Consider the following 82522-nt stretch of genomic DNA (forward strand, 5'->3'; position numbering starts at 1 on the left):
TTGACATAGATATTAGTGGATATTTGATATTTATTGATATTGGTTAGGTAGAAATAGGGTAGAAATTCAATAGATATAAAGTTGAAATAGGTTGCAGAGATCAAGCTTTAATTCTATCATTCACGCTTGATGAAGGAAAATATATCGCCGAAGGCATATATCCATTTATATCGCGCAGCCTATATCATTTCAATATCGCCGAAGGCATATATCCATTTATATCGCATAGCATATATCTTTCAAATATCGCCGAAGGCTTATATCAATATATATCGCGCAGCCTATATCATTTCAATATCGCCGCAGGCATATATCCATTTCCCCGCAGGCATATATCATTGAAAACATGGACCGTCCTGAGAGTTTAGAAGAATTTTACAAAAGGAAATTCAATTGGCTTCCTGAGAATATCAGGAACGACATCGGGCATTTCAACATGTTCCGGTTGGAACCTTTTTACCAAGGAAAAACCACCTCTATCCCTTACCGGAGACGGGATTTCTATAAGGTCATGTTGGTCAAGGGCAAAAGTGAAGTGTACTATGCGGATCAGGTCATCGAGGTCAAAAAGCAGGCTTTGGCATTTTCCAATCCTTTGATTCCATACAAATGGGAACACCACGAAAACCTAAAAGGCCAATATTGCATCTTCAACCAACATTTCATGCATGACTTTGGCAACATCAGCCAATATGAAATCTTCCAGCCGACCGGTAACCACGTCTTCGAACTTTCCGACCAACAGGTAGAGGAAGTGGAGGGTATTTTTAAGAAAATGGAAGCGGACTTCGGCTCGGAATACAAGTACAAGTACGACAGCATCCGAAGTCTGATTCTTGAACTCATCCATTATGGTCTGAAGCTGCAGCCCAATACCTTGGCCGACAGGCAGCCTTTCAATGCTGCCCAAAGAATTTCAGCTATGTTTTTGGAATTGCTCGAGAGGCAGTTTCCCGTGGAGGATAACCATCCCCAAATCGATCTCAGGTCTGCATCAGAATTTGCCGAGCACCTCAATGTCCACGTCAACCACCTCAACCGCGCCGTCAAGGAAACCACCGGCAAAACCACCTCACAGGTGATTGCTGAAAGGCTGATACAGGAAGCCAAAGTCCTTCTCAAACACAGCAAATGGAATGTTTCTGATATTGCCTACGCCTTGGGATTTACCGAAGTGACCCATTTCAACAACTTTTTCAAAAAACACCTTCAGACCAGCCCATTAAAATTCAGGGCCGGATAGTAATTTATAATGTTTATCAAAATTGGATTTGCAACAAAAAACTGGACAAATTATTAACCCAGCTGATCTAGCAGAATTGCCACCTGCTTTAGCTGGTGGATAAAATAATGAAAAGAGGCATTTGGGCTTTAGCCGAACAGAATGAAGAATATTTGTCGATACAAGAGAAAAAATGAATAGTTCTGAATGAAAAATAAGGAATGAAATTCAGTAGCAGTATATCTTGGATTTATCTCATCTTGGCGACAAATGATCCCAACGGGATCAAATAATATTAACCCCGGGTAAGGAACGCAACCCGGGGATAGGAAGCACAAGATTGTTCCGGTTTTTGGCCGAGGAAATTCCAATAGGGAATCCAGGTTTCCGCCAAAAACAGAGAAGGGAAGAATCCATTATGCCCCTTTGCAAAACCTTCTTTTCCATTGCTGAAAAATGTAATTACAGAATATCGAATGCTTTTGGGCGCACAAACATTGGTGACCGACCACGTAGTGGTCAAATAATATTAACCCCGGGTAAGGAACGCAACCCGGGGATAGGAAGCACAAGATTGTTCCGGTTTTTGGCCGAGGAAATTCCAATAGGGAATCCAGGTTTCCGCCAAAAACAGAGAAGGGAAGAATCCATTATGCCCCTTTGCAAAACCTTCTTTTCCATTGCTGAAAAATGTAATTACAGAATATCGAATGCTTTTGGGCGCACAAACATTGGTGACCGACCACGTAGTGGTCAAATAATATTAACCCCGGGTAAGGAACGCAACCCGGGGATAGGAAGCACAAGATTGTTCCGGTTTTTGGCCGAGGAAATTCCAATAGGGAATTCAAGTTTCCGCCAAAAACAGAGAAGGTCAAAACCTGAAATTAATTCTACTGACTTTCCCAAAATTAATTCAACCCCTGCCTGCGGCAGGCAGGCCTTCAGGGTTGGCCTAAAACTTCATCGCTTTTTTATTCTATAAATATGCCACCCCTTCGGGGTTGATTCCAATAGCTCGGCTCAATCTTAATTAAGGTTTTTCCCCTTGCTATCATCTTTTTTTGGTGGGAATCAATGATCTCTTTAGGTCCTGTCGACACCTCCACCTAATTATTTCATCCATACCCTCAGCAGCCTCCGCAGTAAAAATCTCCAATCTTTTTTTCCCTTCTATTTCGTTTAAATGAATGAGAAATGAATAAGATTATATAGGTATAATTATTAAAATTTTTTATGATTTGATTTCCTATATTTATGTAAGTCAATCAAATCCTATATGGCCTCCTATGAAATAGAGATTATCCTCAACCGTCAGCTTGCCGATTGCCTTTCTATACCGGTATTTATTACAGATACGGCAGGCAACCTGATATTTTACAACGAGCCTGCGGATAAAATCCTCGGGACTTCATTTGAAGATACAGGGGAGATGAAGGTGGAGGAGTGGTCGACTATATTCAAACCTTTGGATGAAGCCGGGGCCCCGTTGCCTCCTGAGGGCTTGCCCTTGGTCAATACTTTAAGCGATCAACTTCCGCATCACAAGGTTTTTTGGATTGAAAGTTTGAAAGGAGCCAATGAGAAGATTTCGGTAACTTCCTATCCCATCATCGGCCGTAACGGCAAATTCTTGGGTGCAGTAGCCATTTTTTGGAATACCCAGGACACATGAAAATAGCTATCAAAGGTGTCCGGGGGTCCATTCCCACGTCAAGTCCCGAAACATCTTTTTTTGGTGGGCATACCTCTTGCGTGACTGTGAAGGAAGGTGATTGGCAACTTATCCTTGATGGAGGTTCGGGGATCCAAAAGGTATCCTCTCCCGAAGGAACTGACAGGGTGGACATTTTATTGACACACCTGCATATGGACCATATTCAGGGATTGGGATTTTTTAATCCGCTTTTTGATCCGTCTAAAGAAGTACATATCTGGGCACCTGCAAGTGCGACCCAGAGTTTGCGGGTAAGGCTCAACAGGTACTTATCACCGCCTTTATTTCCCGTCCATATCCGTGATCTTCCCTGTAAACTGACCCTGCATGACATTTCCAACAGCAGTTTTGAAATCGGGCCGTTTTCCATTGTGTCAAGGTTTGTGATCCATCCGGGACCGACAGTGGGATTTAGGGTCACTTGCGGAGGTGCTGTGATGGCTTATATCCCTGACCACGAACCTGCCTTGGGCCCAAAGGGGTTGCTGAATGAAGCAAAATGGATTTCAGGTTTTGACCTTGCTGAGAATGCCGATCTTCTCCTGCATGATGCGCAGTTTACCCAGGAAGAATATATGGGGAGAATAGGTTGGGGACATTCCTGCATGGAAGACAGTATCCGATTGGCTGAGTTTACAGGTGTCAAGAAGCTTCTAATGACCCATCATGATCCTTTGCACAGCAACAGTAAACTGAAAGAATTCTTGGCTTTGCTGAAGTCCAAGCATACAGGACAACTTGACTTTGACCTTGCAAGGGAAGGGATAGAGATTGAATTGGGGTAGGGGAAATGGGTGAAACTTCCATTTTGGATTTTTAGAAAATTGGAAATCTCTCTCTAATTTTTTTTGCAGATAATAATTCAGAGTTTTTTGATTTTGATAAACAAACCTGAATTCAATCGACAGTTACAAATCAAACTTTGTCTTGGTGTTTTTTCGAAAAGGGTATGGATGAGCTCCCAATACCAACGGATTCTTTTCAACTCAAATTCCTGAATTCCAACGGTGTCTGTCCGGTTTTTTGCTTGAAGAGTTTGTTGAAATATTGGGGATATTCAAAACCCAGATTATAGGCGATTTCATTGACGGTTTTGTCAGAGTTGATCAAAATGTTCTTCGCAGCTTCGATCAAGAAATAATGAATATGCTCTTGTGCATTTTTCCCTGTTTCCTTTTTGAGTAGGTCGCTCAAATAGCTTGCCGATAGATTGACTTTTTCAGCCAGGTATTTGACTGTCGGGAATCCCTTTTCGCTGATCTCGTTGGATGTAAAGTGTTGGTGGAGGATCCCCTCGACTTGGGACACAATGGTTTTGTTGGTGTTACTCCTAGTGATCATTTGTCTGCCATAAAATCTGGAGCAAAAGTTCAACAACAATTCGATCGTAGAGACGATGATGTTTTGGCTATGCACATCTATGTTTTCTTGCAGTTCTGTGCGAATCTGCTGTATGCATTCATACAGGATGTTTTTTTCCTTGTCAGAGAGATGAAGAGATTCGGAGATTTCGTAGGAGAAAAAACTGTAGTCCTTCATTTTCTCATTCAAAGACGTGGCCCGGATCAGATCGGGATGAAAAAACAAGCCCCACCCCATCATATTCTCCGTGGATTCCACTTCGTCGTCCATTTCGATCATTTGGTTGGGAGCAATGCAAATCAGACTTCCATCGTGAAAATCGATGTTTTTCCGGCCATATTTGATCGTGTTTTTGCAGTAATTCTTAAACATGATCGAATAAAAATCAGTGCTGATCCGGGTATGCTTTTCAACCTGCTCACTAACTTTACTAAAATCCAACACAGCCACCAAAGGATGGTGATTTGGTCCCAAACCAAATAATCTGTAGAGGTCTGAGATCGTGGACAGGTGGATGATCGGATTCATATTTTATCAATTAAACTGTTTAAATATTCCAGATAGAATTGACCTCTTCTTTCTGCAAAAAAATCCAATCCCAATACAATACCTGCTTTGATAAAGAAGCCCAAACCAATGCCTTGCCAGAAGGTATCGGTTGGTGTGGAATACATCAATACGATGCCAAATATAATCAATGCTATTTCCACATACCTGTAGATCACAAAATTACGCAGGACCGTTTCCATTCTCGGGATTTCATCTGTTTTGATTTTTTCAGGCTCGTTTTGGACAAACTTTTCCACCCTGATGATGTCATTTTCACTGCGGGTTATTATCGTAAAACCCACAATAACCTCCAGGATCGCCACCAACACAAACGGAATGGCAACCCCTTTCCAAAAGGAGGTTTTTAAACCAAAAACGAAATAAAGAGCCATTGCCAATGCAATGACTCCGACAAGGCTGAAGATATAGCTTTCAGCTTTTTCACCATTGAAATACTTGATAATCGGATTCATAGAGGTGTGATTTTAGAGTCCAAACTGTGCCTTAATTCCCCCGATAAATGTAGCATCATCATATTGTTGGCGGTTGGAAATCAACATTTTGGCGTCTTCGCCCGCTGTATACCGCAATTGATTTTTGCGATCCGTGGCGGCTTCAAAGATCACCTCTGCCACCACACTTGAGGGGGAAGCATTTTGTGCCATTGCCGGCATTACACCCATCAATGCACCCACGATTTTTTGGTATTCTACCATCGAGTCATCATTGCTAAAGTCAAATGACCTGCCCGAAAATTCTGTTGCGATCATCCCCGGTTCTACAATTTTCACCTGTCCGCCAAACTGCTCCACTTCATAGTGCAGCGATTCTGAGATGCCTTCCACGGCAAATTTTGTCCCGTGATACAATGCACCCAAGGGGAAGGTCATTTTGCCACCGATGGATGAAATGTTGATGATCAATCCTTTTTTGTTTTGTCGGAAATGCGGGAGAACTGCTTTGGTTACATCCAAAAGCCCGATCACATTGGTATTGAACTGACGTAAAATTTTGTCTCTTGAAAATGATTCTAAAGGTCCGTAAGCGCCGTAGCCTGCATTGTTGAGTAAGACATCAATTCCCCCAAATTTTTGAATGCCTTCAGATACGGCTTTTGAGATAGAATCCAGATCCAATACATCAAGCTTGGTGACCCATACATTTTCCAATGTGCTTAATTCGCTTTCGCTTTCCGGATTTCGCATGGTGGCGATTACCTTCCAACCTTTGGCCTGAAATAATCTGGCAGTTTCTTTTCCGATTCCGCTGCTTGCCCCTGTTATTAAAATTGTCTTTGTCATGTTGCGTAAAGTTTTAATTACGGGACAAAGTTGCCGCTATATGCCTTCTGACAGGTAATACAAATTCAGGTTGTTAGTATACTTTTTGCGGTAATACTTCCTGTATTGGAGTCAGGTTGGGTGAGGGAGAAATTTACCGGACGATATAGGATCGACTCAAAAAGTGCCACTGCACATCAACTGATAGCCAAGTGCTGATTTTTTTCAGAAAGGATTGGGTGTTTTTTCCGACCTCCGACTTAGAGGATACTGTGGATATACAATTCAATGTCGTTTAGTTAGAGGAGATTTGATAAACTTTTCCAAAGTTCGGAATGGATGTTTTAAGATTTTCATGGTCTGGTCCCAACTTTGGAAAAGGTTTGGATAACGCAACAGCTTATGTAAACGACATTGATATACAATTAAAGAAACCGATTGCCTACAGGGTATTGCCTTAGGGAAAAACTTTTTCCATGTAAATCTTCGAAAAAATCTACTTCAAACCCTCCTGTACATCACATATACCCCCACCAAACCCTTTTCCGGATGGCGGTAGGCTGCGGGGATTTCTCCGATGATATCGAAGTCTAGGGATTGCCAAAGCTTCACGGCAGATTGATTGGTGCTGATGACATAGTTGAACTGCATGGCGAGGTACCCTGATTTTTTGGCTTCATCCAAAGCAAAAAGTCCCATCTGTCTGCCGATGCCTTTGCCGCTTTCCTTTTCATCGACCATAAATCCTGCATTGCAGACATGGTTTCCCAACCCGGGTTGGTTTGGTTTCAGGTAAAAGGTCCCGACGATTTTACCGTCCATTTCTGCCACATAAGTGCTTTTGTCCGGACCCATCCAATACCCCATCATTTCCTGTTCCGAGCTATCTGGAGAAAACACATAAGTGCCTCCTTTGTGTATAATTGGCCGGATAATTTCCCATAGGGCTTTGTGGTCTGTTGGCTTGGCTAACCGGAAATTTAAGGTTTTGATTTTCATTGGTTCTGGATCGACATGAAAAAAATTATCAATTAAGGAGGTAAATTTATGTTCAAGAATAGTCTCGATTTTGGGAATTCAAGAATAACAATTAAAGTTATCTCTTTCTATAAAAAGAATAAAAAGTAAACAGGTTAGACCATTAAATTGAATGGGGATTGATAGTAACAAGACCATCGATATGGTTAAAATCAGAGGTATTTCGGCTGATTAATTTTAAATCATAAACCATTGCAGTGGATGCAATTATGGCATCAGGCAATTTGATTCTGGTTTTCTTCCTTAGTTCAATACATTTTTCAACCACCTTATCCGACAAATCAAAAACCACAGAATCGGCAATAAAATTTGACAAAATATCATATTGTTCTTCTGTGGTATTAAATCCAAGTAGTTCAATTTTTGAAATGACAGATATGTATGGAACAAAGTCCACCACTTCGTTGAGGAATGACATTCCTTTTTCAGGAAGTTTCATACCTAGATAGTCAATTAGTGCATTTGTGTCTATCAAATATTCCTGCTTTCCCATTCTTCACGGCTTTTTGAAACGTACTGCTGCAATTCCTCTGCTACTTTCGGGTTTAGTTTTCCTGCATATTTTTCAGAGAGTTTTTCAGCAGTTTGCTCCTTTTTTTGAAGAACTTTGATGAGGTTGAGGTCTTCCAAATCTTCAAGGAGTTTATATGCCTTATGATTGGTAATCTGAATCAACATGGTTTCCATATGATCTATTTTTGATTTTCTTTATTTCTAAAAATACAAAGAAAAGCCAAGACGCAATTGTCAGTTAAAAAATTTCCTGATTTCTTTTTTGCTTTTCGGATACCAAACCAGATTAATTACTTTTTCATTCCACTTTTTTCATTGCATTTCAATCTCCTTCATCTTACTTTCCACTTTTGAATCTGTTGCATGGAATTAAAACCCACAAACCTCCGAACTGAAATACTAGCTGGAACGAGCACTTTCCTTGCGGCTTTCTACATCATCATCGTCAATCCTGCCATCTTGGCGGAGGCAGGCATGCCTTTTTCGGGAGCATTGACAGCGACGGTTTTGGTGTCTGCTTTCGGCAGTCTGATGATGGGATTGTATGCCCGCAACCCGATCGTTGTCGCACCCGGCATGGGAATCAATGCCTTCTTTACCTACACCGCCGTCAAAGGTTATGGACTGACATATGAAGAAGCTTTGGGTGCAGTATTTTGGTCAGGTGTGATCTTTCTGTTGCTTTCAGTTTTCAAAACCCGGGAGAAAATCATCGCATCCATCCCTGTTGCGCTGAGACATGCGGTATCGGCAGGCATCGGGTTATTTATCTGCTTTATCGGATTTCAAAATGCCCACTTCATCATAGACAATACCTCCACACTCGTAGGAATGGCCGCTTTCAAGGATCCTATCAGCCTGACATTTATGACAGGTTTATTGGTGACAGGCGCCTTGATCAGCCGCAAGGTTTCGGGAGCGATCATTTACGGGATTATCTTTACGACCCTTTTGGCTTGGCCGATCGGCAGGTGGTGGGGAGATGCCTCTGCTGTCAATTTCGGTGTGGCCACCATGGTCAATTATACCGGTTTGTTTGCCTTGCCGGACTTTAGTCTGGTAGGAAAAGCGGATATTTTGGGTTCGCTCCGATACGCCTATGTGCCGGTGATTTTTGTATTTACCTTCACGATTCTGTTTGACGGGATTTCCACTTTTGTGGGTTTGGCGGAAGCTTCGGGACTGAAAGATCCTGATGGCAGTCCAAGAAATATGCGCAAGTCTTTGCTTACCGATTCGATGGCAACGCTTTTTGCTGGTTTGGTGGGAAGCAGTTCGGGAACCGCCTACATCGAATCCGCTGTGGGAATCGAAGAAGGAGGAAGAACAGGGGCCACGGCCGTGACAGCCGGACTGCTGTTTTTGCCTTTTATGTTTTTTTCGCCGCTGTTGTCTATCATTCCCTCCATCGCAAGTTCTATTGCCTTGGTATTGGTGGGTTCCTTCATGGTGATGCCGCTGACCAAAATCAACTGGCGAAAACCTGATGAGGCGATTCCTTCTTTTCTCACCATTACTTTGATTCCGTTTACCTACAGCCTTTCGGTGGGGATCTCTTTTGGCTTTATCAGTTGGACTGTTTTGAAATTATTGACCGGCAAAAAATCCGAAATCAACCCCATTCTTCTCATCACCACCCTTCTTTCTATTTTCTTTCTTTGGCTATGAAAAAGTTTTTACTCGTAATTCTAATAGTTGGTTTCTCTCTTTCTGCTACCGCCCAACGGATAGCATTAATGGGCGCTTTGGATCAGGAGATTGCCATTTTGCTCGATTCCATGCAGGGACAAAAGAAAGTCAGTAGGGGTGGAATTGATTTTTACAAAGGAAAACTGAAAGGCAAGAAGGTTGTCATCCTCAAAGCCGGTGTGGGCAAAGTCAATGCTGCTTACAGCACGGCCGTACTTACCGAGAATTTTAAAATTTCATCCCTGATTTTTACCGGAGTGGCAGGGGGCTTGGATCCTGAAGCATTGCCGGGAGATCTGGTGATCGGGGAAAAGCTGGTGCAATATGACTTCGGGAAAGTAGATTCTTTGGGATTTTCTGTTTCTCCATTCAGGAAATTATCTGGTGGTCAGCATGAAGAATTGTTCATTGATTCCGACAAGGATTTGCTCCGGATAAGCGAAAGTGCAGCGCAAAAGGTGGTTTTTGTTCCGATTGCCAACAGGCAGCCAAAGGTTTTCAGCGGGGTGATTGCGACAGGGGATATTTTTGTCAGTAGCAACGAAAAGGCAAAATGGCTTTATACTGAGTTTGAGGCTTTGGCTACCGAGATGGAAGGGGCGGCAGTGGCGCATATTTGTAGGACATTGGAAATCCCCTTTATCGTCCTCCGAAGTTGCAGCGACAATGCCAACAACCACGCCCGCATGAATTTCAACCAGTTTGTAGGTCCCGCTTCAGAGAATTCAGCAAGGTTGGTTTTGGCTATTTTGGGGGAAATGGAGTAGGGTGTTTTAAGGGTGCCGGTCGTAGAATAATTGTCCACAGACGGCGGCCGACGGTCCGCTTACCGCATTTGGACTTCAATCCTCGTTTTATTTGGCTAATATCAAAAAATCAAAAACCTGGATTTATCAGACTCAAGTTTGAATCCTAAAATGTTGCTTACATCCGTCATCCGTCATCGGTCATCTGTCAATTTTCCACCAATCAAAACCCAAAAAATACATCCCTGAAATTTTTTTAGCAGCAAGGAAAATTTTTTACTAAGTTGTTCAATCTTAAACCCTATTGACCAATAAAAAATCTATTTCCATGAAAAACAGAAGGGAATTTCTCCTCAAATCCGCCCTCGGTGCTTCCGGTTTGGTATTGGCACCAACTTGGCTGCAAGGTGCTCCGGCATTGATCAGGTCATACAACAAACCCGATTCCAAAATCAACGGCGTGCAGATTGGCTGCATCACGTATTCTTTTCGCTCCATGCCTGACCAAAGCCTTGAAGCCAATATCCGCTACATCAAGGAATCGGGTATCAGTGCCGTGGAAATGATGGGAGAGCCTGTGGAATATTTTGCCGGGATGCCACAACCGACATTCAATAGGATGAGGGGTTTTCAGTTGGGCGGCAAACAGAGAAGGGGGGAGGAGTTGACTGAAAGTGAAAAGGCCGAATTGGCTGATATCAGACAGCAATCTGAGGCTTATGCCAAAGTGGCCTCCGATTGGAGAGCAAAAACTGATTTTAAGAAATTTGAGAAGGCAGGGAAATTGTTCAAAGAAGCGGGGATTTCTCTCTATGCCTTCAAACCAAATGCTTTTGGTGTCAATAATTCCGATTTGGAAGTGGCGTATGGCATGAAGGCAGCCAAAATCCTCGGTGCCAATCACGTGACATTGGAGCATCCTTCTGACGACGGGCAGACTTTGAGGTTGGGAAAATTGGGAGATACCAATAAAATGAAAGTGGGTTACCACGGCCATGAGCAACAGACTTTTGGTTTTTGGGATACAGCTTTGTCCCAAAGCAGCAGCAACGGATTGAATTTTGATGCAGGTCACTACATCGCAGCCGGGCACACGGATATGATGGAGCTGATCCAAAAACAGCAGGGAAGAATCTGGAGTATGCATGTGAAGGACCGTCAAACACCTGAAAACGGAAAAGGCAACCTACCTTGGGGTACAGGGAATACACCAATCGCTGACATCCTCCAAATGATTCGGGACAAAAAATACAAATTTCCCGCCACCATAGAGTTGGAATACCAGGTTCCCGAAGGTTCGGATGCCGTCAAGGAAGTGCAGAAATGCCTGGAGTTTTGCAGGAAAGCATTGGCTTAAGGGATAATGCGGTTCTCCGCAATTGTCAGCGCACAACCAATTAAGAAATTTTCCAATTTCAAAAACCCATTAAACCATGATAAAATTCTACAAGATAAATTACCGATTAAACGCGGTTTTTGGTTTGGCCATTTTGCTCAGCCTGATTTCCTGCAAAAAATCTGAAGACGCCTCTATCAAACCCGAGGACAACAGGTTTACAAAAGTCGTCCTGACCGAGGGCATGGACGAGCCGATGGAAATGACTTTCCTTCCCGAAAACAGGATTCTATTGGTCGAGAGAAAGGGCGGTGTCAAGATTTTTGATGAGAAAACCGGGGAGATGAAGCTTATCGCTACCATTCCTGTCAATACCAAATATACCAACAAAGAAGGAAGGGTAAGGGAAGCAGAAGAGGGATTGATGGGTGTGATTGCTCATCCTGATTTTGCCAAAAACTCCTGGATCTACATGTATTACGCGGACCCTGCGGAAGCCAAGCATGTCCTTGCAAGGTGGGAATTGCATGGAGATTCACTGTATGCCGATACCAAAAAAGTAATCTTGGAAGTTCCGACCCAACGGGAGGAATGTTGCCATACCGGAGGAGGGATGGTATTTGACAAGGAAGGAAACCTTTTTCTGACTGTAGGCAATAACACCGTGAATCCGCGGGTAGGATCCTCCAACCTTGACGAGCGTCCCGGAATGGAGAGTTCAGATGACCAACGCGCTCCCGGCAATACCAATGACCTGAGGGGAAAAATCCTTCGGATCCATCCCGAAGATGATGGAACATATACGATTCCGGAGGGAAATTTATTTCCGGTAGGTACAGAAAAAACCAGACCGGAAATTTATACCATGGGCCACAGGAATCCATGGAGACCTACTTTGGACAGTGAGACAGGGTATCTATATTGGGGAGAGGTAGGGCCGGATGCCTCCATCGATTCTATTTGGGGGCCAAAAGGATACGATGAATTCAATCAGGCCAAAGGTCCGGGATTTTTCGGTTGGCCATATTTTATCGGAAACAACCAACCCTACAACAAACATGACCTTGCGACCAACACCTATGGAGCACCATTTGATGTGAATAATCCGGTGAATGAATCCGTAAACAATACCGGTCTCAAGAATTTGCCCACACCTGTAGTGCCTGCGATGATTTGGTATCCTTACGGGGTTTCGGAGGAGTTTCCCATATTGGGAAGTTCGGGTAGAAGCGCCACGGGCGGACCTGTTTTCCGCAAGGCAGATTTCAAAAAAGAAGCACCTTTTGTATTTCCTGCTTATTATGAAGGCAAGTGGCTTATTGTGGATTTTATGCGGGGATGGATCATGGCGGTGACCATGGATGAAAATGGAGACTACAAATCCATGGAGCGATTCCTACCCAAAGAAACTTTCAGCTCGGCGATAGATATGGATTTTGGTCCGGATGGTGCATTGTATGTCTTGGAATACGGTAGCGCCTGGTTTCGTGGCAATGCCAATTCCCGCATTGTCAAAATCGAATACAACGCTGGCAACCGCAAACCAAATGTCAGTGCTTCGGCCGATAAATACTCCGGTGGAGTTCCCCTGACTGCCAAATTCTCCGCTGAGGGTACTTCCGATTACGATGATTATGATCAGGGCAAGCTGAATTTTGAGTGGAATGTGACTTCAGCCAATGGATTCAAGCAGCTTTTGAAAGATCAAAATCCGGAATTTACCTTCACGGAAGCAGGAACATACCAAGTTTCCTTGACCGTCACCGATACAAAGGGAGAGAAAAATTCAGCTTCATTTGAGGTAATCGCAGGCAATGAACCGCCTATAGTTTCGATTGATTTTGGGGGGCTGAACAAAACCTTCTATTTCGGAGAAAAGGAATTTGAATATAATATTCAGGTTGAGGACAAAGAAGATGGAACATCGGCTGATGGAAAGATCAAGGCCGAGGAAGTTGCTGTGACTTTTGATTACGTGCCGGCAGGTTTTGACCCGATAGAGATCGCTTCCAAGCAAAGTGGCGTTGAGAACATGGCGATTTTGAATATCGGCAAAAACCTGATTGAAGCGAGCGACTGCAAATCCTGTCACCAATATGACAAAACTTCCATCGGTCCAAGCTACACCGCGGTGGCGTCTAGGTATCCCAAAACAGAGGAAAACACCAAATTGCTCATCGGGAAGATCATCAATGGAGGCAGTGGCGTATGGGGTGAACATGGGATGAGTGCCCATCCGCAGTTATCTGAGGCAGATGCACGGCGAATGGTGGATTTTATCCTCAGTATGAATGAAACAAAACCGACAGTGGCTTCTTTGCCACTCAGCGGAAAAGTGACACCTGTGGTTCCTGAAGGGGAAAATGGTCAGGGAGGCTATCTCCTGAGGGCATCCTATGCTGATAAAGGTGCAGGAAAAGTGGGTTCTCTCTCGGGGGTGGATTACATCGCTTTGCGAAATCCTTTCCTTGACCCCCAACTTTCGGATATCCGAAAAGGGGTGAATCTGATGACTACACCGAGGGTCAACTTCTTTATGGTGGGTGACCAATCGCACATTGGGTTTAAAGCATTGGATTTGACAGGTGTCAAGCAGATCGACCTGTATGTGGAGGTAAGCCCGCGGGCAGATGCTGTTGGCGGTTCGGTGGAAGTGAGAGTTGGCTCTCCGACCGGAGAACTTCTAGGCCAGAGTGAACAGATGGTTCCAAAGGAAGCTGAATTCCGAAGACCTCCCGAAGGAGTCAATCCTGTAGCGTGGAGAAGGCAAAATGCCACTAAAGCCCAAGTTGTGTTGAATCCCACAGCTGGAAAGCAGGATGTGTATTTCATCTTCAAAAATCCAAAAGCCAAAGGGGAAGAAATCCTGATGAGTATCTCTGAGATTGAGTTTAGGGATAAATAGGATAATCCGAAATAGGGTGAAATAAGGATTTTGGCTTCATATGGTCGGATTATCGTCCACAGGCCACAGTCAACAGACCATAGCTGCAGGAATTGAACTTCAATTCAGCTCCTAAAAAATCCGAAGATTATTTGGAGATACTCAAAAAAAAATCACCCATTCAAAATTTTTAAAACAAAAAAGCAGAGGCCTTTGATGGTCTCTGCTTTTTTTTATACTGGATTTAAAGAATTTGGTTTAAAAACTAGCTAGGCCATAAAAACAAAAGCGGGAAAAGTTCGAAAGAATTTTTCCCGCTTCACAACCTGAAGACCGTAATCTTCAAATCATGTCAAGCTGCAGTTATTGTGACTTTTCCCCCAGTTGCCCGAGTTCATAACCTTAGGTTTTCCGACTCTGATTCCGCCGCCTTTCGGCTTTGGTTCATGATTCCAAGACTTCTGCGGTTGCCCTTCTCAGACTTTTTACGTTGCCGTTTTCAGCCCCTTCATCTTTTCATCTTGAGTTTTTGACCCTAGTCTGAAATTTTACTTTCAGCCTTTTATCTCTCACTTGATAGAATCAAATTTATGTCTTAAATAATTGATTTCCAATAAATTGAGTAATAATTTCTGCACAATTTTTCCACTGGAAATAATGCTTAAATCACAATTTATCCACATCTGCATTTCACTTAACAAGAAACAACCTAAAACCATCTTTATCCGTAAGGATCTTTATGTTCCTAAACCCCTGTTTTTATGAAAAGGTACCTTCTTCTTTTGGTTTTTGTCTTGGTCGCGAATTTCAGTTTTTCCCAAAGTAAAGTTACGCTCAAAGGGTACGTCATCCGGCCGTTTGGGGAATATACCGTCGGAGACACGGTCACCGTCTATGGTACCAGAAAAAACATCAATACCGGTGCGGTTCAATACTATATCAGGTCTTCATTTGGGGAATACCGGTATTTCAATGAAGATAGGATTTCCCTTCTTGGCAATGACCTTGATTTTTGGGAAAATGTGTGGATGGAAAACAGGGCCGAAACCATCAATAAAAAAGGTTGGGAGAGAGGTCTGAGGCAGGAATTGATAGAAGATGCCATGGATTATTATTCTCAAGCCCTTGCCAATAATATGGTTCTGCAGGATGATATGCTCTATGATTATATCTATCAGTTGATCTATTCGATTCATCCGCTCTCCATGCTGAAAGACAGGGCTTCGGATTTCAGCCTGGTCATTTTGAACTCCACGGAGCATATTGCATTTTCATTTGACAACGGCATGATTGTGCTGACCACAGGCCTGATTGCAAGTACCGATTCTGAAAATGAACTCAATCTGATTTTGGCCCAATGCATTGCCCATGCTGTTCTAGAGCATAATCTTGTCAACCTGAACGAAGTTGTCCGGGCGGAGCGCCGGGCAAGGATTTGGGGAACAGTAGCGACCTTGGCTGCAGCTACGGCCATGGCTGTTGATGAGGTCAATAATGGGGTTTTGCATGACTACACCTTGGCGACGGATTTCGGGATGGCTGTGTATTTCCTTTCCTCTCAAGTATTGGATAATCTGGGCGCAGGTTATACTTCCGAACAGCAATTGATGGCCAAAAGGATTGCTTCCCAATTTATGGATGAACATCCGCAGGTTAATTTTTTGGATGACCAACAGTACCTGAACACCATCGCAAGTGCTGTTTCTATTACTGCATGGCAGGAATACCATTTGAAGAATTACTCCTATGCCCAATTGCTTGCCTTGAAGCTTGCTGATGCCAGGATGGCTTCAGATATTGATTACCTGCTCCTGAGTAGGATCCAAAGGAGAAAATCCAATGAATTTGAGTCCAATCAATTGGCAATGGAATATCTTAAGACAGCCAGGAAATTGGCTTTAGACCCCTTGCCTGAATTGGATAAAGAAGAAGGGCTGATATATGCCAGGCTTCAGCAACATGAAAAATCCATTGCAGCTTATCTGAAATACCGTGATAGCCTATTGGAACTTAAGGCAGAGGGAAAAAATGTGGAATCGGAATTGAGGATGATCAACCAATACCTGCAACGGAACTTAGGTCAAAAAGCTTCGGCTATGCTGAAAGAATCCGATGAATTGGATTGATAATTTAAAGTTTACGGAATCCTGATATAATTAAGTGAAAATGGGTAAAAATTCAATTTGCCTTTTTGCGGTTTAATTTCAAGTCCCAAAGGAGTGTTGGCTCTACCACTTCCGACTTCCTGATTTCATTAAAATTATCGTGTGATAGCATAAAAAAATTACTAGGGCCTAAAAGCAAAAGCGGGAAGAAATTCTTTCGAACTTTTCCCGCTTCATCACCTGAAGACCGTAGTCTTCAAATCATGCAAGCTACAGTTATTGTGACTTTTCCCTCAGTTGCCCAAGTTCATAACCTTAGATTTTCAAACTCTGATATCTCAGCCTTTCGGCTTTGATCCATGATTTCAAGACTTCTGTGGTTGCCCTTCTCAGACTTTCTACGTTTCCGTTTTCAGCCCCTTCATCTTTTCATCTCGAGTTTTTGATCTTAGTCTGAAATTTTACTTTCAGCCTTTTATCTCTCACTTGATAGAATCAAATTTATGTCGTAAATAATTGATTTACAATAAATTAATAAATAATTTCTGCACAATTTTTCCACTGGAAAAAAGCTTTAATCACAAAGTTATCCACAATTAGGGATCGGAAATTCCCAGAAAACATTAAAACTCAAAATAGGACTCCTATCCATTTGATCGAAGGCTTCCTTTCTTGGAGACGACATTGATTTTCCTTTTACTTTTTAATATCTTGATCCTCCCAAATGACCCTTCCATGAAAATCACCCACTTCTTCTTCGCATTCCTATTCCTGAATTTTACGACCGAGGCTTTTTCACAGGAAAAACCTTTGAAAATCATCATGATTGGTGCCCATCCGGATGACTGCGATATCAAAGGAGGAGGAACCGCTGCCCTATTTGTTCAGATGGGCCATCAGGTGAAGTTCGTCTCGGTGACCAACGGAGATGCAGGGCACATGAAAGAGGGCGGCGGGATGTTGGCAAAAAGAAGAATGGCCGAAGCAAAAGAGGCAGGCCGGAGGTTGGGAGTGACTTATGATGTGTTGGACCACCACGACGGTGAATTGCTTGCTACTTTACCTATCAGGTTGGAAATCATCCGCCTCATCCGTGATTGGGATGCAGATGTGGTCATTTCCCACCGTTCCAATGATTACCATCCGGACCACCGCTATACTGCCATTTTGGTTCAGGATGCGGCGTACATGGTCGGTGTTCCCAATATTGCCCCTGATACACCGCCTCTGAGAAAAAATCCTGTTTTCCTTTATTTCCAGGACAATTTCCAAAAACCGTATCCATTTAAAGCAGACATAGCTGTCGACATTACGGCTGTTTTGGATAAAAAAATAGATGCGATGGATGCCCATGAATCTCAGTTTTATGAGTGGCTGCCTTGGATCGGGAATTATGCCGCAGAAATACCTACTGACAAAGGTGAAAGAAAAGCATGGTTAAAAAGCAAGCGCACCGCTGCTCCAAATGCGGCTGTCCATCAAGCTTTGAAGACTTGGTACGGAGAGTCCAAGGCCCTGCAAGCCAAGTATGCCGAAGCCTTTGAAATATGCGAATATGGTAGCCAGCCCTCCAAGGAGGAAATTAAAAGGCTTTTTCCCATGATACAATAATTTTCCAATTAACCCATTCCACTTCTATGAAATCAAATGCTAAATCACTTCTCCCCTGTCTTTTGCTAGGATCAATGATCTTTTCGGTATCCTGTAATCCCGGAAATACCGGAAAGGAGGTACTTACTGAAGAGATCGACTTCAGGGTACCCACTTTCAAACTAATAGAAACAGACACTTTCTTCTTCAATAATTTTGTCGACTGCAATATGGCGGAAGTGTGGGTAGGGGACACGCTCAGGATTTTTCCCGGCAAATATGGTGAGGATCCTGTGTGGGGATTTGCAGAAGACCTGAAGTTTGCAAGCGGATCTAATGCCGATGAGGTCTTCAGTACACCTGCATCCGAATACATCGCCCCCAAATTGCCTGTCAATGCACCTGTCGGAGAACCGGGATTGCATGGGGCAGTGTGGTTTGAGACGGTTTATCAGGATGAAAAAGATCCGAGCGGAAGGACATTGTATGCCATCTACCACAATGAAAATTATCCTGAAACCCTCCCTTACAATGAAGCAACCGGAGAAGGATATATCGACAAGGACTGGCCCTTGGGTCTGACTGAAAGAATCACGCCTGCGGCAGTTTGTAGGATTGGGGTCATGAAATCTACTGACGGGGGATGGAGTTGGGAAAACAGAGGGCTTTTTCTCGAAGACAAGCAGCCCCGAATGATTTTGAAGCCGCACAATATTTCCAAGACCTTTGCCGGTGGAGTCGGTGACCCATCTGCTGTGGCGGTTGGGGATTACCTGTACCTTTTTTATGGGGAATATGGATATCCTGGCACATACGATGCTGCTTCCTATGATCCCATCAAAGAATGGAGTGGGCAATGCATCAGTATCGCTAGGATCAAAATCGATGACTTAGATGATCCTCAGGGTAAAGCCAAAAGATGGGATGGAGAAGGTTTCAATGCGGATTGGGACGGAATCGGCAAGCCTGTGGCTTCCCTCCAAATTCCAATGGAAAACGGTGGCGGTCCGGCTTCCTCTCCGACTGGCGGATTTCATTGGGGACCTTCGGTCAGTTGGAATACCTACCTGGAATGTTGGGTGATGATGATGGGAAAAGTGGAAGGCCAATCCTGGGTTGGTGATGAGCTGTATATTTCATTCAATCCCCACAAGGAATTGGGAGAGGGGAATAATTCACAAGCTTGGACGAAACCTCAAAAACTCCTGGATAAACCCGGACATGTGCTTTGGTACCCTTCCCTGCAACCCCTGAATACCCCGGAGGACATTGCCAACAAATACACGAGTCTCCGGCTAGGGAAGCAGGCAAGGTTGTTTTTCAAGTATTCTGATCTCGGGAAATACATGTCTGAATATATTGTGGAGTTTGAAAAATAAGCCAAAATGCCATATACCAAATCGAAGATATCTTTTGTATTAATTTTATTATTAACCACATCATTGGCCGGATATCCTCAATCCAAAAAACCGAATATCCTTTTTCTATTTGCAGATGACCAGCGGGCGGATGCCCTTGGCATCAGTGGCAATTCCTATATCCATACTCCTAACATTGACCAATTGGCAAGGGAAGGAAGTCGATTTACCAACGCCTATGTAATGGGGGGACACCACGGTGCGATCTGCGCCCCAAGCCGGGCGATGCTCTTGAGTGGAAAGAGTCTTTTTCAAGTTTATGACCGGCTCAATGGGGTCAATACCATGCCGATGGATTTTTCAAAAGCAGGCTATACAACATTTGGTACCGGCAAATGGCACAATGAAAAAGAGGCCTTTGAGGCAACTTTTCAGCAAGCCAAAAATGTCTATCTGGGCGGTATGGCAGACCATTATGCCATTGCGCTTAGGGACTTTGATGAAAACGGGAAACTGGGAGATCCTCAAATCAAAGGATTTTCCACGGAGGTTTTTACAGAGGGAGCCATTGAATTCATCCAAAACCATTCAAAAACCGATGCCGGGAAGCCTTTCTTTTGCTATGTAGCCTTCACAGTCCCCCACGATCCCTATTCGCCTGCCCCGAAATTTATCCACTATTATCCTGACGGAAGCCTGCCACTTCCGGGTAATTATATGGGACTTCACCCTTTTCAGTTTGATCAATTGAACGTCCGTGATGAAAACCTGACTGGCTGGCCACGAAAGCCTGAAGTGATTCAGATGATTCTCTCTGACTATTATGGATTGATCACCCACTTGGATCAGCAGATCGGGAAAATTATTTCCGTTTTGAAAGAAAATGGGCAATACGATAACACGATCATCGTCTATGCTGCTGACAATGGTCTGGCAGCCGGAAGCCACGGCCTGCTTGGAAAGCAAAACCTGTACGAGCACAGTACCAAAGTCCCCCTGATCATCAAAGGACCCGGCGTACCCGAAGAAAAGGAATTTGATGCGCTTACGTATCTGTTTGATTTATATCCTACTTTGTCTAACCTTGCAGGATTGCCAAATCCCAAGGGAGTCACAGGCAAAAGTTTGGTTCCGATTCTTCAGGGAAAGGAAACCCAAGTCAGAGGGTCACTTTTTACAGCATACAGAAATACGGTTCGGGCTGTTAGGGAAGGAGAATGGAAGCTGATCCGCTACCCTGAGCGAGATTATACACAGTTATTTAATTTGAAAAGAGATCCTCTGGAGTTAAATAATCTGGCGTATAAGGATGATTATATAGAAAAGAGAGAAGAACTTTTGGAGCTGATGAAACTTTGGCAAAAGGAAACCAATGATACCACTGCATTAACAGCCAAAGTCATCAAGCCTATGGAATACGATCATAAATCAATCTTAAGGCAACCAGACCAATGGCAGCCTGATTATACTTTAAAGCGCTATTTTGAAAAAAATTATTAAAACTAACCGAACAGGACTATTTGTATCCCTTCTATTTGTTGGGATTTGGAGTCAAGTATTCTCTCAAGAAACCATTGTTTTTGAGGGAGGGAAAGAAGGTCACAAAATCTATAGAATCCCCGCTATTATTGACTTACCCAACGGGGATTTTTTGGCTTTTGCCGAAGGCCGGGTCAATGGTTCTGATGATTTTGGTGATGTCAATCTGGTATTGAAAAGGAGTGAAGATGAAGGAAAGACCTGGTCAGCACTCCAAATGCTGGTGGATTATGACAAATTGCAGGCAGGAAATCCCGCGCCTGTGGTGGATTTACATGATCCTGCTTATCCTGATGGAGTGGTTTATCTTTTTTACAACACCGGAAACAACCATGAATATGATATCCGCATGAACAGGGGAGTAAGGGAAGTGTGGATGATGAAATCTTTGGACTTGGGAAGAAGTTGGCAAGAGCCTGTCAATATCACAGGGCAAGTTCACCGACCAAACAATCCTGCATTCAATGCCGCCTATGATTCCAATGAAGATTGGAGGCACTACGCCAATACGCCCGGGCATGCGTTTCAGTTTCAAAAAGGGAAATACAAAGGCAGGATTTACGTCGCCGCCAACCATTCAATAGGACCGCCGCAGGAGGATTTTATGGAATACCGGGCACATGGATTTTTCTCGGATGACCATGGCAAGACATTCCAATTGTCTGAGTCCATAGAAATTCCCGGTTCGAATGAGGCTATTGCCGCGGAACTTTCAGGCGACAGGATGATCATGAGCGTCAGAAATCAACGGGGCGATATCAGAAGCAGAATTTTGGCCTATTCCTCCGATGGCGGCAAAACCTGGGATGAAGCCTATTTCGAAGAAGCGCTTCCCGATCCTGTCTGTCAAGGTTCCATTCTTCCGTTAGGTGAAATAAATGGAAAAACCATTTTGGCCCATTCCAATGCTTCAGATACCAAAAATAGGAATAACCTTACGCTCAAGGTCAGTTTTGACGAAGGGAAAACCTGGGAAAAATCAATAGTAATTGACCGAACCGATGATCCAAATAAGCAAGCTTGGACTGCTTACAGTGATTTGGTCAGGGTGAATGATCAGACTGTAGGAGTACTTTACGAGCAGGATAATTACACAAAAATTATTTTCAAAAAGATTAACTGGAAGGATTGAATTTAAAGTCCTTTCTGGCAAAATTTGGCCTAATTGATAATTGCTATAAATTTTAAAACCCCAAAACATGAATACCCGAATCCAAGAATTGGTAGAAAAGTTACACCTCAAGGCACATCCTGAGGGAGGCTATTATTCCGAAACATACCGATCAGATTTAGAAGCTGCAGGTGTTGAGCGTTCTTTGGCAACCTGTACTTACTTTTTGATGACTTCTGATAATATCTCCAAATTCCACAGCATTGCAGGGGATGAGATTTGGTTTTACCATGAAGGCAGTCCCCTTACGGTGCATATACTTTCTGAAAAGGGTTATGAAAAACTCCTGGTAGGCCCACTTGATAATGAAGGCCACCGTCCTCAGCAATTGGTTCCTCCGGGAGTGATTTTCGGATCGACAGTTGAGCAGCCGGATTCTTATTCCCTTGTTTCCTGTATGGTCGCTCCGGGCTTTGATTTTCGGGATTTTAGGTTGTACAGTGCAGACGAACTCCTAGCCAAATGGCCGGAAGCAAAGGAGATTATTGGAAGGTTGACATGAGATTAAATGAAAAGTCATCCACTCCTTCCACATAATTTCTTGGTATTAAATTGATAATGCTCATTTTTTAAGACAAATTATAATCGCTTTAATTTTGAGCAATAAAAAAAAGCTAGGCTGTATGATCCCGAAAATATCTTACTTCAAATTGAAAACTTTTGGCATTGTTCTCATAGCATTGGTTATCAATAGCGTGTTTGTATTTGACTCATTCTCTCAAACCACACCTTTCCCAAAAATCGGCGCCTGTGCCGGATATAAGGATGGGGAAGTTTTAGCCAAAGCAGGGTTCTCCTTTATCGAAGAAAATGTGCAGTCTTTTCTTGTTCCGACCAAAAGTGAGGAAGAGTTTGACTTGATTTTGCAAGCTTCCAAATCATCTCCTTTACCCATCGAGGCATTTATCATTTTCCTTCTGGGGAGCTTAAAAAGTGTGGGCCCCAATGCCGTTCATGGAGATATTTTGGACTATGCAGAGGTTGTTTTTCGCCGTGCCAATAAAGCAGGAGGTAAGTTGGTGGTCTTTGGAAGCAGCGGTTCAAGGTCTGTTCCTGATGGGTTTTCGAAAGAAGAAGCTACAAAGCAAATGATAGCTTTAGGAAAACTCCTCGGACCCATCGCCGCCAAGTATGATATCACTGTTGTGCTTGAATCACTCAATACCAAAGAATGTAATTTTATCAACAGCCTCAGTGAAGCCGGGGAGATCGTCAAAGCCGTCAACCACCCCAATTACAGGTTGCTAGCGGACATCTACCACATGAAAATGGAGGGCGAAGGACCCGAAAGCATCCTGAATTACGGCCATCTCATCAAGCATGTCCATGTGGCAGAGAAAGAGGGAAGGGCTGTTCCCGGAACACATGGAGAAGATTTAAGTTTGTATTATCAGGCTTTGAAATTGTCGGGTTATGAGGGTTCGGTCTCTTTGGAAAGTCGATGGGAAAACATGGGAAATCAGGCGGCCAAAGCCATTGAAACGATAAAAAAGCAATGGTAATTTTTTTGGTTTTAAGTAAGATTATTTTGCTTGATGGTATTGGTTGATCAAGGCCATGATTTTGTGGAATACTTCGGTGTTTTCATACACTCCTCTGAATTCCCCTGAATGTGCCCCATAGGTAAATATCGGTACCATAATCCCGGTGTGGTCATCGCTGTAAAAAGCCATTTCAACTTCATTTTCAGAAACTTTTCCCTGTGGCAAACTCAATCCGGCAGTTTCGTGGTCCGCGGTGATGATCAAAAGCGTATTTGGGTTTTGGTCGACATATTGGATCATCCAACCCACTGCCTCATCAAAGTCCAATAATTCGGTGACAACAGTATTACCGCTATTAGCATGTCCGCCCGAGTCAATCATCGCCGCTTCCACCATCAGAAAAAACGGTGATTTTTTCGATTCCAAAAAGCTGATAGCGTTTTTACTGCTTTGCAGGAGGTAATCTTCTCTGCCTTTGGCCATGGTAGGCATCCCGCTATTTGAGGCAAAATACCCCACTTTGTCCGCAAGGGAATTCGCGATTTCTCCTATACTCTTCATCATGGAAAAGCCGTTTTCTTCCAATTCCTTCAGCCTGTCAGTCCCAAATTGGGTAAAATCCCTTTTGCCTCCTCCGATAAAAAGCTCGAGTTTGCTGAGAGGCAGGAATCGGGCAATTTCATCTATGTCGTCTCTTTCGGCATGATGGGCATAAAAGGATGCGGGAGTTGCCCCAGTAAGGTTGTCCGTAGTGATGATTCCACTATGGAAACCATAAGAATCGAGGATTTCGGTAATATTTTGAAGTGCCTTTCCATCTGTTCCTTTACCCAAAGCCCGGTTATTGGTTTTTTGTCCGGTGGCATAGGCTGTCGCACCTGCTGCCGAATCGGTGGTAAAATCATCCGCTGCCTGGGTTTTGACCAGCCCAATGTTTTTAAGTTGCGTGAGGTTCAATTGGTTTCCATTGGCAAACATCCCAGCCGAAATCTGCGCCAATCCATTTCCGTCTCCGATCATCAAAATAACCCTGTCAATTTTGTTTTCTTTTCCATCATGGTCGAATTCAGGTTCATAGATCTCGTGGATTTTTGTACCCACAAAGATGTTGTTTTCCAGATTTTTGAGATACTGATTTGCCTCATAAGGTTGGTCGGTGTTGATGTAATCTATCCCAAGGTCTGCAAAAGCTTTCCATGCTGACTTGCTATCGGGAGAGGCCCAAAATCTGACCGGCTTGTCAAAAGCGTGTACTTTGGAAATATAGGATTCCAATGAATCCCTTTCGGATTGGACAATTCGGCCTTTGCCATTCCAGACTGAAAATTGCCTAAAACTCAGACTGACCATGCCGATTTTTTCCCAAGGGAGGTCATGGGTGAGCACTTTGTTTTGGTAGTCAAAAAATACGTAAGACGGAAAGTTTTTGTAATCTTTGGGTTTGGGCCGATTGCCAGAAATAATCAGCTTTAGGCCTGTCGGATTTTGGTCTGAAAAGAGCAACGCTTCAAATTCGGAGGCATCTTTTACGATTTGATCCAAGGTAGTATAAGCCTCAGTTTTGCAATCAATCAACAAATGAAAGTCAAAGGCATCTATCATCCCAAGTGTTTTGGCCTTTTGGATAGGTTGTAGATACAGGGACATCAAAGTACGTTCAGGTCGGATACTTTCTGCTTCGTGTGCAACCATCAAACCTCCATTACTCAATATCACATCCACTTCGATCGATGCACATCCTGCCCCAAAAGCATCCCAAAATGGCACTGTTCTCAGGTAATCATTGTGGGAGTGGAGTTTGTAGGTGGGGAGCTCCTGCCCACCTGCAAGCAAGGTCAAGAAAGTCGAGGAGAGGAGGAGGAAAAGTATTTTTTTCATCTTCAAAAGTAAGCAGGGCAATTGAGCGGATTGTCCTGATGGATCACCTTATTGGGTGATTTAACAAAAACATAAACCAAAGTACCTTTTTAGATAACAATACTAGTGATCAAGTTTCCTTAGCAAAAATGTATTTTCCCAGCCCGTCACTCTGAGTAAAACGAAGAGTCTCTTTTATTTCGAGATCTTTCATCCTCGTACCTCGGATTCAAGATGACGCAAAATTTTTCATCATGCCCCTTTTTGAACATTTCAAAATGTTAAGGACTTGGAATGACTTTTTATTTCATATCAAAACAGCGGATTCAGGCTTGAATTCAGAAATTTATTTGGCCGCATAAGCTATATATCAAAAGGAAAGTTAACAATAAGTTTATGTTCCAAGCCTCGTCAAAATTCTAAAAAGCCCCATCTTGTCTATTCAAAACTTATTGCATTGATGAAAAAGTTAAGATTGATCACGCTTGTTTTATTCTTTTTGGCATTTGTCTTTGTATCCAAAGCACAAAATCTCAGGTTGAATCAAACCCAAGTTATCGGAAGCCACAACTCGTACAAAAGTGCGATGCCTGCCCCGATTTTGGATTATTTACAAAAAATAAATCCTGCTGCTGCGAAAAGTTTGGAATACGAGCACCTGCCACTTTCTGAGCAATTGGATCTGGGACTTCGTAATCTGGAATTGGATGTATTTCATGATCCAATCGGTGGAAAATATGCCAAACCAAAGTCGCTTGCCATGCTTCCGGAAGGAACTGTTTTTGACTCCAAAAAGGAGCTCTTGGAACCTGGGTTGAAGCTTTTTCACATTCAGGATTTGGATGTGCAATCCCATCACCTACTTTTCAAAAATGCACTTTTAGAACTTAAAAACTGGAGCGACCAAAATCCTGATCACCATCCCGTATTTGTGCTGATCAATGCAAAAGACGGACAAGTTCCGATGACGGTCAGCCCGCTTTCATTTACAGGGACAGCTTTGGACAGCATCGATTTGGAAGTAAGGACTTACCTAGGAATGGATTATTTGATCACTCCGGATCAAGTTCGTGGTAATTTCGAGTCGCTGGAAAAGGGAGTTTTGGCAGGAAACTGGCCGGAAATTCATGCTGTAAGAGGCAAGTTCCTTTTTGTGCTGGATGAAAGTGAGCAGAAAATCCGACGTTACCTTACCGAAAAGCCTGAACTCAAAAACGCTGTACTCTTCGTCAATCTGAAAGAAGGAAACCCTGAAGCCGGATTCAGAATCATCAATGATCCTGTTGCCAACGAAACCTACATTCGGGATTTGGTGAGAAAAGGATATATCATCCGAACCCGGGCAGACTCTGATACCAAAGAGGCACGATCAGGAGACTATATCAAATTTGAAAAAGCGAAAGCTTCAGGAGCACAAGTGATTTCTACTGATTACTACCTTCCTTCGACCCTCTTTCCATCTGACTATACAGTGAGTTTTGATGGCAAAATCTTTGAGCGACCTAATCCTATTCTGAATTTAAAGTGAACTACTCCAAACTTATTTCCTTACTTCTGAGTGTGGGAATGATGAATTCTTGGCCTCAGGCGCCTCTTCTGGCCCAATCCGGACTTGAGCCTAAAGTGGCTTTTTTGGCTGATATTCATCTTCACGATGTATATGGAGACTTCGATGCAGCAAGTTTTCAGGGTGTACTCCATCCCGGTACCAGCAAAATGGCAACCCTCAAAACCATGCTCAGTCAAATGAATTCCACGCGACTTTTTAATGAAAATTATTTTGCGTTTTTGGAAGCTTTGGAGGATTTAAGGAAAAGAAATATCAAGTATGTGGTGCTGCCCGGAGACTTTTCAGATGATGGGCAGCCTATGAATGTAAAATTGCTCAAAACCATATTGGATCAGTACGCTGAGGATTTTGGGATGCGGTTTTTTATCACAACCGGAAACCACGATCCTGTGACTCCTTTTGGAGGCGTCGGAAGTAATGTGGACTATATTGGAGCTCAAGGACGTCCTCAAACAATAGCCGGTTTTGATGGCAATAATTATTTGGATAGTATCCCTAGGATAGAACAAATCAACTATTGGGGGTATTATGAGATTTGTAAAGAATTGGGATCATTTGGCTTCTTTCCTGACAAAAAGGATATTTTTTGGTCTCATCCTTTTTTGGAACTCGATTACGAAGGATATGAATTTGAAAAAGCATTGGTGCTTTCGGAAGTTAAAAATAGATTGTATGAAGTAGGCGACTCAGGATATTTTTTGCCGGACGCAAGCTATGTGGTGGAGCCGGTGGAGGGGATTTGGCTTTTGGCTATCGATGGCAATGTGTACGGTCCCCGGTATGGAGAGGACAATGAATTAAGGGATTGGAGCGGCTCCGGTATAGGGTTTAACCTCGCAGCACAGCATAAACAACACCAACTCAAGTGGATTAAAAATGTCACCGCCGAAGCCAAAAAGCGTGGAAAAACACTCCTCTCATTCAGCCATTATCCCTTGGCGGATTTCCATGACGGCACTTCAGAAAAGATGTCTTCAGTTTTTGGCATAAACAAATTCCAGTTGGTGAGGGTACCTACCCATCAAGTTTCTGACCAATACGCGGAAGCAGGAATCAGAGTGCACCTTGCAGGCCACATGCACCTCAATGACACAGGAATCCATTGGACGCAATCAGGGAAATCCCTGATCAACATACAGGTTCCTTCACTTGCGGCATTTCCTCCGGCATATAAAATCGTCTCCCAAAGACCTGACCAAGCATTGGAAATCACTACTGTGCCCTTGTACGAAGTACCTAGGTTTGATGAATTTTTTGACGTTTACAGGATGGAGCATGACCACCTTTCTGGATTGAATACCGGTAAAATCTGGGACAAATCCATACTTTCTTCCAAATCATACCTGGGATATACCTTGGGCCATTTGAAGCAATTGATCCACCTAAGGTTTTTGTCCTCGGATTGGCCAGCGGATTTGGCTTCTTTGTTGGAGGGATTGACGGAAGAAGAAATCCTTTTTTGGGCGCAGTTGGATGATGTGGAGGGAAACACTTTTTTGGCTGCTGATGCTCTTGGCAGAAGTGAAATGATGGCGAAAAGGGGAGGTAATATCGGTTTTGGGAATGACAGTTTGCAGGTTGACAAAGAGGGCACCAATTTGATGATGGATTTTTACCTGATCAAAAACGGCGGGCAATTGGGTAATGACCTCATTCCCTCACACCGACTGAGATTCTATTCCATTCTAACAGAACTTAGCTTCACGACCAAAGCAAAAAGTAATTTCAAAGTCCAAAATCAGCTGATCGATTTCTTATGGATTTTGGGCAAAATGATGAATTCATATCCTTCTGATCACTTTTTGATCTATCCTGAAGAAGGGAAGATCTTAGATTTAGGGAAGTAAAGAATATGTATATCCGCTTTCTTACCACTATCTCAATTTTACAAAATGACCTCGACTTCGCTCGGTCACCGGAAATTGAATGATGACTAGGAAGGGAGGGAAATGCGGCGCAGCCGCATTTCCCTCCCTTCCTCTGAAAACAAAACCATCGGGCACCGAGCGAAGTCGAGGTGTAAATCAAAATAATATTCGGCTACTGGTATCATTGCGGACAATCATAATAAAGAATGTTTAAAAATCTCATTTATATAGATTTCCTGTCCCCAAACGCAAAAAAAAGCCGATTGAATATCAACCGGCTTCTTCATCTTATTTGATTTCATCAATTAATATCCAGGGTTTTGTTCAAGATATCCGGGAATGTTGGAAGCTCCGTCCAAGGCAGTTTGAGGGATTGGGAATATCCTTTTTAATGGATCGCTGTCAGTTTTTTCAGTCCATGGATCTTCAAATTTCCCAAACCTGATCATGTCAGTTCTTCGGAGCATTTCCCAATAGAATTCAAATCCACGTTCTCGGAATAAGATATCAAGGTTTATTTCTGAAAGAAGCGGAGCTGTGATTCTGGCTGTCCTGGCTGCTCTTACCGCATTCAAATCTGCCAGTGCACCTGCCCTATCTCCGGTTCCTCTCAATTTTGCTTCTGCTCTCATTAGGTACATGTCTGCAAGTCTGATCAACACAATGTCTGCATCACCAAGATTTCTTCCCGAGGATGATTTTTTCCCAAATTCATACTTCAAAACCCTATAACCTGTACTGTACAAGCTTCCCTGAGTAGTATAATCAATTTCACGGGTAAAATTCACAAGTAGATCCGGTCTAGCCCTTGTACGGCTGGAAAGTTTACCGATTCTAAAGTTTACACCATCATCACATCTTTGGAATCCATTTGGATTTCTAATAAATCCGTACTGTTGACCTCTTAGGATACCCCTATTCATCTTGAAGCTTGGGCCACTCATACAAGAGTCTGCAGGGATGATTAGGTTTTCTTCAAAGAAACGAGGGTCGGCTTTGGCTGGATCTACATCTCCATAAGCAGAAGTCCAAGTATCATAAAAATCCGAGGTCATACCAGGGCCATCTGTCCCATTTGCATTAGGGAAATTTGCTAAAGGAAACTGGTCACCTGAAAGTGAAAAATATGCAAGCCTGTTGTGGCCATTTAATTCTGCTCTTTGGTCATAGACAAAGATCAATTCAGGATTGGTATGGTTTTCATCATCAAACATATCAAAATAATCCGCAGAGAGACGAAATTTTCCAGAGTTAATTACCTTGTCACAGTATTCTATCACTTTGGTCATGTCGGTCTGCTGGAAGTTAAACTGAGCAGCATATCTGTCTTTGTATACAGCAGCGTTGAGATACAATCTTGCCAAAAGGCCCTGTATGGCTTCTTTTGACACCCGGCCTGGTCCAATGCTGGAAGGAACCAGGTTTTCGGCATAAAGAAGTTCTGACTCAATGTAGTTAAAAGCATCAGCACCCCTTACTACCACCGACCTTTCGTTTGGATCTTCTTTGACAAAGACCAAACCATACAGGTCAAGACTTAGCAGAGAGTAATAAGCTTTCAATGCTCTCATTTCGGCTACAAAGGCCTCGACATTGGGCTCGTTGGTTCTTGGAATGGCATCAATAGCAGATACACATCTGGATATTCCTCGCATGATCTGGTTCCAAGTATCGCGGATTCTTGGATCGGTAGTTATAAAATTATGGGTATGCATTCCCACAAATATCCCATTGTCACCCCAATCGGTTCCACCCCTGAATGGAAGTATAGCCTCATCAGTGGAGATTTCCTGAAGGTTGAAATAATTGACATGGTTGAAAAGATTGGGGAAAACAGCATAAGCTGCGGCAATGTTTCCTTCAACGATTTCGTTTTGGGAAAGCCCTGTAACTGATGTTTCGTCTAATATGTCTTCCTGAAGGTCGGTACAGCTTCCCAAAAAGACCATGATGAGCGTAAAAAGGAAAATGATTGACTTTTTCATATTCAAATAGAATTGTATGTTTTACAAAATAATGTTAAGGCCTAAAATGATTGTTCTTGCCCTTGGATAACTCATATAGTCGATGCCAAAAGAGGACACGCCGTTGATAGTTCTGTCAGTGTTGACCTCAGGGTCATATCCATCGTAAGGGGTTATAACAAATAGGTTTTGACCGGTCAAAGAGAACCTCAAATCCCTAACCCATTTGGCCACACCAAGTGAGGTGGTGTTGACACTATACCCTATGCTTAGGTTGTTGAGCCTGAAAAAAGAAGCTTCTTTGAGGTATCTGGTCGAAACCGGCGCAGGGTTGTTAACTGATTCCTCAGGAAATTCGATTGCTTCAGGAGTGGTATTCAAACCTCTGGCGAGTCTGAGTTTAAAGAAAGAAACGTTTGCAGTATTGTCATATACTTTATTCCCCGAAACTCCATTGAAGTTGAAGGCAATGTCAAACCTCTTGTAGGTAAAATCCCCAAAGATATTGTATTGGAAATTTGGCAAAGCTGTCCCTGCTACTATTCTATCTTTGTCATTGACTATGCCGTCACCATTGCTGTCTCTGAAAACGTTAAGTCCGTTTTCATTAAATCCGATATGTTCCAAAAGGTAAAATGAACCTATAGGGTGGCCATTGAGGTAGCCGTTGATGGTGGCAGAAGATAACCCCGCACCTGTAGCGCTTCCGGAAGGAATCACTGTAAATGGAGAATCTTTTACAACATTATCAATGAAAGTTGTGTTGCCACCGATGCTGAAGGACATGTTATTGGAGATTGTTTTTCTATAATTCAAATTGATCTCTACACCTGAGTTGATGATATTCATGTCTTCGACATTGACCCAAGTAGTACTTGCAGGCTGCACTGGGTCAGCTGGAATTACCTCTAGGAGGATATTATTAGAAACCTTTCTGAAGTAATCCACAGAACCGACAAGGGAATTTTCAAATAAACCAAAATCAAGTCCTAGGTTCAGTTGGGTCGATACTTCCCACTGTATGTCAGGATTGGCCAATCTGGTGAAGGTGATTCCTGCTGGGAAAGAATTGGAACCATCCAAAGGATAACTGTTGTTGGCACTGACTTGGGCCGTAAACAAAGGCTGCGTGATTTTGGATGGGATTTCCTGATTACCTGTCTGTCCCCAACCTGCCCTAAGTTTCAGTTCTGATACTGCTTTGAGGTTATCCATAAAGCTTTCCTCTGACAATCTCCAGCCTAGCGAGAAGGATGGGAATACACCATATTTGTTGTTTTCTCCAAACTTGGAGGAACCATCTGCCCTGATGGTGGCAGTAGCAAGGTATTTTTCACTCAGTTGGTAGTTGACCCTTCCGAAAAACGACTGAAGTTCATTTCTAACTGCAAAACCTCCCGGGCGGTTATTGGCAAGGTTTAATTCCTGTCCAAGACCTGGATTGAATCTGGGTTCAATCTCAGAAATAGGGAATTGGTTGATACTGCTGAATCTTTGCTGCACAAAAATGTCCTGATAAGAAAATCCTCCCATGGCGGTAAGAAAGTGCCTATCGTTTTTGTAAGTGTAAGTCAGGAAGTTTTCGATTAGGAAGTTTTTGTTGTTGCCATTGATCATCTGAAGACCTCCGATTTGCTGAGGCTCAAGACTTGGAAGGCTCTGAATATCTCTCGTCGAATTGGCATTGTCGATACCTATGTTGGTTTGAAAAACCAAGGATTCACTCAGTTTCAAAGAAGCAGTGATATTTCCTATTACCCTGTTGATGGTAGTGATGTCATCATAAATCTCAAGAAGCCTTAAGGGATTGTTTCCTGTAGGATCTCTAAAAGGTCTTCCATCAGTTCCAAAGGCAGGAAAGGTTGGGTTTGCAGAAATGGCATTAGCGATAACACTCGTAATTGGTGGCCTGTTGCTGACAGTTTGGGCAGCATTCAAATTGATTCCTACTTGAAGAATATCTCCCGGAAGGAGTTTTTGAGAAATATTCAACCTCCCTGTCATTCTTTGGAGGTCACTTTCTTTTATTATCCCTTCCTGATCCTGATAACTTAGAGAGGCTAAATAGACCATTTTTTCGGTGCCCCCATTTAAAGACAAATTATGGTTGTGGGTGATGGCTGTTCTCGTTATTTCTTTCTGCCAATTGGTATTGGCCAATGAATCCTGTAGAATTCCACCGACTGCCGGAACCTGTTTTCTATATTCATCCGCAGAGAAAACATCCAGTGCACGGGCCAGATTAGAAACGCCCAAGCCATAAGTATAATTGAGCGTAGATACACCCTCTTTGCCTTTTTTGGTAGTGACAATAATCACGCCATTTGCACCCCTAGAACCATATATCGCGGTTGCTGAAGCATCCTTCAAAACATCAATGGATTCAATATCCTGTGGGTTTAGGAAGTTCAATGGATTGCCTGCCCCACCCGTACTGGAATTGTCCAAAACCACTCCATCTATGACAAAGAGTGGCGTATTTCCTGTACGGATACCTCCAGGACCACGCACTGTGATGCTTTGGTTGGCTCCGGGTTCTCCACTTGCTCCTACGATATTGACCCCAGCCACTTTACCTTGGATCAGGTCTTGTGGGGAGTTGACAATACCCCTGTTAAAATCTTTTTCTTTGATGGTGGCCATGGCTCCGGTTACATCCCTTTTTTCTTGGGTTCCGTAGCCGATGACAATTACCTCGGAGAGGTTTTGGGTATCCTCGGTCAAGGTTACTTCGATGTTGCTTTGGGAGCCTACGGTAATTTCCTGAGATGAATAGCCTATAAAACTTAGCACTAGGACAGATTCAGATGACTGTACATTAATGGTAAATTTTCCATCGATGTCGGTCACGGTACCATTATTGGTTCCCTTTTCGAGGATACTGACTCCGGGTATTGATACTCCGGCGGCATCTTTGACTCTACCGCTTACAATTACAAAATCTTCAGCATTTACTTTTGCCGGAAAACTGTAAAGGGGAGTTCCAATAAAAAAACTTAAGAGCAAAATAAAGGACAGGATTTTTAAAGAATTGCTCACTTTAAAAATCATCAAACTGGTAAAATTTCCCATAATCAATAGGTTTAAATTGGTTTAAATAGAACACAAAATTACCATGGGAGGGACGGACTGCTGTCTAGTTTCAATTTATATCCTTGTTATGTTTTAATAACCAAAAAATAAAACTGAATGCTATTTATTAAGGGAATGTTACAAAAAAGTATAAAAATTATATTAAATAAGATTTTTTCATATTTGAAAATTAATTTATGTTAACGTCAGAAAAATTATTGAAACAACTAGCTTCCTCGTATTGGCCAAATGCCCAATCTTAGGATTGAATTTAGTTTTTGTCCCTAAAAATGGTCTATTTCAAAGGGTTTGGAAGAAATGATTTTTGCTCAACAGGAAAGATGGTCAGTCAGATGGGTAGACCAGGATTATTTTCCGACATCCAACAGGGCAAAAAAACCACCTGACACAATTTTGATTGGAGGCTTCATGATTTTTGAGATTCACAAAATTTATTCTTTACTTTAGAAATACCTATCCATTACTAATTCCCTTAAAACATGAAAAAACCCAAAAAAGAATCTTCTGACCAATCACGGCGGAATTTCATAAAAAATGCAGCCATAGCTTCTTCCATCTTTATTGTTCCGCGTCACGTGTTGGGAGGGGTTGGATTTACAGCTCCAAGTGACCAATTGAATCTCGCTGCTATCGGTGCAGGTGGAAAGGGCTCAAGTGACATTTTCAATGCCTCTGTGAATGGACGCGAAAGGGTCGTGGCATTGTGTGATGTTGATTTTTCAGGTTCTGCAAAAAAATCCATCGAGAATTTCCCCAAAGCAAAACTCTATGCAGACTATAGGGAAATGCTCGACAAAGAAAAGGACATTGATGCGGTAACCATTTCCACACCTGACCATGTGCATGGCCCTGCGGCTTCTTTTGCCATGCAAAGAGGGAAACATGTCTATGTTCAGAAACCCATGACACATAACATCAAGGAAGCAAGGATGCTGACCGAGATGGCAAGATCCCAAAAAGTTGTCACCCAAATGGGCAATCAAGGCGGGTCAAATGACCTGCTGAATATGGTCCAAAAATGGATTGACTCTGATAAGTTGGGCAAAATATCAAAAGTACAAGTCTGGACCAACAGGCCTGTTTGGCCTCAGGGAGGGCCTTTTCCCGCCTCAGACCCAAGTTCAAAACCTAATGCCCTCAATTGGGACCTGTGGTTGGGACCTGCGCCTGAGATTCCATTCACTCCTAACTTACATCCATTCAATTGGAGAGGCTGGTGGGATTATGGAACAGGTGCCTTGGGTGATGTAGGTTGCCATTTGATCGATATTCCATTCAGGACACTAGGTCTTCATTATCCTACGGATGCCGAATGCAGTGTTGGATCAGTTTTTAGCAAAATGTGGACACCTGATTACAATCCACAGGGTTGCCCTGCTTCTTCCTTTATCACCCTGCATTTTGCAGCTACACAGAAAAGTAAATCACCTATTGAAATGACTTGGAGTGATGGTGGCATTCGTCCATCGCATCCTGATATTATCCCTGCGGACCATGATATTGGTGGAGCAAACAGCGCCAACGGAGTTTTGATTATCGGAGAAAAAGGAATCATCTCCACCAATATCAACGACAGTTCACCACTCATGCCAAAACTCTATCTCAATGACGGAACCACTGAATTTGGACCAGAAACTGAGCCCAACATTGAGCCGGAATATGGCCACCAAAGAAAGTGGGTTGATGCATGTAAAGCTGGATTTGGCAGTGCCGAACATAAGGGTTTGACTTCCTCTTTTGACTATGCAGGACCAATGACCGAAACGGTTTTGATGGGAAATCTTGCCATACGTAGTTATATGCTGAGAAGAGAAAACAGCAAAGGTCAGATGGAATTTTACGGTAGGAAAAAGTTGCTTTGGGATGGTGAAAACCTCAGGATTACCAATTTTGAAGAAGCCAATCAGTTTGTAGGTAGAGAGCATAGGAGTGGTTTTGGGATGTAATTCCCAAAACCAACCCACCTTCCGCATTAAATCAACACAACCCAAAATACCACTATGCTAACACTTTTGACCATTTTATTTGCCTTGGCATTGATACTGATTGCCATTGTCAAGTATGATATACATCCCTTTTTAGCGCTTTTTGTAGGAGCTATTCTCTATGGATTATTATCCGGGATGCCTGTGGATCTGATTCTCAAATCAATAACAGAGGGTTTTGGTGGAGTCTTGGGAAGTATTGGTTTGCTGATATTATTAGGGGTGATCATGGGTACTTTCTTGGAAAAAACAGGAGGGGCCTTGGTCATAGCAGAAAAGATACTTTCCTGGATTGGTGAAAAATCCGTGACAGTAGCTATGTTGCTGAGTGGTTATATCCTCTCCATTCCGGTATTTGGCGACAGTACTTTCATTATGCTGAATCCCATCAGCAAATCCCTTTCGCTCAAAAGCAAAGTTCCCTATGCTGCGACAACCATTGCAGTAGCTTTGGGCGCGACTGCAAGTCATTCTCTTGTGCCGCCTACTCCAGGACCTATAGCCACTGCCGGGATATTGGAGGCAGACTTGGGCATGATCATATTTTGGGGTTTGATAGTGAGTTTGATTACTCTGATCCCAAGTTACTTTTTTATCAAGAGGGTTTGTTCGAAAATCCCCCTTGAAGCAAAAATAGCTGAGGTAGAAGTCGGAAAGACAATCCCAAAACCTCCAACCGCTTTCAATTCCTTCCTCCCCGTCATAGTACCGCTTGTTTTGATTATTTTAGCTTCCATTGCCAAATATCCAACTCAGCCTTTTGGGGAAAATATGTTTACTACTGTAATCCTGTTTGTGGGTAGTCCGGTAATCGCTTTGCTGATAGGAGCATTTTTGTCTTTCACTTTACCGGCAAAGTTTGACAGGAAGTTATTATCCTCCTCGGGTTGGATCGGTGAGGCCATGTTGATTGCTGCACCTGTGATATTGATAACCGGTGCCGGAGGGGTTTTTGGCAAAATGCTTCAAAACTCAGGAATCGGTGACATGGTAAGCGCCAATATGAGCAGTGCCAATTGGGGGATCTTTCTTCCTTTCTTGATTGCCTTTGCCCTGAAAACTGCTCAAGGCTCCTCTACTGTGGCGATGATTACCACAGCTTCAATTATTGCGCCGCTTTTGGTGAGTTTGGGTCTGGATTCGGAGACAATGCGGGTGTTTGCGGCTTTGTCAATCGGTGCGGGCGCGATTGCGATTTCCCATGCCAATGATAGTTTCTTTTGGGCAGTCACCCAACTTTCAGGTCTGACCATCAAGCAGGGAAATCAAACGCATAGCCTTGGAACACTCATCATGTCGGTTACGGCGATTTCGGTGATTTATTTGATTACGCTTTTTGTGTAAAGGACGGAAGACGGAAGACCGATGACCGATGTTACCAGATTTCTAGCATTTAAGCATGAAATGGATAGGATGATTTTGTTTTTTTACCTCTTACATTTCACCTCCCACCTCTTGATACTTCCTACATCCTCATTGAGAATTTTTCATTCTTCATTCCAAATTAACGTGCTGTCCAGCCCCCATCGACAGTGAGCATCGATCCTACCATATAGGTTCCGGCATCACTAGCCAAAAACAAAGCCGATCCTTGAATTTCTTTCAGGTGGCCCCATCTGCCCAAGGCAGTGGCTCCCACCACAAATTTCTTTCCCTCTTCGGTATCTGCAATCGGCAAATTCATTTCTGTGAGAAATGGCCCTGGACAGATGGCATTGACCGTGATATTGAAAGGGGCCAATTCCAATGCCAAGGCGCGGGTCATTTGAACGACTGCACCTTTGCTTGAGGCATACGGTGTCCTGTTAGCAAGTCCTACCAATCCGAGCGTACTTGCCATGTTGATGATGCTGCCTTTGCCGGCTTTTTTCATAAATGGCGTCACAGCCCTGTTGCATAGCCATGTTCCGGTGACGTTTACATCCATTACTTTTTTGAAATCCTCCTCACTCAGTTCGTCAATTGCACCACGGATATTGATCCCGGCGCTATTGATCAGGATGTCTATCCTGCCAAATGCGGCCATGGCAGCATTGGCCATTTTTTCTGTCTGCTCCTTGGAAGACACATCTGCCGAAAAGGAAATGGCTTTGATACCGTAGGCTTTTTCCAATTCCAAGGCGGACTCTGCACCGACAGCCCCGTCCCGACTGACCAACATGATATTGGCCCCAGCCGAAGCCAATCCCGCAGCCATAGCCAAACCGAGCCCTTTGGACCCTCCGGTGATGATGGCAGCTTTGCCGCTCAGGTCAAAAAGTTTGATTCCGGGTAATTCACTGACTGAAGTATTCATATTTTTATCTTAATTGAATGTTGATTAATTTTTTTTTGCAGTTTATTTACCAAGCCCCAATTTGCTCCTGCTGTACCGGAGACTGGTGAGTACATTGGATTCTTCAAAACCAAGCCGCTGCTCTGGTTCTAGGTTGCGTGTATAAGGCAACTCACCCGAAAAGGATTTTTCCCTTACCATTTTGAGAATTCCGGCAAGTTCAGGGCCCGATATGCTATCAAAGGTGGCCCAATATTCCTCCTCCAGACAAGGGATTTCCAATGGGTCGCGTGTGATCATTTCCAGATTGAAGGTAATTTTGGGGTTATATTTCCTGCAGAGTTCGATCCCTTTTTTGAGGTCGACTATTCCTTCTCCAAGTGGAACCTCAGACAGTAAAAAGCCTTTGGAATAGGATTTGACGCCCATATCCTTGATGTGGGTGGAAAATGAATAGGGAGCCAAAAGGTTGATAACATCTTCCGATTTTTCGAGAAGGGAATAATTGTTTCCAAAATCCAAAGTCACCCCGATCCATTCGCTGTCCATTCCTTTGATGATTTCGACCAATTCAGCTGCGCGCCAGTCTTTGTGGTTTTCTACTGCCAATTTTATTTTATGCTTTCTTGCTATGGGTTCTGCCCATTGAAGGGAAATGATAGATTTGGCTTTGAAATCAAGAAATTCAGTGTCTGTTTTGAAATTTTCATATCTCCTCCCACTCAGGCAAACAGTCCTCAGGATTGTCGCTCCTGCTTCTTTGGCGGCCAAGACTTCTTTCTCAAATTTATCTAGATCTTCTTTAGACTTAGGTAGCCCTATACTTCCTTCCAAGTACATTCCAAGGTTTTCTCTTTGGTCCCTGACTTTTTTGGCAAAATCCGAGGTCCAGTTATTGACACCAACCTGTACACCACCTGCTCCGATCTGATGGCAGTGTTTGATGAGTTGGAGGGCACTTTCAAAACCGGGATATTTTTCACTTGGGACTTTCGAATTCCACCTTGCACCATAGGAGTGTACTACGATACCCATCGAAACCCCTTCAAAATTCATTGAAAAAGAAGGCAATGGAAAAGCCATCGCCAATGTTGCCAATCCTGTTTTTTTTAAGAAATCCCGTCTATGAGGGGAAAAGGAGTTATTGTATTTGTCGGAGGATTTCATCTTGGTGGGATGGGCTTCTAGTTAGGTTTGAGGACAGACAAGGAGTCGGTATGCTTGATAAGTTCAGGGGCGGTCCATGGATACACCCTTCCCTGCGAGGTATGACGGGTAGAGGAAACAGTTCTGCCACTGATGGCAGGAGCTTGGTTTCCCCATTCGTTTCGGATATAGGTCAATATCGCAGCGATGGAAGCATCATCCATGGTCGAATGTGATGGCATGACGGGAAGGATTTCCGGGGCGTCATATTTTTTTCCTGAAACTTCCAATGGACCTTCCATGCCATGGAGGAGGATGAGGGAAAGCCGGATTTCATCACCGATCACCCATTCCGAAGCAGCCAACGGCGGTCCCATCCTGTTGACTCCAGCGCCGTCCGAACCGTGACACCCTGCACAGGTTACCAGGTATTTTTGCCTGCCCAAAGCAAATTGTTGCATCCCTTTTTCATCAAGAGAATTGGCTGACATTTCTAACAATTTTGGCGTATACCCCGGCCAAGAAAACATGGATTTCAGCATCTCTACTCTTGCAGGTTCGATCTTAAGGTCAGTTCTTTTAAGGAGTGGAGGTTCTTTTTTCAAAGCCAAAGGCCCTTTTGTTCCACTATTTGCTGCTTGGATGGCCATTCCGGTAAGAACGACCTGATGTTTCCAATCCGAATTCTCAGGAGAAGCATCCAATATTGTCAGCAGGCTTTCCAGTTCTTTTGGATCTCTTTTCCTGACAATGGAAACGGTCAGCATTTCCAGAAATATCTCTTTGGAAGGATCTGTTGTCGTCCAATTTTCAGATATCCATAACTTACCCAAGAAATCAAATTCTCGGTTACCCAAACTACTCATGACCGCATCCCTGACCAATGCATTTTCCCCAAAGCGGGAAATTATTTTTTCCAATATTATGGAGGCATCCTCTGTATTCAGGGCATAAGCACTCAAAGCCATTTGCAGGGAAACTTCAATGGGAGCATCCATTACTTTGGAGGTTAATAATTGTCCGAGGTTCGTCTGTATGGTTTTATCTTGAGGTGCAAAAATTTCCAAAAGCCTGATAGCCGTTTTTTGTAGCAAAATGGATGGATCATCGAGTAAGTCGAAAAGCAAATCAGGCGTTATCAAACCCAAACCTTCCAAAGTCCAAAGTCCGTGGAACCTGCCCAATTCGGATTTTCCGTTTCGGGCCAAGTCTTCCAAATCCGATTTTATGGATACATCCTCCCGCTCGACCAAGAGTCTTTGGGCCATGTCCCTGTGCCAGCCATCAGGATGAGAAAGGCGCTGGATTAGGTCCATGGAGCTTTCTTTGGAAAGTTTTGGATTTGGGGAAGGTTCCCAATCTTCCGGAACAATCCGCCAGATTCTGCCCAGATGAACCGGAAACACCAAGTCTCGCTTCAAGGTCTGCTCCCTCAAATAGGGGGTCACATAAGATCCATGTTGCACCATTCCCCTATACATATCAGCAATATACAATGCGCCATCCGGTCCAATAGTTGAATTAACAGGCCGGAAGCGTTCATCCGTGGAGGCCAAAAATTCTCTACCCGGGTTTGGATCAAAAGCCTCTAAGAATATACCATTTTGTTTGACGACGTTCCTTTTTACAAGGTTTCCTGCATTTTCACAGACAAAAGCATTCCCATAATATTCCTTTGGAAATAATGTGCTCCTGAATACGAGTGGAGAGCATGCTGAAGTGAATTCAAGAAGTTTTCCCTCCTCGTCCAAAGTTCCGGGGATATAACCCCTGTTCACAGCAAGATTTGGCCTTATCGGAAATATCCGCCGGTCTATCGTCAGTCCATGGTCAATTCCGGTGGAAGGGGAGTGGTTTTTGTTTCGGGAAAGGTAATTGGCAGGAACGAGATCGGCATGCAGTTGGGACCAATTGTAATTGTAAAACAACCTTCCCTGATCGTCATGGCTGACACCCCATTGTCCCCGGGCTTCGGTGCTGTCCCGGACCCATTCTCCGCCTTGATTTCTGTACCGCAACTTTGACTTCACATTATAGTACCAGTTATCAATATTCCTCAAAAGGCCATTGTCGGAATGCTCGGGAATGCCATTTTGGGAATAAGTAGAGTCCAAAAGTACTTTTGAATCTGCCTTCAGGTCGCTATCCATGTCTTTTGTGATCCAAAGGGAATTGTTCTCAGCGACTAGGGCACCACCTTTTATAAGTCCCAAAGCCCTTGGCATGATGAGGCTGTCAAGGTAGATGGTGCTTTTGTCCATCACTCCGTCGCCATCTTCGTCCTCCAAAACAGAAATTCTACCGAGAGGTTGCTGCTCTTCAGTACCATCGATGTCGGTCATAAAACCCCTCATTTCGACCACCCAAAGCCTGCCATCTTCATCGAATGTCAGGGCTATCGGATCCTGCACCATGGGTTCAGCCGCGACCAATTGTATTTTAAATCCCTTTTCGATTTCAAAAGTCTCGAGTTCTTCTTGGGGTGATTTTGGCGGTGAGGAATCTTCTGGAATAGGGGCCTTCCTTTCTGAGCATTGGCTCAGAATTACAATGGACAATAGGAGTAAATATTTTCGGAAAATAGGCATGAACGGGTTTATTGCTATTCGAAGACAAATTTGATTTTCAAGCAATCAAGTCCCTGAAAACCAAAATGCAGCTCAAACCCAAGTTGCAATTTATTCCCTTGATACACAAGCATCTTTTACAGAGGCGGACAAAAATCTGACATCTGGTAAAAAATAGAACAAAGGAATATTGAACCTAGTTTGCCCGGACTTTGAATCCTGTTTACAAACTATTTTTATCTATCAAACACTCCACATTGGGATGCATCCAAAGGAAAGATGCGGGACATTGTGTTGAAATTTTTCTTTCCAAAATCTGTTTGATGGCTTCCTGTTTGCCTTTGCCTGTGATGAGAAATATTATTTTTCTTGTCTCAAGAATATCCTTCATGCCCACACACAATCCATAAGCCGGTTCCGGACCCTGGGACAATGCCGGGTCATGCTGTATCGTAGAGGGTGCCAAAACAGCTTTATGAAAATATGGCTGCAAAAAATCAGCAGGTTCGTTGAAAGCAATGTGGGCGTTTTTTCCCAATCCCAAAATACAAATGTCAAAAGGCCCTTGTTCGCTGATAAAGTTTTGCATTCCCGTGCACTCGGCCGCTACCGATTCGGGTGCAGTATCAAATCCAACATACCTTTCAGCCGGGATTTCCAAAGGTTCCAACACATGTTTTTTGATGTAGGATTCGCAGGAATCAGGATGGGAGAGCGGAATGATTCCCCACTCGTCCATTTTGACGACGCGCATCCGCTCAAAGAGGGATTTATTTTTTGCCATTTCGGCATACATACCCGTAGGAGAATTTCCCGTAGCGGCACAAAACAACAGGTCTCTTTTTAGCAGAACTTCATCCATGACAAGTTTTGCAGCATATTGGCTTAGGGAATCGTAATTTTCAAGATAGGTGATTTTCATAATCCAAATCTATCAAAACCATCAATGAAATCAGAAAATCCAGGCAGGTAATTGCACATGATGGTTTCCTCTATTTTGATTTAATGAGTGTACACAATTATGCCAGTAGATTGGATATCCATTTAAATTTTTGTCTGCAGACTGAAATATCCGGTACATCGGTCTTCCGACTTCCGTCTTCCGTCCCCATGAAGAAGAATATGGCGTTACTGGCAAAGAAGCGTATATCCATTTTTGATTTTCCCATTCAAGTATAAATTCTGGCAAAATTGGTTCAATTGGATATATTTGTATAGATGGCCAAAATCCATTGTCTGATTTGGATTTCTGTTTTTGATCCTTACAGAAATCCGTACACGGCCTTGCTTTCTGCTTCATATACAACACAAAAAAACATGAAAACCTACGTATTCCTGCTTTCTATCCTAATGCTTATTGTTTCTGAAAAAGCCATAAGCCAATCCGAATTGGTCAGGTTGACACCTGTCAGTTACTCGGAAGTGACTATCACAGATGCTTTTTGGAAACCAAAACTGGAAAAAGTAGCCTCCACCGCCTTGCAGGTTTGTATTCAGCAAACTGAAATCGAGACTGGCCGTATTCGGAATTTTGAGAAAGCTGCGAGAAAAACAGGGGAGACCCATGAAGGTATTTATTATGATGACAGTGATGTATATAAAGCCTTGGAGGCCATTGCCTATTCCCTCAAAAACCAATCTGATCCTGCACTTGAAGCCAAGGCGGACGAATGGATCGATAAGATCGCCGCAGCGCAAGAGGCCGATGGCTATATCAATACTTTTTACACCTTGACCGGATTGGAAAACAGGTGGAAAGACATGGACAAACACGAAGCATATTGCGCAGGGCACCTGATCGAGGCTGGTGTGGCTTATTACCAAACTACCGGAAAGAGAAAACTCCTGGATGTCGGTATCAAGATGGCCGACCATATTGATCAGACTTTCAGACAGGCCAATCGGCCTTGGGTAGTCGGCCATCAGGAGATCGAACTGGCTTTGGTCAAATTGTACAAGTTGACCGAAGAGGAAAGGTACCTCGAACTTTCTGATTGGTTTTTGGACCAAAGGGGCCGTGGCCATGGAGTAGGAGGGATCTGGGAAAACAAGCATTGGGGTCCCAAATATGCGCAAGATGACGTGCCTGTCAAGGAACAAAAAGAAATCACAGGACATGCCGTCAGGGCCATGTATCTCTACACCGGTGCTGCAGATGTCGCCGCAGCAAAGAATGACGATGGGTATATGAATGCCATGAAAACAGTGTGGGAAGATGTGGTCTACCGCAACATGTACATCACAGGAGGGATAGGTTCCTCGGGTAGCAATGAGGGTTTTTCTGTCGATTTTGACCTGCCAAACGAAAGGGCTTACAGTGAAACCTGCGCCTCGGTAGGGATGGTTTTTTGGAATCAGCGCATGAATTCCTTGGAAGGGGATTCCAAATACATCGATGTCTTGGAGAGGAGTCTTTACAATGCAGCCTTAGACGGTTTGAGTCTACAGGGCGACAGGTTCTTTTATGGAAATCCCTTGGCTTCCAATGGGCAACATTCCCGCAGGGCATGGTTCGGAACTGCCTGCTGCCCTTCCAATATTTCCCGATTAGTGGCTTCGGTGGGGGATTATATCTATGCTACTTCGGAAGATGGTATTTGGGTAAACTTATTTATCGGAAGCAATACCAATATCCAAATGGGAAAGGTAAATGTTCCGGTGGAAATCAAAACCAATTTCCCGATGGATGGGGTGGTGAACATCGCCATGAATCCTGAGAAAAAAACCACCTACAGCCTCAATTTAAGGTTGCCGGGTTGGGCTAAGGAACAGCCTGTACCAGGTGATTTGTATCGATTCGAAGGTACAGCCAAAGAAAAATTCACTGTGACACTTAACGGTAAACCTGTGGAGTACACCCAGGAAAATGGATATATCACGATCTCCAGAAAATGGAGCAAAGGAGACATTGTCCAATATTCCTTGCCGATGGAAATCAGGAAAGTAAAATCAAGAAATGAAGTGGAAGCCAATCGTGACAGGATTGCTTTGCAAAGAGGACCTTTGGTTTATTGTGTGGAGGGTGCTGATAATGCCGGGAGGGCTTGGAACATTGTGGTTCCGGCGAATACCGAGTTTCAAGAAGTGGAATATCAGGTCTTGAATGAAAGGGTCATGGCCATTCAGGCAAATGTGCCGGTGGTGACCGTTTCGGAGGATGGGTCCACTGTAAAAACCGAAACCAAAAGCATTACTGCCATTCCTTACTATACCTGGGCCAACCGAGGTCCAAATGAAATGCAGGTTTGGCTTCCGACCAAGGTAAAAGAACTTAAAGTGAATTATTGAAAAATATTTATTGGTTAGCCAATTTCCTGCCAATAGTCCGGTTTCTTTTAAATGAACGGGACGGAAGACGGAAGTGTCTTGCCTTTTGCAAATATTCAAGGCTCAAATTAATTCAGCGAATGTCCTGGAATGATCGAGTCGGTGCCTATTACTATTCAACAATTTATGGAATCAGTTTTCCACCTTTCCTTAACCCAAAATGAAAAAAAGAACCTTTCTCAAAAACTCTTCTCTCCTTGTTGGAGGGGTTTTGATCCAACCGATGATATCTTGCTCTCCTCAAAAACCTGCTGAAACGATGACCTCCGAAACCTTGAAAAATTGGGCTGAAAATTTTGAGTTCAGCACGACCAAAGTTAATTATCCCAAAACAGTGGAAGAAGTACAGGATTTGGTCAAAAAATGTGAGAAGCTAAGGGTATTGGGTTCAAGGCATTCATTTAATAGGATTGCAGACAGCAGCGACAACCTCATTTCTTTTCAAAATCTGAACAAAATCATTTCCTTGAACAAGGAAAAAAACCAAGTTACGGTTGAAGGTGGAATCAAGTACGGGGAACTCTGCGCCTACCTTCATCAAAATGGATATGGCCTCCATAACCTCGCTTCTCTTCCGCATATCTCTGTTGCCGGGACGATAGCCACAGCCACACATGGTTCGGGGGTGGATAACGGCAACCTTTCCACGGGAGTTGCTGCCATCGAGTTTGTCAACGCCAAAGGTGAGTTGGTTCAGCTTTCAAAGGAAACAGATTCGGATTTTTTTGGTGCCGTAGTTGGATTGGGAGGATTTGGCCCTGTGACCAAAGTGACTTTGGACCTGCTTCCCACTTTTGAGGTCGCCCAGGTCGTGTACATGGATATGCCGATGACCGCCCTGAAGGACAATTTTCAAGAAATCATGGGTTCGGGGTATAGTGTGAGTTTGTTTCTTGATTGGAAAAGTGACAAGGTCAACGAAGTCTGGGTAAAGCGAAGAGTAGTCCCGGGCGAGGCGTTAGATTTTTCGGAGGAGTTTTTCGGAGCCAAACAGGCAACAGTTCATATACATCCTGTGATGGAAATGTCAGCAGAGAGTTGTTCTGAACAGTTGGCGATACCGGGTCCATGGTATGAGCGCTTGCCACATTTCAAAATGGAATTTCAGCCAAGTGCGGGCAAGGAACTTCAGTCAGAATATTTTGTACCAATGGAAAATGGATATGATGCACTCATGGCAGTGAAGGAAATGGCTGATCAGATCAATCCGCACCTATTTATTTCCGAAATCAGAAGCATCAAAGCAGATGAATTGTGGATGAGTACCTGTTACCAAAGGGATTCGATTGCAATCCATACCACTTGGAAACAGGAAATTCCAGAAGTCATGGCACTATTGCCTCAGATGGAAGCCAAGTTGGAACCGTTTAGTCCAAGACCGCATTGGGCGAAGTTATTTACCATTTCCTCCCAAAAACTCCAAGAGCGGTACCCAAAAATGGGAGAATTCAAATCCCTTCTCGCCAAACACGACCCCGAAGGAAAATTCCGAAACGGGTTTTTGGAGGAACATCTTTATGGCTGATAGAATTGTAAAAAATCAAATCAGTTGGAAAGACAGGCTATATTTCTCCAAAAGCGAAAAAAAGAGGAATTCCCATTTGAGAATTCCTCTTTTTGATTGTTTAAGATTTATCCTTTTTGCCAAGAGCATATTGCACAGGAAGCCTCATCCTTGTCCGTACAATTTCACCTTTGTTTTTTCCCGGAATCCAATTTGGTGATGATTGAATTACTCTTAAGCTTTCTTCATCACAGCCTCCCCCGATTCCTCTCAGAATATTAGCATCACTTACTGATCCATCTTTATTGACAACAAATGTGATATAAACTGTGCCTTCTATCCCTTTTTGTCTAGCCAAAGTAGGGTATGTTAGATTGTTTCTCAAAAAACCATTCCATCCTTCCATTCCTCCAGGGAATTCCGGAACTTCATCCACCACGTCAAAGACTTCATCGCCTGATCCTTGAGCAGAAGTCTCTCCCATTGGGATATCCATTGTTTTTGAAAAAGCCGGATCTTTAGAGCTTTTGCAGGAGATAACAAATACCATCATGGACAATAGAATGATAGCTAACTTGAAATTGTTTATTCTTTTTGATTTTGATGCACAAGTGTTCATTTAGGGAAGGTGTTTGATTGCTTGAAATAGATTTTGTTAGGAGGTGATTTATTGAAATGGTTTATGGACTTTAAGCGATTACCTCTTTATCGCCAAGTTTGAATTTGATAGGAACCCGCATCCTGACGTTGACAATATGTCCACGTTGTTTGCCCGGTGTCCAGTTTGGTGATTCTTTGATGACCCGCAAAGCCTCCTCGTCACAGCCAGCACCAATACCTCTGATCAACTCTGCATTTTCGACAGACCCGTCTTTTCTGATTTCAAAGACGACATAGACCGTACCTTCGATTCCCATTTCTTTGGCTTGTTCGGGATATTTGAGGTGGTTCATCAGGAATTCATTCCAAGCTTCCATTCCTCCGGGAAAAGAAGGGGATTCTTCGACGATATCGAATATCTCATTGGTTTCAATGGTTTTGCTGGTAACTTCACCATTTTCCAGTACTACTTTCTCGTCGTATCCCTGAAAGTCACAGGATAAAAATACGATCATCAGTCCCATTAGAGGGAGGGCAGTGAGAAGACTGCTTTTGTAATTTGGGGTGGAATTGTTTGCTTTCATCTTGTGGTTAGTATATATGGTTGATTTATTTTGAAAATCTGATTTGATTTTTGGGTTAGGATTTAACCCAACTTAAACCTTATTGGTAACCTCATCCTGACATTTACCAATCTTCCTCTTTGTTTTCCCGGAATCCAATTTGGAGAAGCTGCTATTACACGCATCGCTTCCTCATCACAACCCACTCCGATTCCTCTTAACAATTCGATATTGTGCACACTGCCATCGGTTCTGATTTCAAACACGGCGTAGACAGTTCCCTCAATTCCCATACTTCGGGCCTGCTTGGGATATTTGAGGTTCTTTCTCAAGAAATCATTCCATGCTTCCATTCCTCCGGGAAACTCCGGTGACTCTTCCACGACATCGAAAACTTCTTCTGCTTCCAAAACCTTTAAGTTCAGATTTTCAGGAATTACATTTTGGTTTTCCAAAGGAATATCCATCGCTGTGGGGAATGAATCTTCTTTGATTTTTTCACAGGCAAAAACAAAAACCATCAATCCCAAAAGCGGCAGTGCAAGCAAAAACCTTCCTTTATGTACCAACCCGGATTTGTTGGCATTCATCATCAGGATTCTTTTTTTGAGCTGAAACTGGTTGAAGTTGTTCACAAACTGCTGTTCTTTTTTGGTGACAGTCAGGTTAAAAAGCAACTGTGCATATTCCTTTTTGGGATGGATATTGATCACTTTGGTGTCCGCCTGAAATTCATGGACTTCATGGATACTTGATTCAAAAGCTTTGATAAGCGGGTGAAACCAGAAAATCGCTTTGCTTACCTGCACAAAAATCAGGTCCAATGTATGGAGCTTGGAAGCATGCTCAGATTCGTGGAGAATGATCAGTTCCTGGGCTTTATTTCCTGCCTGATATTCCGGCAAAAGGATGTAGCTGAAGAATGAAGAAGGTGGAAATTTCGGGTTTACGACGATAGTCAACCCATTGTGACTGAATTTTTCTGAGGACCTGATCAAACTGAAAGTTTTGATAATCCCTGTTGCCAACCGTGCGGCAGTCCAAAGGAATCCGGCGCCATAAAGACAGATTGCCGCATAAATCAGAATGGATTTTGCCGATATCCCTTCCTCAGGAGTCAGGGCAAATTCCGGTAGATAATAAGTGAATAAATCTGGATTTAATCCTGAAACTGAACTTTGGTTCAGCTCAAAGGAAAGTAGAGGAAGTACCAATGCCGATCCCAAAGAACCCAAAAGATATGCCCTGTTCCATCCAAAAAATGTGAGTTTGGAAAGAAACGCGATGTAGAAGGCGTATAGCAAGAGCAGGATGATGCTGCCTTCCAAGAGGTAGTTGAACAATGTGTTCATGGCTGAGAAGAGTTACCCATACTTTCAATCAATTTTTGAAGTTCTTCCATATCTTTTTCAGATAACCCTTTTTCCTTGACCATAAAGGACAAAACATTCTCAACCGAGCCGTCAAAATAATCCTCCACCAATTCATTGAAGCTATTTTTGCGGTAGTCAGATTGGGAAATGGTGGGAAAATACTCAAGAATTTTGCCATAAGACTTGTGGTCGAGAAAGCCTTTTTTTTCAAGTAGCTTGATGTTGGAGGCGAGTGTCGTGTAGGGGGGCTTTGGATCGGGCAGTTCATTCAGAATATCCCTTACCAAGGCACGCTTCAGCTTCCAAAATATCCGCATCAGCGTTTCTTCGTATTTTGTCAATGTTTCCATAAAATAAAAGTAAAAGAAAGTTTTTAGACTTCCTACGAAAAAATCGTAATTCTACGAAAAAATAGAAATAGCTTTACAGTTGAGGTTTAAACAACTATAACCATCCCATAAAAAATTGGGTCAATTTAAATTTAAAAATATTTTTTGGAAGATTTTTATTTGATTTTACGGGATCAAACAATGCCTATTTTACGGAAGTTTGTCAAAGTCTATTTTTGGGATAGAATTGGTTTTTTCCTTGCTAAATTGAGTATTCAAAGGGCTGGGTGGATTGAAAAATCCTCCGTTCTGTAAATAAAATTCTCCATCCCTTATTCCTCCCCCAAAGTCCAAGCGATAATTTCTCTTTGCGATATCATCACCTGTAAAATTGGCAGTAGTCAATTCCGTGAACTCTCCGTCATTGTCAATAAGCCACTGATTGGTATAAGTAACGCTTCGTTTTTTATACCCCATATTCTGATCAAAATTTTCAAGAAATGAATGGGGGTTGTTATACCAAGTATTGGTTTTTGGTCTCAAAAAACTTGCAATCAGCCTCCATTCCCCAATTTGGGGATCCATAAAATAGGCGGTAAAAATAGTATTGCCTTTCCCGTCAGGTTCTGCTGAATTTAAAAATTTGTAAGTCTGACCTGCTTTCCAGTTATATACCAAAAAACTTTGTCCGCCTGATCCCTCATTTCCAAATTCGCCTGTGTAAACATTAGGTCCCTTTCGTATCAATTTGATTTTTTCATTATCTGGGATTTCATCGGGATTGTCAGTTTGGAATGGGCTCCAAACTGAAAACAATATCCTTCTTTCACTTTCCGAATTGACCTGTAATCCAAAGTAGCCTTCCCTAAAACCATTTGCCATAAAATATGATCCTATGGGATCCTGACCCGGAGGAACCGTCATTTCATTATAAAACCATTTGAAATTCTTCTCAAAAGGAACTTGGAATGAAAGATGAACTGAAGGACCTCTCCGACCCCAATAAAACCTATTGTCAATGTTATCTTTTACAAAATCCAGACCAAGAGTTCCTTCAAATCCTATTTGGAAACTTTTTATCAAAGCAAAATTTTCCCCTTGTTTACCGACACCTTTCAATGATATTTTTTGATATCCCTGATCAAAATTTACAAGGCCAATTTCAGCTTTTGATTGATTGGGAAGAATGCTGATTTCTTTTGTTTGAACACCCGTAGTCACCCTGATTTTACTGTTTGAGGTAGTATTTTCAAGAGAAAAGCTTAAAAAAACTGTTTTTGCTGTCTGAAAATAAATGTAAGTTTCAAAAACAGTTTCGGGGTATTGCCAGGAAATAATCCCTTCATCGGTGATGTTTTCTTTGATATCTCCGCTTACTTGAAAGGTATTTCCTCCTATGGGAACATTTATGGTGTTGGGAAATTTTACCATATCAGGGGCCATCAGATCTTCTTTACAGGAGGAAAAGAAGGTCAGTAACAATAAAATGAACACTTCCATTTTTTTCATCAGTTTAATAAAATTTTATAGTCTTTTTAGGTCCTGATTTTAGAATTTTGGATTAGGCATTTATTCAAATTTGATGTTAAACTTGGGTACACTGCCATTTTAAAAAAAATGTTGATCAATCTTTTTTCAATAATTTTCCCAATCCTGATTCTGCCGACCAAGCCTGTATATGGGTAGGATTCTCCTGATATCTCAAAATATAAGAATCCCGGTGAAAGATCAAATCAACAGATTCAATGCTGTTTTCAAAAAGTTTTGGCATGGTTTCACCTTCCATGACAGGTACTGCCTCCAATAGAATAGGCTTGTCTGTTCCGCCATAAAACACTTCTGCCAAGTTCAAGTCATTTGATAAAACCACATAAGACACTTTGGCAGAATCCGTTGCACCCGTGCTTGGGTCGTAAGAAATAAAGGATGTTCCTGATTCAAATATCCTGATGCATTCCTGTTTGGCTTCCGACCATGTATATCCGGCCGACCCAATACATCCATTTGGGTCCCTGTCACTGCCCAGCAAAATTTCTTTGCTGTTTTGGTTTGCTTCCTGCGCATTTTTTGAGCAAAACAATATGGGAATTAGGAGGATAAGATAAAATGACACGTAAGTCCTCATCTATTTTGGGTTTTGGGAAGTTTGCAATTACAGTTAGTGCTATTCCAAAGATCGGATAAAAAAATTAATTTGAACCCATTGGTTTTTTATATCTGTTGTGAAAATTAGGGGATTCGGATTTTTAATTTTTTTCCGAAAAAGGTTCTTTTTACTCATTCATCTCTTGGCAGCCTTTTCCTTATTCTGATTCATTTACTATGGGTGTTTAGGGTTCAAAAAACTCCATCATTTCATTGAACAACCTGCTAGACAGTGGGATATACATCATGTCTCGGATTGATTTATGTCATGTTTTTTTGGGGTTTGATGTGGTAATATCGTGCATCAATAAACAAAAAACCTATGGATCAAACTTCCAGATTTACCTCATTGCAAACAGGCAGCTTGGTGCTGCTTCGATTGCTGATCGGTTGGCACTTTTTGTACGAAGGTGTCATTAAATTATACAGTCCCTCCTGGACAGCAAAAGGATACTTGCTCAGTGCGAGTTTTATGGAGTCTTTTTTCAGGTGGATGGCAAGTGATGCCATCATTCCTATTATCGATACGCTCAATATCGGCGCTCTACTCCTAGTAGGATTTAGCCTGATCATCGGATTCAAGACCAATTGGGCCAGTATCATAGGGATTGGATTGTTGTTACTATACTATTTGGCACATCCGCCATTCCCCGGATATCCTCAAGGACCAAGCGAGGGAAGCTATTGGCTGGTCAACAAAAACCTCATTGAGGCCGCGGCGCTCTTTGTAATCTATTTATTCCCTACCCAATATGCCTTCGGTTTGGCTAAGCTTTTTGCCAAGCAGAAGACAGTATTGACTAACCCAATAAACTGAAGCACATGGCAACTGACAAGAATTTATTCAAAGGCTTCTCCAGAAGGGAGTGGCTCAAAATACTCGGAGGTATTCCGATTTTTGGTGCAGTATGGACAGCAGGTTTCAGGTCTAATGAAAAGGCATTGAGCGAGCGTAATCTCTTGCTCGAAACCCTTAACATCAAAGCTTCAGCACCACCTGCCTCAGGCCCTATGACCGGGGAACCGCTACGGGTTGGCCTGATTGGGTTTGGGATAAGAGGCGAGCAACTGATGCGGTCTTTGGGTTTTGCTAGCACAGAATGGATCGATGACATGGCCAAATCCGCTGCAGAAAATCCTGATGACAAAAGATTGGCTGAATTTCAGGCACAAGAAAGCCTCAACGTCAAACTGACGGCCATCTGCGATATTTTTGACGTGAGGGCAAAAAAGGCATTGAAATCATTCAATACCAAAGAGAACCCCTGCAAGCGCTACAAGACACATTTGGAATTATTCAACAGCGGTGAGGTGGATGCAGTCATCATTGCGACACCGGACCATTGGCATGCACCGATGGCTATTGCCGCCATTGAGGCGGGCCTACATGTATATGTTGAAAAACCCATGACCCATACCATTCAGGAGACTTACGACCTGAGGGAGGCTTGCCGTAAAAACCCGGATATCAAATTTGCGGTCGGCCATCAGCACCGCCAAACCCAGAGTTTTCTGACCGCACAGGATGCCATAGCGAAAAATACCTTGGGCCATGTGTCTTTGGTCGTGACGGCTACCAACAGAAACGACGACAACGGTGCCTGGCAATATGACATCCATCCGGACGCTTCTACCGAGACCATTGATTGGGATGCCTTCTTAGGTACCGCTCCCCAAATTCCATTCAATGCCGAACATTTTTTCCGATGGAGAAAGTGGTGGGCTTATGGTTCAGGTTTGTCAGGGGATTTATTGACACATGACTATGATAGGATTAATTGTGTTTTGAAAATGGGAATTCCCAAATACATCACAGGTTCCGGAGGAGTTTACACCCACAGGGACGGAAGAAATGTTCCTGATGTGATGCAGATCAATATGGATTTTCCGGAATTCAGTACCGGTACGAGTCAGACCCCCGGCAAAGAAAAAGGGATGACCTTGGTCTACAGTGCTACTTTGGGCAATCAATTTGATCGAGGCACGATATTGATGGGACACGATGCTTCCATGGAGTTGGGCAATATGGTCACGATCTATGCCGATCCAAGGTCCACCAAGTACAAAGACTTGATCAAAGAAAACAGGGTAGATCCATCCGTGCCGATCTACCAATACGACCCAAGTGCCAATGGCGTAGATGCGGTCACTTCCGCCACAGCCAAATATTTTGCCAACAAGGGTTTGCTTTGGACTTATAGGGATGGCAAAAGAGTGGACTCAACTTTCCTTCACCTCAGAGAATGGATGAGCTGTATCCGCAACGGCGGTAATCCAAGTTGTGGGATCACTGAAGGATTTGAAGAAGCCATCACAGCGCATATGGGCGGCCTATCTTACAAAATCGGCAGACGAATAGAATGGGATGCCGAGAATGAACAAATCATCGCCCTACCCGGAGAAAACCTTGATGAAATCCTTCTCAACAATGACGATGTTTTCATTTCTTGAAAAACGGGATTTTGAAAATTTCCTTTAGAAAAAAGGGGTTGTCCGTAAATGGCAACCCTTTTTTTATGAGCTACCCTTTGACCCAAATAGTATAAAAATTTTAGTTTAAGAAAAATTAGATTTACTTTAAGCTGGTCAATTCAAATTTTGAATTTTCATTGGATATTCTGGAAATTATAAAGTTTGGCTTTAATGAAACTTGGGATAAAGTAGGAAATGAGAGTATTCATTGGAATGAAATAGAAGAATTCCCAATAAAATTAGATATCTGAAATTTAAAGGATTCGATATGTTTAAAAGGAAGATCCTGGAGATTTTGAAAAGTTGATAATGATGAGATAAAAAAGATGAAAGCAAGAGATTTACTTTTATACCATACCGAAGATCAGAAAGTTAACGTATCTGTTTATTTTCAAAACGGGAGTTTTTGGCTGACACAAAAGGCCATGGCAGAGTTGTTTGGCGTAAATGTACCTGCCGTGAGCAAGCACCTTAAAAATATATTTGACACAAAAGAATTAGATATTGATTCAGTTGTTTCCATTTTGGAAATAACTGCCTCAGATAGTAAAACATATTCCACCAAATTTTATCGGCTTGAGGCAATCTTGGCAGTAGGATATCGTGTGAATTCAGTCCAAGCTACCGATTTTCGGAAATGGGCCACACAAACCCTCAATGAGTTTATTATTAAAGGATTTTTGTTAGATGATGACAGACTCAAACAAGGCAAGAATTTTGGGCAGGATTTTTTTGATGAATTACTGGAACGAATTCGCGAGATTAGAGCCAGTGAACGCAGATTTTACCAAAAAATCACTGATTTGTATTCCTTGAGCACAGATTATGACAAAGAAAGCCAACAGACCAAAGACTTTTTTGCGGCTGTTCAAAATAAGTTACACTGGGCAATTACCGGTAAAACCGCTGCTGAAATTATTTATACAGAAGCTGATGCAACAAAACTATATATGGGTTTGAAAACTTGGAAAGCTGCTCCTGAAGGGAAAATAATGAAAAGTGATGTGGTAGTTGCCAAAAATTATCTTGCACACCAGCATATATCACAGTTAAATAGAATCGTTTCGGCTTATTTAGATTTGGCAGAAAACAATGCACAAAGAGGAATCGCCTTCAATATGTTGCAATGGACATCTTTTCTGGATAGGTTTTTAGAACTTTCCAATTATCCCATTTTAAGGGATAAAGGAAAAGTATCCATGCTTGAAGCGAAGCTAAAGGCGGAAGGGGAATATGATAAATTTAGGGTTGTTCAAGATCAGAATTACGAAAGTGATTTTGATAAAGAGATAAAAAAGCTAAAATCCTAAGGATTATCTATCAACGCATCTTACATGTTTGATTGTTTTACATAAGAATCAGGTTTTTTTTCCATAAAAGTCCAATTCTCCTAAGCAAAAGGCTTATCAATCGCCGGACTCGGAGCGCTGAAGAACTTGGGGCCTGAAGCAGACATGTAAAAACAATCCTCCACCCTGACGCCAAACTCACCCACGATGTAAATCCCGGGCTCATTGCTGAAACACATTCCTTCCTGAAGTGGGGTTTTGTTGCCACGCACCAGATTGGTCCATTCGTGGACATCAAGGCCGATCCCGTGCCCAAGCCGGTGGCTGAAATATTTGTAATCAGGTCCAAATCCACCTTTGCTGACAATTCCCCTTGCCACAGCATCCATTTGCTCACAGGTAGTCCCCTGTTGTGCAGCAAGTTCTATCGCTTTTTGCTGTGCCTCCCTTGCGATATTCCATACCTCCGTATGTCGGGCTGTTGGTTTTCCAAAAACAATCGTCCGGCTGATGTCTGAGGTATATCCTTCTATTTTACAGCCGCCGTCGGCCAAAACAAGGTCGCCTTCTTTGAGTCTCTGTGGGGTACTGCTTCCATGGGGGAATGCAGACCATTCCCCAAAATTAGCACCTATCGAGCCTTTTGCTCCCAAAACCAGATGCGCCTCGGTGGCAACCCTGCTGAAATCCGCTTGGGTCATGCCTTCATAAAGCGAATCAAAAAGTACTTGGTAGGCAGCAATCGTGATGTCATTGGCTTTTTGCATCAGGGCAATTTCAGCGGGCGATTTATACATCCTGCATCCCGCAGTGATAGGATCTGCAAGGACAAAATTCAGTCTTGAGCTTTCTTTTTTGATGCCATCATATAGGAAAAACCTCGAACGCTCTTCAATTCCGACAGTCTGATTGGGAGTGCCTTTGTCCTTCAAGATTCCCGCAACCACCTGATAAGGGCTTTCATGCTCTTCCCAAGTGCGTATGTCGGAACCGAATTTTACCAATTCAGTCACTTTGTCTTCTTCAAACTTTGGACATACATAAGCGATATCACCTTTGGCGGGAATAATTGCCGCTACCATCCTTTCTGAAAGGAAAAAATCGAAATCCAAAAAGTAAGCCATACTTGTCCCCGGTTCGAGAAATAGCGCATCTATTTTGTTAGCCATCATCAGACTTTGTGCTTTGGCTATCCTGCCCAATCTTTCCTCACGACTGATGGGAACAATATCCGCGGTCATGGGCTTTAACCCTTTCAAAGCCTTTGGAAAATCTTTTTCCTGGCTGTTTGCAAAACTTAATGAAGGGATAGCCAGGCCGGGGGCCAATGAGGCGAGTTTGAGGAAATTGCGTCTGTTGAATGTCATATAGATGAGGCTATTAAATTCTCACTAAAATAGGCTTTGATTTTGGAATATTGCAATCAAGTTGGTTCAAATAAATGATCGCCTCTTGGGATTCGTACCATTTTTTAGCTACGAGACCAACAATCGATTGAATTTCGGTTTAATTTGAGCCTTCCAAACAAACCTGTTATGCTCCGACTTATTGAAAACGCCAAAATGTTTGCAACCAAGTGCGCCATTGTGGACCAATCTGATTCTTATTCTTTTCAAGACCTTTTGAACAGGAGTGAAGTGATTGCCTTGCATCTCCTGCAGGGAAAAGAGGACCTTGGCCAAATGCGGATTGCCTTTATGATAGCGCCGGGGTTTGATTATGTGGCGGTGCAGTGGGGCATTTGGCGGGCAGGAGGCATAGCGGTACCGCTTTGTGTCACTTATCCTTTGCCTTCCCTCCAATATGTGGTGGAAGATACGGTTGCAGAAATGATCATTTGCGGACCGGAATATGAAGATATCCTGTCTCCTTTTTCTATGATGCCCAATGTCCGATTTATAAGAATGTCAGGTTTATCTAAAAATGAATCCGGGAATTTACCTGAAATAGAAAACCAAAGAGGCGCGATGATTCTCTACACCAGCGGGACGACAAGTCTTCCCAAGGGAGTCCTGACCACCCATGTGAATATCGAGGCACAGGTCAGTACCTTGGTAGATGCCTGGCAATGGAGTTCTTCGGATTACACCCTTTCGATCCTGCCCCTGCACCATGTACACGGCATTATCAACGTCAATTCATGTGCGCTTTGGTCTGGGGCGACGGTAGAGTTTTTACCAAATTTTGATGCCAAAAAGGTGTTCGAAATTTTCATGGAAGGCAAGGTCAATGTTTTAATGGCGGTTCCCACCATCTATTTCAAGTTGATCGCTTACTATGAAAACCTTTCTCAGACTGAGCAAATGAAGGTTACGGAAAGATTGAAGGAATTCAGGCTGATGGTATCGGGTTCGGCGGCGTTGCCGGTATCAGTGATGGAGAAGTGGCACGGCATCTCGGGACATTACTTGCTCGAAAGATACGGCATGACCGAAATCGGCATGGCCATCAGCAATCCCTATGAGAGTACACGGCGTGCGGGTTATATAGGAATGCCACTCAAGGGAGTGGAGGTCAGACTTTGTGATGAGGCCGACAGGGTAATTCCATCGGACCAACCCGGTGAAATCCAGGTCATGGGCGGCAATGTTTTCAAAGAATATTGGGGCAAACCCGAAGCTACAGCAAAAGCATTCACATCTGATGGTTGGTTCAAAACCGGAGATATTGCCGTCGTGGAAGATGGGTATTTCAAGATCCTCGGAAGGGACTCGGTGGATATCATCAAATCCGGAGGATACAAAATCTCCGCCTTGGAAATCGAGGAAGTCCTTCGGAAATATCCGGGTGTCAAGGATTGTGGGGTGGTAGGAATTCCAGATGAGGAATGGGGGGAATTGGTAGCAGCCGCTTTGGTGACAGAAAAAGATATAGATGTAAGTGTCCTGAATGCTTGGATAAGGGAAAGGATGCCTGCCTACAAAACACCGAGAAAGTACCTTGTTGTGGAAGATTTACCGCGAAATGCGATGGGGAAAGTCACCAAAAATGAATTGAAAAAGCTATTTTAACCTGAAAACATGAAAATAATTTACGGAGTCGCCCTTTTGGCACTTTCCTATTTGATCGGGCAGTGGTTGGGTGAGTTTTTTGGAAACCTACTCGGCATCAATGCCAATGTCGGGGGAGTAGGATTTGCGATGATCATCTTGATGGTCTTGAAGGAATGGTTTATCAAAAACAGTTGGATGAGTCCTGATATAGATTCCGGCATAGAATTTTGGAACAAAATGTATATCCCCGTGGTCATTGCGATGGCGGCAAGCCTCAATGTCAAATCCGCAGTTTCGACAGGTACTTTGGCCATTGTTGCAGGGGCAATTCCTGTGGTTGTTTCTTTTTTTGTTTTCCCCATGATTCTCAAAAATTTTCATAAAAACTGAGATGGATATATTTCTGAATTTGGTGGGAAAAAACGGCCTTATTTTTGGCTTTTTGGTGATTGGGATCATTGTGGCCTTTTCTGAGCTTTTTTCTAAAAAAGTATTGAACTCCAAAATTCCGGGATCGGCAATTGCCATTTTCTTAGGCCTGGTTCTCGGCTATGTGGGTGGGGTATTTTCAGGAGGTGAAAAAGGATTGGCCGACATTGCCATTTTCAAGGGAGTCGGGATCCTGGGCGGCGCCATGTTCCGGGACTTTGCGATCGTTGCAACTGCTATCGGAGCTAGTTTTTATTTGGTACGGAAGGCGGGTTTGTTGGGCATGATTTCTTTGTTTTTTGGTATTGGGCTTTTCTTCTTCATGGGGGTTTTGCTCGCCTATGCATGGGGATATCGGGATGCAGCAAGTCTCTGTACAATTGGTGCGGGAGCTTGTACCTACATTGTAGGCCCTGTGACCGGTGCGGCGGTGGGGGCAAGTTCGGAGGTGATTGCGCTGAGCATTGCTGCAGGCGTGGTCAAGACCATCGCGGTAACCATCATTACGCCAATTGCTGCCAATAAAATAGGACTGAACAGCCCGGAATCAGCCATGGCATTTGGTGGATTGATGGGGACATCGAGTGGCGTAGCTGCCGGATTGGCTGCAACAGATCCGAAGTTGGTGCCCTACGGCGCGGTGACCGCGACTTTCTACACGGGATTGGGTTGCCTGATTTGTCCTTCGCTGTTTTATATTTTGTTGGAAATGATTTTTTGAAAAAAGATGACAATCAAAGAAGTTTCTATAGACCAAATTCTCCCTATCCGCCAACAGGTCATGTGGCCCGATAAGCCCATTGATTTTGTCCGGGTTCCTGAAGATGAAAATGGGATCCACTTTGGGTTGTTTGTGCAGGAGAATCTGATTTCGGTAGTTTCGGTTTTTATCCACGGGCAGGAAGCCCAATTCAGAAAGTTTGCCACCTTGGAACAGTTTCAGGAAAAAGGACACGGATCAAAACTCCTTCAGTACATTTTTGATTTTTTGGAAGAAAAAAACATCAGCCGAATCTGGTGCAATGCAAGGATTTCAAAAGCCGCTTATTATCAAAAATTCGGAATGACCACCACGGCAGCCACTTTTGAAAAAGAAGGGATGGAATATGTGGTGATGGAAAGGATTTGAGAAAGGCAAGATTTTTGATTTTATCCAAAAAAAATTTTCACCGATTTTTGATTTTTTTACCAAAAAACAGTGGATGTACATTCATTTTCCGCAACCGTTATAGATCGGTTAAAAAGCGGGATTTGGGTTTGGTACTTCCTCAAAAAACGCTGTTTAAGTGCTGTTTAGCCATTTCATCGTTTTTCATACGATGAATTTTTAGAAGATTATTTTTCTATTTTAGAATTCCCAAAATGGGGTCTCCTCATTTTGGGATAGAAACTCAAAGTTACCTGACCCAATTAACCTCCCTTGTATGAGTAAACCACGTCTTTCCTTTCAACAGATCATCAATATGAATGTCGGCTTTTTTGGCATTCAATACAGCTTTGGATTGCAGCAGAGTGCAGTCAACCCGATCTATGACATGCTTGGGGCTCAACCGCATGAAATCCCCATCCTGAACCTTGCCGGACCGATGACAGGATTGCTCATACAGCCGATCATCGGAGCTTTGAGTGACAGGACTTGGAGCCCAAGATTTGGCAGAAGGAAGCCTTTCTTCTTCATAGGCGCAGTTTTTTGTAGCATCTGTCTCTTTCTTTATCCGTTCAGCAGTTCGCTTTGGATGGCAGCAGGCTTGCTTTGGGTCTTGGATGCAGCCAACAATACCGCGATGGAACCTTACCGTGCATTGATTGCTGACAAACTTCCCGAAGAACAATATGCTACAGGATTTCTTTCCCAAAGTTTCTTTACCGGATTGGGGATAACCCTCGCCAATATTTCGCTATTTATCTTTCAGATGTACATTCCGGGAACTGCCGGTTCTCTCCCAGTTTGGGTGTATGCCTCCTTCTTTTTAGGTTCAATCTGTTCGATTACCTCTGTGGGATGGAGTATTTACAAAACCCCCGAAATCCCTCCCACTGAGCAGGAATTACTGGTTTTGAATGAGAAAAACAAAGGGCTTCCGCATCCTGCCATCCAGTTTTTCCTCTCCTTGATTACCTCCTTATTGGTGTATATTCTCTTTACCCTGCTTTTGATTCCTTCGATTTTTGACAGGACTTTGATTCCTCGTCTGATTACCTCGATGGAGAAAAATAAATATTCACGTATCCTTTTCGGCGAAAATCTGGAAATCATCCACTCTGTCGTCGACATGCCTTCGGTGATGTGGAAGCTTGCCTTGGTGTACCTTTTCCAATGGTATGCGCTCTTTGTCTATTGGCAGAATGCTGCAAAAAGCATCGCCCAATCGGTCTGGAAAACTTCTCCTGCAGCCGATATGAAGTTGTTTGAAGAAGCAGTGGGATGGACCGGTCTGGTCAATGGCTGGTATAATGTCGTCACCTTTATGTCTGCTTTCGCCTTGGTTGGCGTAGCTAAAAAATTCGGCCCACGCAAAGTCCATTTCATCTGCCTGATTCTGGCGGGACTTGGCTTGCTGGCTTTCCCTCATATAGAAAACAAATATGCCCTGCTCGTTCCCATGACCGGATTTGGTATCGCCTGGGCGAGCATGATGGGAATACCTTACCTGCTTGTGGTCAATGAAATCCCCAAAGAACGATATGGAGTCTACATGGGAATCATCAACATGATGATCGTGATTCCGATGATCCTGCAGACCTTGAGTTTTGGATTTATATCAAAATATTTCCTCAGCAACGATCCCGGGGTTGCCATTACTTTTGCCGGGGCATTGTTGCTTTTGGCAGCATTGGCCACTTTGAGAATCAAAGAAACCCATGATATCGATACCGCATCAGCCCCGATGGGAGGCGGACATTGATACAGATGCTGTTTTCTATTACTTAATCAAAAAGAAAAAATACCCTTTTCCATGGCCACAGACCATTCATTGACAGACTTCATCCGAAATATTCTTTCCGCCAACGAGCTTGAATTATCCATCAAAGACAAAGCTTTTATTGCGCGGCTGAATGCCGGAATAGCTTCCATCACCCACTTATACTATCAGATTTACAGCACCCATCCCAAAAAGGATGAACTCTTTGAGCAATTGATAGCGACTCTGGTGAGGGCCTATCAATCCCGCGAAAAAGACCTTCGCAAAAGGGATGAAGAAAAAGCCAAGAAAGGTCATTGGTTTTTGAGCAATGAACTTGTCGGTATGAGTCTTTATGTAGACCGTTTTGCGGGGAATCTGCCGCTGCTTAAAACCAAACTTCCCTACTTGGAGGAACTCGGGGTAAACTTCCTGCACCTGATGCCGCTATTTGAAAGCCCTGATGGCGAAAGTGATGGTGGATATGCTGTTTCGGATTTCCGAAAGGTGGATAAGAAGTTTGGCACATTGGAGGATTTGATTGGGTTGAGAAAAGAAATGCAGAAAAAGGGGATGTACATGATGCTGGACATTGTCCTCAACCACACTTCCCACAGGCATGAATGGGCCGAAAAAGCCAAATCCGGAGATCCTTATTACCAGGATTTCTTTTACATGTTTGACAACAGGTGGATTCCGAATCAGTATGAGGAGAAGATGCCGGAGATTTTCCCCGAAGCTGCACCCGGCAATTTTACCTATGTGGAGGAATGCCAAAAATGGGTCATGACGGTTTTCCATAATTACCAATGGGATCTCAATTACATGAATCCTCTGGTCTTTAGGGAAATGTTGGACAACGTCCTGTTTTATGCCAACCTCGGCGTGGATGTGCTGCGGGTGGATGCACCGGCATTTATCTGGAAAGAAACAGGAACCACTTCTCAAAATCTCCCTCAGGTACATACACTCCTACAGTTGATCAAGGAATGCGTTCTCGTGGCCGCTCATGGAATGGCGATATTGGGAGAAGCCATTGTCGCACCAAAGGAGATCATCAAATACTTTGGGACAGGGGATTACACTGCAAAGGAATGTGATTTTGCCTACAACGCCACCCATATGGCGGTGCAGTGGGACATGCTTGCCACCGGCGAAACCGACGTGATGCTTGCCGCCCAACATGCGATTTTGGAAAAACCATTTGGAACCTCCTGGATATCCTATACCCGATGTCACGATGATATCGGGATGGGATATGAAGATTATATGATTGAAATGACTGGTAAAACACCCTTCAGGCACCGCAGGTATTTGATGGATTATTATTCTGGAAACCTTCCCGGCACCCCTGCTAGAGGAGCACTATTTTCTTTCAATCCCAAAACCGGCGATGCCAGAATCAGCGGCACCTTGGCTTCTTTGTGTGGGCTTGAAAAATCACTGTATGAAAATGATTCCTACGGACAAGATATTTCCATCCAAAAAATCATCCTCATGCAGGGGCATTCCCTATTTCTTGGCGGCTTGCCGATGCTGTACTATGGGGATGAAATCGGGTACACCAATGATTACAGCTTCAGTGATGATCCGGGAAAAAGCTACGACAACAGGTGGCTGCACAGGCCTTTGATTGATTGGGAAAAAGTAGCAAGAAGAAATGAAGAAGGAACGGTCGAAAACAGGATTTTTTCCCAAATGCAGGCATTGATTAAAATCCGGAAGAACCTGCCTGTGATCGGAGATTACAAAAACCTCACTTGGATATCGCCACACAACATCCACATAGCGGCTTTTTTAAGATCTTTTGAAGGAAAGTCATTTTATGGGGTTTTCAATTTCAGCGACAAATACCAAAACCTGACTTGGTATGCATTTAGAGAAAAGGGAGATTCACCTGAATCACTCTTCGATCATTGGTCACAGAAAGAAATTCAGGTAGGTCCTGACCATGAATACCTATGGCTTGAGCCTTATCAATTTTGTTTGTTGGAGCCAAGACAGTAGGGGTGGGATTTTGTGATTTAGGTTTTTTGCAATTGTATTTGTTTAAAAGTAGTGAAACAGTATAAGGGAGTCTGAAAAATCCCACTGATCAAAAATCAATACTTTCGGGTTTTTTAAAATAATATATTGCTTAGAAATGATAGGAGAGAATATCTTTCTTATTCATTTCAAGCCTATTTGATAAACCTAATTTCAGACCTTACTTTGAATCCGCACCTGAAGCAATCAAAAACCCGATCCAAGGTTTTGGTTTTCATCATTACCTCGATTTTCTTTTTATTCTTTTCTTCCCTTCAAGCACAGCAGGGAAGCAAAGGTAAGGTGACAGGAAAAATCACAGATGCCAATTCAGGTAATCCCCTTTCTTTTGCTACAGTAGCCATTTACAAAAGTCCCGAGCAGCTTGTCGAGGGAAATATCACGGATGACAAAGGCGAATTCACCATCGATATTCCTTTTGGAACATACTACGCTTTGGTTGAATTTATGGGTTTTGAGCCTTTCAAAAGTCCTGAATTCCAAGTTTCAAAAGAGCAGCCGGTATACCGTTTTGAATCTCTTAAGCTCAGTACGACCATGAGCGACCTGTCGGAGGTAGTAGTGGAAGGTGAAAAGGCTTTTATGGAACTTGCTTTGGACAAAAGGGTATTCAACGTCGGTGAGGACCTTGCCAATTCCGGTCGGACGACAGCTGATATTCTGATGAACTTGCCTTCGGTGTCGGTGGATACGGAAGGAAACGTCAGCCTGAGAGGATCCGGAAATGTGCGGATCTTAATCGATGGGAAGCCTTCAGGTTTGGTCAGTTTCAAAGGCAGCCGTGGCCTGCAGCAACTTCCTGCGAGTATGGTCGAAAGTGTCGAGGTCATTACCAATCCCTCAGCAAAGTATGAGGCCGAAGGGATGGCGGGCGTGATCAATATCATTCTGAAAAAAGACAACAACCAAGGCTTCAACGGTTCTTTTGAAGCAACTGTGGGCGATCCGCTCAATCTTGGATTGGCTGCCAACCTGAATTACAGGCACAAGAAAATCAATTGGTTTGTCAATTATGGCTTGGCCAAAAGACGACAGCTTCGTAATGGAACATTATTTCAGGAAGCGTTTGGGGGAGATACCCTTTTTATTTCTGATCAATCCACCTCAGGTGTAGTCAATAGTCTGAACAACAATATCCGGGTGGGATTGGATTACTATTTCAATGAAAAAAGCATCCTGACAGGTTCGTATCTATGGAGAAGAAGTGATGCGCACAGGATCACCGATATCAGGTATGACGATTACATTTTTTCTAAAGACAATCTCCAGAGCTACAGCAAAAGAAGGCAGGACGAGACCGAAATGGAACCCAATTCGGAGATTATTGTCAGCTACAAGCGATCCTTTGAGCAGAAAGGTCATGAGTTTGTGGCGGCCTTTAGTTATTTGGACTATTGGGAAAATTCCGATCAGCTGTTTACCGAGGATACTTTTTCTCCCGAGGGAGTGATGGACCCAAGCCAATCTTTGGTGCAGACTTCCGTCAATGATGAGTTTGAAAAGCAATACCTTATCCAGATCGATTACACCAAACCAATTGGCACGGGTGGAGGAAAGTTTGAAACCGGATTGAGAAGCAGTTTCAGGAATATGGAGAATGACTTTATTGTGGAGGAGCAAAATGAAAACGGTGATTTTTTCCCTATTCCATGGCTGGATAACATCTTTCTATACGAAGAAAATATCCACGCCATCTACGGCATTCTTGGAAATAAGTCTAACAAGTTTAGCTACCAAGGAGGTTTGCGTGCGGAATTGACAGATGTGACAACAATTTTGGTCAAAACCAATGAAGTCAACCCTAGAAATTATATCAACCTATTCCCAAGTGCACACCTTACTTATAATATCAACAAAGAGGATGCCATGCAGCTAAGCTACAGCAGGAGGGTGAGAAGGCCTGTTTACAATGATTTGAGTCCGTTTGTGACTTTTTCAGATGCAAGGAATTTCTTCAGTGGAAATCCGGACCTTGAACCCGAATTTACCGATGCTTTTGAATTGGGCCATATCAAGTATTTTGAGAAAGGATCACTCTTCTCGACCGTGTATTACCGTGATACCAAAGACAAAATCGACAGGATCAGGACAGTCGATAACCAAGGAAATGCCATTACCATCACAGAAAACCTCAATTCCGAAAGGGCTTACGGGATTGAATTTACGACCGATTATGCCATTTTCCCTTGGTGGAAGGCAGATATTAATTTCAACTTTTTCCATGCCAGAATAGACGGAAGCAATGTTCAGGACGACTTTGTGGCAACGACATACTCATGGTATGCACGACAGAATTCCAGGTTTGTTTTTGGGAAAGGATATGATATCCAACTGAGAGCAAATTATCAGGCAAGACAAAAAATAGCACAGGGAGTGAGGAAATCTATCTATTTTATAGATCTGTCAGGTAGCAAAGATGTGTTGAAAGGGAGGGGAAAATTGATTTTGACCGTTGCGGATATTTTGAATACCCGCCGGGACAGGTATATCCTCGAAGGAACAGGTTTTGTTACCACGGGTGATTTCCAAAATGTGGTCAGGCAGATCAATCTGACCTTAAATTATAGAATCAAATAGGTCACATCTTTCTCGTTCTTTTTTCCAGTTTTCCGATTTTTTCCTGAAACTGAATTTTCAGTTCATCGATAAAGGTTAGAGGATTTTCGTAGGTTTTAAGGACATGGTAGAGGTAGTTAGATTCAAGCTGTATGAGTTGTCTGGTCAAGGCTTCTTTTTTTGAAAGCAAAGATGCCATTCTGATTTTTAGATTTACAGCAGGCATTTCTAATTCCCGGTTTGCTAAAGTTGGATGTACGAGAATGATGTTTTGGTAAAAGTAAAGCAATGCCTCGAGATCTCCGTTTTTATATATTTCGTTTAGTTGAGAAGTAAGCTCGGTCGCGGACCTCACATCAACCTGATCCCGGTTTGGTCCGAGTTTGTCGGGATGAATCTGCACAACGGCTTCTTTGTAGAGGCGCTTCAGTTCTTGCTTTTCATCTTCGCTTGATTCGGAAGTAAATTTCTTGGCAGGTTTTGGTGAAAGTACCTGGACAGGTTCCTTATAATTTTTCCCCCGCTTCTTTTGCTCCAGCCTTTTGGCCTTCTTGAATTGCTGTTTTTCCTTTACTTTCTGGTTTAGTGAGCCCAGGCGGAAAATGAGTTGATTAAGGTTCAGTCGAATATCATTTTCAAAGGTTCCGATTTCGGCTTTGATGGCAGTGACATTGTCTTCGAGATCGGCAATTTCAGAGGCTAACTTTTGGATGTAATCTTTATTCTTGGGAGAATCTTTTTTGGTTAAATCACTCATTTTTTTGTTTCCTGAAATTTGACCCGATGAATAAATGTTTGATTGAAATTTGGGAATAATTTTCGGTAAAAAGTCAGTCAACGACTGTAGATGACAAAAAAATATACTTTTTTTTAATTTTTTTTTTGAGCTGAATTTCCTGAAATCAGAAGATTTGTGAAAAACCCCGAATTTTTGTTTTGTCACTTTTTTGGAATTCATCCCAAGTACTTTGCACTTTATGCCCCTAGTGCTCAAAATCGACATTTTATTAAAAATTAATTTGAATGATTTCCTTTTTCCATAGAGCTTTTTTGATAATATTTCGGAGGACAAGATTCTTGTTTAAATATTATTTTTTCCAAACTATCTATGTACTTTAGCCCAATAAATGATCTATCTGTCATTGTTTGGCAAGTCACCCGAAGTGCCAATAGTGGGAAATTAGCCTAAAAGCCCCTAGTAAAAACTCGACTCAGATTTAATGGAAATCCCTGTCAGAGTTGTCTGTTTTAGTTAATAAATTTCTACTCTTAAAAGATTGTTCATGAAGCAATTTTGCAAACAATCTGTATTGCTGATAGTCCTGATTATCTCATGGTTTCAGGTCCAGGCATCTTCAGATTTTTTACATGCCCATATTTATCCTTCCTTTTCTGAAGAAAAAATGGAGGAGGGAGGGGATGCGCTTTCAGGTACCAACAATATTAATCCAAAAACCAATGGAGCGGTTGAAGCAGTTGCAGGTTTGGAAGTGTTCAAGGTTTCAAATGTTATTATTGTTCAGGCAGGTGGAGAGATCCTCTACACCATCAATGTTTTGAATAATGGGCCTGATGCTGCCACAAATGTTTCAGTAACAGATGTTCTTCCCACAGGGACATCTTTCGTATCTGCTACCAATGGAGGAACATTTCAATCAGGTACTGTGACTTGGGAGTTTCCTACTATAGCTCCGGGAGAAACTGTGGAATTGGCAGTCCGGGTATTGGTCAACCTTGGAGTCACTGAAGGAACTATACTGGTAAACAAAGCAGAAGCTTCAAGTACCGATGATCCAGATTCACCCAAGATATCCAACAATGCAGAAGTGACGGTTCTCCAAGGTATCAAACCGATTATTGAAATTACAAAAACTGCACCATCTGGAACTGTCAGGTTGGGGGACACCATCACATATACTATCAGGGTTTCAAATTCAGGTAATGCATTTGCCACCGGTGTAGCAATTTCTGATGTGCTTCCAACAGGAACTACCTTTGTGTCTACCAATAGAGGGGGAGTACATTCCAATGGGACTGTCAACTGGTCCATTGGCCTACTTTCTCCAGGTCAGACGATTGAGATCACTTTGGTGGTGTTGGTAAATGGTAGTTTTGTCGGTGGTGAAGTCATCAGTAATGTGGCTACAGCAGTCAGTCCTTCTGATCCGACGACACCCAAAAATTCGGCGCCTAGCCAGGTCATTGTAGAAGAAGTAAAACCAGAACTGGAAGTAACCAAAAAAGCAAATGCACCGACTGTATTTGCGGGTGAATTTATCTCTTATACCATTGAAGTTACAAATTCTGGTACTGCCCCCGCCACCAATGTTACCATTACAGACATATTACCGGCGGGAACATTTTTTATCTCAGCAGATAATTCAGTGACACATAATGCGGGTACAGTCACCTGGACTCTGGGAACAATCAATCCTGGAGTAACGGTACAGGTTAACCTCGTAGTTCAGGTTGGACTGACGGTTCCAAATGGAACTGTGATCATCAATGGAGTTACTGTTCAAAGCCCGGATGTGGCTGCACCTGTACTTAACCAACCTGATCCTGAAAATGAAGTTACTGTCGTTTCATTACCTGAATTGACTGTTCTCAAATCAGCTGAGGCTCCAAAAGTAAGCCCAGGAAATACCATAACTTACACCATTACGGTTTTTAATTTGGGAACGGCCGATGCAAAGGATGTGGTCGTAACAGATATTTTGCCTGTAGGTACCACATTTTTAAGTGCTGACAGCGGTGGAACACACTCTAATGGCACTGTCACATGGACGATTGCTGATCTGCCAATTGGGGAACAGGTGGAGTTGAAACTCACGGTCACTGCTAATGAGGATCTCACCGATGGAACACAAATCAGTAATGTGGCATCTGCAGTAAGCCCCGCGGATCCTTCCAATATAAGTAACTCGGATCCAAGTGTGGTTACAGTTGAGGTCATCGCTCCGGTTTTGGACATCACCAAAATTCCTGCTTCTTTTTCCGTAAATGCAGGCGAGAATATCACTTATACAATTTCTGTCCGAAATACAGGCAATGCCCCTGCGACTAATTTGGTAGTGACTGACCCCTTGCCTGCCAATACCACTTTTGTTTCTGCCGATAACGGTGGAACACTTACAGCAGGTCTGGTTACTTGGAATTTAGGCACTTTAAATCCTGGGAATACAATAGATTTGGTTTTGGTAGTAAAGGTGGATCCAAGTGTTGCGGCCGGTACCAAAATCAAAAATATTGCAACTGCTGACAGCCCGGACAACCTTGAAGGACCTATTGAAAGCAGTGCTGATCCAAGCTTTGAGGTTACGGTTGAAAATTTGGCCACGCTTGAAATTTCCAAATCGGCAGATAGAACAACAATCAGATCAGGTCAAAATATCACCTACACAATTTCAGTGATAAACAACGGTCCAAGTGACGCCCTAGGGGTATTTGTGAATGACACACTTCCTGCAGGAACTACCTTTGTAAGTGCTAACAATGGTGGGGGTTTTGCTAACGGGATAGTTGCATGGTCTTTGGGGACAATTAAATCAGGAGAACAAATCAACCTGCAGGTGACAGTCGCTTCTGCTGCTGCACTCCCGGATGCCACTGTCATCAGTAATGTGGCAACTGTAAACAGCATTTCAGATCCTACCGGAACAAAGACATCTCCGCCAAGCTTGGTGACCATTGACAATAGCTCTCCGATCTTGGAGATCACCAAAACGCCTGATTCAACCACTGCCACAGCAGGAGACGAAATTATATACACAATTACAGTCAGCAATACCGGGAATGCCCCTGCGACCAATGTCGTGGTTACAGACCTGTTGCCGGCAGGGACTACCTTCATCGCTACAGGCAATGGTGGAACCCATTCTGCAGGTGTGGTAACATGGTTTTTAGGAACAATTACACCGGGAGAATCTATTGTTTTGGTTTTGGCAGTAAAAGTTGGAGAAGATGTATTGGCAGGCACCAAGATCCAAAACATTGCAGAAGCAGATAGCCCTGATGATTTCAATGATCCTGTTGAAAGCAGTTCAGATCCTGCCTTAGAAGTTGAGATTACCACTCTTGCCGAACTGACAATAACCAAAGTTACCCCGGTTTCTGAAGTATTGGCAGGCGGAGAGATAGTGTACACCATTTCTGTGCAGAACAACGGCCCAAGTACTGCAAGGAATGTCAACGTGACCGACGCATTGCCAGCGCAAACAAGATTTGTCAGTGCAGATAACGGAGGGGTTCATTCCAATGGTCTTGTTTCTTGGACAATACCCACCATCAATGTAGGGCAAACTTTTGATCTTTTACTCACAGTAACGGCTTTAGAAAATCTTACCGATGGTCAGGTGATTTCCAATATTGCCTCTGCGACTTCACCGACAGATCCTGATGGTCCAAGGATTTCCGAACCAAGTATTGTTACTATAAATAATTCACTTGAAGATACGGAAGTAACTGTTTCCAAAGACGTCTCTGTCACTTCAGCCTCGCCCGGCGATATGGTAGAGTATACCATAGTACTGACCAACATTGGGGATTTTGATGCCAAAGACTTAGTGGTCACTGATACTATCCCCGATGGACTGATGCCATTGTCTGCCTCAAACCAGGGTGTAATTGAAAACAACATTGTTACTTGGAATATTCCTTTGATCCTTGCAGGTGAATCGCTGACATTGACCATTTCTGTGATGGTCACTCTGGAAGAGGGCTCTATCATCAATGAAGTCCAGGTGCAGGGTACAAATTTTGAGGATGCAGTAGCAGAATCTCCCGCTCTGATATTGAATCAGGTAGATCTCCAACTTACTAAGGAGGTTTCTGCCAATGTAATTGCCACAGGCAGTTCTTTTAGGTATAAGCTCACAGTCGAAAACACCAGTGATACCAAGGCAACCCGTGTGGTCCTAACCGATACTTTACCTGCTGGAGTCAAATACGAAAACGCAACAGCATCCAAAGGAACAGTGAGTTTTGATATTGCTGAAAATGCAGTCGTACTTGAAGTAGATGAGATGCTTCCAAACGAAAAAGTCACCCTTGAAATTGAGGTTAAGGCCGAATCTATAGGAGAAATTACAAATACCGCACAGGTAGTTTCCAATGAAATGGATACAAACATGGCTGATAATTCGGACAGTGTTTTGCACCGTCAATTAGATTTCTCAATACCAAATGCATTTTCACCAAATGGAGATGGTATCAATGAAGAATGGGTAGTCAAGGGTCTTTTGGATATTTATCCGAACAACAGGTTGGTAATTGTTAACCGCTTGGGAGTGGAGGTATTCAGAACCAACAATTATAAGAATGATTGGAACGGTCAAGGGGTAGGCGAGGGTACCTATTTCTACCAGTTAACCTTGTCCGGACAGGATGGTAGAGAGGAAGTTTTCACCGGTTATCTTACCGTAATTAAGTAGCGTTATGAAAAAATTAACCGTTATATTTTTCTTTATGATGGCTGTTTCCCAACATCTGCTTGGGCAGCAGGTGCCACAATTTAGCCAGTACATGTTCAATCCATTGTTCATCAATCCTGCCTATACCGGCTACAAAGAGCAGCTTTACCTTCAGACTTACTATAGGAAACAATGGACAGGTGTGGAAGGAAGTCCTGAGACTTTTGCCATCGGTGCAGACGGCTACTTGCCTGAGTCTAGAATAGGAGTCGGTGTCGTAGGTGTTTCTGATAGGATCGGGGCACAGCGCACCAATGCAGTATATGGTAATATTGCCTATCACTTGCATATTGCACAATCCAGTTACCTGAGTTTTGGAATCGGATTGGGGTACATTGGGTCAATGATTGACGGAACATTACTCTCGACAGGCAATCCAAATGACCCCAGCATACCAGCGGTAAAAAATCAAGTATCTTATCCTGATCTCAAATTGGGGATGTTTTACTATGATGACACCAAGTTCTTTGGAGTGGCGGTCGACAATATGATCACACCGATGAATGAATCAGGCAGTACAGATATTTTTGTAGAGCCAAGGACACATTTTTACCTTACAGGTGGTGGTTTAGTAGAATTATCTCCTGATATTGCATTGCGCCCTACTTTCATGATGATTGAAGATTTCAATGCACCTTCAAGACTTGATTTGACCGCTTCTGTGGTCTACAAAGAAAAATTTTGGTTTGGGACTACCTACAGGACAGCACTTGATTATGCAAATAGAGCAACGTCTGACAATTTGAAAAAAGGAACGGCAGTAGTTTTCCTGTTTGAGTTTTTTGTCAAAAAAGGACTCAGAATAGGCTACGCATATGATCATAATATCACAGGTTTTGATGTCAGGAATTTTTCCACTCACGATATATCTATCGGGTATATGTTTGCCCCAAGCCTCGTAAGGGTGGTTTCTCCCAGACACTTTTAAATAACAATGCCATGAACAAAAGATATCTACATCTCCTATTTTTAGCCCCGATTATAGTTGGGACATCCTGCTCCTCGTACAACAGTAGTATTAAAAGAGCCAACCAACAACTTGAACTGTACAATTTCAAAGATGCTTCCTACGAATTTGGGGAAGCTTGGGAAAAGAAAGAAGACAGTGAAACTGCCCGAGGGTTAGCCTATTCCAATTACAAAATGAGGGACTTTGGAAAAGCAGCTGCTTGGTACAGTTATCTGTCTGACAAAGAAGAACTTACGACTGATGATTCCTATAGATATGCAGAATCGCTGATTGCCAATGCCAAGTTTGATGAGTCAGCCAAGGTATTGGACAAGATGATTCTTAAAAATGGAGACATAAGTAAGGATGCCAAGTGGATGATGCTGCGTAAATCTGCAGGCGAGGCCAAAGCCATCTTGAATACGCCGACAAAGTTTCAGGTTAAGCCTCTGAAGTCATTGAATACTTCTTTTTCTGAATTTGGTCTTACCATCGACGAGGGGGTTATTTTCTTTAGTTCCGACAGAATATCTGATAAAAAAGCCGGTGTAGTCATGACCGATAACCTCAAAAACCAAAGATATGGCTGGACAGGAAATGGGTTTTTGACAGTCTATGAAGGTAATTTGAATGAAAAAAATGACGATCTGGAAAATATTGTTGTCTCCAAGGTATTCCAAAACGAAAACCACATCGGACCTGTCCACAAGTCTGGAAGTATGATGTTTTATACCGTGACCGAAGCAGGGAATGAGACTAACAAAAGAGAGGGGAGGCGTTTCGGTACTACACTTTACCCTGAAATTCTTTATAAAGAAAAGAAGGCAGATGGCACATTTGGCGAAGCCAAACCCCTAAGCATTAATTCTTCCCTGAAATACGCGGTCGCAGATCCATTTTGGGACGAGGCCAAAAAGAGACTCTATTTTTCTTCCGACATGCCGGGAGGATTCGGTGGCAGTGATATTTACTACATTGATTATCTCGGAAATGACAAATGGTCCAATGCAATCAACCTGGGAAAAGATATCAATACCTTCGGTAACGACAGGTCGCCCTTTATTTATGATGGCGTCTTTTACTTTTCTTCAGAAGGCTTAGGTGGCTTAGGTGGATTGGACATCTATAAATCCACTATGGTGGGTTCGGCATTTACCCAACCAGAAAACCTTGGGGTTCCTTTCAATTCCAATAAAGATGACTTTTTCTTTTTCAAAGACAAATCGCGTAATGGACAGGTTTTTCTCACCTCTGACAGAAATGGAAGCCGAGGTCTTGATGATATCTATTTTATAGAAGAATTGAAGGAAGAATTTTTCACAGTGACCGGAGTTGTGAAGGACAAAGAAACAGGGGAACCTATCCAAAATACAGTAGTGACGCTGACTGATACCGCTACCGGCATCAATACTTCTGTGGTCAGTGATGAAGAGGGACGGTTTTCTTTTATCCTGCCTCTCAACAACACTTATACCATTGAGACCATTACCTCAGGATATTTTAATCAGATCAAGGAAGGTTTCTCAACCAAGCCTAACCAAAACAACAAACTCGACCTGAATGTATATTCCGAGAAAGTTGCCTTTGACAAAGGAATCAGGATTTTTGACATCTATTATGATTATAACAGTGCCGAGATCAGGTCTGATGCTTCTGTTGAGCTGAGAAAAATCATCGAAGTGATGCGTGATAACCCGCAATTCAGGCTTCAGATGTATTCTCATACTGATTCAAGGGGTAAGGCAGAATACAATGAAAAACTTTCAGAATCCAGAGGTATGTCTGTGGTGAATTACCTGAGTTCTGAGGGTATTGCACAAAGAAGTATAAGGTCCAAAGGAATGGGCGAATCCAAACTTGTAAATGACTGTGTGGATGTTGTCGAGTGTTCTGAAGAAGAGCATCAAAGAAACAGAAGAACGGAATTTGTCATTATGAACGTGGCTTCATTTGAAAAAAATCTTCCTTATGAATCTTTCAAATTTGAGGATCCGGATCAAAAAGAAAGAATCGAGACCCTTGCAGTGCCGGAATTGCAGGCTGTACCGGTCAATGTGGAAATAGTAGTTTCCGAAGAAGAGATAGAAGTAGACCCTGCCATAGAAGGCGCTTATACAGTCGCTCCATCAAACAATTACAACCACTACATCATCATCGAAAGCTGGCAGACCGAATACATGGCAAGCTTGAGGGCTAAGGAACTTTCAGGTACCTACAAAGTCAACGTAATCCCACCTGCCGACGGCACTTCCAATTTCAGACTTTCAGTAGCAGTATATCCAAGCATGGATGAGGCCGCAAGGAATGTCAACAGGTTCAGAAGAGAATTCAATGACGAAACCATCTGGATCTTGGCTTATTGATAAAAGAGGGCAAAATGACCGATGTCCAAAGATGGATGTCAGGTGCCTTTAAGCATCCGTACTTGCCTATAACAAATCTAGCCTTACAGTAAAAGATAGCTTTAATCAGGCTTTTGAATTGAAACACAAATTCCCGCAGTTTCCGAATCTAAAAATGGGATTTGGAAACTGCGGGATTTTTAATTTGGGAGGGGTAGTAGTTTCACGACATCCAAACATTCATGTAAGTAATGATACTCCAATCTCCATTCAGTTTTCTTGCAATTACGATGTCACCGCTTCCTGAAAGTCCGTTTGAATGTCTTCCAATATAAAAGCACGCATAATTGTCACTGTATGTTATTTTGGAAAACTCAAATACGCCATGAGACCCTGGATGTTTCTTATAAAACTTTCTCCATCCTTTTTCAATTTTTCTACCAAAAAGAGTATTGAAGTAATTTTCAAACTGTCTTTTTGTTATTGTTGTTACAGGAGGATTTAAATTGAATTTATTTTTATCTAGAATCGGAGTCTCGTAAAACTCTTTTTCCAATGATCTTATTGCATCACTTATTCGGGCGTCATTTAACAGTCTAATTTTCAAAGTGTCGTAGCGTAAAAAGGTGTTAATTTGTTGCTCGTCCTCGTTAAGGAACTCTTTTCCGTAGACAGAAGCTTGATTTTCATCTGGGATAAACTTATTTATTACAATAACCTGAGTTGTCTTTTTGTCATATTTGATTCCTTCATTTATAAAATCATTGATTGCTAATGAATAGAGCTGATAATCCAAGGGCGTTTGTCCAAAAGACAGATTCGTTAGTAGTACAAGTAAAATTGTTAGTCGTGTCATCTTTAAACTTTTTAAGGGAACAAGGTTGCAGATATATCTGAATTAACTAAACATAAAACTAATACTCTAAATATCCAATCCGTCAATTTGATTTTTTATTGGGTCGCATTCTCCAGATTTTAACAAAATTAAAAAAGCCAGGTTCTCACCTGACTTTCATTGCTCAGTAAAATTTCCCGCAGTTCCCGGTATCCACAGAAACAAAATCTGTTTAGATTCGGAGACTGCGGGATTTTTTATGGTTAAAAAGGAAAGGTCTTTATTTACTTTAATTGCTGGATCTACTTTGACAATGGATAGTCAGCAATAAGTAGTTCCGGAGAGAGATTAAGCCTGTGGGTAAGGTTTCGGATCATTTCAAGAGTTAATTTTCGCTTTCTCCCTAATATTTCGGAAACCCTGTTTTTACCTCCGATCTCCGCTACCAAATCAATCTGTTTGAGGTGCATCTCTTCCATCCGAATCTTGATGGCCTCAATCGGGTCGGGGACTTCTATCGGAAAGGTTTTCTTTTCATATTCATCAATGATCAAACCTAAAATATCAGCTTCGTCACTTTGAGGGCTGCCAATCGGGGAGTCAAAAATCACCTCAAGTCTTTTTAACGCATTTTGATAATCTGTTTCGGTTTTTATTGGTTTCAGATCCATGTCATTTAATGTTTAAATATTGTTTGCATCAATCGTGTCATAATCGGCGTGAGTTCCAATGAACCTGATGAAAATCCATTGTTTCTCAAAGTTGAATTTAGCGATAAGCCGGTAAGTATTTCCTTTAACGTTGAAAACAATCCTGCTGTCTTTCAATATACTGGCATTAGCGTAACTTTTTTTGACCTCGTTTGGGTTTTTCCAAGTACTTCGCAAAGCGGTGTCATACCAAGTTTTCAAGTATTGCTCTGAATCAGGATGTTTTTCCCAAAATTGCCTTAAGGTACTTTTAGCAAAGATTCTTTCCATTATGACTTATCTATGTTGCAAAGATAAAAAAAATACCCAAATTGGGAACCTCTTGGTTGGTATTTTAAATATCTGTATATCTTGGAGTTAATGGAGTGGTCGAGGGGAAAACTCCACGGTACTTACTTTAAAAACGATTCAGCTTTTCTTGTCAGTCAGTTTGGTGAATCCATACATACTTTCCGTTTAAAAAAGTTAAAAGGCCTCCTCCCACTTCTTCTTTTCCTAATGCAATTGACGGATTTTGAAGATTAACAACTTTGCTTCCTAAAACATCACCGTCTTTGGTGAAGGTAGTTTCACTTGTAACTCTGTCTTCAACAAGTCCCCAATAATCAACCCAATCAAATTCTGTCAAATGTGCGATTGGTTTCCCAAAGCCAATCCTAATTTGTTCATTTGTTTTACCATGTATGAAAATTATTCCTGAAGTTCCGCTTTCTTTTTTATACAATACTTTATCTATATTTCCGTCACCATCAAAGTCAGCCGTTATTTTGTCCCTCAAATTGAATAAGGTTGCTTTTTCAAAACCACTTAAATATTGACTTAGGTAGGCTTCGTCGCTTTGATTCACAACTGTTGATTTTTGTTGTACATTAATATTATTGTCTTTTGTAATCGTGTCAGTATCTGACAAAGTCAATATGTCAGAAACAGATGTTGTCTCTGTTTTTGAATGTTTGCAACCAAAAAAAATTAAAAAGGTCAATAGGTAAATTATCTGTTTCATTGTCGATTTTTGAGCTGAAAACCAATTTTTGCTTTCCAAATTTATTATGGAAAAACCCCAATAAAACTAATCTATTTTTTAAAACTTCAAATTATCTCATGAGCTTATTTTTTGATTAAAGGCTATTGACTGAAAAGGTGCTGGGAAATGCCTTTAAGGATTACCTCAGATTTTGAAAAAATAAAAAAAAGCCAGGTTCTCACCTGACTTTCATTTCTCCGATTTAGCATTTTGAATTTAAACCCCACCAAACAAACTCTGAAGTTCAAAAGAAGCTGCTTTTCAGTAGACAGTTGGGGACCTTTATCGATCGCAAAGTTTTTGGAAGATTTGTGTGCCGAAAGAATATCTGCGGTAATTAGAGAGGAATAACATTGGATTAATGTTCATATTTCCAATCGATTAGCGGTGTGGGCTTGTTGTCCAGTTATCAAATGTCATTTCAAATTTGATTTCCTTTGTTCCGTGTGTTCCAACTTCTTTCCAACCTGCTTTTCTGTAGAATTTTTCTGCTCTCGTATCAAAACCTGTTCCTAGCCAAACTTTTTCTTTTGTCTGGGTAAAATACCAGTCCAGCATTGTCTTGTGTAATATTTGTCCAATTCCTTTTCTCTCAAATTTAGGGTCTAAAAATAAAGCCCAAATGTTATTCTCTTTCAAGTCAACTATTGCAAATCCAACAATTTGTTTCTCAATTTCACAAACCCAGCCTTTCCCTCTTACTGTAATAAATGCTTCACAATCCTTGTCTGTCACTAAACCAGGATTAGACAAAGTGTTTTCTTTGACAGAATTTCTTACGATTTGAATCTGTTTTATGTCATTAATCCTAGCTTCTCTAATTTTCATAATTTAATTTGTCTGGCAGTCAGTTCTTATAAATTACCCACTTGCTAATTTTTCAATTAGTCTATCTAGATTTAAACAATAGTGTGATATCGTGCTTTTTTTTTATGCAATGTTATCCGATTAAAAATATGGATTCGTTGGTCAGCATCATTATTTAATCACGTGTGGCTACATCTGGTTTTTCAATATCAACTGTACGGTATGGTACCAATAATAGAAGGCTGATTTATCCGGTTGCCTTTTTAGTCCCATCAGAAAGTTCCAATCCTGATCTTCAATAATCATGTCTTTAATGTCCTGACCTTCGTAAAAGGGAATTGGAGACAGATCATTGACCAATATTTTGGCTGCCAAATAAGCAATTCGTGCTGATGCCGCTACCGCATCATCAATCCTAAAATTCCCAGCCATTAAGAAACCGGTACCAAAAGCGAAGATCCCTTTTTGCAACTCTTTGAATTTGGCTTTTCCTTCAACAGTGCCTCGGTCACGCTTGGCTAGGATGATGCAAGTATCAATCGTGTCTTGTAAAACTATTTTTGGGGTGAGTTCAACTCCTGGATTTTCATCTTTCCTGTATGCGATTTCATGCTTTGCAAACACCAAGAAACTGGCAGCCACCACTTCTATGCTTTGAATGCTCTCGAATAATTTACTCAGGTCGAAAAGCTGTTTGCATATCTCCATGGAGAACGGCTGCTTGTCTTTACCCTTGAAGTAGGGTATTCCGATTGTGTTTGGTGCAAATGCAGTCAATTTATCCCCTGTGATTGAATCAACAGATGGCATGGTAACCATTGTCTCTTTTTCCGTTTCAATCCATTTGGAAATTACAGGCTTTTCAACCAATTCCGGATAGATCGAATTCTCAATGAGCACATCCAACAGAATGGTTCCAGACCCTTGTCTGCCTGAATTAAATTTGAACTTATAATGCGCTTTGGGCACTCCGGGCTTGTAGCTGCGATGTTCGTCTAATTCAAATCCTGTGAAATGGGAAGTTTCAACAACCTTTTGCAAAATGCGATCCAGTTCTTCCCGGTCTGTCTTGCAAATAATATCAATATCAATAGAAAATCGGTTTCCTTCTTCTAATAAAAGCACCAAGCTCGTACCCCCCTTAAAAACGAACTCAAGTCCATTACTTTTCAAACGCTCCAGTAAATGCAGCGCATAGATCATCTTTTCCAAAATGATTTTATCAATAAGCTTGTGTTCTTTTTGTTTCTTAAATCCCTCTAACCATTCATCTGTAAAACAATGTTCCTTTATCATTGGATAATTTCTTTTACAAGGTGGTACATGTGATTTGTCAAAAATTGCTTGATATCTTGTTCTTTTTCCCTACGTTTCCCGTAACTGAAGAGTCTAGTGAAATTGATATCATAGTTATTTAAAGCGTTTTCGTAGATGTGTATCAATTCCGATCCTTGCAGATAGTTGAACAGCTTTGCTTCTGCAAATATGTCCACCAAAATTTTCTCTAGCTGCGGAGTATAAAACTCCATCCTTTTCTCTGTTCTCTTTGAAATAGGGGAGCGAGTGATCAATTTTTTGATGACTACCGGGTAGTGGCTTTCAGCTATATAAAAATCGATGACTTTGTCATCAGGGTTGAGGTATAGCTCATTTTTTGATGAGCCTTTTAACTCATAGTACAAAGATTCAATGAACTCCTTTTCTATTTCAATTAGGATAATTCTTCTGCTTGCTTGGTGTTGTGAAAACTCATTGAGCCAATTCGTTTCCCAAATACAGTATTTGGCATCCTCAAATTTTTCCGATATTCTTTTTGCGAGTTTGAGAAGCTCAGATGATATTTCCGGGTGATATGTGGGTTTGTAAGAAATTACGTAGAGACCTCTCTTTAGCGGTTTGATGATGTTCCTGTCTTTTAGGTCAAAGATTCTCCACCCAAAGGTTCCTTCTTTAAGATCGGGTTCATAATAACGATAGAATTCTAAGAGCTCTTCTCGGGTAAAATTCTCTTTACCTTTAAATTCTTCAATCAAGGTTTTTTCTATAATCTTTGGCATTTCCGTTCAAAATTATGCCAAATATATAGAATTTTGGTTAATATTGGATATCAAAAAAACGCCAGTGAAATAGAATACTGGCAAATTTTTGAAACAGCAGAGATTCATTAAACAAAAAAAGCCGGGCATTCACCCGGCTTCTGATTAACCACTTATTATTTTTTCAATTTGTCTATCAACATAATAAACAAAACCAAATAAGCTCTGAAGTTCAAAAGAAGCCACAGTCGACTGTGGACCATGGTCTGTCAAACTCTTTCAATCCTCCACCAAAGTGAAAACCATCTGACGGAATTTCCAGCCTGTTTCCTCGCTGATTTGTTGGGTTTGTTTCATGAGGATACCGATGATTTTTTCCTCCGGATCGGCAAAGTATTGGGTATTGAAATAGCCTCCCCAATCGAATGTCCCTACACTTCCTGCACCACCTTCGGCGATTCCTTTTTCATTGACCACACCAAAAGCCAACCCGTAATTCTTTCCTCCGCCCCAAAGATCTCCAATCTGATTTTGCATCATGGTTTCGATGGTAGTTCGGCTGAGGGTTCTGACGCCGTTGAGTTCGCCGCCATTGAGGTACATCTGAAGGAATGTGGCATAATCCTTAGCAGTGCTGGAAAGTCCTGCCCCTCCCGAAAAGAATCTCTTTGCACCTGTGATTGGGTAATTGGGATCATAGAAGGTAGTCGGAAATCCTTCCCATTTGCCATTGGTTTTCCGATGGATGGTAACCAATCTTGAGGCTTTTGCCTCAGGAAGGTAAAACCAGGTATCCTGCATGCCCAAAGGCTCAAATAAGCGCTCTCTCAAAAACTGATCGAATGGCTTGCCTGACACGATTTCTACCAAATATCCCAATACATCCAATCCTTCGGAGTAGGTATATTTCTCGCCCGGATTGTGGTGGAGTGGCAGTTTGGCCAACTTCTTCACATTATCCCCGATGCTGATATTTTGGGTGGTGTAGAGGTCGATGATCCCGGCCTTGTTGTATATCATCCGCATCCGCTCGTCTCCATCGATCACACCATAACCCAAACCTGAAGTATGGGTCAGCAGGTGGCGGATGGTGATTTCCTTATTGGCGGCAACAGCCGTGTAGGAAGTGTCGCCATAGCGGAAATTCTGCAAAACCTGTGAGTTTTTGAATTCAGGGATAAATTTCGATATCGGATCGTCCAACCTGAATTTTCCTTCTTCCCAAAGCACCATGACCGCGGTGGAGGTAATGGCTTTTGTCTGAGAGGCAATCCTAAAAATCGCATCTTTCTGCATGGCTTTGCCGGATTCTACATCTGCAAATCCTTTCGCAGAGTGGTAGACGATTTTACCATTGCGGACGATGAGCGCTACCAAGCCGGGTAATTCTTCATTTTTGATGGACTCCTCCAACATAGCATCCAATTTCTTTAGGCGCTCGGGAGATATTCCCACACTTTGTGGAGTAGCTTCAGAGAGGGGAGGAGATTTTTTGATGGAGGGAGTTTGGGCCAATAGGCTTGAACTGACCAAAAAGCAGAGTAAGAATGGTAAGATTGATCTTGGGTTGATGTTCATAGGAATGGGTTTGAAAATGAATTTTTAAGATAATCAAAAAGTCTATTTTATGCTGTCAATAATATTTGTAGGGTAGTTATTTATGTTTAAAATGTTTTTTGAAAGAAGCTCCAATTTTCAAAAAAATATAAATACCAGAATTAAATGCAAATTTCCATTCTTGATGGATCAGGTTAAACAGTCGTCAGTTTTAATAGCTACTTTTTTTCTTGACAAAAAAAGTAGCCAAAAAAGTCAAGACGGCGGAATCCTATCCACTGTCTCGTCCTGAAAATGGTTGACACTTTTGTTGTTTGAAATTAGTTATTGTTTCAATTTCTAAAGAGTTTCTAT

Annotated in this window: 62 protein-coding genes; 33 read left to right on the plus strand and 29 right to left on the minus strand. The window is 42.5% G+C overall.

What is annotated here, in order from left to right:
• Nucleotides 1–346: 346 nt before the first annotated feature.
• From MMU07_RS15415 to MMU07_RS15425, 3 genes are all read left to right on the plus strand, one after another.
• Nucleotides 347–1243, plus strand: a complete 897-nt coding sequence (locus MMU07_RS15415; protein WP_241126896.1) for a helix-turn-helix domain-containing protein — start codon at nucleotides 347–349, stop codon at nucleotides 1241–1243.
• 1258 nt (nucleotides 1244–2501) lie between these two features.
• Nucleotides 2502–2897: a transcriptional regulator gene (locus tag MMU07_RS15420; protein WP_241126898.1), complete on the plus strand. Its 396-nt coding sequence runs from the start codon at nucleotides 2502–2504 to the stop codon at nucleotides 2895–2897.
• Nucleotides 2894–3724, plus strand: coding sequence for an MBL fold metallo-hydrolase (locus MMU07_RS15425; RefSeq protein WP_241126899.1), 831 nt, complete (start codon nucleotides 2894–2896; stop codon nucleotides 3722–3724). Before MMU07_RS15420 ends, MMU07_RS15425 begins: the two co-directional genes overlap by 4 nt.
• 196 nt (nucleotides 3725–3920) lie before the next feature.
• Here the strand turns inward: MMU07_RS15425 and MMU07_RS15430 are convergent, their stop codons facing one another.
• The 6 genes from MMU07_RS15430 to MMU07_RS15455 all read right to left on the minus strand — a co-directional run bounded on the left by MMU07_RS15430 (nucleotide 3921) and on the right by MMU07_RS15455 (nucleotide 7855).
• The gene (locus tag MMU07_RS15430) at nucleotides 3921–4829 is read right to left on the minus strand and encodes a helix-turn-helix domain-containing protein (protein ID WP_241126901.1); all 909 of its coding nucleotides are present in this window, start codon (nucleotides 4827–4829) and stop codon (nucleotides 3921–3923) included.
• Entirely contained in the window at nucleotides 4826–5323 is a 498-nt protein-coding gene (locus MMU07_RS15435) for a hypothetical protein (protein ID WP_241126903.1), read from the minus strand. The genes MMU07_RS15430 and MMU07_RS15435 overlap by 4 nt, the downstream gene beginning before the upstream one ends.
• A 12-nt stretch (nucleotides 5324–5335) precedes the next feature.
• Entirely contained in the window at nucleotides 5336–6151 is an 816-nt protein-coding gene (locus MMU07_RS15440) for an SDR family oxidoreductase (RefSeq protein ID WP_241126905.1), read from the minus strand.
• A 480-nt stretch (nucleotides 6152–6631) separates the two neighbouring features.
• Nucleotides 6632–7129 (minus strand): GNAT family N-acetyltransferase, encoded by a 498-nt coding sequence (locus MMU07_RS15445; protein ID WP_241126907.1) that lies wholly within the window; start codon nucleotides 7127–7129, stop codon nucleotides 6632–6634.
• A 142-nt stretch (nucleotides 7130–7271) separates the two neighbouring features.
• Nucleotides 7272–7661, minus strand: coding sequence for a type II toxin-antitoxin system VapC family toxin (locus tag MMU07_RS15450; protein WP_241126908.1), 390 nt, complete (start codon nucleotides 7659–7661; stop codon nucleotides 7272–7274).
• The gene (locus MMU07_RS15455; protein WP_241126910.1) at nucleotides 7640–7855 is read right to left on the minus strand and encodes a hypothetical protein; all 216 of its coding nucleotides are present in this window, start codon (nucleotides 7853–7855) and stop codon (nucleotides 7640–7642) included. Before MMU07_RS15455 ends, MMU07_RS15450 begins: the two co-directional genes overlap by 22 nt.
• A gap of 189 nt (nucleotides 7856–8044) precedes the next feature.
• Here MMU07_RS15455 and MMU07_RS15460 point away from each other — a divergent pair, with 189 nt between their 5' ends.
• The 11 genes from MMU07_RS15460 to MMU07_RS15510 all read left to right on the plus strand — a co-directional run bounded on the left by MMU07_RS15460 (nucleotide 8045) and on the right by MMU07_RS15510 (nucleotide 23601).
• On the plus strand, nucleotides 8045–9349 hold the full coding sequence (locus tag MMU07_RS15460; RefSeq protein WP_241126912.1) for an NCS2 family permease: 1305 nt from the start codon (nucleotides 8045–8047) through the stop codon (nucleotides 9347–9349).
• A complete protein-coding gene (locus tag MMU07_RS15465) occupies nucleotides 9346–10137 on the plus strand; it encodes a 5'-methylthioadenosine/adenosylhomocysteine nucleosidase (protein ID WP_241126914.1) in 792 nt (263 codons plus the stop codon). The genes MMU07_RS15460 and MMU07_RS15465 overlap by 4 nt, the downstream gene beginning before the upstream one ends.
• A 307-nt stretch (nucleotides 10138–10444) precedes the next feature.
• Complete coding sequence (locus MMU07_RS15470) at nucleotides 10445–11473, plus strand: sugar phosphate isomerase/epimerase family protein (RefSeq protein ID WP_241126916.1); 1029 nt, start codon at nucleotides 10445–10447, stop codon at nucleotides 11471–11473.
• 76 nt (nucleotides 11474–11549) lie between these two features.
• The gene (locus tag MMU07_RS15475) at nucleotides 11550–14357 is read left to right on the plus strand and encodes a PQQ-dependent sugar dehydrogenase (protein WP_241126918.1); all 2808 of its coding nucleotides are present in this window, start codon (nucleotides 11550–11552) and stop codon (nucleotides 14355–14357) included.
• A 740-nt stretch (nucleotides 14358–15097) separates the two neighbouring features.
• Nucleotides 15098–16462: a M48 family metalloprotease gene (locus MMU07_RS15480; protein WP_241126921.1), complete on the plus strand. Its 1365-nt coding sequence runs from the start codon at nucleotides 15098–15100 to the stop codon at nucleotides 16460–16462.
• A 714-nt stretch (nucleotides 16463–17176) separates the two neighbouring features.
• Nucleotides 17177–18052 carry a PIG-L deacetylase family protein gene (locus tag MMU07_RS15485; protein WP_241126922.1) on the plus strand — a complete coding sequence of 292 codons (876 nt, stop codon included), beginning with the start codon at nucleotides 17177–17179 and terminating at the stop codon, nucleotides 18050–18052.
• 26 nt (nucleotides 18053–18078) lie between these two features.
• Nucleotides 18079–19410: a hypothetical protein gene (locus MMU07_RS15490; RefSeq protein ID WP_241126924.1), complete on the plus strand. Its 1332-nt coding sequence runs from the start codon at nucleotides 18079–18081 to the stop codon at nucleotides 19408–19410.
• 6 nt (nucleotides 19411–19416) lie between these two features.
• Nucleotides 19417–20889 carry a sulfatase family protein gene (locus tag MMU07_RS15495; protein ID WP_241126926.1) on the plus strand — a complete coding sequence of 491 codons (1473 nt, stop codon included), beginning with the start codon at nucleotides 19417–19419 and terminating at the stop codon, nucleotides 20887–20889.
• Nucleotides 20873–22060, plus strand: coding sequence for a sialidase family protein (locus MMU07_RS15500; protein WP_241126928.1), 1188 nt, complete (start codon nucleotides 20873–20875; stop codon nucleotides 22058–22060). The genes MMU07_RS15495 and MMU07_RS15500 overlap by 17 nt, the downstream gene beginning before the upstream one ends.
• 67 nt (nucleotides 22061–22127) lie before the next feature.
• Complete coding sequence (locus MMU07_RS15505; RefSeq protein WP_241126929.1) at nucleotides 22128–22601, plus strand: cupin domain-containing protein; 474 nt, start codon at nucleotides 22128–22130, stop codon at nucleotides 22599–22601.
• Between the two features lie 121 nt (nucleotides 22602–22722).
• A complete protein-coding gene (locus MMU07_RS15510; RefSeq protein WP_241126931.1) occupies nucleotides 22723–23601 on the plus strand; it encodes a sugar phosphate isomerase/epimerase family protein in 879 nt (292 codons plus the stop codon).
• Between the two features lie 21 nt (nucleotides 23602–23622).
• Here MMU07_RS15510 and MMU07_RS15515 read toward each other — a convergent pair whose 3' ends face one another.
• A complete protein-coding gene (locus MMU07_RS15515; RefSeq protein WP_241126933.1) occupies nucleotides 23623–25461 on the minus strand; it encodes an alkaline phosphatase in 1839 nt (612 codons plus the stop codon).
• A 439-nt stretch (nucleotides 25462–25900) separates the two neighbouring features.
• Here MMU07_RS15515 and MMU07_RS15520 point away from each other — a divergent pair, with 439 nt between their 5' ends.
• Nucleotides 25901–26968: a phosphatidylinositol-specific phospholipase C1-like protein gene (locus MMU07_RS15520; RefSeq protein WP_241126935.1), complete on the plus strand. Its 1068-nt coding sequence runs from the start codon at nucleotides 25901–25903 to the stop codon at nucleotides 26966–26968.
• Complete coding sequence (locus MMU07_RS15525) at nucleotides 26965–28857, plus strand: metallophosphoesterase (protein WP_241126936.1); 1893 nt, start codon at nucleotides 26965–26967, stop codon at nucleotides 28855–28857. The genes MMU07_RS15520 and MMU07_RS15525 overlap by 4 nt, the downstream gene beginning before the upstream one ends.
• Nucleotides 28858–29183: 326 nt before the next feature.
• On the opposite strand, the gene MMU07_RS15530 is transcribed toward MMU07_RS15525, so the two are convergent.
• Entirely contained in the window at nucleotides 29184–30863 is a 1680-nt protein-coding gene (locus MMU07_RS15530) for a RagB/SusD family nutrient uptake outer membrane protein (RefSeq protein WP_241126939.1), read from the minus strand.
• A 21-nt stretch (nucleotides 30864–30884) separates the two neighbouring features.
• A complete protein-coding gene (locus MMU07_RS15535; RefSeq protein WP_241126941.1) occupies nucleotides 30885–33914 on the minus strand; it encodes a SusC/RagA family TonB-linked outer membrane protein in 3030 nt (1009 codons plus the stop codon).
• A gap of 500 nt (nucleotides 33915–34414) precedes the next feature.
• On the opposite strand from MMU07_RS15535, the gene MMU07_RS15540 reads away from it, so the two are divergent.
• Both MMU07_RS15540 and MMU07_RS15545 read left to right on the plus strand, forming a co-directional pair.
• Entirely contained in the window at nucleotides 34415–35881 is a 1467-nt protein-coding gene (locus MMU07_RS15540) for a Gfo/Idh/MocA family protein (protein ID WP_241126943.1), read from the plus strand.
• A 54-nt stretch (nucleotides 35882–35935) separates the two neighbouring features.
• Nucleotides 35936–37264: a GntP family permease gene (locus MMU07_RS15545; protein ID WP_241126945.1), complete on the plus strand. Its 1329-nt coding sequence runs from the start codon at nucleotides 35936–35938 to the stop codon at nucleotides 37262–37264.
• A 160-nt stretch (nucleotides 37265–37424) separates the two neighbouring features.
• Here the strand turns inward: MMU07_RS15545 and MMU07_RS15550 are convergent, their stop codons facing one another.
• The 4 genes from MMU07_RS15550 to MMU07_RS15565 form a co-directional block, all read right to left on the minus strand.
• Nucleotides 37425–38216, minus strand: a complete 792-nt coding sequence (locus MMU07_RS15550; protein WP_241126947.1) for an SDR family NAD(P)-dependent oxidoreductase — start codon at nucleotides 38214–38216, stop codon at nucleotides 37425–37427.
• A 42-nt stretch (nucleotides 38217–38258) separates the two neighbouring features.
• The gene (locus tag MMU07_RS15555) at nucleotides 38259–39362 is read right to left on the minus strand and encodes a sugar phosphate isomerase/epimerase family protein (protein ID WP_241126955.1); all 1104 of its coding nucleotides are present in this window, start codon (nucleotides 39360–39362) and stop codon (nucleotides 38259–38261) included.
• A 17-nt stretch (nucleotides 39363–39379) separates the two neighbouring features.
• Entirely contained in the window at nucleotides 39380–41929 is a 2550-nt protein-coding gene (locus MMU07_RS15560; protein ID WP_241126957.1) for a DUF7133 domain-containing protein, read from the minus strand.
• Between the two features lie 202 nt (nucleotides 41930–42131).
• Nucleotides 42132–42830 (minus strand): 6-phosphogluconolactonase, encoded by a 699-nt coding sequence (locus tag MMU07_RS15565; protein ID WP_241126959.1) that lies wholly within the window; start codon nucleotides 42828–42830, stop codon nucleotides 42132–42134.
• Nucleotides 42831–43225: 395 nt separating this feature from the next.
• Here MMU07_RS15565 and MMU07_RS15570 point away from each other — a divergent pair, with 395 nt between their 5' ends.
• Both MMU07_RS15570 and MMU07_RS15575 read left to right on the plus strand, forming a co-directional pair.
• Nucleotides 43226–45196, plus strand: a complete 1971-nt coding sequence (locus MMU07_RS15570; RefSeq protein ID WP_241126961.1) for a glycoside hydrolase family 127 protein — start codon at nucleotides 43226–43228, stop codon at nucleotides 45194–45196.
• 199 nt (nucleotides 45197–45395) lie between these two features.
• On the plus strand, nucleotides 45396–46760 hold the full coding sequence (locus MMU07_RS15575) for an FAD-binding protein (protein WP_241126963.1): 1365 nt from the start codon (nucleotides 45396–45398) through the stop codon (nucleotides 46758–46760).
• 100 nt (nucleotides 46761–46860) lie between these two features.
• Here the strand turns inward: MMU07_RS15575 and MMU07_RS15580 are convergent, their stop codons facing one another.
• The 6 genes from MMU07_RS15580 to MMU07_RS15605 form a co-directional block, all read right to left on the minus strand.
• Nucleotides 46861–47358 (minus strand): energy transducer TonB, encoded by a 498-nt coding sequence (locus tag MMU07_RS15580; protein ID WP_241126965.1) that lies wholly within the window; start codon nucleotides 47356–47358, stop codon nucleotides 46861–46863.
• A gap of 70 nt (nucleotides 47359–47428) precedes the next feature.
• Nucleotides 47429–47923, minus strand: coding sequence for an energy transducer TonB (locus MMU07_RS15585; RefSeq protein WP_241126966.1), 495 nt, complete (start codon nucleotides 47921–47923; stop codon nucleotides 47429–47431).
• A 62-nt stretch (nucleotides 47924–47985) separates the two neighbouring features.
• The gene (locus tag MMU07_RS15590; protein WP_241126968.1) at nucleotides 47986–49254 is read right to left on the minus strand and encodes a TonB family protein; all 1269 of its coding nucleotides are present in this window, start codon (nucleotides 49252–49254) and stop codon (nucleotides 47986–47988) included.
• Entirely contained in the window at nucleotides 49251–49625 is a 375-nt protein-coding gene (locus MMU07_RS15595; protein ID WP_241126970.1) for a BlaI/MecI/CopY family transcriptional regulator, read from the minus strand. The genes MMU07_RS15590 and MMU07_RS15595 overlap by 4 nt, the downstream gene beginning before the upstream one ends.
• A gap of 189 nt (nucleotides 49626–49814) precedes the next feature.
• On the minus strand, nucleotides 49815–51113 hold the full coding sequence (locus MMU07_RS15600) for a DUF3472 domain-containing protein (RefSeq protein WP_241126972.1): 1299 nt from the start codon (nucleotides 51111–51113) through the stop codon (nucleotides 49815–49817).
• Between the two features lie 115 nt (nucleotides 51114–51228).
• Complete coding sequence (locus MMU07_RS15605) at nucleotides 51229–51729, minus strand: hypothetical protein (RefSeq protein WP_241126974.1); 501 nt, start codon at nucleotides 51727–51729, stop codon at nucleotides 51229–51231.
• 342 nt (nucleotides 51730–52071) lie between these two features.
• On the opposite strand from MMU07_RS15605, the gene MMU07_RS15610 reads away from it, so the two are divergent.
• From MMU07_RS15610 to MMU07_RS15620, 3 genes are all read left to right on the plus strand, one after another.
• Nucleotides 52072–52566, plus strand: coding sequence for a DoxX family membrane protein (locus tag MMU07_RS15610; protein WP_241126975.1), 495 nt, complete (start codon nucleotides 52072–52074; stop codon nucleotides 52564–52566).
• A 5-nt stretch (nucleotides 52567–52571) separates the two neighbouring features.
• A complete protein-coding gene (locus MMU07_RS15615) occupies nucleotides 52572–54200 on the plus strand; it encodes a Gfo/Idh/MocA family protein (protein ID WP_241126977.1) in 1629 nt (542 codons plus the stop codon).
• Between the two features lie 347 nt (nucleotides 54201–54547).
• On the plus strand, nucleotides 54548–55531 hold the full coding sequence (locus tag MMU07_RS15620; protein ID WP_241126979.1) for a virulence RhuM family protein: 984 nt from the start codon (nucleotides 54548–54550) through the stop codon (nucleotides 55529–55531).
• Between the two features lie 80 nt (nucleotides 55532–55611).
• Here the strand turns inward: MMU07_RS15620 and MMU07_RS15625 are convergent, their stop codons facing one another.
• Complete coding sequence (locus MMU07_RS15625; RefSeq protein ID WP_241126981.1) at nucleotides 55612–56877, minus strand: M24 family metallopeptidase; 1266 nt, start codon at nucleotides 56875–56877, stop codon at nucleotides 55612–55614.
• A 168-nt stretch (nucleotides 56878–57045) separates the two neighbouring features.
• Between MMU07_RS15625 and MMU07_RS15630 the strand changes: the two genes are divergently transcribed.
• From MMU07_RS15630 to MMU07_RS15660, 7 genes are all read left to right on the plus strand, one after another.
• Nucleotides 57046–58521, plus strand: a complete 1476-nt coding sequence (locus MMU07_RS15630) for an acyl-CoA synthetase (protein WP_241126983.1) — start codon at nucleotides 57046–57048, stop codon at nucleotides 58519–58521.
• 9 nt (nucleotides 58522–58530) lie between these two features.
• Nucleotides 58531–58893 carry a malonate transporter subunit MadL gene (gene madL / locus MMU07_RS15635; RefSeq protein WP_241126985.1) on the plus strand — a complete coding sequence of 121 codons (363 nt, stop codon included), beginning with the start codon at nucleotides 58531–58533 and terminating at the stop codon, nucleotides 58891–58893.
• Between the two features lies 1 nt (nucleotide 58894).
• On the plus strand, nucleotides 58895–59653 hold the full coding sequence (madM, locus tag MMU07_RS15640) for a malonate transporter subunit MadM (protein ID WP_241126986.1): 759 nt from the start codon (nucleotides 58895–58897) through the stop codon (nucleotides 59651–59653).
• A gap of 6 nt (nucleotides 59654–59659) precedes the next feature.
• Nucleotides 59660–60061, plus strand: coding sequence for a GNAT family N-acetyltransferase (locus tag MMU07_RS15645; RefSeq protein WP_241126988.1), 402 nt, complete (start codon nucleotides 59660–59662; stop codon nucleotides 60059–60061).
• Between the two features lie 295 nt (nucleotides 60062–60356).
• Nucleotides 60357–61838 (plus strand): MFS transporter, encoded by a 1482-nt coding sequence (locus tag MMU07_RS15650; RefSeq protein WP_241126990.1) that lies wholly within the window; start codon nucleotides 60357–60359, stop codon nucleotides 61836–61838.
• A gap of 51 nt (nucleotides 61839–61889) precedes the next feature.
• Complete coding sequence (locus MMU07_RS15655) at nucleotides 61890–63842, plus strand: amylosucrase (RefSeq protein WP_241126992.1); 1953 nt, start codon at nucleotides 61890–61892, stop codon at nucleotides 63840–63842.
• Between the two features lie 255 nt (nucleotides 63843–64097).
• A complete protein-coding gene (locus MMU07_RS15660; RefSeq protein WP_418884518.1) occupies nucleotides 64098–66458 on the plus strand; it encodes a TonB-dependent receptor in 2361 nt (786 codons plus the stop codon).
• Nucleotide 66459: 1 nt separating this feature from the next.
• Here MMU07_RS15660 and MMU07_RS15665 read toward each other — a convergent pair whose 3' ends face one another.
• Nucleotides 66460–67194 carry a hypothetical protein gene (locus tag MMU07_RS15665; RefSeq protein ID WP_241126994.1) on the minus strand — a complete coding sequence of 245 codons (735 nt, stop codon included), beginning with the start codon at nucleotides 67192–67194 and terminating at the stop codon, nucleotides 66460–66462.
• Between the two features lie 526 nt (nucleotides 67195–67720).
• Between MMU07_RS15665 and MMU07_RS15670 the strand changes: the two genes are divergently transcribed.
• The 3 genes from MMU07_RS15670 to MMU07_RS15680 are packed head-to-tail and all read left to right on the plus strand — an operon-like array spanning nucleotide 67721 to nucleotide 75220.
• Nucleotides 67721–71869 (plus strand): DUF7507 domain-containing protein, encoded by a 4149-nt coding sequence (locus MMU07_RS15670; protein ID WP_241126996.1) that lies wholly within the window; start codon nucleotides 67721–67723, stop codon nucleotides 71867–71869.
• 4 nt (nucleotides 71870–71873) lie between these two features.
• Nucleotides 71874–72836, plus strand: a complete 963-nt coding sequence (locus MMU07_RS15675) for a PorP/SprF family type IX secretion system membrane protein (protein ID WP_241126998.1) — start codon at nucleotides 71874–71876, stop codon at nucleotides 72834–72836.
• Nucleotides 72837–72847: 11 nt separating this feature from the next.
• Nucleotides 72848–75220 carry an OmpA family protein gene (locus MMU07_RS15680; RefSeq protein WP_241126999.1) on the plus strand — a complete coding sequence of 791 codons (2373 nt, stop codon included), beginning with the start codon at nucleotides 72848–72850 and terminating at the stop codon, nucleotides 75218–75220.
• Between the two features lie 202 nt (nucleotides 75221–75422).
• Here the strand turns inward: MMU07_RS15680 and MMU07_RS15685 are convergent, their stop codons facing one another.
• From MMU07_RS15685 to MMU07_RS15720, 8 genes are all read right to left on the minus strand, one after another.
• Nucleotides 75423–76055, minus strand: a complete 633-nt coding sequence (locus MMU07_RS15685) for a hypothetical protein (protein WP_241127001.1) — start codon at nucleotides 76053–76055, stop codon at nucleotides 75423–75425.
• A gap of 281 nt (nucleotides 76056–76336) precedes the next feature.
• On the minus strand, nucleotides 76337–76705 hold the full coding sequence (locus MMU07_RS15690) for a helix-turn-helix domain-containing protein (protein WP_241127003.1): 369 nt from the start codon (nucleotides 76703–76705) through the stop codon (nucleotides 76337–76339).
• A gap of 12 nt (nucleotides 76706–76717) precedes the next feature.
• Nucleotides 76718–77014 (minus strand): type II toxin-antitoxin system HigB family toxin, encoded by a 297-nt coding sequence (locus tag MMU07_RS15695; protein ID WP_241127005.1) that lies wholly within the window; start codon nucleotides 77012–77014, stop codon nucleotides 76718–76720.
• 151 nt (nucleotides 77015–77165) lie between these two features.
• The gene (locus MMU07_RS15700) at nucleotides 77166–77747 is read right to left on the minus strand and encodes a hypothetical protein (RefSeq protein ID WP_241127015.1); all 582 of its coding nucleotides are present in this window, start codon (nucleotides 77745–77747) and stop codon (nucleotides 77166–77168) included.
• Nucleotides 77748–78149: 402 nt separating this feature from the next.
• Entirely contained in the window at nucleotides 78150–78596 is a 447-nt protein-coding gene (locus MMU07_RS15705) for a GNAT family N-acetyltransferase (RefSeq protein ID WP_241127017.1), read from the minus strand.
• Between the two features lie 168 nt (nucleotides 78597–78764).
• Nucleotides 78765–79871 carry a nucleotidyl transferase AbiEii/AbiGii toxin family protein gene (locus MMU07_RS15710; RefSeq protein ID WP_241127019.1) on the minus strand — a complete coding sequence of 369 codons (1107 nt, stop codon included), beginning with the start codon at nucleotides 79869–79871 and terminating at the stop codon, nucleotides 78765–78767.
• The gene (locus tag MMU07_RS15715) at nucleotides 79868–80632 is read right to left on the minus strand and encodes a DUF6577 family protein (protein ID WP_241127021.1); all 765 of its coding nucleotides are present in this window, start codon (nucleotides 80630–80632) and stop codon (nucleotides 79868–79870) included. The genes MMU07_RS15710 and MMU07_RS15715 overlap by 4 nt, the downstream gene beginning before the upstream one ends.
• Before the next feature lie 258 nt (nucleotides 80633–80890).
• Complete coding sequence (locus tag MMU07_RS15720; RefSeq protein ID WP_241127028.1) at nucleotides 80891–82189, minus strand: serine hydrolase domain-containing protein; 1299 nt, start codon at nucleotides 82187–82189, stop codon at nucleotides 80891–80893.
• Between the last annotated feature and the right edge of the window lie 333 nt (nucleotides 82190–82522).

This window comes from Cognataquiflexum nitidum (assembly GCF_022538055.1).
In the GTDB taxonomy this organism is placed as follows: domain Bacteria; phylum Bacteroidota; class Bacteroidia; order Cytophagales; family Cyclobacteriaceae; genus Cognataquiflexum; species Cognataquiflexum nitidum.

Excerpts from the sequence above, each read along its gene's own strand:
- MMU07_RS15490 (WP_241126924.1), top strand. The coding sequence starts at position 18,079 with ATGAAATCAAATGCTAAATCACTTCTCCCCTGTCTTTTGCTAGGATCA.
- MMU07_RS15625 (WP_241126981.1), bottom strand. The coding sequence starts at position 56,877 with ATGACATTCAACAGACGCAATTTCCTCAAACTCGCCTCATTGGCCCCC.
- madM (WP_241126986.1), top strand. The coding sequence starts at position 58,895 with ATGGATATATTTCTGAATTTGGTGGGAAAAAACGGCCTTATTTTTGGC.
- MMU07_RS15570 (WP_241126961.1), top strand. The coding sequence starts at position 43,226 with ATGAAAACCTACGTATTCCTGCTTTCTATCCTAATGCTTATTGTTTCT.
- MMU07_RS15655 (WP_241126992.1), top strand. The coding sequence starts at position 61,890 with ATGGCCACAGACCATTCATTGACAGACTTCATCCGAAATATTCTTTCC.
- MMU07_RS15630 (WP_241126983.1), top strand. The coding sequence starts at position 57,046 with ATGCTCCGACTTATTGAAAACGCCAAAATGTTTGCAACCAAGTGCGCC.
- MMU07_RS15455 (WP_241126910.1), bottom strand. The coding sequence starts at position 7,855 with ATGGAAACCATGTTGATTCAGATTACCAATCATAAGGCATATAAACTC.
- MMU07_RS15595 (WP_241126970.1), bottom strand. The coding sequence starts at position 49,625 with ATGGAAACATTGACAAAATACGAAGAAACGCTGATGCGGATATTTTGG.
- MMU07_RS15495 (WP_241126926.1), top strand. The coding sequence starts at position 19,417 with ATGCCATATACCAAATCGAAGATATCTTTTGTATTAATTTTATTATTA.
- MMU07_RS15610 (WP_241126975.1), top strand. The coding sequence starts at position 52,072 with ATGGATCAAACTTCCAGATTTACCTCATTGCAAACAGGCAGCTTGGTG.
- MMU07_RS15555 (WP_241126955.1), bottom strand. The coding sequence starts at position 39,362 with ATGAAATCCTCCGACAAATACAATAACTCCTTTTCCCCTCATAGACGG.
- MMU07_RS15520 (WP_241126935.1), top strand. The coding sequence starts at position 25,901 with ATGAAAAAGTTAAGATTGATCACGCTTGTTTTATTCTTTTTGGCATTT.
- MMU07_RS15420 (WP_241126898.1), top strand. The coding sequence starts at position 2,502 with ATGGCCTCCTATGAAATAGAGATTATCCTCAACCGTCAGCTTGCCGAT.
- MMU07_RS15580 (WP_241126965.1), bottom strand. The coding sequence starts at position 47,358 with ATGAACACTTGTGCATCAAAATCAAAAAGAATAAACAATTTCAAGTTA.
- MMU07_RS15440 (WP_241126905.1), bottom strand. The coding sequence starts at position 6,151 with ATGACAAAGACAATTTTAATAACAGGGGCAAGCAGCGGAATCGGAAAA.
- MMU07_RS15605 (WP_241126974.1), bottom strand. The coding sequence starts at position 51,729 with ATGAGGACTTACGTGTCATTTTATCTTATCCTCCTAATTCCCATATTG.
- MMU07_RS15680 (WP_241126999.1), top strand. The coding sequence starts at position 72,848 with ATGAACAAAAGATATCTACATCTCCTATTTTTAGCCCCGATTATAGTT.
- MMU07_RS15485 (WP_241126922.1), top strand. The coding sequence starts at position 17,177 with ATGAAAATCACCCACTTCTTCTTCGCATTCCTATTCCTGAATTTTACG.
- MMU07_RS15710 (WP_241127019.1), bottom strand. The coding sequence starts at position 79,871 with ATGATAAAGGAACATTGTTTTACAGATGAATGGTTAGAGGGATTTAAG.
- MMU07_RS15565 (WP_241126959.1), bottom strand. The coding sequence starts at position 42,830 with ATGAAAATCACCTATCTTGAAAATTACGATTCCCTAAGCCAATATGCT.
- MMU07_RS15460 (WP_241126912.1), top strand. The coding sequence starts at position 8,045 with ATGGAATTAAAACCCACAAACCTCCGAACTGAAATACTAGCTGGAACG.
- MMU07_RS15615 (WP_241126977.1), top strand. The coding sequence starts at position 52,572 with ATGGCAACTGACAAGAATTTATTCAAAGGCTTCTCCAGAAGGGAGTGG.
- MMU07_RS15620 (WP_241126979.1), top strand. The coding sequence starts at position 54,548 with ATGAAAGCAAGAGATTTACTTTTATACCATACCGAAGATCAGAAAGTT.
- MMU07_RS15475 (WP_241126918.1), top strand. The coding sequence starts at position 11,550 with ATGATAAAATTCTACAAGATAAATTACCGATTAAACGCGGTTTTTGGT.
- MMU07_RS15675 (WP_241126998.1), top strand. The coding sequence starts at position 71,874 with ATGAAAAAATTAACCGTTATATTTTTCTTTATGATGGCTGTTTCCCAA.
- MMU07_RS15510 (WP_241126931.1), top strand. The coding sequence starts at position 22,723 with ATGATCCCGAAAATATCTTACTTCAAATTGAAAACTTTTGGCATTGTT.
- MMU07_RS15690 (WP_241127003.1), bottom strand. The coding sequence starts at position 76,705 with ATGGATCTGAAACCAATAAAAACCGAAACAGATTATCAAAATGCGTTA.
- MMU07_RS15600 (WP_241126972.1), bottom strand. The coding sequence starts at position 51,113 with ATGAAAAAAATGGAAGTGTTCATTTTATTGTTACTGACCTTCTTTTCC.
- MMU07_RS15545 (WP_241126945.1), top strand. The coding sequence starts at position 35,936 with ATGCTAACACTTTTGACCATTTTATTTGCCTTGGCATTGATACTGATT.
- MMU07_RS15700 (WP_241127015.1), bottom strand. The coding sequence starts at position 77,747 with ATGAAACAGATAATTTACCTATTGACCTTTTTAATTTTTTTTGGTTGC.
- MMU07_RS15445 (WP_241126907.1), bottom strand. The coding sequence starts at position 7,129 with ATGAAAATCAAAACCTTAAATTTCCGGTTAGCCAAGCCAACAGACCAC.
- MMU07_RS15645 (WP_241126988.1), top strand. The coding sequence starts at position 59,660 with ATGACAATCAAAGAAGTTTCTATAGACCAAATTCTCCCTATCCGCCAA.
- MMU07_RS15535 (WP_241126941.1), bottom strand. The coding sequence starts at position 33,914 with ATGGGAAATTTTACCAGTTTGATGATTTTTAAAGTGAGCAATTCTTTA.
- MMU07_RS15665 (WP_241126994.1), bottom strand. The coding sequence starts at position 67,194 with ATGAGTGATTTAACCAAAAAAGATTCTCCCAAGAATAAAGATTACATC.
- MMU07_RS15685 (WP_241127001.1), bottom strand. The coding sequence starts at position 76,055 with ATGACACGACTAACAATTTTACTTGTACTACTAACGAATCTGTCTTTT.
- MMU07_RS15450 (WP_241126908.1), bottom strand. The coding sequence starts at position 7,661 with ATGGGAAAGCAGGAATATTTGATAGACACAAATGCACTAATTGACTAT.
- MMU07_RS15505 (WP_241126929.1), top strand. The coding sequence starts at position 22,128 with ATGAATACCCGAATCCAAGAATTGGTAGAAAAGTTACACCTCAAGGCA.
- MMU07_RS15720 (WP_241127028.1), bottom strand. The coding sequence starts at position 82,189 with ATGAACATCAACCCAAGATCAATCTTACCATTCTTACTCTGCTTTTTG.
- MMU07_RS15715 (WP_241127021.1), bottom strand. The coding sequence starts at position 80,632 with ATGCCAAAGATTATAGAAAAAACCTTGATTGAAGAATTTAAAGGTAAA.
- MMU07_RS15540 (WP_241126943.1), top strand. The coding sequence starts at position 34,415 with ATGAAAAAACCCAAAAAAGAATCTTCTGACCAATCACGGCGGAATTTC.
- MMU07_RS15650 (WP_241126990.1), top strand. The coding sequence starts at position 60,357 with ATGAGTAAACCACGTCTTTCCTTTCAACAGATCATCAATATGAATGTC.
- MMU07_RS15435 (WP_241126903.1), bottom strand. The coding sequence starts at position 5,323 with ATGAATCCGATTATCAAGTATTTCAATGGTGAAAAAGCTGAAAGCTAT.
- MMU07_RS15575 (WP_241126963.1), top strand. The coding sequence starts at position 45,396 with ATGAAAAAAAGAACCTTTCTCAAAAACTCTTCTCTCCTTGTTGGAGGG.
- MMU07_RS15560 (WP_241126957.1), bottom strand. The coding sequence starts at position 41,929 with ATGCCTATTTTCCGAAAATATTTACTCCTATTGTCCATTGTAATTCTG.
- MMU07_RS15590 (WP_241126968.1), bottom strand. The coding sequence starts at position 49,254 with ATGAACACATTGTTCAACTACCTCTTGGAAGGCAGCATCATCCTGCTC.
- MMU07_RS15705 (WP_241127017.1), bottom strand. The coding sequence starts at position 78,596 with ATGAAAATTAGAGAAGCTAGGATTAATGACATAAAACAGATTCAAATC.
- MMU07_RS15415 (WP_241126896.1), top strand. The coding sequence starts at position 347 with ATGGACCGTCCTGAGAGTTTAGAAGAATTTTACAAAAGGAAATTCAAT.
- MMU07_RS15430 (WP_241126901.1), bottom strand. The coding sequence starts at position 4,829 with ATGAATCCGATCATCCACCTGTCCACGATCTCAGACCTCTACAGATTA.
- MMU07_RS15480 (WP_241126921.1), top strand. The coding sequence starts at position 15,098 with ATGAAAAGGTACCTTCTTCTTTTGGTTTTTGTCTTGGTCGCGAATTTC.
- MMU07_RS15670 (WP_241126996.1), top strand. The coding sequence starts at position 67,721 with ATGAAGCAATTTTGCAAACAATCTGTATTGCTGATAGTCCTGATTATC.
- MMU07_RS15530 (WP_241126939.1), bottom strand. The coding sequence starts at position 30,863 with ATGAAAAAGTCAATCATTTTCCTTTTTACGCTCATCATGGTCTTTTTG.
- MMU07_RS15425 (WP_241126899.1), top strand. The coding sequence starts at position 2,894 with ATGAAAATAGCTATCAAAGGTGTCCGGGGGTCCATTCCCACGTCAAGT.
- MMU07_RS15550 (WP_241126947.1), bottom strand. The coding sequence starts at position 38,216 with ATGAATACTTCAGTCAGTGAATTACCCGGAATCAAACTTTTTGACCTG.
- MMU07_RS15585 (WP_241126966.1), bottom strand. The coding sequence starts at position 47,923 with ATGAAAGCAAACAATTCCACCCCAAATTACAAAAGCAGTCTTCTCACT.
- madL (WP_241126985.1), top strand. The coding sequence starts at position 58,531 with ATGAAAATAATTTACGGAGTCGCCCTTTTGGCACTTTCCTATTTGATC.
- MMU07_RS15695 (WP_241127005.1), bottom strand. The coding sequence starts at position 77,014 with ATGGAAAGAATCTTTGCTAAAAGTACCTTAAGGCAATTTTGGGAAAAA.
- MMU07_RS15515 (WP_241126933.1), bottom strand. The coding sequence starts at position 25,461 with ATGAAAAAAATACTTTTCCTCCTCCTCTCCTCGACTTTCTTGACCTTG.
- MMU07_RS15470 (WP_241126916.1), top strand. The coding sequence starts at position 10,445 with ATGAAAAACAGAAGGGAATTTCTCCTCAAATCCGCCCTCGGTGCTTCC.
- MMU07_RS15465 (WP_241126914.1), top strand. The coding sequence starts at position 9,346 with ATGAAAAAGTTTTTACTCGTAATTCTAATAGTTGGTTTCTCTCTTTCT.